99 protein-coding genes, 1 tRNA gene and 3 pseudogenes (1 of these 103 only partly in view) are annotated in these 112,528 nt (G+C 71.3%); 51 read left to right on the forward strand and 52 right to left on the reverse strand.

What is annotated here, in order from left to right; all coding sequences use genetic code 11:
- From RF645_RS08725 to RF645_RS08735, 3 genes are all read left to right on the forward strand, one after another.
- Positions 1-1,649 carry the 3' portion of an amidase gene (locus RF645_RS08725; RefSeq protein WP_368818935.1) on the forward strand. Its footprint begins 22 nt before the window's first position, so only the last 1,649 of its 1,671 coding nucleotides appear in the window; its start codon lies off the left edge, out of view; its stop codon occupies positions 1,647-1,649.
- Positions 1,650-1,685: 36 nt separating this feature from the next.
- Entirely contained in the window at positions 1,686-2,006 is a 321-nt protein-coding gene (locus RF645_RS08730; protein WP_259904606.1) for a putative quinol monooxygenase, read from the forward strand.
- A gap of 227 nt (positions 2,007-2,233) precedes the next feature.
- The gene (locus RF645_RS08735; RefSeq protein WP_368818936.1) at positions 2,234-2,917 is read left to right on the forward strand and encodes an NAD(P)-binding oxidoreductase; all 684 of its coding nucleotides are present in this window, start codon (positions 2,234-2,236) and stop codon (positions 2,915-2,917) included.
- 66 nt (positions 2,918-2,983) lie between these two features.
- Here the strand turns inward: RF645_RS08735 and RF645_RS08740 are convergent, their stop codons facing one another.
- Positions 2,984-3,139 carry a hypothetical protein gene (locus RF645_RS08740; RefSeq protein WP_368818937.1) on the reverse strand — a complete coding sequence of 52 codons (156 nt, stop codon included), beginning with the start codon at positions 3,137-3,139 and terminating at the stop codon, positions 2,984-2,986.
- Between the two features lie 71 nt (positions 3,140-3,210).
- Here RF645_RS08740 and RF645_RS08745 point away from each other — a divergent pair, with 71 nt between their 5' ends.
- The 4 genes from RF645_RS08745 to pgm all read left to right on the forward strand — a co-directional run bounded on the left by RF645_RS08745 (position 3,211) and on the right by pgm (position 7,395).
- Positions 3,211-3,396, forward strand: a complete 186-nt coding sequence (locus RF645_RS08745) for a hypothetical protein (RefSeq protein ID WP_006213637.1) — start codon at positions 3,211-3,213, stop codon at positions 3,394-3,396.
- 307 nt (positions 3,397-3,703) lie between these two features.
- On the forward strand, positions 3,704-4,747 hold the full coding sequence (locus tag RF645_RS08750) for a nucleoside hydrolase (RefSeq protein WP_368818938.1): 1,044 nt from the start codon (positions 3,704-3,706) through the stop codon (positions 4,745-4,747).
- Positions 4,744-5,685, forward strand: a complete 942-nt coding sequence (locus tag RF645_RS08755; RefSeq protein ID WP_368818939.1) for a ribokinase — start codon at positions 4,744-4,746, stop codon at positions 5,683-5,685. The genes RF645_RS08750 and RF645_RS08755 overlap by 4 nt, the downstream gene beginning before the upstream one ends.
- 75 nt (positions 5,686-5,760) lie before the next feature.
- Positions 5,761-7,395, forward strand: a complete 1,635-nt coding sequence (gene pgm, locus RF645_RS08760; protein ID WP_259903823.1) for a phosphoglucomutase (alpha-D-glucose-1,6-bisphosphate-dependent) — start codon at positions 5,761-5,763, stop codon at positions 7,393-7,395.
- Positions 7,396-7,773: 378 nt separating this feature from the next.
- Here pgm and RF645_RS08765 read toward each other — a convergent pair.
- Positions 7,774-8,612: pseudogene (locus RF645_RS08765) on the reverse strand (TRAP transporter substrate-binding protein).
- Positions 8,613-9,087: 475 nt separating this feature from the next.
- Between RF645_RS08765 and RF645_RS08770 the strand changes: the two are divergent.
- From RF645_RS08770 to RF645_RS08800, 7 genes are all read left to right on the forward strand, one after another.
- Positions 9,088-9,627: a DUF4242 domain-containing protein gene (locus RF645_RS08770; RefSeq protein ID WP_053446800.1), complete on the forward strand. Its 540-nt coding sequence runs from the start codon at positions 9,088-9,090 to the stop codon at positions 9,625-9,627.
- A gap of 116 nt (positions 9,628-9,743) precedes the next feature.
- Positions 9,744-10,829 (forward strand): acyl-CoA dehydrogenase family protein, encoded by a 1,086-nt coding sequence (locus RF645_RS08775; protein ID WP_259903826.1) that lies wholly within the window; start codon positions 9,744-9,746, stop codon positions 10,827-10,829.
- The gene (locus tag RF645_RS08780; RefSeq protein WP_259903828.1) at positions 10,826-11,575 is read left to right on the forward strand and encodes an ABC transporter ATP-binding protein; all 750 of its coding nucleotides are present in this window, start codon (positions 10,826-10,828) and stop codon (positions 11,573-11,575) included. Before RF645_RS08775 ends, RF645_RS08780 begins: the two co-directional genes overlap by 4 nt.
- Positions 11,575-12,750, forward strand: a complete 1,176-nt coding sequence (locus RF645_RS08785) for an ABC transporter substrate-binding protein (RefSeq protein ID WP_259903829.1) — start codon at positions 11,575-11,577, stop codon at positions 12,748-12,750. Before RF645_RS08780 ends, RF645_RS08785 begins: the two co-directional genes overlap by 1 nt.
- Positions 12,747-13,589 (forward strand): ABC transporter permease, encoded by an 843-nt coding sequence (locus RF645_RS08790; protein ID WP_368818940.1) that lies wholly within the window; start codon positions 12,747-12,749, stop codon positions 13,587-13,589. Before RF645_RS08785 ends, RF645_RS08790 begins: the two co-directional genes overlap by 4 nt.
- 4 nt (positions 13,590-13,593) lie before the next feature.
- On the forward strand, positions 13,594-14,271 hold the full coding sequence (locus tag RF645_RS08795) for a LysE family translocator (protein ID WP_368818941.1): 678 nt from the start codon (positions 13,594-13,596) through the stop codon (positions 14,269-14,271).
- A 293-nt stretch (positions 14,272-14,564) separates the two neighbouring features.
- Positions 14,565-15,905 carry a uracil-xanthine permease family protein gene (locus tag RF645_RS08800; RefSeq protein ID WP_368818958.1) on the forward strand — a complete coding sequence of 447 codons (1,341 nt, stop codon included), beginning with the start codon at positions 14,565-14,567 and terminating at the stop codon, positions 15,903-15,905.
- An 88-nt stretch (positions 15,906-15,993) separates the two neighbouring features.
- Here RF645_RS08800 and RF645_RS08805 read toward each other — a convergent pair whose 3' ends face one another.
- From RF645_RS08805 to RF645_RS08850, 10 genes are all read right to left on the reverse strand, one after another.
- Complete coding sequence (locus RF645_RS08805) at positions 15,994-17,073, reverse strand: enoyl-CoA hydratase/isomerase family protein (protein WP_368818942.1); 1,080 nt, start codon at positions 17,071-17,073, stop codon at positions 15,994-15,996.
- Positions 17,074-17,154: 81 nt separating this feature from the next.
- Positions 17,155-18,588 (reverse strand): MFS transporter, encoded by a 1,434-nt coding sequence (locus tag RF645_RS08810; RefSeq protein WP_368818943.1) that lies wholly within the window; start codon positions 18,586-18,588, stop codon positions 17,155-17,157.
- Positions 18,589-18,649: 61 nt separating this feature from the next.
- Positions 18,650-20,536, reverse strand: coding sequence for an ATP-binding cassette domain-containing protein (locus RF645_RS08815; protein ID WP_368818944.1), 1,887 nt, complete (start codon positions 20,534-20,536; stop codon positions 18,650-18,652).
- The gene (locus tag RF645_RS08820; protein ID WP_251715180.1) at positions 20,533-21,582 is read right to left on the reverse strand and encodes an ABC transporter permease; all 1,050 of its coding nucleotides are present in this window, start codon (positions 21,580-21,582) and stop codon (positions 20,533-20,535) included. Before RF645_RS08820 ends, RF645_RS08815 begins: the two co-directional genes overlap by 4 nt.
- A complete protein-coding gene (locus RF645_RS08825; protein ID WP_251715179.1) occupies positions 21,579-22,535 on the reverse strand; it encodes an ABC transporter permease in 957 nt (318 codons plus the stop codon). Before RF645_RS08825 ends, RF645_RS08820 begins: the two co-directional genes overlap by 4 nt.
- 3 nt (positions 22,536-22,538) lie before the next feature.
- A complete protein-coding gene (locus tag RF645_RS08830) occupies positions 22,539-24,074 on the reverse strand; it encodes an ABC transporter substrate-binding protein (RefSeq protein ID WP_368818945.1) in 1,536 nt (511 codons plus the stop codon).
- Between the two features lie 473 nt (positions 24,075-24,547).
- Positions 24,548-25,420, reverse strand: coding sequence for a glycerophosphodiester phosphodiesterase family protein (locus tag RF645_RS08835; protein ID WP_058872102.1), 873 nt, complete (start codon positions 25,418-25,420; stop codon positions 24,548-24,550).
- Between the two features lie 77 nt (positions 25,421-25,497).
- Complete coding sequence (locus RF645_RS08840; RefSeq protein ID WP_058872101.1) at positions 25,498-26,403, reverse strand: HAD family hydrolase; 906 nt, start codon at positions 26,401-26,403, stop codon at positions 25,498-25,500.
- Entirely contained in the window at positions 26,400-26,900 is a 501-nt protein-coding gene (locus tag RF645_RS08845) for a YbhB/YbcL family Raf kinase inhibitor-like protein (RefSeq protein WP_006213654.1), read from the reverse strand. Before RF645_RS08845 ends, RF645_RS08840 begins: the two co-directional genes overlap by 4 nt.
- 82 nt (positions 26,901-26,982) lie before the next feature.
- Positions 26,983-27,993, reverse strand: coding sequence for a carbohydrate kinase (locus RF645_RS08850; protein ID WP_058872100.1), 1,011 nt, complete (start codon positions 27,991-27,993; stop codon positions 26,983-26,985).
- A gap of 195 nt (positions 27,994-28,188) precedes the next feature.
- Here RF645_RS08850 and RF645_RS08855 point away from each other — a divergent pair, with 195 nt between their 5' ends.
- Entirely contained in the window at positions 28,189-29,646 is a 1,458-nt protein-coding gene (locus RF645_RS08855) for a glyceraldehyde-3-phosphate dehydrogenase (protein ID WP_082677041.1), read from the forward strand.
- 176 nt (positions 29,647-29,822) lie between these two features.
- Here the strand turns inward: RF645_RS08855 and RF645_RS08860 are convergent, their stop codons facing one another.
- The 4 genes from RF645_RS08860 to RF645_RS08875 all read right to left on the reverse strand — a co-directional run bounded on the left by RF645_RS08860 (position 29,823) and on the right by RF645_RS08875 (position 32,441).
- The gene (locus RF645_RS08860; RefSeq protein ID WP_368818946.1) at positions 29,823-30,128 is read right to left on the reverse strand and encodes a class F sortase; all 306 of its coding nucleotides are present in this window, start codon (positions 30,126-30,128) and stop codon (positions 29,823-29,825) included.
- Complete coding sequence (locus RF645_RS08865; RefSeq protein WP_368818947.1) at positions 30,056-30,376, reverse strand: hypothetical protein; 321 nt, start codon at positions 30,374-30,376, stop codon at positions 30,056-30,058. Before RF645_RS08865 ends, RF645_RS08860 begins: the two co-directional genes overlap by 73 nt.
- Positions 30,377-30,466: 90 nt before the next feature.
- Positions 30,467-30,907 (reverse strand): hypothetical protein, encoded by a 441-nt coding sequence (locus tag RF645_RS08870; protein WP_368818948.1) that lies wholly within the window; start codon positions 30,905-30,907, stop codon positions 30,467-30,469.
- Between the two features lie 172 nt (positions 30,908-31,079).
- Positions 31,080-32,441 (reverse strand): M18 family aminopeptidase, encoded by a 1,362-nt coding sequence (locus RF645_RS08875; RefSeq protein ID WP_368818949.1) that lies wholly within the window; start codon positions 32,439-32,441, stop codon positions 31,080-31,082.
- Between the two features lie 246 nt (positions 32,442-32,687).
- Here RF645_RS08875 and RF645_RS08880 point away from each other — a divergent pair, with 246 nt between their 5' ends.
- The gene (locus RF645_RS08880; RefSeq protein WP_368818950.1) at positions 32,688-33,011 is read left to right on the forward strand and encodes a hypothetical protein; all 324 of its coding nucleotides are present in this window, start codon (positions 32,688-32,690) and stop codon (positions 33,009-33,011) included.
- A 107-nt stretch (positions 33,012-33,118) separates the two neighbouring features.
- Here the strand turns inward: RF645_RS08880 and RF645_RS08885 are convergent, their stop codons facing one another.
- The 3 genes from RF645_RS08885 to ptsP all read right to left on the reverse strand — a co-directional run bounded on the left by RF645_RS08885 (position 33,119) and on the right by ptsP (position 37,068).
- Positions 33,119-34,432, reverse strand: a complete 1,314-nt coding sequence (locus tag RF645_RS08885) for a lysostaphin resistance A-like protein (RefSeq protein ID WP_368818951.1) — start codon at positions 34,430-34,432, stop codon at positions 33,119-33,121.
- A gap of 157 nt (positions 34,433-34,589) precedes the next feature.
- Positions 34,590-35,339 carry a glutamine amidotransferase gene (locus RF645_RS08890; protein WP_006213665.1) on the reverse strand — a complete coding sequence of 250 codons (750 nt, stop codon included), beginning with the start codon at positions 35,337-35,339 and terminating at the stop codon, positions 34,590-34,592.
- A 10-nt stretch (positions 35,340-35,349) separates the two neighbouring features.
- On the reverse strand, positions 35,350-37,068 hold the full coding sequence (gene ptsP / locus RF645_RS08895) for a phosphoenolpyruvate--protein phosphotransferase (protein WP_368818952.1): 1,719 nt from the start codon (positions 37,066-37,068) through the stop codon (positions 35,350-35,352).
- A gap of 137 nt (positions 37,069-37,205) precedes the next feature.
- Here ptsP and RF645_RS08900 point away from each other — a divergent pair, with 137 nt between their 5' ends.
- From RF645_RS08900 to RF645_RS08915, 4 genes are all read left to right on the forward strand, one after another.
- Positions 37,206-38,057 (forward strand): DeoR/GlpR family DNA-binding transcription regulator, encoded by an 852-nt coding sequence (locus tag RF645_RS08900; protein WP_006213667.1) that lies wholly within the window; start codon positions 37,206-37,208, stop codon positions 38,055-38,057.
- Positions 38,054-39,019: a 1-phosphofructokinase family hexose kinase gene (locus tag RF645_RS08905; protein ID WP_204782653.1), complete on the forward strand. Its 966-nt coding sequence runs from the start codon at positions 38,054-38,056 to the stop codon at positions 39,017-39,019. The genes RF645_RS08900 and RF645_RS08905 overlap by 4 nt, the downstream gene beginning before the upstream one ends.
- A 124-nt stretch (positions 39,020-39,143) precedes the next feature.
- Positions 39,144-41,318 (forward strand): fructose-specific PTS transporter subunit EIIC, encoded by a 2,175-nt coding sequence (locus RF645_RS08910; protein WP_006213669.1) that lies wholly within the window; start codon positions 39,144-39,146, stop codon positions 41,316-41,318.
- A 60-nt stretch (positions 41,319-41,378) separates the two neighbouring features.
- Positions 41,379-41,648 (forward strand): HPr family phosphocarrier protein, encoded by a 270-nt coding sequence (locus RF645_RS08915; protein ID WP_006213670.1) that lies wholly within the window; start codon positions 41,379-41,381, stop codon positions 41,646-41,648.
- 247 nt (positions 41,649-41,895) lie between these two features.
- On the opposite strand, the gene RF645_RS08920 is transcribed toward RF645_RS08915, so the two are convergent.
- The 11 genes from RF645_RS08920 to RF645_RS08970 form a co-directional block, all read right to left on the reverse strand.
- Entirely contained in the window at positions 41,896-43,257 is a 1,362-nt protein-coding gene (locus RF645_RS08920; protein ID WP_006213671.1) for a glycosyltransferase 87 family protein, read from the reverse strand.
- An 83-nt stretch (positions 43,258-43,340) separates the two neighbouring features.
- A complete protein-coding gene (locus RF645_RS08925; protein WP_006213672.1) occupies positions 43,341-43,508 on the reverse strand; it encodes a hypothetical protein in 168 nt (55 codons plus the stop codon).
- 2 nt (positions 43,509-43,510) lie between these two features.
- A complete protein-coding gene (locus RF645_RS08930; protein WP_006213673.1) occupies positions 43,511-44,833 on the reverse strand; it encodes a ThiF family adenylyltransferase in 1,323 nt (440 codons plus the stop codon).
- Positions 44,818-46,002, reverse strand: coding sequence for a molybdenum cofactor biosynthesis protein MoaE (locus RF645_RS08935; protein ID WP_368818953.1), 1,185 nt, complete (start codon positions 46,000-46,002; stop codon positions 44,818-44,820). The genes RF645_RS08930 and RF645_RS08935 overlap by 16 nt, the downstream gene beginning before the upstream one ends.
- Entirely contained in the window at positions 45,999-46,496 is a 498-nt protein-coding gene (gene moaC / locus RF645_RS08940) for a cyclic pyranopterin monophosphate synthase MoaC (RefSeq protein ID WP_006213675.1), read from the reverse strand. Before moaC ends, RF645_RS08935 begins: the two co-directional genes overlap by 4 nt.
- Before the next feature lie 187 nt (positions 46,497-46,683).
- Positions 46,684-47,919: an MFS transporter gene (locus RF645_RS08945; RefSeq protein ID WP_006213676.1), complete on the reverse strand. Its 1,236-nt coding sequence runs from the start codon at positions 47,917-47,919 to the stop codon at positions 46,684-46,686.
- A 74-nt stretch (positions 47,920-47,993) separates the two neighbouring features.
- The gene (narI, locus tag RF645_RS08950; protein ID WP_006213677.1) at positions 47,994-48,794 is read right to left on the reverse strand and encodes a respiratory nitrate reductase subunit gamma; all 801 of its coding nucleotides are present in this window, start codon (positions 48,792-48,794) and stop codon (positions 47,994-47,996) included.
- A 6-nt stretch (positions 48,795-48,800) separates the two neighbouring features.
- Positions 48,801-49,628 carry a nitrate reductase molybdenum cofactor assembly chaperone gene (narJ, locus tag RF645_RS08955; RefSeq protein ID WP_006213679.1) on the reverse strand — a complete coding sequence of 276 codons (828 nt, stop codon included), beginning with the start codon at positions 49,626-49,628 and terminating at the stop codon, positions 48,801-48,803.
- Complete coding sequence (gene narH, locus RF645_RS08960; protein ID WP_006213681.1) at positions 49,625-51,307, reverse strand: nitrate reductase subunit beta; 1,683 nt, start codon at positions 51,305-51,307, stop codon at positions 49,625-49,627. The genes narJ and narH overlap by 4 nt, the downstream gene beginning before the upstream one ends.
- Positions 51,307-55,044: a nitrate reductase subunit alpha gene (locus RF645_RS08965; RefSeq protein ID WP_006213683.1), complete on the reverse strand. Its 3,738-nt coding sequence runs from the start codon at positions 55,042-55,044 to the stop codon at positions 51,307-51,309. Before RF645_RS08965 ends, narH begins: the two co-directional genes overlap by 1 nt.
- A gap of 294 nt (positions 55,045-55,338) precedes the next feature.
- Positions 55,339-55,770, reverse strand: coding sequence for a hypothetical protein (locus RF645_RS08970; protein WP_368818954.1), 432 nt, complete (start codon positions 55,768-55,770; stop codon positions 55,339-55,341).
- Between the two features lie 129 nt (positions 55,771-55,899).
- Between RF645_RS08970 and RF645_RS08975 the strand changes: the two genes are divergently transcribed.
- Together RF645_RS08975 and RF645_RS08980 are read left to right on the forward strand one after the other, a co-directional pair.
- Complete coding sequence (locus tag RF645_RS08975) at positions 55,900-56,265, forward strand: PadR family transcriptional regulator (protein WP_058872099.1); 366 nt, start codon at positions 55,900-55,902, stop codon at positions 56,263-56,265.
- Between the two features lie 26 nt (positions 56,266-56,291).
- Positions 56,292-57,050 carry a hypothetical protein gene (locus RF645_RS08980; RefSeq protein ID WP_058872098.1) on the forward strand — a complete coding sequence of 253 codons (759 nt, stop codon included), beginning with the start codon at positions 56,292-56,294 and terminating at the stop codon, positions 57,048-57,050.
- 17 nt (positions 57,051-57,067) lie between these two features.
- Here RF645_RS08980 and RF645_RS08985 read toward each other — a convergent pair whose 3' ends face one another.
- Positions 57,068-57,658, reverse strand: coding sequence for a lipase family protein (locus RF645_RS08985; protein WP_058872097.1), 591 nt, complete (start codon positions 57,656-57,658; stop codon positions 57,068-57,070).
- Positions 57,659-58,281: 623 nt separating this feature from the next.
- Here RF645_RS08985 and RF645_RS08990 point away from each other — a divergent pair.
- Positions 58,282-58,641, forward strand: a complete 360-nt coding sequence (locus RF645_RS08990; protein WP_058872095.1) for a universal stress protein — start codon at positions 58,282-58,284, stop codon at positions 58,639-58,641.
- 163 nt (positions 58,642-58,804) lie between these two features.
- Here RF645_RS08990 and glp read toward each other — a convergent pair whose 3' ends face one another.
- Positions 58,805-60,058 carry a gephyrin-like molybdotransferase Glp gene (gene glp, locus RF645_RS08995; protein WP_058872094.1) on the reverse strand — a complete coding sequence of 418 codons (1,254 nt, stop codon included), beginning with the start codon at positions 60,056-60,058 and terminating at the stop codon, positions 58,805-58,807.
- A 294-nt stretch (positions 60,059-60,352) separates the two neighbouring features.
- On the opposite strand from glp, the gene moaA reads away from it, so the two are divergent.
- The 4 genes from moaA (at position 60,353) to RF645_RS09015 (ending at position 64,014) form a co-directional block, all read left to right on the forward strand.
- The gene (moaA, locus tag RF645_RS09000; protein WP_235586827.1) at positions 60,353-61,456 is read left to right on the forward strand and encodes a GTP 3',8-cyclase MoaA; all 1,104 of its coding nucleotides are present in this window, start codon (positions 60,353-60,355) and stop codon (positions 61,454-61,456) included.
- Between the two features lie 72 nt (positions 61,457-61,528).
- Entirely contained in the window at positions 61,529-61,819 is a 291-nt protein-coding gene (locus RF645_RS09005; protein WP_058872092.1) for a MoaD/ThiS family protein, read from the forward strand.
- Between the two features lies 1 nt (position 61,820).
- Positions 61,821-62,657 (forward strand): molybdenum cofactor guanylyltransferase, encoded by an 837-nt coding sequence (locus tag RF645_RS09010; protein WP_058872091.1) that lies wholly within the window; start codon positions 61,821-61,823, stop codon positions 62,655-62,657.
- Between the two features lie 7 nt (positions 62,658-62,664).
- On the forward strand, positions 62,665-64,014 hold the full coding sequence (locus RF645_RS09015; protein WP_058872090.1) for a molybdopterin molybdotransferase MoeA: 1,350 nt from the start codon (positions 62,665-62,667) through the stop codon (positions 64,012-64,014).
- Positions 64,015-64,083: 69 nt separating this feature from the next.
- Here RF645_RS09015 and RF645_RS09020 read toward each other — a convergent pair whose 3' ends face one another.
- Entirely contained in the window at positions 64,084-64,584 is a 501-nt protein-coding gene (locus RF645_RS09020) for a DUF456 domain-containing protein (protein ID WP_058872143.1), read from the reverse strand.
- A 129-nt stretch (positions 64,585-64,713) separates the two neighbouring features.
- Here RF645_RS09020 and RF645_RS09025 point away from each other — a divergent pair, with 129 nt between their 5' ends.
- Positions 64,714-66,765 (forward strand): BCCT family transporter, encoded by a 2,052-nt coding sequence (locus RF645_RS09025; RefSeq protein ID WP_058872089.1) that lies wholly within the window; start codon positions 64,714-64,716, stop codon positions 66,763-66,765.
- Positions 66,766-66,840: 75 nt separating this feature from the next.
- Positions 66,841-67,539: a lytic transglycosylase domain-containing protein gene (locus RF645_RS09030; RefSeq protein ID WP_235586824.1), complete on the forward strand. Its 699-nt coding sequence runs from the start codon at positions 66,841-66,843 to the stop codon at positions 67,537-67,539.
- 95 nt (positions 67,540-67,634) lie between these two features.
- Here the strand turns inward: RF645_RS09030 and RF645_RS09035 are convergent, their stop codons facing one another.
- Entirely contained in the window at positions 67,635-72,536 is a 4,902-nt protein-coding gene (locus tag RF645_RS09035; RefSeq protein WP_058872087.1) for an NAD-glutamate dehydrogenase, read from the reverse strand.
- Positions 72,537-72,970: 434 nt separating this feature from the next.
- Between RF645_RS09035 and RF645_RS09040 the strand changes: the two genes are divergently transcribed.
- Positions 72,971-74,080, forward strand: coding sequence for a glycerophosphodiester phosphodiesterase family protein (locus tag RF645_RS09040; protein WP_058872086.1), 1,110 nt, complete (start codon positions 72,971-72,973; stop codon positions 74,078-74,080).
- Between the two features lie 100 nt (positions 74,081-74,180).
- On the opposite strand, the gene RF645_RS09045 is transcribed toward RF645_RS09040, so the two are convergent.
- Complete coding sequence (locus RF645_RS09045; RefSeq protein ID WP_058872085.1) at positions 74,181-74,702, reverse strand: histidine phosphatase family protein; 522 nt, start codon at positions 74,700-74,702, stop codon at positions 74,181-74,183.
- A 91-nt stretch (positions 74,703-74,793) separates the two neighbouring features.
- Between RF645_RS09045 and RF645_RS09050 the strand changes: the two genes are divergently transcribed.
- Both RF645_RS09050 and RF645_RS09055 read left to right on the forward strand, forming a co-directional pair.
- Positions 74,794-75,816 carry an aldo/keto reductase gene (locus tag RF645_RS09050; RefSeq protein ID WP_058872084.1) on the forward strand — a complete coding sequence of 341 codons (1,023 nt, stop codon included), beginning with the start codon at positions 74,794-74,796 and terminating at the stop codon, positions 75,814-75,816.
- 191 nt (positions 75,817-76,007) lie between these two features.
- Positions 76,008-76,580, forward strand: a complete 573-nt coding sequence (locus RF645_RS09055; protein ID WP_058872083.1) for a DUF2617 family protein — start codon at positions 76,008-76,010, stop codon at positions 76,578-76,580.
- A gap of 54 nt (positions 76,581-76,634) precedes the next feature.
- On the opposite strand, the gene RF645_RS09060 is transcribed toward RF645_RS09055, so the two are convergent.
- Complete coding sequence (locus RF645_RS09060; RefSeq protein WP_201023912.1) at positions 76,635-77,135, reverse strand: thioesterase family protein; 501 nt, start codon at positions 77,133-77,135, stop codon at positions 76,635-76,637.
- Positions 77,136-77,220: 85 nt separating this feature from the next.
- Here RF645_RS09060 and RF645_RS09065 point away from each other — a divergent pair, with 85 nt between their 5' ends.
- Positions 77,221-77,871, forward strand: a complete 651-nt coding sequence (locus RF645_RS09065) for a YdcF family protein (protein WP_161937537.1) — start codon at positions 77,221-77,223, stop codon at positions 77,869-77,871.
- A gap of 90 nt (positions 77,872-77,961) precedes the next feature.
- Positions 77,962-78,045: transfer RNA gene (locus RF645_RS09070), tRNA-Leu, on the forward strand.
- An 80-nt stretch (positions 78,046-78,125) separates the two neighbouring features.
- Here the strand turns inward: RF645_RS09070 and RF645_RS09075 are convergent.
- The 4 genes from RF645_RS09075 to RF645_RS09090 all read right to left on the reverse strand — a co-directional run bounded on the left by RF645_RS09075 (position 78,126) and on the right by RF645_RS09090 (position 83,710).
- Positions 78,126-78,455, reverse strand: a complete 330-nt coding sequence (locus RF645_RS09075; RefSeq protein WP_058872081.1) for a hypothetical protein — start codon at positions 78,453-78,455, stop codon at positions 78,126-78,128.
- A gap of 341 nt (positions 78,456-78,796) precedes the next feature.
- A complete protein-coding gene (locus RF645_RS09080; protein ID WP_058872080.1) occupies positions 78,797-80,428 on the reverse strand; it encodes an amidohydrolase in 1,632 nt (543 codons plus the stop codon).
- 36 nt (positions 80,429-80,464) lie between these two features.
- Complete coding sequence (locus RF645_RS09085) at positions 80,465-82,006, reverse strand: sodium:alanine symporter family protein (RefSeq protein ID WP_058872079.1); 1,542 nt, start codon at positions 82,004-82,006, stop codon at positions 80,465-80,467.
- Between the two features lie 66 nt (positions 82,007-82,072).
- Entirely contained in the window at positions 82,073-83,710 is a 1,638-nt protein-coding gene (locus RF645_RS09090) for an ABC-F family ATP-binding cassette domain-containing protein (RefSeq protein WP_058872078.1), read from the reverse strand.
- A gap of 248 nt (positions 83,711-83,958) precedes the next feature.
- On the opposite strand from RF645_RS09090, the gene RF645_RS09095 reads away from it, so the two are divergent.
- Entirely contained in the window at positions 83,959-84,978 is a 1,020-nt protein-coding gene (locus RF645_RS09095) for a GTP-binding protein (protein WP_368818956.1), read from the forward strand.
- A gap of 135 nt (positions 84,979-85,113) precedes the next feature.
- Here the strand turns inward: RF645_RS09095 and RF645_RS09100 are convergent, their stop codons facing one another.
- The 3 genes from RF645_RS09100 to larC form a co-directional block, all read right to left on the reverse strand.
- Positions 85,114-85,668, reverse strand: a complete 555-nt coding sequence (locus RF645_RS09100; protein WP_058872076.1) for an LppP/LprE family lipoprotein — start codon at positions 85,666-85,668, stop codon at positions 85,114-85,116.
- 61 nt (positions 85,669-85,729) lie between these two features.
- Positions 85,730-86,257, reverse strand: coding sequence for an LppP/LprE family lipoprotein (locus RF645_RS09105; protein ID WP_058872075.1), 528 nt, complete (start codon positions 86,255-86,257; stop codon positions 85,730-85,732).
- A 289-nt stretch (positions 86,258-86,546) separates the two neighbouring features.
- Positions 86,547-86,930: a nickel insertion protein gene (gene larC / locus RF645_RS09110; protein WP_082677037.1), complete on the reverse strand. Its 384-nt coding sequence runs from the start codon at positions 86,928-86,930 to the stop codon at positions 86,547-86,549.
- 424 nt (positions 86,931-87,354) lie between these two features.
- Here larC and RF645_RS09115 point away from each other — a divergent pair, with 424 nt between their 5' ends.
- A complete protein-coding gene (locus RF645_RS09115) occupies positions 87,355-87,687 on the forward strand; it encodes a hypothetical protein (RefSeq protein ID WP_327033490.1) in 333 nt (110 codons plus the stop codon).
- Here the strand turns inward: RF645_RS09115 and RF645_RS09120 are convergent.
- A complete protein-coding gene (locus RF645_RS09120) occupies positions 87,654-88,115 on the reverse strand; it encodes a lamin tail domain-containing protein (protein ID WP_058872073.1) in 462 nt (153 codons plus the stop codon). The genes RF645_RS09115 and RF645_RS09120 overlap by 34 nt on opposite strands.
- Positions 88,116-88,437: 322 nt before the next feature.
- Between RF645_RS09120 and RF645_RS09125 the strand changes: the two are divergent.
- From RF645_RS09125 to RF645_RS09135, 3 genes and pseudogenes are all read left to right on the forward strand, one after another.
- Positions 88,438-88,578 (forward strand): annotated as a pseudogene (locus RF645_RS09125) (EamA family transporter); the annotation flags it as partial.
- A gap of 41 nt (positions 88,579-88,619) precedes the next feature.
- Positions 88,620-89,537 (forward strand): D-isomer specific 2-hydroxyacid dehydrogenase family protein, encoded by a 918-nt coding sequence (locus RF645_RS09130; RefSeq protein ID WP_201023910.1) that lies wholly within the window; start codon positions 88,620-88,622, stop codon positions 89,535-89,537.
- A gap of 445 nt (positions 89,538-89,982) precedes the next feature.
- Positions 89,983-90,735 carry a hypothetical protein gene (locus RF645_RS09135; protein WP_058872071.1) on the forward strand — a complete coding sequence of 251 codons (753 nt, stop codon included), beginning with the start codon at positions 89,983-89,985 and terminating at the stop codon, positions 90,733-90,735.
- 6 nt (positions 90,736-90,741) lie between these two features.
- Here RF645_RS09135 and rlmC read toward each other — a convergent pair whose 3' ends face one another.
- A complete protein-coding gene (gene rlmC, locus RF645_RS09140; protein ID WP_058872070.1) occupies positions 90,742-91,893 on the reverse strand; it encodes a 23S rRNA (uracil(747)-C(5))-methyltransferase RlmC in 1,152 nt (383 codons plus the stop codon).
- A 45-nt stretch (positions 91,894-91,938) separates the two neighbouring features.
- On the opposite strand from rlmC, the gene RF645_RS09145 reads away from it, so the two are divergent.
- The 3 genes from RF645_RS09145 (at position 91,939) to RF645_RS09155 (ending at position 95,779) form a co-directional block, all read left to right on the forward strand.
- Positions 91,939-92,730 (forward strand): hypothetical protein, encoded by a 792-nt coding sequence (locus RF645_RS09145; protein WP_058872069.1) that lies wholly within the window; start codon positions 91,939-91,941, stop codon positions 92,728-92,730.
- Between the two features lie 36 nt (positions 92,731-92,766).
- On the forward strand, positions 92,767-93,969 hold the full coding sequence (gene serA, locus RF645_RS09150; RefSeq protein WP_058872068.1) for a phosphoglycerate dehydrogenase: 1,203 nt from the start codon (positions 92,767-92,769) through the stop codon (positions 93,967-93,969).
- Positions 93,970-94,099: 130 nt separating this feature from the next.
- The gene (locus RF645_RS09155; RefSeq protein WP_082677036.1) at positions 94,100-95,779 is read left to right on the forward strand and encodes a DASS family sodium-coupled anion symporter; all 1,680 of its coding nucleotides are present in this window, start codon (positions 94,100-94,102) and stop codon (positions 95,777-95,779) included.
- 73 nt (positions 95,780-95,852) lie between these two features.
- On the opposite strand, the gene RF645_RS09160 is transcribed toward RF645_RS09155, so the two are convergent.
- The gene (locus RF645_RS09160) at positions 95,853-96,725 is read right to left on the reverse strand and encodes a PepSY domain-containing protein (RefSeq protein WP_058872067.1); all 873 of its coding nucleotides are present in this window, start codon (positions 96,723-96,725) and stop codon (positions 95,853-95,855) included.
- Between the two features lie 236 nt (positions 96,726-96,961).
- Here RF645_RS09160 and RF645_RS09165 point away from each other — a divergent pair, with 236 nt between their 5' ends.
- Genes RF645_RS09165 through pknB form a run of 7 tightly spaced genes read left to right on the forward strand, consistent with a single transcriptional unit; the run spans position 96,962 to position 107,059 of the window.
- Positions 96,962-97,732 (forward strand): DUF3662 and FHA domain-containing protein, encoded by a 771-nt coding sequence (locus RF645_RS09165; protein ID WP_058872066.1) that lies wholly within the window; start codon positions 96,962-96,964, stop codon positions 97,730-97,732.
- Entirely contained in the window at positions 97,725-98,210 is a 486-nt protein-coding gene (locus RF645_RS09170; RefSeq protein WP_058872065.1) for an FHA domain-containing protein, read from the forward strand. Before RF645_RS09165 ends, RF645_RS09170 begins: the two co-directional genes overlap by 8 nt.
- Positions 98,211-98,213: 3 nt before the next feature.
- Positions 98,214-99,770 carry a PP2C family serine/threonine-protein phosphatase gene (locus RF645_RS09175; RefSeq protein ID WP_058872064.1) on the forward strand — a complete coding sequence of 519 codons (1,557 nt, stop codon included), beginning with the start codon at positions 98,214-98,216 and terminating at the stop codon, positions 99,768-99,770.
- Positions 99,770-101,554 carry an FtsW/RodA/SpoVE family cell cycle protein gene (locus RF645_RS09180; RefSeq protein ID WP_082677035.1) on the forward strand — a complete coding sequence of 595 codons (1,785 nt, stop codon included), beginning with the start codon at positions 99,770-99,772 and terminating at the stop codon, positions 101,552-101,554. Before RF645_RS09175 ends, RF645_RS09180 begins: the two co-directional genes overlap by 1 nt.
- Entirely contained in the window at positions 101,551-102,996 is a 1,446-nt protein-coding gene (locus tag RF645_RS09185; protein WP_058872063.1) for a penicillin-binding protein 2, read from the forward strand. Before RF645_RS09180 ends, RF645_RS09185 begins: the two co-directional genes overlap by 4 nt.
- The gene (locus tag RF645_RS09190; RefSeq protein WP_058872062.1) at positions 102,993-104,798 is read left to right on the forward strand and encodes a protein kinase; all 1,806 of its coding nucleotides are present in this window, start codon (positions 102,993-102,995) and stop codon (positions 104,796-104,798) included. Before RF645_RS09185 ends, RF645_RS09190 begins: the two co-directional genes overlap by 4 nt.
- 2 nt (positions 104,799-104,800) lie before the next feature.
- Positions 104,801-107,059, forward strand: a complete 2,259-nt coding sequence (pknB, locus tag RF645_RS09195; RefSeq protein WP_058872061.1) for a Stk1 family PASTA domain-containing Ser/Thr kinase — start codon at positions 104,801-104,803, stop codon at positions 107,057-107,059.
- 73 nt (positions 107,060-107,132) lie between these two features.
- Here the strand turns inward: pknB and RF645_RS09200 are convergent, their stop codons facing one another.
- Together RF645_RS09200 and RF645_RS09205 are read right to left on the reverse strand one after the other, a co-directional pair.
- Positions 107,133-107,771 (reverse strand): aminodeoxychorismate/anthranilate synthase component II, encoded by a 639-nt coding sequence (locus RF645_RS09200; RefSeq protein WP_058872060.1) that lies wholly within the window; start codon positions 107,769-107,771, stop codon positions 107,133-107,135.
- Between the two features lie 39 nt (positions 107,772-107,810).
- Positions 107,811-108,281 (reverse strand): annotated as a pseudogene (locus tag RF645_RS09205) (sortase); the annotation flags it as partial.
- Positions 108,282-108,575: 294 nt separating this feature from the next.
- On the opposite strand from RF645_RS09205, the gene RF645_RS09210 reads away from it, so the two are divergent.
- Both RF645_RS09210 and RF645_RS09215 read left to right on the forward strand, forming a co-directional pair.
- The gene (locus RF645_RS09210; RefSeq protein ID WP_235586823.1) at positions 108,576-109,040 is read left to right on the forward strand and encodes a cell division protein CrgA; all 465 of its coding nucleotides are present in this window, start codon (positions 108,576-108,578) and stop codon (positions 109,038-109,040) included.
- Positions 109,037-109,231 (forward strand): hypothetical protein, encoded by a 195-nt coding sequence (locus RF645_RS09215; protein WP_058872058.1) that lies wholly within the window; start codon positions 109,037-109,039, stop codon positions 109,229-109,231. The genes RF645_RS09210 and RF645_RS09215 overlap by 4 nt, the downstream gene beginning before the upstream one ends.
- A gap of 157 nt (positions 109,232-109,388) precedes the next feature.
- Here the strand turns inward: RF645_RS09215 and RF645_RS09220 are convergent, their stop codons facing one another.
- From RF645_RS09220 to RF645_RS09235, 4 genes are all read right to left on the reverse strand, one after another.
- Positions 109,389-109,937: a YceI family protein gene (locus RF645_RS09220; protein WP_058872057.1), complete on the reverse strand. Its 549-nt coding sequence runs from the start codon at positions 109,935-109,937 to the stop codon at positions 109,389-109,391.
- A gap of 176 nt (positions 109,938-110,113) precedes the next feature.
- A complete protein-coding gene (locus tag RF645_RS09225; RefSeq protein WP_082677033.1) occupies positions 110,114-110,725 on the reverse strand; it encodes a flavin reductase family protein in 612 nt (203 codons plus the stop codon).
- 250 nt (positions 110,726-110,975) lie between these two features.
- Positions 110,976-111,536, reverse strand: a complete 561-nt coding sequence (locus RF645_RS09230; RefSeq protein ID WP_058872056.1) for a flavin reductase family protein — start codon at positions 111,534-111,536, stop codon at positions 110,976-110,978.
- Positions 111,537-111,571: 35 nt separating this feature from the next.
- Positions 111,572-112,441, reverse strand: a complete 870-nt coding sequence (locus RF645_RS09235; protein WP_058872055.1) for an alpha-ketoglutarate-dependent dioxygenase AlkB — start codon at positions 112,439-112,441, stop codon at positions 111,572-111,574.
- Between the last annotated feature and the right edge of the window lie 87 nt (positions 112,442-112,528).

The following is a 112,528-nucleotide window of genomic DNA, read 5'->3' on the forward strand; positions in this document are numbered from 1 at the left end:
CCGACGCGACCGCCCTGCAGGATGCCCTGCAGGGCGGTCGCGCCTCTGCCCGGGACGTGGCCGCTGCCGCACTGCGTCGGGCGCGCGCCGCGGAGTCGGACCAGCACGGCCCTGCGCTGGGCGCCTTCGTGCACCTGGAGTCTGGGGAGGCGGCGGACGAGCGCGCCACCGCGCTGGACGCCCTGCCTGCCGCGCAGCGCGGACGCTGGCACGGGATGCCCATGCCGCTCAAGGACCTGCACGACGTCCAGGGCCAGCCCACGACCTCGGGCTCCCGCGCCGTGGCCGCGGAGGGGCGGGACTGCGCGCCGGTCGCGGAGGCCGACGACGAGACCGCGCAGCTGCATCGCGCCCTGGGCGCGCAGCTGCTGGGCAAGACCCAGGTGCCAGAGTTCGGGCTCAACTGCTACAGCCAGAACCTGCTGGGACCGGTGACCCGCAATCCGTGGGACCTGCAGGCCGATCCCGGGGGCTCCTCCGGCGGGCAGGCCGCCGCGGTGGCCGCCGGGATCATCCCCGCTGCCGTGGGCTCCGACGGCGGCGGCTCCATCCGCATCCCCGCGGCCGCCTGCGGGCTGATCGGGCTCAAGCCCGGCCGCGGCACGGTGCCCACCGGAGACGGTCTGCGCGATCACGGGATGCTCGCGGTCAACGGGCCGATCGCACGCACGGCCTTGGATGCCGCACTGGTCTTCGACGGCCTCACCCAGCCCGCACCCGGAGCCGTCGGGGACAATCGCAGCTTCCGACCCGTCTGCTCGCCGGGGGCCGCGGCTGCGCGGGATCCGTGGGGGCCGCCGTCGTCCGGGCTGCCGCCGGAGGGCTCAGCGGCCCCTGGGGCGGCTGCGGGGCCGCCGTCGGACCTTCCTGCCGGGCCGGGGCCGGCGATGCAGGCCGTGCGGCTTGCGCAGCAGGGCGAGCCGCCGTGGGGCAGCCGGTCGCTGTCGATCGGCGTGAGCATCTCCTCGGCCTTCGAGGCCGCGCACCCCACGCCGGTGTCCCCGCAGGCCGCCGAGGCTCTGCAGGCGGGCGTCGACGTCCTGCGCGTAGCGGGCCACGACGTCCAGGACGCCGACATCCGCCACGACCCCGCCTACCCGGAGGCCTTCTTCCAGCTGTGGACCGCCTCCGTGGGCGCTGCGCCGCTCAGTCCCGAGCAGGAGCCGCTGCTCACCGGGCTGGCGCAGGAGTACCGCCGCCGCGCGGGCCAGCGCACGGCATCTGATCTGGTGAGAGCCATCCGCACGCTGCGGGACATGGAGCGCCGTGCGCTGCAGGACTGGGACCGCTGGGATGTCGTGATGACCCCGGCGCTGGCCCAGACGCCCCGGCCCCACGGCTGGTGGTGGGAGGGCTTCGAGCCCACCGATCCCGCCTCCGCCGATCAGGACTACGAGCGCCAGTGCCGCTACACCCCCTGGACCTCGCTGATCAATGTGATCGGACTGCCCGCCGTCGTCGTCCCCACGACGATCGTGCGCTCGGAGGTCACCGGCGCTCAGGTGCCCATGGGGATCCAGCTCATCGGCCGGCCCGGTGCGGAGATCGGACTGCTCGTGCTCGCCGACCGGATCACCTCCGGGCTCGACCCAGCCCTCCGCGAGCGCCTGGCCGCCCCGCCCCAGGAGCGCTTCCGTGCGATAGCGTGATCCCCGAACCCGTCCCACCGCAGAAGGAGACCCCCCATGATCTTCATCGTCGTGAAGTTCCCCGTGAAGCCCGAGCACTCGGCCCAGTGGCCGGAGATCTCCCGCGAGTTCACCGAGGCCACCCGCGCCGAGCCCGGCAACCGGTTCTTCGACTGGTCGCGCTCGGTGGCGGACACCAACGAGTTCGTCCTGGTCGAGGGCTTCGACGACGACGCCGCCGAGGCCCACGTGAACTCCGATCACTTCAAGAAGATGCAGCAGGAGTTCCCGCAGTACCTGACCGCCACCCCGCAGATCATCTCGGAGCAGATCAGCGCCGACGGCTGGGGCGAGATGGGCGAGATCAAGGTCGACTGACCCACGCCGTCATGCGGAGTGATGTGCATCACAGGGGCGTACTCTGAGCCTGCCGCGCTTCGGCCGCGCTCGTGCTCCTGCTGTGCGTGGTCCATGCCTTCTGCGGCCTCGGCATGATCGGCGGCGCCTGCTGAGCTGAGCCGGCCCCGTCGCCTGCATCGGCTGGCCCCGTGGAGTGCGCTGAAGGACTCCGTTGTCCTGGACACACGCATCCTTGAGGAGGAGCCATGTCGAAGATCGTCATCCTGGGCGGCCACGGAGCCGTCGCCATGATCGCCGGGCGCAAGCTGGTAGAGGCAGGGCACCAGGTCACCTCGGTGATCCGCTCCGCCGACCAGAAGACGGAGATCGAGGCCATCGGCGCCACGCCGCTCGTCCTCGACCTGCAGGAGGCGAGCACCGAGCAGCTCGATGCCGCGATCACCGGCCACGACGCCGTCGTGTGGGCCGCCGGAGCGGGCGGAGCGGGCGCGGAGATCACGTTCGCCGTGGACCGCGATGCCGCCCAGCGCTCGATCGACGCCGCGCAGCGCGCAGGCGTCAAGCGCTACGTGATGGTCTCCTACCAGGGCTCCACGCTCGAGCACGGCCTGAGCGAGGACCACGGGTTCTACCCCTACGTTCAGGCCAAGGCCGAGGCGGATGAGACCCTGCGCCGCTCCGACCTGGACTGGACCATCCTGGGCCCCGGCTTCCTCACCGACGACGAGCCGACCGGCACGATCGGACTCGGCCCCCTCGAGGAGTTCGGCGGCGACCGCGAGTCCGCCGGACCGAACGGGGAGCGGAACATCTCCCGCAGCGACGTCGCCCAGACGATCGTCGACGCCCTGGACATGCCGGAGACCGTCGGGAAGTTCATCGAGTACGGCCGCGGGGACACCCCCATCCGCGAGGCGCTCGCGCGCTGATCGGGCTCGCCCCGGTCGATGAGGCTCACCGAGCTTCCGTCAGGACCCGACGGCAGCCGGCGGGCCTCAGCTCACCTGCATGCCCGTGGCGATCATCGTCGCAGCGAAGAATCCGAGTACTCCCAGGACCAGCCCGACGATGCCCGCCACGACCCACACCAATGATCCGATGACGGTGAACCATGCGGCGGCCCGAGCGGCACGGGAGACTGCGGCGGACATAGAAGGTGACAGGCCTCTCTGAGATCGGGACGGAGCCTCACTGCAGTGCCGCGACGTGGGACAGTATCCGCATGAGAATCCTGTCGACCCTGATCACCATCGTCATCACCCTGGTGGTGGCCAACCTCTTGCTCGGCGGAGTGCAGAACTCGTTCCTGCGCATCGCCGCCGTCATCGTGATCGCGCTGATCGTGGGCGCCATCGTGAACCGCGTGATCCCCAGCGGCCCGAGCCGCAGCCCCGAGCGCCGCCGCTGATCAGCGCTGACGGCTGGGGTCAGTCGTCGCACGCCGCCTCCGGGGTGGTGTGCCCCTCGAGCAGCCCCGCATCTCTGCCTCCCCGAGAGGCCGATTCCGCACCTCTTCCTCATCGAGTGGGAGATTCCCCACCGATTGCGCGTCGACGCGGTGCGGAAGCGGCCAGTCGCGGCGCTTGCGGTGAGGAATCGGCCACTCGTCGAGTTGACGGTGGCAGGGACGGCGGGACCGGGACGACGGGGCTGAGGCCGCCTCGAAGGCGGTGCGCCCCGATGCGGGCGTCGGTGTGACATTGGATACTGGGGGCATGACTCGACGCGTGATCATCGACTGCGATCCGGGCGTGGATGATGCCCTGGCCCTCATGCTCGCCCACGGCAGCTCGGAGCTGGACGTGACCGCGGTGACCGTGGTGGGCGGCAACCAGACCCTCGAGAAGGTCACCCGCAACGCCCTGGCGCTGACGGAGGCCATCGGCCTGGACGCGCCGGTGGCAGCCGGGGCCGCGGACCCGCTCGAGCGCCAGCCGCAGACCGCCGGCCACGTGCACGGCGACACCGGCCTGGGACAGCTCGTACTGGCCGAGCCGCAGGCGCAGCTGTCGGACGAGCACGCGGTGGACCTCATCATCCGCGAGCTCCGGGCGGCCGAGCCGGGCACGCTGACGCTGATCGCCCTGGGCCCGCTGACGAATCTGGCGCTGGCGGCGCAGAAGGCCCCGGAGGTCGTCGAGCGCGTCCGCGAGGTCGTGCTCATGGGCGGGGCGATCGCCGACGGCAACATCACGCCCGTGGCCGAGTTCAACATCGCCGTGGATCCGGAGGCCGCGCGCATCGTCTTCGCCGCAGGCTGGCCGGTGACCATGGTGGGCCTGGACGTCACGCACCAGGCCGTGGCCACGCAGGACGTCGAACGATCGTTCGCGGATCTCGGCACCGACGCAGGACAGATCGCCGTGGACCTCATCTCCAGCTACCGGGCGGCCTATCGGGACAACCAGGACTTCTCGGATCCGCCCTGCCACGACCCCGTGGCCGTCGCCGCCGTGATCCGCCCCGAGCTGCTGACGCTGCGCCGCGCGCCGATCGACATCGAGTGCTCGGGCGAGCTGACCACCGGCATGACCGTCGTCGACCGGCGCGGCCCGGAGGACCCGGACCTGCTCACCGCCGCCGCCACGGGCCTGGACGTCGACGGCTTCTGGGAGCTCGTCCTGGAGGCCACGGCTCGGCTGCAGGTCCGCGACGGCGCCCTGCCGGAAGCCCATCGGCGCATCCCTGAGATGGTCGAGACCTCCGACGACGGAACGCAGGACACCGACGACAGCCACCAGCCAGGAGCCGCACGATGACCGACCGCTACCCCGCCACCGACGGCGACGTCGTCATCATCGGCTCGCTGAACGCCGATCTGGTGGTGCGCACCCAGCGCCATCCCGAGCCGGGCGAGACCGTCCAGGGCGGCCCGCTGAGCACGGCTCCCGGCGGCAAGTCGGCCAACCAGGCCGTCGCGGCGGCTCGGCTCGGCGCCCGTGTGCGGATGGTCGGCGCGGTGGGCGATGACCCCCACGGCCAGATGCTCCTGAAGTCGCTCGAGGGCCACGGCGTGGACACCGCCCACGTCGCATCCCTGTCAGACACCGCCACCGGCACCGCCGTCATCACCGTCTCCGAGGACGGCGAGAACACGATCGTCATCTCCCCCGGCGCCAACGGAGAGGTCGCCCCGGAGCGCATCACCCCGGAGCTCTTCGACGGTGTGCGCACGCTCGCGCTGGCCTTCGAGATCCCGGCCGAGACCGTGATCGCCACCGCCAGCGCAGCGCACGACGCCGGCGTGACGGTCGTGCTCAACCCCTCCCCCTTCCGCCAGCCCGAGTCCGAGTTGCTCGAGCGCACCGACCTGCTCGTGGTCAACGCCCACGAGATGGCGCAGCTCAGCGGCACCGAGATCCCCGACGACGACTCGCAGTGGCAGCGCGCCGGGCAGCGCCTGGCCGAGACCACCGGAGTGGCGGATGCCGTCGTGACCCTGGGCCCGGACGGCGCGGTCCTGCTGCGCACCCGCGACGGGCGGACGCAGGCGCAGCGGGTCGCCGGTCATCGGGTGCAGGCGGTCGACACCACGGGCGCAGGCGACTCCGTGACGGGAACGCTGGCCGCGGCGCTGGCCGCCGGCACCGAGCTCCCGGCGGCCGTCGAGCTGGCCATGCGCGTGGGCGCGATCGCCACGCGCAGCGAGGGCGCGCAGCCGTCGTACCCGTCCCGGGCGATGCTCAACGAGGTCTGAGCGGATCCGGACGAACTGGCCACATCTCGGACAATCGCGTGACCGGCCCCACCTGGGCTGACTAATCTGAGGAGCATGACTGATCGCGCGGGCACCGTCGCCCTTCCCGAAGACCTCGTCGATATCTCCGAGCTGCTCGAGGCCTATGCCTCCCGCACGCCGGACCTCTCGGATCCCGGGCAGCGGGTGGCCTTCGGGACCTCCGGGCACCGCGGCTCGTCGCTGAAGTCGTCGTTCAACGACGCCCACATCGCGGCCATCACGCAGGCCATCGTCGAGTACCGCGCGCAGGAGGGCACCACCGGCCCGCTGTTCATGGGCCAGGACACCCATGCGCTCTCCGCCGTCGCCCAGGACACCGCCCTGCAGGTGCTGGCCGCCAACGGCGTCACCGTGCTGCTGGACTCCCGCGACGGCTACACGCCCACCCCGGCGCTGTCGCACGCGATCCTGACCTACAACAAGGACCGGCAGCGCGATCTCGCCGACGGCATCGTGATCACCCCGTCGCACAACCCGCCGGCCGACGGCGGCTTCAAGTACAACCCCACCCACGGCGGCCCCGCCGACACCGACGCCACCGGCTGGATCGCCGATCGCGCCAATGAGCTGCTCGAGGGCGGCAACGCAGACGTCAAGCGCATTCCGCTCGAGGAGGCGCGTGCCGCGGAGACCACCCAGTCGTTCGACTACCTGGACAGCTACGTCTCCGCGCTGCCGGAGATCATCGACCTCGAGGCCATCAAGCGCGCCGGCGTGCGCATCGGCGCGGACCCCATGGGCTCGGCCTCGGTCGCGTACTGGAAGGAGATCGGCGAGCGCTTCGGACTGGACCTCACCGTGGTCAATCCGGAGGTCGACCCCCAGTGGGCGTTCATGACCCTGGACTGGGACGGCAAGATCCGCATGGACTGCTCCTCCCCCAGCGCCATGGCCTCGCTCATCCAGCAGCGCGACAAGTACGACATCGCCACCGGCAACGACGCCGACTCCGACCGTCACGGCATCGTCACCCCGGACGCCGGGCTGATGAACCCCAACCACTATCTGGCCGTGGCGATCGACTACCTCTTCGCCCACCGCGACGGCTGGCGCGCCGACGCCGGGATCGGCAAGACGCTGGTGTCCTCGACGATCATCGACCGCGTGGCCGAGTCCCTGGGCCGCCGTCTGGTCGAGGTCCCCGTGGGCTTCAAGTGGTTCGTGCCGGGCCTGCTCGACGGCTCCCTGGGCTTCGGCGGCGAGGAGTCCGCCGGTGCGTCGTTCCTGCGCAAGGACGGCTCCGTGTGGACCACCGACAAGGACGGCATCATCCTGGCGCTGCTGGCCGCGGAGATCATCGCGGTCACCGGCAAGACCCCGTCGCAGCGCTACGCGGAGCTCACCGAGCAGTACGGCGCCCCGGTCTACCAGCGCATCGACGCCCCCGCCGACCGCGAGCAGAAGGCCGCGCTGAAGAAGCTGTCGCCCGAGCAGGTCACCGCCGAGTCCCTGGCCGGCGACCCCATCACGGCCAAGCTCACCGAGGCTCCCGGCAACGGCGCGCCCATCGGCGGGCTCAAGGTCACCACGGACCGCGCCTGGTTCGCCGCGCGCCCGTCGGGCACCGAGGACGTCTACAAGATCTACGCCGAGTCCTTCGTGGATGAGGAGCACCTCAAGCTCGTGCAGCGCGAGGCCAAGGCGCTGGTCGACGGCGTGATCGGCTGATCCTTCGGAACTGACGACGCAGCAGGGCGCCCCCCTCGGTCTCGAGGGGGCGCCCTTGTGCGTCCTGGACCTCGCATGCCCGGCCAGTGACGGATCTGCACCCCATCAGCGGTGATGGGGTGCAGATCCGTCACCAACCGCGTCCCCTGGAGGGATCGGCTGTCCGGGCGGCGTGCCTGCCGGCTGGACAGCGCTGAAGCCGCACCAGCGCAGCCCATCAGGTGCGATGGGGCGCGCTGGTGCGGCCTCAGCGGGAGCGGATCACTACAGCAGGCCCAGCATTCCGGCAGCCACAGGCTCAGCGCGGGCACGAAGGTCACGATCACCAGTCCGATCAGCAGCGCGATGAACAACGGCACCAGCGCTGCGATCCCGGGCTCACTGCTGGGCTTCCCGTCGGATCGCCTCGAACAGCTCCCGGTCCTGCGGGGTGTCGAGGTACTTCTCGACGACGGGGCGCAGCGCCTCCTGGAAGGCGGCCTTGTCGACGTCGTTGATCTCGGTGCCGGAGTCCTCGGCCCCGGCGATGGCGGTCTCGATCTCCGCGGTCCACAGGTCCGCGTGGTGCTCGGAGGCCAGCTGCCAATGCTGCTGGAAGATCTCGCGGTCCTCGTCGGGCAGCGAATGCAGCAGATCCGTGTTCATGACCACGTAGTCCAGGCCCACCAGATGGTTGGTCAGGGCCATGTGGGTCGCGACCTCGTTGTGGTGCTGGGACATGTAGGAGATCTCGTTGTTCTCTGCGCCGTCGAGCACACCGGACTGCAGCGCGGTGCAGACCTCGCCGTAGGACATCGGCGTGGCGGCAGCGCCCATGGCGTTGATCATGGCGATGTGACCGAGGACTCCTGCACGCGGATCTTCATGCCGGACAGGTCCGAGGGCTCCACGATCGGGCCTTCAGCCGTGTAGACGTGGCGCGAGCCCTCGGTCAGTCCGCCGAGCACGGTCAGGTGGTTCGAGTCCTCCACGGAGGTGAACAGATCGCCCACGATGGCCTCGCCGTTGACCACGCGCAGCGGATGATCGATGTCGTCGAAGGCCGTGTCGACCGCGCCGTCGCCCACGAGCTGGACGACCTCCTTCTGGGCACCGAGCGTCTCGTGGGGGTAGACCTCCACCTCCAGGCGGCCGTCGGTGGCCTCGTAGAGGTCGTCGCCGAACTGCTCGAGCGCGATGTAGGAGGGGTGCTCCTCGGTCTGGTTCAGCGACAGCACCAGGGACCTGGCCTCCGCCTACTCGGGCGTCCCACCCCCGCCGCAGGCGATCAGGGCCAGGGCGGCCGTCGCGGTCATCGCCAGGAACGACGATCTGAACAGGTATGCGCGCATCATGCACCTCATCTGCCGGGGAGGCGTGGCGCGCAGGGAGCCGTCCCCCGCGCGACGGAGGATGCAGCTCTCCCCTGGCGCCTTAGCCGGGGATATCCCAGCATCGTCCCAGCTGGATCGCAGGCGGCGAAGCGGATGCCACGGCTTGGCCCGGGCCCGCAGGGCGCGGATCGCCGGCCGCATCTGAGCGCCGCCTCGTAGCCGTGTGACGCCCGGTGACATGCGGCATCGAGCCGCCGGGGCGTCTGAGTAGCGTGGAATACCCGCTCCGCGGGCGCCGTTGTGACGCCCGAACTCGGGGACCGCGGCCTCTGCCAGTCGCCGCGCACCCCGCACGCAGACCGCATCAGGAGGCACGAACATGTCGCTGTTCCTCATCGAGACCGTCCCCGCCAACAAGGACAAGGACGCCGTCAGCGCCCTCGTCGAGACCGTGGGCAAGGCCCTGCCGGGCTCCGGCGCCGAGCTCATCGAGTCCCAGGTGACCGCAGGCGCTGAGCGCATCTTCACGATCATCGAGGCCGGCTCGGCCGACGGCCTGGCCGAGGCTGTCCAGGCGGCCGCCGGCGATGCCGCCGTCGAGGTCGACGGCCCGCACGAAGTCCGCCTAGTGGGCGCTGAGCTCGAGGACATCAAGAACCTCAAGGCCCAGGGCTCCGCGGACTACCTGGTCGAGTGGGACATCCCCTCCGAGATCACCATGGACCAGTACCTGGCCCGCAAGAAGGCCAACGCCCCCAAGTACGCCGAGGTGCCCGAGGTCCAGTTCCTGCGCACCTACGTGCGCGAGGACACGGTCAAGTGCCTGTGCTTCTACGACGCCCCCGATGAGGAGGCCGTCACCCGCGCCCGCGCCGCCGTGGACACCCCGATCGACCGCGTGCACAAGCTCGGCAGCTGACCCGGCCAGCGCATGACCCCGGCCCCAGGCCAGCATCGGCCTGGGGCCGCTTGCCGCCCGGCGCCTGCCGCGCCGTGATCGTCCGCCGTCGTCGGCCCCGCCCCGGAAGGAACCGCATGTCCGACTCCGCCAGCCAGAGCCCCTCCTCAGACCAGCCCTTCGAGCTGCGCCCGCTGCTCGACTACCCGCAGCGCGAGTCCGTGCTCGCGGCCGCGGCCCAGCGCTCCGGTGCGGTGGATGCGAACGAGCGCTCCCCGTTCGAGACGCTGCGTGAGCTCGGCGAGCAGGGTCTGCTGGATCTCGGGCTCGAGGGCTCGATCGCGCAGCAGGCGGCCGTCGTGCATGATCTGGCCACCGAGTGCACGGCCACGGCGTTCTCGCTGTGGGCGCACCGCAGCTCGATCGAATACCTCGCGGCCACCGGGCATGAGATCCCGCGCGGCATGCGGGATGGCACCGAGCCAGCCAGCTCCGCCATGGCCCCGGCGTTCAAGGCCGCCGCCGGGATCGGCGAGATCACCGTGAGGCTCACGGAGCAGGACGGGCGGTTCGTGCTCGATGGCACCATCCCGTGGGCCTCCAACCTCTACCCCGAGGGCTGGATCGTGCTGCCGGCGCTGCGCACGGACGACGACGGGTCCGAGGCCCCCGTCATCGTCCTCACCCGCAATCAGGCCCAGGGCGTGAGCGTGAAGCCGCTGCAGGACCTCATGGCCCTGGACGCCACCGCCTCGGGGATCCTGCGCTTCGAGTCCTCCCCGATCGAGGCACAGGACGTGCTCAGCGAGGATGTCCCCGGCTTTCTTGTCGCGGTGCGCGGCCCGTTCCTGCTGCTGCAGTCGTCATTCTGCCTGGGTCTGGCAGGTGCTGCGCTGGCCTCGGCCAACGCCGCCATGACGGGAGCCGCGGAGGTCTTCCGCCCCGAGCAAGAAGAGGTCGTGGCCGAGTTCGAGCGCGTGCGCGCCGCCGTGCTGCGCATGGCCGATTCCCCGCGCGAGCAGTCCGCGCAGGATCTGCTGCAGACCCGGCTCGACGCCGCTCTGCTGACCGGGGCGGCCACCCGCCTGGAGGGCAAGACCGTGGGCGGCAAGGGATACGCGATGTCCTCCCCCACCGCGCGCAGGGCCCGCGAGGCCGCGTTCCTGCCGGTGCAGTCCCCCACGGAGTCCCACCTGCGCTGGGAGCTGCGGAAGCTCGGATGACCTCGGCAGCCCCTTCCCAGACGCCGCGCCCCGCTCTGAGCATCCGGGGCGTCTCCAAGACCTACCCGGGCGCCGACGCCCCGGCCCTCGACGACGTCTCCATGACGCTGCGCAAGGGCGAGGTGCTGGCCGTGCTGGGCCCGTCGGGATCCGGGAAGTCCACGCTGCTGCGTGCCATCGCCGGCCTGGACACGATCGACTCCGGGACCGTCGAGCCCGGCAGCCCGGAGGACCGGATCGCCGTGGTGTTCCAGTCCGCCGGGCTGTTCCCCTGGCTGTCGGTGCGCGAGAACATCGCCCTGGGCGGGCGCTACCGCGCCAACCGCGAGCGCTTCGATCCCGCCGAGGTGGACCGCCTGCTCGAGGTGCTGGGCCTGCAGCACCTGGCCGGGGCGGCCGTGACCGAGCTGTCCGGCGGGCAGGCCCAGCGTGTGGCCGTGGGCCGCACGCTGGCCATCCAGCCGGACCTGCTGATGCTCGACGAGCCGTTCTCGGCCCTGGATCCGGCGACCCGCCAGGATCTCCAGGTCTGGCTGCGGGAGCTGGCCACCCAGCTCAAGCTCACCGTCTTCCTGGTCACCCACGACGTGGACGAGGCCATGGCGCTCGGCGACCGCATCGGCTTCTTCGGCGGACCGGCCGGGTTCAGCCGGGAGTGGGTCCCGGCGCTCGACGGCACGACCGCCGCGGAGATCATCGCCCACTACCGCAGAGGCGGCGACGCCCCGGGATCGTGGGTCATCTGATGGCGGGGCCCGACTTCACAAGACGACGGCTGCTCGGCGCAGGCGCCGCGGGCCTGGGGCTCACCGGCCTGGCCTGGGGCGCCGGGGCGGCCTACACGGCGTCGCAGGGCGGCAGCGCCTCGACGGATCCGTCGGCGCCCGTGCGCGTAGGCTACCTGCCGATCACCGACGCCACCCCGCTGCTGATCGGGCACGCCAACGGCTACTACGAGGAGGCCGGCGTCCCGGCTCAAGCCCCGGTGCTGTTCCGCAGCTGGTCCTCGCTGGCCGAGGCCTTCCTGTCCGGGCAGGTCGATGTCATCCACCTGCTCATGCCCATGGCCCTGTACATGCGCTACGGCCTCGACGCCGATGTGCGGATCACCGCCTGGAACCACACCAACGGCTCCGCGCTGACCGTGCGCCCGGATGTGGCGGACGTGACCTCGCTGGCCGGGGAGTCGATCGCGATCCCGGCCTGGTGGTCCGTGCACAACGTGGTCGTGCAGCAGATGATGCGCGGCGCCGGGCTCACCCCGATCATGCGCCGCACCCCGTCGGCGGACGAGGGCACCGTGCAGCTGCTGCCCATGGCGCCCTCGGACATGCTCCCCGCCCTGAACAACGGGGTGATCGGCGGCTACACGGTGGCCGATCCCTTCAACGCGGCCGCGGCGGCGCAGTCCGTCGGCGGGATCCAGCGATTCCTGGGCGATGCATGGCGCGATCACGTGTGCTGCGTGACCATGATGCGCGGGTCGCTGCTGCGCGAGCGCCCCGAGCAGGCGGCCGGATTCATGGACGGCCTGGTCCAGGCGCAGGCCTGGTCGCGCGCCAATCGCCCGGAGGCCGCCGCGATCCTGGCCGATCGGTACCTTCCGCAGCCCCGGCCCGTGATCCTCTCGGCCCTGACGCACGACCAGGACCACGCCGAGATCACGACGCACCCGTCCTGGCACGGCGAGCGCATCGACTTCCGCCCCTGGCCGTTCGCCTCGACCACCGAGATGCTCGTGCGGCGGATGCAGGAGACGGTCGTGGACGCCCCCTCCGACTTCCTGCGTGGTCTGGATCCGGCCCGCGCCCACGACGAGCTCGTCGACGACTCCCTGGTGCGGGAGAGCATCCGTCGCGCCGGGGGCATGGAGGCCTTCGGCCTGTCGTCGAGCGAGCGCACCGAGGAGTTCAGCGCATGAGCAGCACGTCCGCAGGCACCGGCACGGATCTGGACGCCCAGCAGCGCCGAGCGCCGGCCCCTCGTCGTCGGCGCGCCCCGCAGGGGCCGTCGCGCGCGACTCGTCTGGCGTGGGGGCTGTTCGGCCTGATCGTCACGCTGGCGGTGTGGTGGACGTTCACCCACGCCGCCGCCGGAGCCAACTCGATGATGGCCGCGTTCCAGCCCGAGCGCCTCCCCGGGGCGATCGCCTCGCTGGCCGATCGCGGTGTGGTCCTGCAGGACGCTGCCACGAGCCTGTGGCGGCTGCTGTGCGGACTGGCGATCGCGGTGGCCGTCGGGTTCCCGCTGGGGCTGCTGATCGGCTCGGCCCCGCGCTTCCGCTGGGCCTCGACGCCTCCCGTGCAGTTCCTGCGGATGGTCTCGCCGCTGTCCTGGGCGCCCGTGGCGGTCGCCCTGTTCGGCGTGGGGCACGCCCCCGTGATCTTCCTGGTCGCGATCGCCGCGGTGTGGCCGGTCGCGCTGAACACCGCCTCGGGCGTGGCCGCGCTCGATCCGCTGCATGTGCGGGTCGCCCAGACTCTGGGGGCTACCCGCCCGGAGATCCTGCGCACCGTCGTGCTGCCGAGCATCCGGCCCTTCACCATGACGGGCGTGCGCCTGGCGCTGGGCATCGCGTGGGTCGTGATCGTCCCGGCCGAGATGCTCGGCGTCTCCTCCGGGCTCGGCTATGAGATCCTCAATGCTCGCGATCGCCTGGCCTACGACGAGATGCTCGTGGTCATCCTTCTCATCGGCCTGATCGGCATCACGCTGGACACCCTGGCGCAGTGGCTGCTGCGCGAGCGCTCGAGAGGCTGATCGCATGGAGCTCGCCCAGCTGCCGGGCCTGGCACTGATCTGGATGGTGGCCGTGGCCGCACCCGGTCCGGACATGGTCCTGGTGCTCCAGCAGTCCATCACGCGCTCGCGCCGGGCCGGTCTGCTGGCGGCGCTCGGCATCACGACGGGGGCGACCGTCTGGCTGCTCGGCGCCCTGTTCGGGCTCTCCGCGCTGCTGCAGGCGCTGCCCTGGCTGATGAGCTGGCTCGAGCTGCTGGGCGGGCTCATGCTGATCCTCATCGGCGCCACCGGTCTGCGGTCCTGGCGGGCCGCGCGCCGACGTGGCGCCTCCTCGGACGCCACGACCGCGCAGCAGCAGGCTGTCGGACGGGACCGCACGGCCGCTCCTGCCGGAGCGGATGCCTATCTGCGTGGCCTGGCCACCAACCTGTCGAACCCCAAGGCGCTCGTGTTCTTCGGGGCGATCTTCTCCCCGTTCCTCACCGGCAGGATCGTCAGCCTCCAGACGGCGATCGTGGTCGGGACCCTGATCGTGCTCACCGTCGTGTGGTTCGGGCTCGTGGCGCTGGCGGCCTCGCAACGGCGACTCGCCCCGGTGATCGACCGCTTCCGCTCGGGCTTCGACGTGATCGCCAGCTGCTTCTTCATCGCCGTCGGCCTGGGCTTCGTCCTCACCGCGCTCGTGCACCTGCTCGGCTGAGCCGCCTTCCCCCGACAGGCCGTGACGACGACACGACTTCCCGACGGCCGCCGCATCGTCGCGGTCGGGGCCGTCGCGGGCCCCGGCCTGCGGCTACTCTGATCCGCGATCATCGCGCGTCCGCCTCCACGGCTCGCGCCCCCGCTCACTCCTCCAGGAGATCGCCCATGAGCAGCTCCGCTCCCCGGCCGGACCAGCACCGCTCCGGCCCCGACTCGTCCCCCAGCTCCGACTCGTCCCGTGACCCGGAGGCCTCCCGCCGCACAGGGGAGGCCACCGCCGAGCGCGGCTTCCTGGCCAGGGCCGGGCTGAGCTGGTCGCTGCACGGCGACGGCCGCAACGTGGCCGCCGGCGCCGTCGTGCACCCGCAGCAGCGGCTGTCCTGGCCGCGCACCATCGGCATCGGCGCCCAGCACGTGGTGGCCATGTTCGGGGCGACCTTCCTGGTCCCGCTGATCACGGGCTTCCCGCCGTCGACCACCCTGTTCTTCTCCGGGCTGGGCACGATCCTGTTCCTGGTGGTCACGCGCGGGCTGGTCCCGTCGTACCTGGGCTCGTCGTTCGCGTTCATCGCCCCGATCTCTGCGGCCATCGGCCAGTACGGCCCCGGCGGCGCGCTGGGCGGCGTGGTCATGGCGGGCGCCGCCCTGTTCCTGATCGGCGTGATCGTGCAGGTGGCCGGCACCAGCTGGCTCTCAGCGCTGATGCCCCCGCTGGTCACGGGCACGATCGTGGCGCTGATCGGCTTCAACCTGGCCCCTGCGGCCAAGGACAACTTCATGCTCGCGCCCACCACGGCGCTGGTGACCCTGTTGGCGATCATCCTCACGTCCGTGCTCTTCCGCGGGATCCTGGGCCGGCTGTCCATCCTGGTGGGCGTGGTGATCGGGTATCTCACGGCGGTGGTGCGCGGGGAGGTCGACTTCTCAGCGATCAGCGCCGCCTGGGAGGCCGAGGGCCTGCTGGGGCTGCCGCAGTTCCACGCCCCGGAGTTCCACGTCTCGCTGATCGGGCTGTTCGTGCCGGTGATCCTGGTGCTCGTGGCCGAGAACATCGGGCACGTGAAGTCGGTGGCCCTGATGACCGGTCAGGACCTGGATCCCGTGCTGGGGCGCACGATCATGTCCGATGGCCTCGCGACCATCCTTGCCGGATCCGGCGGCGGCTCCGGCACCACCACGTACGCCGAGAACATCGGCGTCATGGCCGCGACCAAGGTCTACTCGACGGCCGCCTACTGGGTTGCGGCGATCGTGGCCCTGCTGCTGTCGTTCTTCCCGGTCTTCGGCGCCGCGATCGCCACGGTTCCACCGGGCGTGCTGGGCGGTGCCGCCACGGTGCTCTACGGCATGATCGGCATGCTCGGCGTGCGCATCTGGGTGCAGAACCGCGTGGACTTCTCCCACCCGGTGAACCTCACGACGGCCGCCGTGGCCATGATCATCGGCATCGCCGACTACACGTGGGATGCGTTCGGGATCCAGTTCGCGGGCATCGCCCTGGGCACCGCGGCCACCCTGGTGGTCTTCCACGGCATGCGCGGGATCGCCCTGTGGCGCGGCACCGCCGGCGGCGATCCGCTCACCCCGGACCGCGCGAGCACCCCGCACGACCAGGCCTCCCCGCTCGGCTGACCCTTCCCCGCACCGCCGAGTGGATCCCCAGTTGCGCTGTTCGCCCCGATAGCGCAACTGGGGATCCACTCGGCGCAGTGGGGGGGGGTTAGGGGCGGGTGCGCAGCTGTCCGGGCTGATCGAGCACGCGGCGGATGGCCTCCACATCGACCTCGCTCACCGTGGCCGGCGACCACTGCGGCTCGTCCTGCTTGTCGATCATGGTGCAGCGCACGCCCTCGGCGAAGTCCGGGGAGACGATCGTGTCCGCGGCCAGCGCCAGCTCGCGCTCCAGGCACTCCTGCAGCGACTCGGCCTCCGCCCCGCGCTCCAGCAGCTCCCACGTGCGCACCAGCGACGACGGCGACGCCCCCGCCAGGTCCTCGGCCGGGGCCTTGACCAGGATCTCGCCCAGCGTGTCCGCACCGTAGAGCTCCTCGATCTCGTCCCAGCGCTCGGGCAGCGAGGCCTCCGGGATGCCGTCGTTCTCCCCCGGGCCGGCCGAGTGCTCGGCGACGGCGGCGGCGACGCCGTCACTGACCGCGGCCTCCTTGAAGGCCTCGAGCCGCGACTCAGGCACGAAGTTGTCGGCCAGCCCGATCGCCAACGCGTCCGGCCCGGAGATCCGAGCGCCGGTCAGGCCCATCCAGCGGCCCACGCCCAGCGACGGACCGCGGCCCAGCAGCGAGACCCGCGGCAGGAACCACGAGGCGCCGATGTCCGGGAAGAATCCGATCGCCGTCTCAGGCATGCACATCACGGTCGTGTCGGTGACGATGCGGTGCGAGCCGTGCACGGAGATGCCCATGCCGCCGCCCATCGTGTAGCCCTCCATGACCGCGACGTACGGTTTGGGGTACTGCGCGATCACCAGGTCGAGCGAGTACTCGTCGGTGAAGGCGGCCACGCCGTCCTCGAAGCGGTCGTCGAGCACGGCGTCGCGGATCTGCCGGATGTCGCCGCCGGAGCAGAAGGCGCGCGGGGCGGAGGTGGTCACGAGCACCTGGGTGACGGCGTCGTCGTCCCGCCAGGCCCACAGGGCCTTAAGCATGTCGCGGTACATGCGCGCCGTGAGCGCATTGAGGGCCTTGGGGCGGTCCAGGACGATGATCCCGGTGCCGTCCCGCACCTCGGTGCGCACGTAGGCCTCGGAATCGGGGGCGGGTTCGCTCGCTGCGTTCTGCGTCATGATCACCACAGTAGGAGCGCGCACCTGCCGGGAGGCAGAGCCCGACGGCGGTTGCCGCCGCAGTTCCCGTCGACGGCCCCCTCAGCCGATCAGGCGCCCTTTCATCTCCGGGAGCAGGAGCCCGGCGATCGCCGCGATCGCGAAGGCCGCCGAGAACACCCCGAAGACCACCGGCATGCCGCCGGCGACGAACAGCACGGGCACGATCAGGGGCGCTGCGATCGAGGCGATGCGCCCCACTCCTGCCGCCAGCCCGGTGCCGGTGCCGCGCAGGGACGTGGGGTAGAGCTCGGGGCCGATCGCGTAGAGCGTGCCCCAGGCCCCGAGGTTGAAGAACGACAGGCAGCACCCGGCCGCGATCACCGCGGCCTCCGAATCCGCCAGCCCGAAGCCGATGGCGGAGGCAGCCGAGCCCGCCAGGAAGACCACCAGCGTCACGCGCCGTCCCAGGACCTCGATCAGCCACGCGGCCATGGCATAGCCGGGCAGCTGGGCGAGCGTGATGATCAGCGTGAAGCCGAAGGAGCGCACCAGGCTGTAGCCCTGCTCGACCAGCAGCGACGGGATCCACGTGAACGCCCCGTAGTAGGCCAGGTTGAGGCAGAACCACACCGTCCACAGCGCGAGCGTGCGCCGTCGCAGCCCAGCGGCGAAGATCGACGACGGCTGCCCCTGCTCGGGCTGTCCCTGCAGCGACGGATCTGCCGGTACCTCGACCCTCGCGGAGTCGATCGCGGCTGCGGGCCGCTCGGCGGACCGGATCTCGGCCTCATCGCGCGCCGCCTCGACGGCCGCGGCGTCGTCGTGGTCGGAGCCCTCCCGGCGCCCGCCGTCGGTCTCGAAGTCGCGCACGACGCGCTCCGCCTCGTCATATCGGCCGCGCGATTCCAGGAAGCGCACGGACTCCGGCAGCCCGAATCGGACCACCAGGGCGTAGAGGGCCGGCACCGCCCCGAGAGCCAGGGCCCAGCGCCAGCCGGAGTCCGAGGCCGCGACCACGAAGTACCCGATCGCCGCGGCGGCGATCCAGCCCAGCGCCCAGAACGCCTCGAGCCACACGACCACGCGGCCGCGGATGCGCCGCGGCGCGAACTCGGACACGAGCGTGGAGGCCACCGGCAGCTCCGAGCCCAGGCCGAGGCCCACGAGGAAGCGCAGGATGATCAGCGCCGTCACCGACATCGCCAGCGCGCTGGCCCCGGTCGCCAGGCCGTAGACCAGCAGCGTCAGGCTGAACACCGCTCGGCGTCCGATCCGATCCGCGAGCAGACCGCCCAGCGAGGCCCCCAGCGCCATGCCCAGGAAGCCCGCCGAGATGATCCAGGACCGGGTCTGCGCATCGAGGCCCCACTGCTGCGCCAGGGCGGCGATCACGAAGGAGATCAGGCCCACGTCCATGGCATCCAGCGCCCAGCCGATGCCGGAGGCCCCGAGCAGCCGGCGATGCCGCCCATTGAAGGGCAGCCGGTCGAGGCGCTCGGTGCGCGTGGGGGCATGGACGGTCTGCGTGTTCACGAGCCTGCTCTCTGTGGGGGCGTGCCGGGGTCGGCCGCACGGATGGGGTCCGCGCCGCCGGTCACAGCGTCAGCACGTGCTCCAGCAGATCGCGCGTGTACTCGCTGTCCGGACGGGCCAGGACGTCCTCGGTGAACCCATGATCCACGATCCGGCCCTTCTGCAGCACCGCCAGGCGGTGAGCGATGTGCCGGGACAGCGTGATGTTGTGCGTCACGAACAGCATGGCCATGCCGGTCTCGTCCTGGATCTCGCGCAGCAGCTCGATCACCGCGGCCTGCACGGAGACGTCCAGCGCCGAGGTCACCTCATCGCACACCAGCACCGACGGGGCGCTGACCAGCGCGCGGGCAATCGCCGCGCGCTGCCGCTCGCCGCCGGAGAGGTCGCCGGGTCGGCGGTCGATGTAGGAGCGGCCGAGCCGGACCTGATCCAGCGCCACGGAGACCGCCTCGCGACGCTGCGCCGAGGACATCCCGCCGCCCATCTGCAGCGGCACGGCCAGGGACTCGCCGATCGTGCGCCGGGGGTTCAGCGACGAGAACGGCGACTGGAAGATGTACTGGATGCGCCGACGCTGCTCGGCCGTGCGCTTGCGGGTGGTCTCGGCCAGCGGCTCACCGTCCAGCAGCACCTGCCCGGTCCACGACGCCGCCGACAGTCCCGCGATGGCGCGGGCCAGGGTTGTCTTGCCGGAGCCCGACTCGCCCAGCAGCATCGTGGTCTGCCCCGAGTGCAGCTCCAGGCGCAGCCCGTCCAGCACCGTATTGGGCCCGTACGACAGGCTCAGGTCCTCGACCGCCAGCAGGGGAGGCGACGACGGCGTCGTCGCCTCCCGCTCGGACCGAGGCTCGGCCAAGGCCGTCGTCTCGGGCTCGGCCGTGGACGCCGAGGGAGCCGCGGTCCCCGCCGGGTCCTCGGTCGTGTCCGCGTCCTGCGCCCACGGGAGCGCGGCTGAGGCGCCGACCGCCGTTCCGGCTCCCGACGGTGCGTCCGAGGGCGCCTGCGCCGCGTCAGCCGGGCCCGCCCCGCCGCGCTGGCCGACCGGCAGGCCGCCGCCGATGCGCTTGCGGCCCTCGAGGTCCGGCACGGCCGCCACCAGGCGGCGCGTGTAGTCGTGGGTCGGGGCGCGCAGCACCTGCTCTGCCGAGCCGGCCTCCACGATGCGGCCCTTGAGCATGACCGCGACCTCGTCGGCGATCTGGGCGACCACCGCGATGTCGTGGGTGATGTAGAGCCCTGCGGCGTCGTGGCGGCGGGTCAGGTCGATGACCGTGTCCAGGACCAGATCCTGAGTGGCCACGTCCAGGCCCGTGGTGGGCTCGTCCAGGATGATCACGGCCGGGCGGGTCGCGAACGCCATGGCGATGCCGATGCGCTGCTGCTGACCGCCCGAGAGCTGATGCGGGTAGCGGCGCTGGGAGGCGGCGTCCGAGGGCATGCCCACCTCCTCGAGCACCTCAGCCACGCGCGCCGTGCGGGAGGCGGGGCCGTCGCCGTAGTCGTGGATGCGCAGGACCTCGGCGATCTGCTCGCCCACGCGCATGGACCCGTTGAGCGACAGCGCAGGGTCCTGCGGGACGTAGGCGATCGTGGACCCGCGAAGCCGCCGCACCTGCGCCGAGCTCAGCTCCGGGAGCTGCGCGCCGTCCGGGTGGAAGCGCGAGGCGCCCGGATGCAGCGTGATCGAACCGCCGCGCAGCTCCAGGCCCGGCCTGAGGTACGACATGCACGCCAGGGCTGCCGTCGTCTTGCCGGAGCCGGACTCCCCCACCAGCGCCAGGATGCGCCCGGGGTGCAGCTCGAAGCCGATGTCGTGCAGGATCTGGCGTCCGCCCGTCACGCCGAGATCGAGCCCGGACACGCTCAGGGCGGTCTCGACGGTGGCCGCCGACGACGGGTCCGCGGCGCGCCTGCCTTCTGCGCGCGATGCAGTGCTCGGGGTCATCGTCGTCCCTCCTCGGGGCTCGAGGCGGCATCGGATCCGGTGCCGGAAGCGGAGGCGGTGGCCGAGCCGGTGGAGGCCTCGGATTCGGGAACCGCCGGGCCGCCCGCTGGTGCCGCGCCCTGTGCGCCGGCTCGGATGCCCTCGAGATCCTCCTCGACCACGGAGCTGCCGCCGGCCGAGGCGGCCGCGATGCCGTCGGCGATCAGGTTGGTGCCCACCGTCAGCACGGCGATCGCCAGCACGGGAAGCAGCACGCCCCACGGCTGGACGGCCAGGGCGATGCGGTTCTCGTTGATCATCAGGCCCCAGTCGGCGGTGGGCGGCTGCATGCCCAGACCCAGGAAGGACAGCGAGGCCAGCGCGCCGATCGAGTAGGTCATGCGCAGACCGAGCTCGACCATCAGCGGGCCCGTGACGTTCGGCAGGATGTCCTGGGCCAGGATCCGCCACTGCGGCACGGCGTACATGTGGGAGGCCAGGACGTAGTCCTCGCCCACCACGCCGACGGCGGCCGAGCGCATCACGCGCGCGGTGCGCGGCGCATGGGTCAGGCCGACGACCAGGATCAGCACCCAGCCCTTGGGGCCGAGCACGGTGACGGCCAGCATGGCGAACACGAGCTGCGGCAGCGCGAGTCCGATGTCGCCGATGCGCATGATCAGGGCATCGAGCCAGCCGCCGCGCATGGCCGCGACCATGCCCAGCACCGCGCCCAGGCCCACGCCCAGCACCGTGGCCGCCGCGGACCACAGCAGAAGGCGCCAGCCGCCTGCCAGCCAGCGGGAGAGGACGTCGCGGCCCAGGTTGTCAGTGCCCAGCGCCGCGCCGTCGGCCACGAAGGGCCGCCCCACGAACTCGGTGGTGGTGTGCCCCGTCAGCGCGGCGGCCAGGAACGGCCCGAGGATCGCCACGAGCAGCACGGCCCCGGTCAGGATCAGACCCACCTTGGACTCCGTGCGGGCCAGGAATCGGCGGGTCAGGCTGTCTCGGACCGGGCCGCCGCCGATCGCGCCGGTCGAGGGGGCCCTGGTGGTGGAAGCGCTCATCGTCCCGACTCCGTTCGCAGCTTGGGATTGGCCAGGATCCCGACGACGTCGGCCAGCAGGTTGACCACCACGTAGAAAGCGGCGATCAGCAGCGAGATCGTCTGCACGACCTGGACATCGCGGTTGTTCACCGCATCGACCATGGCCTGCCCGATCCCGGGATACCGGAAGAGGACCTCGATGACCACGATGCCGCCGGCCAGCCAGGCCAGCTGCATGGCCACGACCTGGGCCACCGGACCGATCGCATGGGGCAGGGCGTGGCGCAGGATGACCTGGCGCTCCGGCACGCCCTTGAGACGGGCCATCTCCACGTAGCCGCTGGAGAGGACCTCGGTCATGGTCTGGCGCATCATGCGCACCATGTAGGGCACCACCACGAGCACGAGCGCGGCCACCGGCAGCACGAGCTGCAGCGGGAACTCCCACACCCGCGTTCCGGGGGCGGCCATGGTCACGGAGGGCAGGATCTGCAGCACGGTCGTGGAGAACAGCGCCACGAGCACGATGCCGACCACGAACTCCGGCAGCGAGGCGAGGATCATGGACCCGGTGTTCAGCGCGGTGTCCGAGGCGCGGCCACGGCGCAGGGCGGCCCAGGTGCCCAGGGCGAGCCCCAGTGGCACGGCGATCACGGCGGCGATGGCCATGAGCACGAGCGAGTTGACGATCCGCTCGCCCAGCAGCGCGCTGATCGAACCGCCCGTGGCGGCGGAGACGCCGAGGTCCCCGGTGAGGATGCCGCCCAGCCAGTCGAGGTAGCGCTGCCACCAGGGCTGATCCAGCCCCAGCTGCGAGCGCAGGGCCTCGAGCCGCTCGGGGGTCGCCTGCTGGCCAAGGATCGCCTGGGCGGGATCGCCCGGCAGCAGCAGGGTGAAGACGAAGACGACGAAGGACACCGCCAGCAGGACCAGCACGGAGACCGCCAGCCGCTTCAGGATCATGCTCAGCATCTCTCAGGCCTCCCCGTCCGCGGCGTCGCCGGTCTCGATCCAGAGGTTCCGGAAGCGGAACGACGCGATCGGCATGCCCGATCGGTCGCTGGCCCCGCCGCCCACGTAGCGCTGATAGGCATCGGCCACGTCGAAGAAGCCGAAGATGATGTTGCCGCCCTCGTCGTGATGCAGCTGCATGGCCTGGCGGATCAGCTCGTCGCGATCGGCGTCGTCCAGGGTCTCGCGGGCCTGGGCCACGAGCTGCGTGAACTCGGGCTGGTCCCAGTGGGTCTCGTTGTACGGAGAGTCCGGCAGGGAGGTGTCCGCGGCCTGCGGCAGGAAGTTGCGCGTGTAGTAGAACGACTGCGCGAACGGGAACTCCAGGTAGCCCGAGCCGAAGAACGTGGTGGCATCGACCCTGCGCAGCGAGACCTCGATCCCGGCGTCGGCGGCCTGCTCGACGAAGACCGTGGCGGCCTCGACCGCACCGGCCTGGATCGGGGCGGTCACCAGCTCGACGCTCAGCCCGTCCGGGTGTCCGGCCTCGCTCAGCAGCTGCTTGGCGCGCTCGATATCGCGCTCGCGCTGCGGCAGGTCCTGCGGGTAGGCGGAGTCGAACGGCGAGTACATGTCGTTGCCGACCCTCCCCTGCCCGGCGAAGGCGACCTCGATCATCTGCTCACGGTCGATCACGAGCTTGAAGGCCTCCCGCACCCGGGGGTCGTCGAACGGCGCCATGTCGGTGCGCATGGTGAACGGGACCCAGTTGCCGGTCTCGGAGGTGATCACCTGGATGCGGGGGTCCTCCGAGATCACGTGGACCAGCGGCAGCGGCACCTGCGCGATCACGTCCACCTGCGAGGACAGCAGCGAGTTCATCAGCGCGTCCTCGTCGTCGAAGTTCATCAGCAGGACCTCGTCCAGATGCGGACGGCCCTGCCAGTAGTCGTCGAAGGCCGTCAGCTGCGTGGTCCCGCCCGGTTCGAAGTGCGTGAGCCGGAACGGACCGGTGCCGATCGGGTCGGCGGGGTCGTAGTCCTGCGGCACGATGCCCATGACGTATTGGGCCAGCGCATCCGTGAGCACCGCGTCCGGGGAGCCCAGCACGAAGCGCACGGTGCGCTCGTCGACCTCCTCGACGGACTCGAGCGTGGCCAGCTTGCTGGACCCGCTCTTGGGATCCTCCGGGTTCATGATCCGTTCAAAGGTGAAGCGCACGTCCGCCGAGGTCAGCGGCCTGCCGTCGTGGAAGCGCACCCCTTCGCGCAGCGTGACCGTCCACTGATCGCCGGTCTCGTTCGGCTCGGCCGACTCGGCCAGCGACGGCACCACCTGGTAGTCCGCGTCATAGGCGAACAGGGTGTCGTAGAGGTTGAACATGCGGGCGGCGTCGCCGGTGCCCAGGGGAACGTGGGCGTCGACGGTGTCCGAGGCGCCGCCTCCGGTGATCCCCACGCGCAGCGTCCCGCCCTCCACGGGGGTGTCGCCGGCCTCGAGCACCGAGGCCTCCGTTCCGCCGCAGCCGCTGAGCACGAGCCCGGCACCGCCGGCAGCCACGGCCAGCAGCCCCCGACGGCTCAGCCGAGGGGGTATCGGACGAGCGGAGAGCGCAGACGAGGACAGGGGGATAGAGCGGAGCTGAGGATCTGAAGCCATGGAGTCATCCGAGTGTCGAGCCCCGAGACGTGACGGGGCGCTGCGCCCGGGCGATCGCAGCGGACCTGACCGGGTCGTGGGCAGAAGGATGCTCAGCTACGGGATGCTGCCGGAGCTGCGCTCATGGAAGCTCCAGTCGCGGCGGCGGGCCTGGAGGGTGGATCCGCTCACTGTCGTCATGATCCGCCTCCTTCAGGTGCGCGCGACCGCGGCACCGGGGTGGTGCCGGACCCATGAGGTCTCCTGCCGAGTCGCACGTCACACACTAGGCCCCGGGATGGACCGCGGCCAGGGCGGAGGGCTTGATTGCAGGCCTTGTCATGAGCGGGTGCTGCGGAGCCGAGGGCTCGGGTCGGGCGTCGCGGGCCTGCACGTCAGGCCCGGGCGGCCTCCTCGGCCAGCACGTCCATGGCCAGATCGGCGCGGTTCGTGACGATCGCATCCGCCCCCTCATGCAGGAGGGTCCTCATGTCCTGCGGCTCGTCGACGGTCCAGACGTGCACCTGGACTCCGACCGCGTGGGCGCGCTCGATCAGCCGCTCGGTGATCAGGCGGCGATCGCGCAGGCGAGGACCGATCACCGGCAGCCCGATCAGCTCGGGGGCGAACCAGCGCCAGAACATGGGCAGCTGCACGGCCTCGAACGGCGGGACCCAGCGCCCCGCCAGCCGGAGCACCACCGGCCACAGCCGCGGCACCAGGCTCAGGCAGATGATCATCAGCGCGGAGCCGAGGGATCCGGCCGACGAGCTCGGCACGGCCAGCCCGCGCTCGCGCAGGTGCTGAAGGGTTCGGCGCCGGCGGCCGTCCGAGAAGGACGCGATCCGCACACGGTCCACGGCACCGGTGCGCTCCAGCAGCTCGGGCAGCGCCGCCACGGAGGCCTCGTCCTTCACGTCGATGTTGAACCGGGCCTCCGGCATCTCCTCGAGCAGGTGCGCCAGCGTCAGCGGGGGCTCTCCCCCTGCCACGCTGAGCTCCATCATCTGGGCGTGGGTGTGATCGCCGACCTGCCCCGAGCCGTCGGTGACGCGGTCCAGCGAGCCGTCGTGGAAGACCATGACCACGCCGTCGCTGGTGGTGTTGACGTCGAGCTCGAGCCACAGGCAGCCGAGGTCCCAGGCGGCCTGGAAGGCGGTGAGGGTGTTCTCCGCTCCCGCGAGGGAGAAGCCGCGGTGGGCCATGACCGACGGGGTGGAGCCGTCCCTGTTGGTGTCGACGGCCGAAGGCGCCGTGCGGGATTCCATGCGCCGATAGTACGCACTTAGTTACCGACGAGTTACCAGAGTTCCGGGCAGTTGCCACGTGATTCCCGCGACGTGGTTCACAGGTCGGCGCGCACCGCCAGCAGCTGCTCGATGACCTGGGCGACGCCGTCGTCGTCGAAGCCGGGCGCGGTGCGCTCGACGGCCGCCACGACCGCCGGGTCCCCGGAGCTCAGGGCATAGCCGTACCCCGCCCACTGCAGCATCCGCAGATCGTTCGGCATGTCGCCGAAGGCCAGGACCTCATGGGCCTCGATGCCCCTCTGGCGGCAGTGCTCGGCCAGCGCCTCCGCTTTGGAGAGCCCGGTGCGCGCGATCTCTGCCAGGGGGGCCTGCGCCACGGAGTGCGTGACCGAGACCAGATCGGAGACCTCCTCGCTGACCGCGGCCACGAACTGCTGCGGATCGGCTCCGGGCAGGCGGGCGAGGAGCTTCACGACGCAGTCATCGGGCTCGAGCACCTGGGGCAGCGGGCCGATCCGAGCTCCCCTGATCCGAGTGCGGTCACCGACCAGCCAGTCCGGCTCGGCCGCCACGCCGCGCAGCGTCTCGGCGCTGAACACGGCCTGCGGGAAGAGTCGGCGCAGGCGCGCATGGACCTCGAGCGCCGTCTGGGCGCTGAGGGTCCTGCTGGAGACCACGGCCTCCTGGGCGAAGTCGTAGACGAGCGCCCCGTTGGAGCAGATGACGGCCCCGATGGGTGCCTGGTCCTCCCCGTCCGCGCCCGGGGCGATCGACTCCCCCAGCTCATGGAGATCGCGCAGAGGATCCAGCCATCGCCACGGGCGCCCCGTGACGAAGATGATCGGGATCCCGGCCGCCTCGAGCTGTCTCAGGGCCTGCTGGGTCCGAGGCCGGAAGCGGAAGTCGTGGCCGATCAGCGTGCCGTCGAGGTCGCTGGCCACGAGACGGACCTCCCGGGCCATCCGCTGCGGATCCGGGCCCAGGAGGTCGGTCCGACTCATTTCTCCTCGTGGGTCCCGGTCAGGAAGGCCCGACCGATGCCGTGGAAGAACAGGTTGAAGTTCAGCACGGCGGGCGAGGCGCCCTCCACGTCCAGGTGATCGGTATCCACCGCGGTGACGCAGAAGATGTAGCGGTGAGGGCCGTGGCCGGGAGGCGGAGCCGCGCCCTCGAAGGCCTCGGAGCCGCCGTCGGCGCGGTGGCGCGTGGAGCCCTCCGGCGGGTTGGCGGCCGCACCGGTCTCCAGGGAGGTCACGTCCGCGGGGATGTTGGACAGCGCCCAGTGCCAATAGCCCGAGGGCGTGGGGGCATCCGGGTCGAAGGCCGTCACCACGTAGGAGCGGGTGCCCTCCGGGGCGCCGGACCAGCTCAGCTGCGGCGAGACGTCCTGCCCCGCGACCTGTGCCTGGGGCAGCGGCTGGCCGTCGGCGATGTCCTGCGAGCTCAGCTCGAAGACGGGCAGCTCGGGAAGTCCTGCATAGGGTTCGCGATCGAGCATGGGATCCTCCTAGATCCGTCGTGTCGTCCTTGCGATGGTGTCCCGGTGCCGCCGGAGCTGTGCGCGGCGGCGCCCGGGGAGCTCAGTCATCCAGCGTCCGGTCGAGCCCGGCAGGATCGGCTCCGTCCGGCTCGACTGGAGCGGCCGGCTCCGCGGCGACGCCCGCCAGGGCCTCGAGCTCGCTGCGGCGCGGGAGATCCGCACCGGCGCGCGAGACGGTGATGGCCGCAGCATCCGCCGCCCGGATCAGGATCTCCCGGACCTCGTCCTCGCCGAGCGCCGCCAGGCGCTGGGCGGCTCCGGGACCGGTGATCCCGCGATCGGCGGCCTGCGAGATCAGCGCGGCCATGAAGGTGTCGCCGGCGCCGACGGTGTCCACGACATCCGTGCGGCGGGCGGGGACCTCGATGCCCACGGGGCCGGTGGCCTCGGTCACCGCCCAGGGTCCCATCTCCCCGCGGGTCACGACCACCATGCCGGCGCCCTTGCGCAGCCACGCGCGGGCCGACTCCTGGAGGGTCGAGCCGGGGTAGAGCCACAGCAGATCCTCGTCCGAGGCTTTGATGAGATCCGAGCGCTCGGCCAGCTCCTCCACGCGGGCGCGGACGCGCTCCACGTCCGGGGTGATCGACGGGCGGCAGTTGGGGTCCAGGCTGATCAGGGCTCGGCCCCGCGCCGCCTCGATGAGCCGACGCACCGTGTCCGCGCCCGGCTCGAGCGCGGCTGCGATGGAGCCGGTGTGCACAGCTTCCGAGGTCTCGGCGATGCGCTCCAGGTCCTCGTCCGACAGCGGCGGATCCCAGGTCAGCGCGAACTCGTACTCGGCCGAGCCGTTCTCGGCCAGGATGGCCTCCGCGGTGGAGGTCGGCTGAGCCTGGCGCGGCAGCGGCAGCTCGATCCCCTCTGCCGAGAGGCTCTGCTCCAGGAGGCGGCCGTCGTCGTCCTCGCCCCAGGTGCCCAGGAAGGTCACGGGGTGCCCCAGTCGGGCCAGGCCCACCGCGACGTTGAAGGGGCTTCCGCCGGGGTGCCTCACGGCCTCTCCGCCCGGGCGTGAGACGACGTCCACGAGTGCCTCACCGATGACTGTCAGCATGGCGCCACAGTAGCAGTGGGCCACGCCGCGGCTGCGTGGTTCACCGGCTAGGATCTAGCCCGGATCCAGGCCTCTGTGCCTGCGCCACACACACTCCGGAGCACCGGCCCACCGCGGGCCAGCGGTGCGAGTCGTGCGACGACGCACGCAGCCAAGGCCCCGACAGCGTCGTCGGAGCCAGGAAGCAGGTCATCTGTGAACTCCGTCGAGCCCTGGAACGAGCGCGAGGCCCGCGCCGAGGCCATGGTGCCCGTGATCGGCCGTCTCTACCGCGAGAACAAGGTCGTCCTGAGCATCCACGGCCGGTCGCTGGTCCACAAGTCCGTCCTGGACATCCTCAAGGCGCACCGCTTCGCTCGGCGCATCGTCGGCGAGGAGCTGCCCACCGAGGTCAGCGAGCAGCTCATCGGCATCATCGACTCCCTCGATCTGGGCGCCAGCCGCATCGACCTGGGCCGTCTGGCCGCCGGGCTGCAGGAGTCCCAGCGCGAGGACATGCAGCAGTACGTCCGCGAGCAGCTGGCCGCCGTCGTCCAGCGCAAGGGACAGAACAGCGCCAAGACGCAGGACGTGGTGCTCTACGGCTTCGGGCGCATCGGCCGCCTGCTGACCCGCATCCTGGTGGAGCGCAACGACGGCACCGGCATGGTGCTGCGCGCCGTCGTGGTCCGCAAGAAGCCCGGCAACGACCTGGTCAAGCGCGCGTCCCTGCTGCGCCGCGACTCGATCCACGGCAAGTTCAACGGCTCGATCGTGGTGGATGAGCAGCGCAACGTGATCACCGCCAACGGCGTGGACATCCAGGTGATCTACGCCGACAGCCCCTCCGAGGTCGACTACACCGCCTACGGGATCCACGACGCCATCCTGATCGACAACACCGGCGTCTGGCGCGATGTCGACGGCCTCTCCCGGCACCTGCAGTCCCAGGGCATCGCCAAGGTCCTTCTCACCGCGCCGGGCAAGGGCGGGATGAAGAACATCGTCTGCGGCGTCAACGACTCGGACATCTCCGCAGAGGACCGGATCGTCTCCGCCGCCTCCTGCACCACCAACGCCATCACCCCGGTGGTCAAGGTGATCGACGACGAGTACGGCATCTCCCAGGGCCACGTGGAGACCGTCCACGCCTTCACCAACGACCAGAACCTCACGGACAACTACCACAACGGCCCCCGACGCGGCCGCGCCGCCGGGCTGAACATGGTGCTCACCGAGACCGGCGCCGCCAAGGCCGTCGCCAAGGCGCTGCCCAAGATGGAGGGGCGCCTCACCGGCAACGCCATCCGCGTCCCCGTCCCCGACGTCTCCATGGCCGTGCTGACCCTGCAGCTCGATCGCGCCCCGGCCGATGCCGCCGAGCTCAACGCCTTCCTGCGCGGCATCTCCCTGGACTCCCCGCTGAGCCGCCAGATCGACTACACCGACTCCCCGGAGACGGTGTCCTCCGACCTCGTGGGCTCCCGCTACGCCTCCGTGGTGGACGGCCTGGCCACCGTCGTGAACGGCAAGACCGTGGTGGTCTACGTCTGGTACGACAACGAGTTCGGCTACTCCTCGCAGGTGGTGCGCGTTGCCGCCAAGATGGCGAACATCCAGCAGCCCACCTTCCCCTCGGACTGGACCGGCGCCAGCGCCATCCCGGCGAACTGAGGCTTAGGGGCCGCGTCGAGCGGCCTCCGGGTGGCGCCTTCCCCGTCGAGTGGCCCCGTGGTGTGCGTCTGAGGCTCTCAGCGCACACCACGGGGCCACTCGTCTGTGCCGGAGCCGAATGCTCACACCGCGGCGCCGTTCGACGCAGGTGAAGGCCGACGTGCGGAATCGAGAGCTCAGACGGTGGGAGCGGTGACGACCAGGTTGTACTCGTAGCTCCAGGCGCCGCCGGTGCTGATGGAGGCGCCGGAGCAGGTCACGAGCACCAGCTCATCCGGACCGGTGCTCTGCAGCATGTCCTCGGGAAGCGCCTGCTGCTCGTAGACCTGCAGCGATTCGACGACGTACTCGTGGGCCTCGCCCTCGTCGTCGGTGACCAGGACCGGGGCGCCCGTCTCGAGTCCGGCGATCAGAGACGCTCCGGGCGCACCGATCGGCGCGGACTGGTCGTACCAGACGGTGCCCGGCGCCTCGGGCAGCACGAGCGCTCCGTCCACCGCCCGCACGGCGAGCAGCCCACGCTGATGCTCCGGGTCGGTGCCTCGAGGCGATCGGGCTGACCGGCCAGGGAGGCGGCTGCCGCGGAGGTGTCCACGGAGCCGTCGTACGTGTCTGCGGCCTCGGGCTGAGCGGCGTAGTGCACCGCCGTGCCGATCACCGCAGCCACCACCAGCAGCGCACCGAGCAGCGCCAGGACGGCGGCCACAGGCCTGCGGCGATCAACGCTCATGGGGCCCAGCATCTCTGGATCCAGGGACGACGAAGCCCCCGCCCGACGGCAGCTCCCTCAGGGCTGCCGCCGACCAGGGACTCCGAGGGCTCACTCGCCGCGTGAGCGCCGCAGGCGCGGCACGGCGAAGACGGCTGCGGCCAGAAGCAGGAGCACGCCGCCGCCCAGGGCGAGGGGCGTCCAGCCGCTCGTGCCGACCAGACCGGCGCCCTCGCCCGAGTGGACCTCCACCTGATCGGGGCCGCCGTGGTCGCCGCCGCCCGAAGCCGGGACCACCGGCTGCTCGGAAGGCTGCTCGCTCGGGGCTGCCGGGGTCTCAGGCACGGCACAGGGCGTCACCGTGGGCTTCGGGGTCGGCTCCGGGGTCGGCTCGTCCGGCACCGCGACGATGCCGGCATTCAGCGAGCGCAGGTGACGAGCCCCGGGTCCGAAGGTCACCGTGGAGGTGGTGACGGCTGCGACGACGGCCAGAGCCGCCGTGCGACGCGGACGAGTGCTGCGGCCGAGGACAGCAGACGGATGCTGGGACATGGGTCTCCTCATGGTGGTGGGGCGCCACCCGGTGCACCCGCTCACTCTCCCCCATGAGGCCAGGCACAGCACCTTGTGCCGTTGGCCACGTCGTAGACCTGAAACTGCAGGTCGGAACGGCTTTCCGGGGAAAATTCCCGCGCCCGTCCCCCAAGAAGCACCAGACGATCCCTCAGCCCAGCAGCCACTCCTGCATGGCCCGGCCCAGCCCGTGCAGATCCTCGAGATGGACCATCTCCCGCGCCGAGTGCATGGACAGCAGCCCGACGCCCACGTCCAGGGTGCGCATGCCCAGTCGTCCCGCTGTGATGGGGCCGATGGTGGAGCCGCACGGCACGGCGTTGTGGGAGACGAACTCCTGGACCGGCACATCGGCGCTGCGGCAGGCCAGCCGCCACTGGGCAGCGCCATCGGCGTCGGTCGTGTAGTGCTGATCCGCGTTGATCTTCAGCAGCGGACCGCCTCCCGGCATCGGCCGCACGGCGGGGTCGTGGTGGCCGGGGTAGTTGGGGTGCACCAGGTGCCCGGCATCGGAGGACAGGCACGAGGACGAGGCGATCGCCGCCCGTCGTCGATCCTCGTCCCAGCCCAGCGCCGCCCCCACGCGCACCAGCACATCCTCGAGGAACGGCCCGGCGGCCCCGGAGCGGGTGCGCGAGCCGACCTCCTCGTGGTCGAAGGCCGCAAGCATCGCGATGTGCCGACCGCCGCGCAGGTCATCGAGCCGGCCGGTCAGCGCCTCGAGACCCGCGTGCACGGAGGTGAGGTTGTCGAGCCGCCCCGAGGCCAGCAGCTCCTGGCGCGCGCCGAAAAGGCGCGGCTGCTGCGTATCGGCCAGCACGATGTCCCAGCCCAGCAGGTCCTCGGCGCGCACCCGCAGGCCGCCCCGGGAGGCCGCCTCGGCCAGCAGCGCCAGGACATCCCCGGGTTCGTCGCCGCAGCCCCAGATCGGCTGGGTGTGCTGCTGCGGATCCAGGCTCAGCGCCTTGTTGGCCCCGCGGTCCAGGTGAATCGCCAGCTGCGGGATCCGCGCCACGGGCTCCGTCGCCACCAGGCGGGACTCCGCCCCCTGCTCGATGCGCACGGTGATCCGCCCGGCCAGGCGAAGCTCTCGATCCAGCCACGAGTTCACGAGCGGGCCGCCGTAGATCTCCACCCCGGCCTGCCACCAGCCTGAATGCCCCGTGCTGGGGCGCGGCTTGAGCTTGAACGACGGCGAGTCCGTGTGGGCCCCGACGACCCGGAATCCCGCCCGCTCCCCCAAGGCCTCCGGGGTCACCCAGGCGATCAGGGCGCCGTCGCGCACCACGTACGACGGCTGCCGGACGTCGTCGCCGGACCAGGCGTCGCGCTCGTCGAGCTGATGGAAGCCGGCGGCCTCGAGCCGTCGCGCGCCCTCTGCGGCAGCGTGGAAGGAGCTCGGCGAGGCCATGACGAGCTCCGCGAGATCCTGGGCGTTCCGCGCGGCCGGCGACTGCGGCCAGTCGGGATCGGCGGGGATCTGGGGACTGGGCTGAGCGTGCGTGTCGACCATGTGCTCCAGTGTAGGGACAGCCCACGGAAGCAGCTGCGTGCGATAGCGGGGCCCCGGGGCACATCCATCGACTCGAGTCCATGCCGTGCCGTCGGGCTCTGCTCCTTCGAACTTCGAGATGTAGGGCATTCCGAACCTCAGAACCTGTATGTTCGCTGTATGACACACGCGGCGTCGGACGCCCCTCCGAAGCCCGCCTCCCCCCAGATCCCCTCTGACGGCACGGGGCGGGGCCCCACCATGGGCATGACCGCCCTGGCCCTGGCCCTGACCGCCATCGTGCTCTCGACGATCTGCGCGGCCTTCGTGGGCGTGGTGCTGATCGAGGCGCAGCAGTTCGGCGACGGCACCTGGGCAGGCATGCCGCGCGACTCTCAGATCAAGGCCTCCGTGCTGCTGGCAGCACAGGCGGTCTGCGGTCTCATGGGCCTGGCCGCCATGGCCATGGGCGCGACCGCCTTCCTGCGCCGACGCGGACGCGGCGCGGGCCGCATGGCCATGATCGTGGCGGCGCTGGGCCCCTTCGTGGCCTGGGGGACCTGGAGCGCCGCCTCGAGCGTCGCAGCCTGAAGACCCGCGCCTGACGGGGCCTCCCGCCGGAGCTCACCCTGCTCTGCCGCACCGCGCCACTCGACCAGGCAGCGCCGCGGCACCGATCACGGTGAGGGCCGCTGGCCCTAGGGGCGCGGCGGAGCCGCCGGGGGGCCCATGGGGGCGGGCTGCTGCGGCTGCCCGGGGACGGGCGCTCCGGGCTGTCCGACGGGAACGGCCGGGCCCGCCTGCCAGGAGGTCGCGCCCGGACCGGCCTGACCACCGGCACGCCAGGCGCCGAGCATGTCCGCGATCTCCGCAGCTGCGGGCAGCTCGCGCACCCCGGCGGCGTCGAGCCCCGTGAAGCGCTCCCAGTCGCGGCGGGCGCGGGCCGGCCACACGGCGCTGCGTCGGGTCACGGCCAGGCCGCTTCGCTTGGCGATCCAGATCGCCAGGAGGCCGAAGGACACCTGCATCACCGCCGTGACGAGGAAGCCGAACCAGCCCACGGACTCTGCCTGCGCCTCCGGGTCGAACGGCACGAACAGCACCGTCAAGGAGGCGAAGATGTTGTTGACGACGTGCAGAGCGATGGCGGCCTCGAGCCCGCCGGTGCGCCAGACGACCCAGCCGGCCACGAGCGCCATCATGCCGACGGAGAGCTGACCCCAGATGTCGTAGAGGTGCCCGAGCATGAACAGTGGGACGGGCAGCAGGATCGCGAACAGGGGGTGACGCAGCCAGCGTCCCAGCATCTGCGCCAGGTAGCCGCGGAACACGACCTCTTCAGCGGTGCACTGGATGGGCACGATCAGCAGCATCAGGATCAGGCTCAGCCACCACCACGGCTGCGGCTCGAACTCGAGGCCCTGCTCCTGCGGGGCGAGAGCGCTCAGCAGCAGGCTGAGCCCCACCTGGATCACCAGGTAGATCGCGGCGGCCACGCCCAGGGTGATGAAGAGGTACTTCCAGCGGATCCGTCCGGTCACCGACCAGATCAGTCCCATCGGCCGGGGCCGCATGACCCACCGCGCGAACAGCGCGATGGGCAGCCAGATCGCGACCGATCCGAACAGCAGCACGAGCAGCCACGGATCCGCCATGTTCATCTGGTTGGGATCGCCCGTCATGAACGTGTCCGTGAGCTCGGGGCGGAAGACGAACATGCCCAGCAGGAGCGCGACGGTGAAGAAGATGCTCGCCCCGAGATATATCCCGCCGCTCAGCGCGCCCTCGATCAGCGGGGCCCACGGGCGATGCCGGTGGTCGGCGAGGCCGAGCCGGTGATAGGGCAGGTCGCGGACCTCCGCACCCAGCGGAAGGCGTCGCGTCCCGGAGGGAGCCCCGGTCCCGCGCGCGGGCGGACCGCCGACGGGCACCGGCGCTGCGGCACCGCCCCAGGGCACGGGCTCAGAAGGGGAAGCCGTGGGCGACGACTGGGCGGAGGCGGCGGTGCTCATGGTCTCCACCGTATCCGCGCGGGACGACGACGCCCTCCCTCCCGAGGATGGTTCCGGACAGCGCCGCGGTCCCTCTCACGGACGACGACGGCCCCCGATCGCTCGCCCGCCGCACCGGATCCGACCGGAGCCGAGCCGTCCCCGCAGGCTCTGGCCCTCAGCGGGCGAAGACCTCCGCGAAGCGAGCCAGCAGGCGCCGCGGCTGATCGGCCTGGGGGCCGTCGATCACGCGACGGCGCACCTCCTCGGCGTCCTCCGGACGGAAGTACCCATGGTGCTTGTAGGCATCGATCCGGCTCAGCAGCGCGGTGTCGTCGAGCTCCGGATGGAACTGCGTGGCCCAGGCCCGCTCGCCGATGCGGAACATCTGCACCGGGCACTCCTCCCCCGTGGCCAGCAGCACGGCATTGGACGGCAGAGCGCGCACGGCCTCCTGGTGCCCCACGTACCCCCAGAAGGTCTCCGGCATCCCCTCGAGCAGGACGTCCCGGGACCCTTCGTCGGTCACGGTGATCCGGATGGGACCCACGCCCTCGGCGTAGGTGCCGTCCACGACCCCGCCCTGATGCACGCCGAGCGTGCCCACGCCGTAGCAGGCCCCGAAGAAGGGGGTGCCGCGGTCCATGACGCGGTCGAGCAGCTCGCCGAGGTCCTTCTCCACACGGACCTGCACCTCGGTCTTCTCCGCCTGCGGCGTGGAGGTGGTGAACGGCGAGCCGCCCACGAAGATCCCGGAGATCTCGTCCAGGTCCAGATCCTGCAGCTCGCGGGCGACCTCCGGACCCTTCTCCAGACGCAGCTGGCGCAGCTGATCCGGCTCCAGCCCCGTGAAGCGCAGGAAGGTATCGAGCTCCTCCTCGGCGATCGAGTCCTCCGGCCGGGTGGAGATCAGCAGGAACGGCTTCACCTGCGCCGCCTCAGGCCCGAGCGTCGGACAGCGCGGCCGAGGCGGCCTCGCGGGCGGCCTCCGGCGACGGGGCCTGCACGGCTGCCTCCGCGGCGCGCTTCATCTGCTCGTCCGTGGCCTCGCCGAGCTTCACGCCGACGGCTGCCAGAGCCGGGGCGGCCGCGGACAGCGAGGTGATGCCCAGGCCGATGAGCACGCAGGCCAGCAGCGGGTCGGCTGCGGCCTCTCCGCACACTCCCACGGGCTTGCCGGCGCGCTGGCCCGCCTGCGCGGCCATCTGCACGAGCTTGAGCACGGCGGGCTGCCAGGGATCCGTGAGCTGGGCCAGACCCGAGGCCATGCGGTCGGCGGCCATGGCGTACTGGGTGAGGTCGTTCGTGCCGATCGAGAAGAAGTCGACGTGCTCGATCAGCTGATCGGCCAGCAGAGCGGCCGACGGGACCTCGATCATGACGCCGGGCTTGAGGCCGCGCTCGCGGCACAGATCGCCGAACCACTTGGCCTCATCGACCGTGGCGATCATGGGGGCCATGACCCAGGGCTCCGCCCCGGATCCCTCGGCCGCAGCGGCGATGGCGTCGAGCTGACGGGTCAGCACGCCGTCGTCCTCGAAGGCGATGCGCACGCCGCGCACGCCCAGAGACGGGTTGGGCTCATCCGGCATGGTCGCGAAGGCCAGGGGCTTGTCCGAGCCGGCGTCGAGGGTGCGCACGACCACCTTGGAGCCGTCGAAGGCGTCGAAGACCTCGCGGTAGAGGGCGGTCTGCTCGGCCACGGAGGGCTCGGCCGTGGCGTTGAGGAAGGACAGCTCGGTGCGGAAGAGGCCCACGCCCTCCGGCAGGCCGGTGGCCACGGCGGTGCGGGCGCCCGCTCCGTCCTGGACGTTGGCCAGCAGCTGGATGCGGGTGCCGTCGGCGGAGACGGCGGGGCCGGTCCAGGTGCGGATGCGCGCCAGCGTCTCGGCGGACTCGGCGGCGCGGGAGGCGGCGGAATCGGCCTCCGGCTCGAGCTCGATCACACCGGACTCGCCGTCGACCAGGATCAGCTGGCCGTCCTCGATCTGACGCAACGCGGAGCCTGCGCCCACCACGCAGGGGATGCCGAACTGGCGGGCGATGATGGCGGTGTGGCTGGTCTTGCCGCCGAGCTCGGTGACGATGCCCTGCACGAGCTCGGGCTTGAGCCCCGCGGTGTCCGCGGGGGCGAGGTCGTCGGCCAGCAGGATGATCGGCTCGGCCGGATCCGGGACGCCGGGCTCCGGCTCCCCGCGCAGCTCGGCGATGACGCGGTCGCGGATGTCCTTCAGATCCGTCGTGCGCTCGGCCATGAGGCCGCCGATCTTCTCGAACTTGGCCACGAAGGTGTCCGTGGCCCGCGCCGCGGCGAGCTCGGCGGAGGCACCGGAGTCGATCTGCTTGCCGACGGCGCGGCGCCAGCCCTTGTCCGTGACGAGCGCGGCGGTGGCGCCGAGGACCTCGGCCGCGTGGCCCTCCGCACGCTGCGCGCGGGCGTCCAGGCGTCCGGCGACGGTGGCGGCGGCGATGTCGAAGCGCTCCTTCTGCGACTCGCGATCCGACTCCGGGATCTCCGGCACGTCGGTCGGCAGGGCCGGGCGGGGCCGGACCCACATGGCGGGACGAGCCGCGACGCCGGCGACGACGCCGATGCCCGTCAGGTCGGCCTGCGGGGCAGCAGCGGCGGCAGTGTTCAAACGGGCATCTTCGGACATGAAGAGCGCTCCTCATCATCGAGTCGCTGAAACCGCGCGGACATGCGCGGGCGAGCGTTGCTTGCAGGTATTCTAGTGAAGCGGGACACAGATTGACAATCAACGCATCCGGGCATGATCATGTACAAATGGGCGTAATGAACATCACAGAGCAGCCTCTCTCGGGGGACGCGGCGGGCTCGGATCCGGACACCGGGCAGGGCCTCTTCGCGCCCGAGCGGCGGCAGGCCATCTCGCAGCAGGCCGCCGTCCAGGGGCGCGTCTCCGTGGCGGAGCTGGCAGTGCAGTTCTCGGTCGCCCCGGAGACCATCCGCCGCGACCTCGACGTCCTGGAGCGGCAGGGCCGCATCCAGCGCGTGCACGGCGGTGCCATCCCGCCGCTGGGGCGCAACGGCCGCGAGGCCGCCGTCGATGACCGCAGAGCCACCCGGATCGGGGCCAAGGCCGCGATCGCCCGGGCCGCCATGGGCCATCTTCCGCCGGCGCACGGCTCGGTACTGCTCGACGGCGGCAGCACCACCGGCTGCCTCGCCGCCGCCATGTCCGCCGCAGCGCGGGAGGGGGCCCTCGAGCCCGTCACGGTCGTGACGAACTCCCCCAGCGCCGGCGTGGAGCTCTCCCACGCCCGCGATGTCGAGGTCCTCCTGCTGGGCGGACGACTCCGCCCGGTCACGGAGACGGTCGTGGGAGCCCAGACCAATGCCCTGCTGAGCTCGATCTCCGCGGACGTCGCCTTCCTGGGCTCCAACGGCCTGTCCGCCGTGCTCGGACTGACCACCCCGGACGCCGAGGAGGCCGCCGCCAAGCGCCTGATCGCCGCCCGCTCCCAGCGCGTGATCGCGCTGGTCGACTCCACCAAGTTCGGCGCCGAGCACCTGTGCACGTTCGCCGACCTCAGCGCGATCGACGTCCTCATCACGGACGCCGTCCCGCCCAGCTCCCTTGCCGAAGCCCTGAACCGAGCAGAGATCGAGGTCGTGATCGCATGATCGTCACCTTCACCGCCAGCCCCAGCATCGACCGCACCGCCGCCCTGACCGCCCCGCTGGAGCGCGGCGGCGTCAACCGCATCGCGTCCGTGGACGACGGCCCCGGCGGCAAGGGCATCAACGTCTCCCGCGCCCTGGCCCTGGCGGGCGCACCCACCCTGGCCGTACTGCCCGCATCCAGCGGCGACCCGCTGCTGTCGGCCCTCGCCCAGGCGGACGTGGCCCACCGTGCGGTGGACCTGCCCGGACGCGTGCGCACCAACATCACCCTGACCGAGCCCGACGGCACCACCACCAAGATCAACGAGCCCGGGGCGCTGCTGGATGACGATGCCCAGCTGGCCTGCCTGGCCGCGGTCCGCGACGCCGTCTCGCCCGGCGACTGGGTGGCCCTGTGCGGCTCGCTGCCCCCGGGCCCGTCGGAGGACTGGTACGCACAGCTGATCACGCAGCTGCGCGGCAGCGGTGTGCAGATCGCCGTGGACACCTCGGACGCCCCGCTCGTGGCGCTGTCCGAGCGCCTCGAGACCGCAGCTCCGGACATCCTCAAGCCGAACGGGCTCGAGCTCGGCCAGCTCGTGGGCGATGACGGCCTGGCCATCGAGGCCGCCGCCGACGACGGCGACTTCCTGCCCGCCGCGCGTGCGGCCCGGCGGCTCGTGGAGCGCGGGGTCCGGGAGGTGCTGGCCACCCTCGGCGGTGCCGGGGCAGTGCTGGTCACCGCCGAGGGCGCCTGGTCCGCGACTCCCCCGCCCATCACACCGGTCTCCACCGTGGGCGCCGGCGACTCGTCGCTGTCCGGGCTGCTGATCGCCCACACGGAGGGCCTGGCCCCGGCCGAGCGGCTGCGCCGCGCGGTGGCCTACGGCTCCGGCGCCACCGCGCTGCCCGGCACCGGCGTCCCCTCCCCCGAGCAGATCGACCTCGACGGCACCACGGTGTCCGAGCTGCCGCTCGACTGAGCGGCCCCCACCCGATCTTCCCCTGCATCCGCAGCGGATGCAGGCTCCCCGCGGTCGCCACCGGGACTCCCCCGGAGGCGAGCACCACCGAGCGGCCGCCGGCCGCCGCATCGAAGGACAGGACATGTCAGAGAACGCACCGCTGATCACAGCCGACCTGGTCTCGCTCGACCAGGATCTCGGCTCCGAGAAGACCAAGGTCATCACCAAGCTGGCCGGGATCGTCGCCGCCACGGGCCGGGCGGACTCCGCCAAGGGCCTGGCCGGCGACGCCCTGGCTCGCGAGCAGCAGTCCGCGACCGGCCAGCCCGGCGGCATCGGCATCCCGCACTGCCGCTCGGCGCACGTGCAGACCACGTCGCTGGCCTTCGCCCGCCTGCCCAAGCCCGTGGACTTCGGCGCCAAGGACGGCCCGGCCGATCTGATCTTCCTGATCGCCGCCGCCGACGGCGAGGGCCAGGCGCACCTGAAGCTGCTGTCCAAGCTGGCTCGGGCCATGGCCCGCAAGACCTTCCTAGCCTCCCTGAGGGAGGCCCAGTCAGCCGAGGAGGTCGTGGCGATCGTCGAGGAGGTCCTGGCCCCCAAGCCCAAGCCGGCCACGGATCAGCTCGAGGCCGCTCCGGCACCGAGCGGCAGCACCGCCACCGGGTCCTCCGATGCCCAGTACGGGGGCGCCGCAGCGGGCGCCGCAGCCGGAGCAGGTGCGGCGGGCGCGGCAGCGGCCGACGACGGGGCCCAAGCGGCCCCCGCCAAGCGCCACCTCGTGGCCGTGACGTCGTGCCCCACGGGCATCGCGCACACCTACATGGCGGCCGAGGCGCTCGAGCAGAAGGCCGCGGAGATGGGCCACGAGCTCGTCGTGGAGACCCAGGGCTCGTCCGGCGGCACGCCGCTGACGCAGGAGCAGATCGATGCGGCGGATGCCGTCGTCTTCGCCGTGGGCGTGGGCGTGCGAGACCGCGAGCGCTTCGCCGGCAAGCCGGGCGTGGAGGCCGGCGTGAACGTGGGCGTCTCGGATCCCGAGGGCCTGATCACCAAGGCGCTGGCCGCGGCCGATGACCCCAATGGGCACCGGATCGCCGGCGGCGGCGGCTCGGGCGGCGAGTCCGCTGGCGCGGGCCAGGGCGGCACGAGCTGGCCGCGGCGCATCCAGCAGGCGCTGATGACCGGCGTGTCCTACATGATCCCGTTCGTCTCCGCGGGCGGTCTGCTGATCGCGATCAGCTTCCTCATGGGCGACGCCGGCATCGCCAACGTGTCCGCCGACATCGTCGCGAACAGCAGTCTCGCCAATCTGCCTAGCGCAGCCGACTACTCGGACGTCGCCATCCGCGGCGACGGTCTGCTGCTCTATCTGGCGGCCGTGCTCAGCGTCGTCGGCGGTCTGGCCATGACGTTCCTGGTCCCGGCGCTGTCGGGCTACATCGCCTACGCCCTGGCCGGTCGCCCCGGCATCGCCCCGGGCTTCGTGGGCGGCGCGATCGCCGTGGCCCTGAACGCCGGCTTCATCGGCGGCCTGGTCACCGGCCTGATCGCCGGTCTGATCGCCATGTGGATCGCTTCGATCAAGGTGCCGCGCTGGCTGGCCGGGCTCATGCCCGTGGTCATCATCCCGCTGGTCACCACGCTGATCGTGGGCCTGCTGATGTACCTGCTGCTCGGCGCCCCGCTGGCCGCGCTCATGACGGCCCTGCAGAACGGGCTGTCGTCGATGTCCGGCTCCTCCGCGGTGCTGCTCGGCGTGATCATCGGCCTGATGATGTGCTTCGACCTCGGCGGGCCGGTCAACAAGGCCGCCTACCTCTTCGGCACCGCGGGCCTGTCCGCCGGCGGCGAGGCGAACCAGATGATCATGGCCGCTGTCATGGCCTCCGGCATGGTGCCGCCGCTGGCGCTGGCCCTGTCCACCACGGTGCGCGGCAAGCTCTACAGCGAGGCCGAGCGCGAGAACGGCCGCTCCGCGTGGCTGCTCGGCGCGGCCTTCATCTCCGAGGGCGCCATCCCATTCGCCGCGGCCGACCCGCTGCGCGTCATTCCGTCGATGATGGCGGGCGGTGCCGTGACCGGCGGACTCATCGCGGCGCTGAACGTCACGCAGAACGCCCCGCACGGCGGCATCTTCGTCATCGGCACGATCGGCAACCCGGTAGGCTTCCTGATCGCGCTGGTCGCCGGTGTGGTGGTCTCCGCGGTGATCGTCACGGTGCTGAAGAGCCAGCGCCAGCGCGCGCTGATGGCGCGCGCCCAGCGCGACGCCGAGTCCGCAGATGCGCCCACGGCGCAGACAGCCGCGGCCTGAACCGCATAGGCTGAAGACGCCACTAGCAGCGGTGCGATGAAGCACCCGTCAGGAGGAAGCATGCCCAGCAAGAAGGTCATCGTCGGCTCGGCCGTCGGACTGCACGCCCGTCCCGCAGCCATCATCTCCGAGGCCGCCGGGGAGTACGACGACGAGATCCTGATCGGTCTCGTCAACGACCCGGACGAGGAGCCGGCGGACGCGTCGTCGTCGCTGCTGATCATGGCCCTGGGTGCCGAGAAGGGCACCGAGGTCGAGGTCTCCTCGGACAACGCCGAGGCCGTCGAGAAGATCGCCGGGCTCATCGAGCAGGATCTCGACGCCAGCTGATCCGCCTCCTCCCGGAGGCCGGGAGCGCACAGCACGGGACCCCCGCAGCCGCCTGGCTGCGGGGGTCCCGTCGTCTCCGCGCTCCCCACGGCTGGCCGATTCCCCACCCCATCTCAGTCGACGGGCCGTTCCCTCACCGGTTCAGCCGCGAAACGGTGAGGGAACGGCCCGTCGACGGCGGGGAGGGCCGGAGTCGGCCTCTCGAGGCGGAGGCGTCGAGGCAGGCGGCGGGCGTCGGTGCGTCGGGTCAGGCAGCGGGGGCCGGGGTGCCGGACCCCGCGCGGCGATCGCGTCGGGCAGCGACGACGACGGCCGCGGACCAGGTCAGCAGCAGGACGAAGAGCACCAGGTAGGGGATGACCCAGATCGTCTCCGCGGCATGCAGGTGCACGCCGAACAGGTCCACGATCCACAGCCCACGCATGGGCCCGATGTAGGCGCCCACGAGCCAGATCCACGCCATGATCTGCGCTGGCATCCGGAAGCCCCCGCGCAGAACGTGCGGGAAGGCCTCGGTGAACAGCGCTACTACGATCACCGGGTAGTAGACCTGGTGGTGCGACCAGGAGATCGGCGACATGAACAGCATGACCAGCGCGTTCATGGAGATCGCCGACAGCGTCATCCCGCGGCGCAGCAGCGGTGGCAGCGCCACGGCAACCGCGATCAGCATGATCAGCACCAGCACGTAGCGGATCGGGTCCACCGCATCGGCCGGGACGCCGGTCTTGATCAGCACGCCGGTCAGGGCGGTGTTGTCGATGTACTTGATCGAGCCCACGCGGTCGGACGACGAGACGGCGTCGGTCCAGAACTGGATCGAGTCCTGGTACAGGACCAGGAAGCCCAGCCCGACGGTCGCGGCGAACGTGACGCCCATGGCCAGGATCGCCTTGAAGTTCTTCCCCATGAGGAAGATGAGGCCGAAGGCCAGCGGGGTCAGCTTGATGCCGGCGGCGATGCCGATCAGCACGCCGCGCGGGATGAAGGCCACGGCGTTCTCGAGCCGCGAGCCGGTGCCGTCGGTGCGGCGCACCAGATCCAGGAAGATCAGCGCGAAGAGCAGGATGTTGACCTGCCCCAGCGAGATCGTGCGGATCCAGGGGCCGCAGAACAGGATCAGCGCGGTGATCAGGGCCAGCGACGCCGACGAGCCCAGCGCCCGCGTCCACGGCAGCGGACGGCCGCGCCGCTCGGCGACGGCCAGCAGGCCGCGGCCCAGCACGACGGCACCGATGATGTCCAGAGCCAGCAGCAGGAAGCGCGTGAGGTCGAACGGGATCCAGGCCAGCAGCCCGAACAGCAGGGCGGCGAACGGCGGGTAGGTGAACGGCAGCGTGTCCGGGCCGCCCCACGGGACGGGGAACTCGAGGTCGTACAGCGGCTGCGCCCGGGTCGCGGGGTGGGCGACCCACTGCGCACCCATGTTGTAGACCATGAGGTCCAGAGACCCCTCGATCACGAGCTTGACGGCCCAGGCCAGCACGGCGACCAGGGCGATCCAGGCGAGGGCCCTGCCCCACGCGGGGCCGTCGCCCGAGCGAGGCGCGGGCGCTGCGCGATCTGCGGCCTGCGCGGCGGCGGAGCTGGAGCGGGCAGAGGAAGACAACCGGACCTCCTGGACGGTGGGTGCGGCCCCGGGCGGGACCGGACCAGGGTAGCCCTCAGGCACCAAGGACTTCGACGGCAGTCTCAGCGCCGACGCAGGCCGCGCAGCACCACGGCCAGGGCCAGCGACCCCGCAGCCCCGAGCACCGTCCCCCACCGGTCCGGGCGCACCAGTCCGTGGGCGTCCTGGGAGGCGGTGAGGCCGTGCTCGGCGCTCGACGGGTGATCGTCGTCTTCAGGGGTCGATTCCATGCTCAGTCTCCTGTCGTGGGCAGGCCCGCCCCGCTCCATGACGACATGCCTCCGGCCAGGTGCCGGACGCGCCGCGTCCGTCCGGCCACGATATCCGCCTCGCGCAATCGGTTGAGGGCCTGGGCTGAGCGCACTCCGGCCTGGCAGAGGAGGATGACGTCATCCGGGCCGTCCAGCTGGCCAGCCGCGCCGTCGGCGATCTCCGGCGCATCGGGTTGCCCGAGGAGCTCTCCCAGCGGGATGAGCTGCGCGCCGTCGATCCGCTCGAGCCGGTGCTCCCAGGGCTCGCGCACGTCGATCAGCTCGAACGACGCGCGCCCCGCCGCCCGTTCGGCCAGCAGGTCGGACAGCTGCTCGGGGGTCACCAGCTCCGGATCCGAGGCCGTCGGGTCCGACGACGGAGGCCCCGGCTCGCTCGCGACGCAGCTGGCGCCGCCCCCGCTGGTCCCGGTGGCTCCGGCGAGGAGCCGCTCGGAGTCCTCGGCCCCCGGATAGCCGTCGCGGGCCGGGTCCGCGAAGGGCGACATGTGCGTGACGGCCGCGGCTCCGGCGGCTCGCCGCAGGGGGATCTGGGTCCAGCTGCCGTCGAGGGCGTCGCAGATCGACAGCCTCCCCAGCAGCGTGACGCCGGTGCCCATGATCAGCTTCATGGCCTCCATGGCCAGGGTGGAGCCGAGCATCCCCGGCAGCGCTCCGAGCACTCCGGCCTCGGCGCAGCTGGGCACCGAGCCGGGCTGCGGCGGCACGGGGTGCAGATCGCGGTAGGTGGGCCCGTGCTGCGCCCAGAATACCGAGGCCTGGCCGTCGAACCGCAGGATCGAGGCCCACACATGGGGGATCCCGGTGATCTCGCAGGCATCGGAGACGAGGTAGCGGGTGGCGAAGTTGTCCGAGCCGTCGAGCACCAGATCGCACCCGGACACGAGCTCCAGGGCGCTTCCGGCGTCCAGGCGCCGCCGGTGCTCGACGACCTGCACGTCCGGATTCAGCTCCCGGATCCGCGCGGCGGCAGATGCCGTCTTGGCCCGCCCCACCGCCTCGGAGCCGTGGATGACCTGGCGCTGGAGGTTGGACAGCTCCACGTCGTCGTCGTCGACGATCGCCAGGGTCCCGACCCCCGCGGCGGCGAGGTAGAGCAGCGCCGGGGAGCCGAGCGCCCCGGCGCCTACGCACAGCACCGTGGCCGCGCGCAGGCGGCGCTGGCCGAGCTCGCCGATCTGCGGGACGCGCAGGTTGCGCGCGTAGCGGCGCAGCTGCTCCGGACTCAGCTGAGGGCCGGGCTCGACCAGCGGCGGCAGGCCGGCGGCGCTCAAAGGTTCACCCACTGCCTGCCTCCATCGTCCAGGTGCTGCTCCTTCCAGATGGGCACGCGGGCCTTGATGCAGTCCACGAGCTCGTCGCAGGCCTGGAAGGCGATCCTGCGGTGAGAGGCCCCCACGGCGACCTCCATGGCCGAGTCCCCCACCCTCAGATGCCCGATCCGGTGGGCCGCCGCCATCCGCAGGCCCGGGTGGGCGTCGGCGATCTCCTGGCAGGCGGCGCGCAGCGCTTCGGCGGCCTGCGGATGCGCGGTGTAGTCCAGGGAGGCGACGCCGCGGCCGCCGTCGTGATCGCGCACGATGCCGCTGAACCCGACGACGGCGCCCGCCGCGGAGGCAGAGGCCATGGCCCGCAGGCCCACCGGATCCAGCGGCTGATCCGTGATCCAGGTGTCCACGACCGTGGACGGGGCCAGGTCGGCCGGGTGATCGCCCTGCTGGCCGGAGGGCTGGTATCCGTCGGCGGGCGGAGCCGGGGGCTTGTCGGCGGCGGAGGCGCCGTGCTCGGCTGGCGGCACCGGGGCGACGGCCTCCTCGACGGGTGCGGCAGGCGCGCCGTCAGCGGAGGCCGCTGAGGGTGCCGCTTCCGTGCGGGGGGCCTCGGGGCTCGTGTGCCCCGCGTCCCGGTCGCCCTCGAGCTGGTGCAGGATGTGCTCGAGCAGCGGGATGATCACGGCCATGCCGTCCTTCACCCCGCCGCGGGAGCCCGGCAGATTGACCACGAGCGTGCGCCCGCTGATCCCGGCCAGTCCGCGCGAGAGCACGGCGGTGCGCACGTGCTGCAGGCCCTCGGCCCACAGCGCGTGGACGAGCCCGGGAAGCTGCAGGTCGAGCAGCTCGGCGGTGATCTCCGGCGTGCGGTCATCGGCCATCATCCCGGTGCCGCCGGAGGTCACGACCAGGTCCGGACGCTCGGCCTGCGGCAGCTCGCGCAGCAGCCGGTGCAGCTCCCGGCGCAGAGGCTCGCCGTCCGCCACCACCACGGGCTCCGGGCACTCGATCCCGGCCCGTCGCAGCGCCGTCACTCCTGCAGGCCCAGCGGTGTCCTGGTAGGTGCCCGCAGCGGCGCGGGTCGAGGCCACGACCAGCACAGCGCGCCGCGGGGGCAGCTGCGGATCCCGCTCGCCCCAGGCGCGGGCGCCCTCCGATTCGGTGCTCATCGGCTCGGTGCTCATGGCTGCGCGTCCTCTCTGGTCCAGTCGCCGGACTTCCCGCCCGACTTGGCCAGGACCCTGATCCCGCCGATCTCGGCGTGCTTGTCTACGGCCTTGATCATGTCGTAGAGCGTCAGCGCCGCCACGGAGACCGCCGTCAGCGCCTCCATCTCGACGCCGGTGGCCCCGCGGGTGCGCACGGTGGCCAGCAGGCGCACGGACTCCGTCCGGCGTTCGAAGTCCACCGAGGCCTTGGCGAGCGGCAGCGGGTGGCACAGCGGGATGAGGTCCGGGGTGCGCTTGGAAGCCATGATCCCGGCGATCCGCGCCGTCGGCAGGGCATCGCCCTTGGGCAGCTCGGCCGCGAAGATCCTCTCGATCACATCCGGTCGAGTGCTCAGCACCGCCTCCGCGGTGGCCTCCCGGGAGGTCTCGGCCTTGGCGGAGACGTCGACCATGTGGGCCGAGCCGTCCGCCCGGACGTGGCTCAGACCGCTGCTCGGGGTCTCGGACATGGGCTCCTCCTGAGGTGCTGCGAGCTGGGTGCTGCCGGCCGGACGCCGCGAGACGCAGGGCGCGCCCGGCGGAGTCGTCGTGCCGTCCACCGTACGGGGACCGCACGACGGGACAGCCTGTGGGCCCGACGGACGACCCGCCCCTGCGGCGGGCAGAGACGGGCCGAGCGCGAGGCGCTGTGCGGGCTCAGGCCGTCTGGCGCTGGTCCACCTTGCCGCCGTTGCGCAGCACGAGCGCCACGAGCAGGCCGAGGATGCAGAACGCGGCCAGCAGCATCAGCCCGAAGAAGTAGGAGTTGTGCTCCGGGTTGTAGGTGGCTCCCATGACCAGCGGCGGGAAGTAGCCGCCCAGGCCGCCTGCCGCGGCGATCACGCCGGAGACGGTGCCCACCGTGCGGGAGTCCGAGGCCCGCGACACCCAGGCGAACACGCCGCCGGTGCCCAGTCCCAGGAAGACGGCCATGGCCAGGAACAGCGGGCCGTAGACGAACTCGTGGGAGGGCTGGAAGGCGACGATCGCGGCGAGCGCGGCCGCGCCGACGTAGGAGGTGATCGACACGGTCTTGGGACCGATCCGATCGGCCAGGGTGCCGCCGATCGGCCGGGCGATCACCGCGGCCAGGGCGAATCCGGCGGTGCGGGTGCCCGCGGCCGTGGGGTCGTAGTCGTAGACGTTGCCCAGATACGTCGGCAGGTAGTTCGAGAAGGCGACGAACGCGCCGAAGACGATCGCGTACATGAAGCACAGCATCCAGGTCTCCTTCAGCGCGAAGGCGGCCTTGAGCTTGGGCATCATGGGCGTGGGCTCCAGTCCGCGTCGCGTGGGCGACTCGCGCAGCGCGATCCAGCTGATCGCGGCCATGGCGGCCACCAGCACCGCGACCAGCACGTGGGCGCCCATGTAGCCCAGGCCTGCGACGATGCGCGGGGTGACGAAGGCGGAGACCGCGGTGCCGACCATGCCCGCGCCGAACACGCCGGTCGCGAAGCCCTTGCGGTGGGCCTCGTACCAGGCCGAGCAGAACGGGATGCCGATCGCGAAGACCGTGCCGGCGATGCCCAGGAAGAACGAGACGAAGACGAGCAGCCCGAAGCTGTTCAGCTGCCCCACGATCGCGGTGAGCAGCACGAGCGGAGCGGTCACGCCCAGGATCGCGGTGAACATGACGCGCCCGCCGTAGCGGTCGGTCAGCGCGCCCACCGGGACGCGGGCCACGGAGCCGACCAGGATCGGCATGGCCACGAGGATCGAGGTCTGCCCCGCGGTGAGGTCCATGGCCTGCGAGTAGCGCGAGGACAGCGGGCCGATGATGGTCCAGGCCCAGAAGCCCATCACGGAGGCCAGGGTCGCGATGATCAGGTTCCGGGTCTGGCCGGCCTTCAGCTCGGCGTCGACGGACGGTCGGGTGCCCTCAGCGGACATGGGTGATCTCCTGGTGGTCGGCGCCGCGCTCGAGGCGGCGCGAGGGTGTGCAGTGGGGCCGTGGGAGGGGCGCGTCAGCGGCGCACGGAGGACGTCGGCTGGCGCTTGGGCCGGGAGGCCGACGACGGCGCGCGGTCCTGCGTCCCGATCGGGTCCCAGCCGCGGCGCACGGGGGCGTGGCCGGTGGTGCGGCCCCGGTCCCGGGAGCGGTAGATGATGTACGGCCGGAAGAGGTAGTGCACCGGCGCCGTGAACGCGTGGATCAGGCGGGTGAACGGCCAGGCGATGAACAGCGCGAACGCGAACAGCACGTGCACCTTGAACGAGGGCGACGACGCGGCCATGGCGCCCACGTCCGGCTGCAGGATCCATATCGAGCGGAACCACGGGGAGACGGTCTCGCGGTAGTTCACGACGGTGTGGTCGAAGACCGAGATCAGCGTGGTCGCGATGCCCGCCAGCAGGGCCAGCACCAGCAGGACGTACATCATCTTGTCGTTGTTCGTGGTGGCCATGAACACTGGGCCTGTGGTACGGCGGCGGTAGATCAGCAGGGCCAGGCCCACCAGCGTGCCGAAGCCCGCGAACATGCCGATCGTCAGCGCCATGATGTGGTACATGTGCTCGGACACCCCGGCGAAGTCCGTCCAGGACTTGGGGATGACCAGGCCCACGATGTGCCCGATCAGCACCGCCAGGATCCCGAAGTGGAACAGCGGCGAGGCGATCCGCAGCAGCTTCCCCTCGTACAGGGACGACGAGCGGGTGGTCCAGCCGAACTGGTCGTACTTGTAGCGCCAGATCGTGCCGCCGATGAAGATCAGCAGCACCACGTAGGGCAGCACACCCCACAGCAGGATGTCGGTGGTGTTCATGCGGTCTCAGTCCCTGGAGCTCGTGGAGGCGGCGGCCTCGCGTCGGTGGGTGGGGGTGCAGCCGGCAGCGGCGTGCGCGGCCGAGGGATGGGTCGCCGGATCCACAGGCACGGCACCTGCCGCCCCGCCGGTCATCCCCGAGGCCGAGGAGTCGGACAGCGGCAGCAGCCGCGGATCGAACGGCTGCAGGCCCACGGTCTCGGTGGGAGGGCCGTAGCCGGCCATGCGCATCACGGCGTCGCGGTCCTCCGGGGAGGCTCCGGGCAGCGTGGTGCACACGAGCTCGACGATCCCCAGGTGCGGGAGGCCGTCGTCCTTCAGCGCCAGGCGCAGCAGCTCCAGCGAGGGCCGGTAGCGCTGCAGCAGCTCTGCGCCGTCGTCGGGGGCCACGAGCGCTGCGAACTCCAGGACCACGGGGAGGTGATCGGGCAGCTCCGAGTCGTCCATGCGGAACCCGTGCTCGGCGTAGAGCTCCTTGAACGACAGCAGCGACTCGCCGCGGCGGCGGGTGTCGCCGTCGGTCCAGTACGTGAGGTGGAGGCTGTGCCGGCGCGAGAGGTCGTACTCCTGGACCCAGTCGCCCTGGATCTCGGCCAGCGGCTTGGAGAGCATCCACTGCTCGAGGCGGTCCACGGGCGCCGGGTCGACCCCGACCTCCTGCAGCGCCGCGCGGATCTGCGGGATCCGCCCGAGCAGCTCCCGGTCCGGGTAGCCGAGCAGAAGCGCCGCCGACTGGCGCACCACCGCGGAGCGCTGGGGGTCGGCATCGCGCCACGGCGCCGTCTCGACGGTGCCCTTGCCGCCCAGCCCGAAGATCCTGGCCAGCAGGCTCATCGCGGCTCCCCCTTCGACCCGGGGGACGAGCTCTCCGGGAACAGCCCGTACGGGGTCCCGTTGCCGTCCCAGTTCAGGAGGTTCACCCGGCCCGACATCTCGGAGGCGCCCGCAGGCGAGTCAGCGGTCTGGCGCGCCTTGAGCGTGGCGAAGTTCTCGACCGCCACCGGCATGGGGCGCCCGGAGGCCTCGCCGAGACCGCCCATCTGGCCCATGCCCGGGCCGCCGTCGCCGTCCAGGGAGCAGCCCATCTCCTCGAGGTTGTGGGCGTCCTCGGTGTGCGCGGTGGGGATGACGTAGCGCTCGGAGTACTTGGCGATCGCCATGAGGCGGTACATCTCGTACATCTGCGCACCGGTCATGCCCACGGCCTGGGCGATGGACTCATCGGCCTGGTCCCCCAGGGTGATGTCGCGCATGTAGGAGCGCATGGCCGCCAGCTTGCGCAGCACGTTCGTGATGATCTCGGTGTCCCCGGCCGTGAACAGCTCGGCCAGGTACTCCACCGGGATGCGCAGCGAGTCGATCGCCCCGAACAGGACGTCGAGGTCCTGGCCGTCGTGGCCCTGGGTGGACAGCAGGTCCACGATCGGCGACAGCGGCGGGACGTACCAGACCATCGGCATGGTGCGGTACTCGGGGTGCAGGGGCAGAGCCACCCGCAGCTCCTTGGCCAGCTTGTAGACGGGCGACTTGCGCGCGGCCTCCATCCAGTCGTCGGGGATGCCGTCGGCGCGGGCCTGGCGCTGGACCTCGGGGTCGTTCGGGTCGAGCATCAGGTCGAGCTGGGCCTCGTAGAGGTCCTTCTCATCCGGGGTCGCGGCAGCCTCGGTGACGCGGTCGGCGTCGTAGAGGAAGATGCCGATGTAGCGCATGCGGCCCACGCACGTCTCCGCACACACGGTCGGGATGCCGACTTCCACACGGGGGTAGCAGAACGTGCACTTCTCGGCCTTGCCGGTCTTGTGGTTGTAGTAGATCTTCTTGTACGGGCAGCCGGTGATGCACTGGCGCCAGCCGCGGCACTGGTCCTGATCGACCAGCACGATGCCGTCCTCGGCGCGCTTGTAGATCGCCCCCGACGGGCACGCCGCCATGCAGGACGGGTTCAGGCAGTGCTCGCAGATCCGCGGCAGGTGGAACATGAAGGTCTTCTCGAAGTCCAGCTTGATGCGGTCCTCCGAGTCGCGGCGCAGCTTCTGCAGCACAGGGTCCTGGGCCTCCGTGGCCTCGACGCCGCCCAGGGAGTCGTCCCAGTTGGCCGACCACTCGACCTTGGTGTCCGCACCGGTGATCAGCGACTTGGGCTTGGCCACCGGGAAGTCGTCCGAGGCCGGGGCCGCCACGAGGTTCTCGTAGTCGTAGGTCCACGGCTCGTAGTAGTCGTCCAGGTGCGGCTGCACGGGGGAGGCGAAGATGCCGAAGAGCTTCTGCAGGCGATTGCCCGACTTGAGCTGCAGGTTGCCGCGGCGGTTGAGCTTCCAGCCGCCGCGCCACTTCTCCTGGTCCTCGTAGCGGCGCGGGTAGCCCTGCCCGGGGCGGGTCTCCACGTTGTTGAACCAGACGTACTCGGTGCCGGCGCGGTTGGTCCACGCCTGCTTGCACGTCACGGAGCACGTGTGGCACCCCAGGCACTTGTCGAGGGTCATGACCATCGCGGTCTGAGCCATGATGCGCATCAGTACTGGACCTCCTGCGAGCGCTTGCGGACGACCGAGGTGACATCTCGGTTGTTGCCGGTGGGGCCGTGGTAGTTGAAGGCCCAGGACTGCTGGGCGTAGCCGCCGACCATGTGGGTGGGCTTGAGCATGATCCGGGTGACCGAGTTGTGGATGCCGCCGCGGCGGCCGGTTGCCTCGGACTTGGGGACGTCGATCGTGCGCTCCTGCGCGTGGTGGACGAAGACCGCTCCGGCGCGCATGCGGCTGGTGACGATCGCCCGTCCGACGAACACGCCGTTGGTGTTCACGCACTCGACCCAGTCGTTGTCCTTGACCTGGATCAGCGCGGCGTCCTGGTCCGACATCCACACCGACGTGCCTCCGCGCGAGAGCGAGAGCATGAACAGGTTGTCCTGGTACTCGGAGTGGATGGACCACTTGTTGTGCGGGGTCAGGTAGCGCACGGCCACCGACAGCTCCCCGCGCTCGCCGAGCCGCGGCTCGCCGAACAGCGCCGCATTGTTCAGCGGCGGGCGGTAGGTGGGGAGGTTCTCCCCCATGTCCGACATCCAGTCGTGGTCCAGGAAGAAGTGCATACGCCCGGTGAGCGTGTGGAACGGCTTGAGGCGCTCGATGTTCACCGTGAACGGGGCATAGCGCCGCCCGCCGGTCTCCGAGCCGGACCACTCCGGGGAGGTGATGACCGGCACCGGGGCGGCCTGGGTGTCGGCGAAGGTGATCTTCTTCTCCTCCGAGCCCAGCGCGAGGTCGTGCAGCTGCTTGCCCACGCGCTTCTCGAGGGTCTTGAAGCCCTGCACCGCCAGTTCGCCGTTCGTGGTCCCGGACAGCGCCAGGATGGCCTCGGCCATGCGGGCGTCGGTCTCGAGCGCGGGACGGCCCTCGGCCGCTCCGGAGTCGAAGACGCCGTGCTTGCGCCCCAGCGCCGCGACCTCGTGCCCGACGTCGAAGGTGATGTTCTTGGTGGTCAGCCCCAGCTTGTCCGCCAGCGGGCCGAGGGCCACGAACTTCTGGCCGATCGCGGTGTAGTCGCGCTCCACGATCTTGAGGTTGGGGAAGTTCTTCCCCGGCACCGCCGGAAGGTCCGTGCCGCGCCACTCGGGAACGTGCCCGCCGGGCTGGTTGATCTGCCCCGGGGTGTCATGGGTGATCGCGGTGGCCACCAGGTCGTGCCGGGTGTCCAGACGGCCCTTGGACAGGCGCGCGACCTCGTCCGAGAGCAGCCGGAACAGCTCGTGATCCGTCTTGGCCTCCCACGGCGGGGTGATCGCCGGGTTGAAGGCGTGGACGTACGGGTGCATGTCCGTGGAGGAGAGGTCGAACTTCTCGTACCAGGTGGCGGCCGGGAAGACGACGTCCGAGAGCAGCGTGGACGACGTCATGCGGAAGTCCGCCGAGACCAGCAGGTCGATCTTGCCCTCCGGCGCCTTCTCGTGCCAGGCGACGTCGCGGGGCTTGTGGTCCACGTGGTCCTGGCCCAGCACGTTGTTCTGCGTGCCCAGCAGGTGCTTGAGGAAGTACTCCTCGCCCTTGGCGGAGGAGCCCAGCAGGTTCGAGCGCCACAGCACGAGCGTGCGCGCCCAGTTCGCCTCCGCGTCCGGGTCCTCGACCGCGAACTGCAGCTTGCCTGCCTTGGCCTGATCGGCGACCCACTGGCCCTCCGATTCGGCCTCCCCGCGCTCGACGGCAGCCGCTGCGGCGTCGGCGACGTCGAGCGGGTTCTGCGTGAACTGCGGGTAGAACGGCATCCAGCCCAGGCGCGTGGACTGGGCCACGACGTCCGCGGTGTGCATGCCGTCGAGGTGGCCCTTGGCCAGCGGGGACTGCAGGTGCGCCGAGGAGTGGCCGTCCTGGCGGAACTGGTCGGTGTGCATGTACCAGAACGCGGTGCCGATCATGAACCGCGGCGGGCGCGACCAGTCGCTGGCGGAGGCCATGGTGGCCCACCCGGTGATGGGACGGGCCTTCTCCTGCCCGACGTAGTGCGCCCAGCCGCCGCCGTTGCGGCCCTGGCAGCCGCACAGCATGAGCATGGCCAGGATCGCGCGGTAGGTGACATCGCCGTGGTACCACTGGCACAGCCCGCCGCCCAGGATGATCATGGACCGCCCGCCGGAGCGCTCGGCGTTGGCGGCGAACTCGCGGGCCACGCGGATCGCGGCCTCGGCCGGGACGGAGGAAATGGCCTCCTGCCATGCCGGGGTGTAGGCGGTCTCGGCGTCGTCGTAGCCGGCGGACCACTGGCCCGGCAGGCCGTCGCGCCCGACCGCGTACTGGGCGAGCATCAGGTCGAAGACCGTGGTGACCGTCCGGCCCGCCACCGTGCGGACGGGCACGCCGCGGCGGACCACGGAGCCCTCGCCGGTGTCGTCGACGAAGGCCGGCAGCGCGATCTCCGAAGCCGCCCCGTCCCAGTCGCCCAGGTCCATGATCGACAGCGCCGGGTCGTGGCCCTCGAGGTCCAGGTTCCAGTCGCCCTCATCCTGGGCGTTGTAGCGGAAGCCCATGGAGCCCTTGGGGATGAAGGCCTCGCCCGTGGCGCGCTCGAGCATCACGGTCTTGAACGCGGGATCCGCCTGATCCGAGCCGAGGTCCTCGGCGGTGACGAACTTGCCCGGGACGGTCTGCCCGTTCTCGTCGGTGACCAGGGTGACCAGGAACGGGAGGTCCGTGAACTGCTTGACGTAGTCCTCGAAGAACGGGGTCCGCTTGTGCGCGAAGTGCTCCGTGAGGATGACCTGGCCCATGCTCATGGCCAGCGCGGCGTCCGAGCCGGGCTGGGCGGGCAGCCACTCGTCGGCGAACTTGGTGCTGTCCGCGTAGTCCGGGGAGACCGAGACGACCTTGGTGCCGCGGTAGCGCACCTCCGCGACCCAGTGGGCATCCGGGGTGCGGGTCACGGGGATGTTGGAGCCCCACATCATGAGGTAGGTGGCATCCCACCAGTCCCCGGACTCCGGGACATCCGTCTGGTCGCCGAAGACCTGCGGCGAGGCCACGGGCAGGTCCGCGTACCAGTCGTAGAAGCTGTTCATCACGCCGCCGATGAGGTTGATGAACCGGGCGCCGGCGGCGTGGGAGACCATGGACATGGCCGGGATCGGCGAGAAGCCCACGCAGCGGTCCGGGCCGTAGGCGCCGATCGTGTGCACGTGGGCCGCGGCCGTCATCTCGAGGGCCTCCTGCCAGGACGCGCGCACGAGCCCGCCCTTGCCGCGGGCCTGCTGGAACTCCCGGCGCTTGGCCGGGTCGTCCACGATCGAGGCCCAGGCCGCCACGGCGTCGCCGCCGTGGGCCTCACGGGCCTCGCGGTACATCTCGAGCAGCACGCCGCGCACATAGGGGTAGCGCACGCGGGTGGGCGAGTAGGTGTACCAGGAGAAGGCGGCGCCGCGGGGGCACCCGCGCGGCTCGTACTCGGGGCTGTCCGGGCCGACCGACGGGTAGTCCGTCTCCTGGGCCTCCCACGTGATGATCCCGTCCTTGACGTAGACCTTCCACGAGCACGACCCCGTGCAGTTCACGCCGTGGGTGGAGCGCACGACCTTGTCGTGGCTCCAGCGGTTCCGGTAGAAGGAGTCGCCCGCGCGGCCGCCCTCCCGGAACTCGGCGCGGCCGTCCGCGGTCTGCTCGCGACGGGTGAAGAAGCGGCCGGTCTTCAGCAGCGCCTGGCTGGCGGGGCCGTCGACGCCTGCGGCGTGGGCAGTATGCGCTCCGGAAGTCGTATTCGTGCTCATGGCTCGAGGCTATCGACGAGGCCGAGTCGCTGAGGAATGATTTCCGGCAGTTGCCGGAATTGCAGAAACGGATCCGGAAGACCGCTTGATCTCCGTCAAGGAAATCCGGATCCATATCTGGCACAGGCGTGATGACGCGGATCCAGAGCCCTCGAGGCAGCAAGGCCACCCTTATGGGAATTACACTACAGCGGCGTTCCTGAATTCGCTTCCGTCATTTCTTCTCGAATACCCCCAGAGAAGGCAAGCGATTTCCGGAAGATGCCACGAACCGACCGGAGGTCGGCGGGGGAGTCAGCGAGCGCCCGCCTCCGCATCGGCCGACGCGTCCGGATCAGCCTCGGCCTCCTCCTGCTCCTCGAGCTCGCGCTCGCGCTGGCGCGCCGAGGGGTTCGACGCCACGGCGACGACGGCCGTGATCAGCAGGACCAGGAAGGTCCCGTAGAACATCCACACCGACGGGTAGAACCAGAACAGCGCCATCCCCCAGCCCACGAGCGTGAGCACCAGCGCGAGCACCGACAGGACCAGAAGCCCCAGCCGCACGGTCGAGAACCGCTCGGCGCGCCCGCGCAGCCCGTAGAAGACGGCCAGGCCTACCAGGAAGAGGGTGAAGAACAGCTGCCCGGTGACCGTGATCGCATCCTGGTGGTACTGGTGCATCCCCAGCGCCTGGATCACTGCGGCGATCGCGAGCAGGGCGGGGGCGATGACGGCGGACTTCATGCTGGGAGATCTCCTGGGGGCCGGTGGCGGACCCGGCCAGTCTAGGGGCGAGACCTCCGGGGCGCCCGGACTCGCTCCGCCTCGTCCAAGTAGATAGACAGGCCAACTAGTCTGTGTGACTATCTAGCCATGAGCTCGACACCAGACACCTCAGCGGCACGGCGCAGCGAATGGCTGCGCGGCGTGCTGCAGCCGTGCGTCCTCCAGTGCCTGGCCGACGGCCCCGCTTACGGATACGCGATCATCGCCCGATTGGCCGAGGCCGGGCTCGGCGAGATCAAGGGCGGAACCCTCTATCCCCTGCTCGCCCGCCTGGAGGCCCGCGAGCTCGTCACGATCGAATGGCGCACCGGCGAGGGCGGCCCGGGCCGCAAGTACTTCCGACTCACCGAGACCGGCCGGGCCGAGCTGGCCGACGCCCGCAGCGCCTGGGGCGACTTCGCCGCAGCCGTCGACGCCCACCTGGAGCTCGACAGAGCTCCGTCGCGTCCCTGAACTCCACCCTTCTTCAGCAGATCACCATGAGCACAGCACCCGAGTCCCTGGCCGATGACCACGACGTCTGGCAGCGCCCGTTCGTGCGGCTGCACCGCCGCTGGTGCGACGATTTCGTCCTCGAGCTGCGCCTTCGCGATGTCCCCGGCGCGCGGATCGGCGACCACCTGGCCGAGGTCGAGTCGCACTGCATCGAGACGGGCACCGACCCGGAGGAGGCCTTCGGCGACGCCCGGGAGTACGCGCAGGAGGTCGGCGACGCCGACGAGCCCGCGCGAGACACCGGGGCCCTGCGCGTCACCCTGATCTCCCTGGCGGCCCTCGTCGTCTTCCTCACGGGCAATGACGCGACCAACCGGTGGGCCCGCGGCGAGGCGCTGTCCTTCAACGTGGCTGAGCTGATCGGCCTGGGACTGCTCGCCGCCGGAGTTGCGGCACTGCCCGTCCTGCTCGGGCCGCTGCTGCGCAGGACGCGGCTCGGCCTCGCCTTCTTCGCCGGGCTCTTCCTGCTGGGCGCGCTGCGCGCCCTGGCCGGACTCCTGCCGCTGGAGCCCGTGGTCGACGGCATCCCGGCAGCACCCGTCTCCGTGGGCGTCCTCCTCGTCCTGTGCGTGCTCTCGGCCCTGGAGATGCGCGAGCTCTCCGGCGACGACGACCGTGTCACCTCTCCCCTGCGCGCTCCCGACGGCGCGCGACCGCCGACTCGTCGAGGCGTGGTGCTGATCGCCTGGATCTTCCCGATCGCCTTCGTCGCGCTGGGGGTGCTGGCCTGGATCGTCGCCTGAGCGGCGTCGCGCAGGGATCAGCCGCGGCCGCAGGTCGAAGCCGGAGCCCGGCCATCGAAGCGCGCCTTGAGGAAGCTGAGGATGTGCGGCTGGGCCGTGACGTCGTCGGAGACGCTGTGGACGATCAGCGCGGGCGCGCTCGGCGCCGCGGCGACTCCGAGGCGCTGCCGCTCGAGGATCGACAGGGACGGCTCGGTGCGGCTCAGCTCGGTCACGGAGCGCCCGCTGGCCGTCAGCGTGGCAGTGGGGATCAGGGCGGTCGGGGCGATCGCCGAGGTCGTGCACTCCCCGACCGTCTCGGTGTAGAGCTGCACGCCGCGGGGGTTCAGGAACGACGCCGGCGAGATGCCCTCGGACTCGACCAGCCCGCTGAGCGTGTACATGAGGAAGCCCTTGTACAGCCCGTTGTCGATCTTCGCCGCCACCTGACTCAGATCCGTGGGAGGGGCACCGACCGCGACGGCCGGCACCCGGAGATCGGGCGCGCAGGAGGCAGCCAGCTCGCCGGCTGAAGCTGCGGCCCCGCCGCCCTGGGAGCAGCCCGCGAGCCCGACCGGAGTCTGCGCGCTGGCCCCGCCCAGTCCGGCGTCGCGCACGGCGCGCGCCACGGCGAGCCCGACTCCAGGAACGAGCCCGTCACCGGGGTGATCGCACCGTCCGAGTCGGTCGTGGTGTACATGATCCGGGACTGCGCCTCACCCAGCCGCACCGCCCGGGCCGGGCCGGGCCGAGGCAGAAGGGCGAGGACTCGTGCTTGAGCCGGCTCGCCGGCGCCTGGGGCAGCTGCGAGGGTGCGGCATAGAACGCGCCCAGCGGCTGATCGGCCGCACTGTCGGCGGCCGAGACCGCCCGGGCTGCAGCCGGGGCCGGGGGCGCGGTCTCCCGAGCGGCCTCAGCAGCGGGGTCGGAGGCGCTCGACGACGACCCGGGCGCCGCCGCTGCGGGGGCCAGGCCGCCGGGGCCCAGGGAGAGGGCGGCCAGGGCCGCGGTGACGCTGAGCAGGGACGCGCGGAGCTTCATGGGGACCTCGATGCTGGTGCGGATGCAGCTGGTGGCCGGAGCGCATCCCGCCCCCATACCGCCCGCGACGTGCGACGATGATCAGCCCGTCATGTTCGAGACAGAAGTGCATCCATGGTGCCGCCACCTCGGCGCGGCGCGTCGGATGTGATATGTACCATAGGCTCTGCGCTGCCACAGCGCTCCCCCAGACCCCGCCCCAGGAGGACCCATGACCATCGTGATCGCCCGCGCCGGCACCGCCGAGGGCCAGGCCGCCCTGGACTCCGGGCTGGCCGAGGCCGCCCGTCGCTCGGAGGACGCCGTGATCTTCCACCTCGGTGGGGACGACTCCGACACCGAGGCCCGGGAGCTGCAAGGCGTCAAGGTCGCTCACCAGTTCCCGGACGCCCGCGGGCGCGACGCCGTCGGCGATCTGCTGGATGCCGCCGAGGCCGCGGACGCCTCCCTGATCGTCGTGGGCATCCGCCACCGCAGTCCCATGGGCAAGCTGCTGCTGGGCAGCGCCGCGCAGCAGATCCTGCTCGAGTCCGCCTGCCCGGTGCTGGCCGTCAAGCCCGAGCGCCGCTGAGGTCTCTGCTCCAGAGCCCGGCACCTCGCCCTCCGCGAGGTGCCGGGCTCTGATCGTTCCCTGGACCGCCCGCCCGGTGAGGGGTCGCCTCTGCCGCCCTTCACCGGCGGAAAGGCCCGCACGACAGACCCCTCACGGCCGCGGGCATCCGCGTCCGAGCGCCTCAGAGCAGACGGACCTCCACGGGCTCGCCGGCGGGCACCGATCCCTCGCCGGGGCCCAGGACGATCAGGGCATCGGCCTGCGCGGCCGTGGCCAGCAGGTGCGAGCTGTACCCGCCGAGTCGGTGCGCTCGCCGTCCGTCCCAGCGGGCCCGCACGATCCGAGACCGACCGGGCAGCCGCTCGAGATCCTCGGCGCACGCGGCGCTGATCGTGCGCGGCGCCTCGGCTCCGGCACCCGCCGCCGCGAGCGCCGGGCGCAGCAGGGTCTCCGCCGAGACCCAGGTGGACACCGGATTTCCGGGCAGGCAGACGACCGCCGTGCCGTCGATCATGGCCAGGCCCTGCGGACCGCCGGGCTGCATGGCCACGTGCAGGAACTCGCTGTTCTGCTCGGCGCCCAGCACGCGGCGCACGACCTCGAAGGCCCCCTCGGAGATGCCGCCGGAGCTCACCCAGAGATCGGGCGCCTCGAAGTCGGAGGAGGCCAGCAGACGGCGCAGCTCATCGTCGTCGTCGATCACGTGACGCACCGCCGTGACACGGCACCCCATCCGCTCCAGCTGCGCCCGCAGCAGCGGCGCGTTTGCATTGTGGATCTGGGCGGCGGCCGGCTCCTGCCCGGGCGCGACCACCTCGTCCCCCGTGGTCAGGACGCCGACCCGCAGCGCAGCGCGCACCCGCACCCGCTGCAGGCCCAGAGCCGCGATCGTCCCGATCGCCACGGGGCTCAGGACCATCCCGGCACCCAGCACGGACTCGCCGCGCGCGACATCCGAACCTGCCGGGCGCACGAAGCGCCCCCTGGGCTGCTCCGCCGGCACCTGCACCACGGCACCGTCGGGGAGGAACTGCGCCGGTGCGACCTCCTCGACCGGCACGACGGCGTCCGCACCGACCGGGATCGGCGCCCCGGTCATCACGGGCGCGGCCGTCCCGGGCGCCAACGGGGCGGGCTCGTGCCCGGCGGCACCGGTCGCGGCCACCGTCAGCTCAATGAGGCCCGGTTCAGCACCGCCTGTCTGCGCATCGGCCTGCGAGCCGCCGTCGTGCAGAGGACCGCCCTGCGTGTCGGCAGCGCGCACGGCGTAGCCGTCCATCTGGGAGTCGTCGAAGCGCGGCAGCGGCATGGGTGCTGCCAGCCCCTCAGCCAGCACGCGGCCGTCGGCGTCCTCGAGCGCGACCTCCTCCGGGGCCCGGTCCGCCCAGCGGCTGCGCTCGATCAGTGCCTGGATCGCGGCGATGTGCTCGGTCATCCCGCGTGATCGGTGCCCGTGCCCATGCCTGCCGCCGTGCCCTGCCATCTCGACCACCCCTGCCATGTCCGCCCCGCTGCTCCGGCTTGAGCCGCGTCAAGGCTCCCGGAGACTGTGCTGTCTATGGTCTCTGATCTGGCACCGTCAGCAGGAACGCGCCGGTCGGCGTGATGCAAGTCCGGGCCTCCGCAGCAGGATCCGCAGTCCGCGCCGATAGCCTGAGACGACGACCAGCACCGACTGGAGCCCAGCCGGGAAGGGAACGAGGTGACCCCCATGACCACCGCTCTCGGGATGCCGGGTCTGCGCACGCGGCTGGCGCCGTCGCCTGCGGATCCCGCGCAGGGGCTCGTGGACTCCTTCGGGCGCCGGGCCGCCGATCTGCGCATCTCTCTGACCGACAAGTGCAATCTGCGCTGCACCTACTGCATGCCCGCCGAGGGGATGGACTGGCGTCCGTCGTCCGAGCTGCTCACCGCCGCCGAGATCCAGCGCCTGGTGCGCATCGGCGTGCAGCGCCTGGGGATCGTGGAGCTGCGGCTGACCGGCGGCGAGCCCCTGATCCGCCCGGATCTCGAGGAGATCATCGCAGGAGTGCGCCGCGAGCACCCCGAGCTGCCGATCTCCCTGACCACGAACGCGATCGGGCTGGACCGCCGCGCCGCCGGGCTCCGGGCAGCCGGGCTCACGCGGCTGAACGTCTCGCTGGACACCCTGGACCGGGCGACCTTCGCCCGTCTGGCCCGCCGCGACCGGCTCCCGCAGGTGCTGGCCGGCATCCGGGCCGCTCAGGAGGCCGGGCTGGAGCCCGTGAAGATCAACTCCGTGCTGCTGCGCGAGATCAACGACGACGGCGCCGCCGACCTGCTGGCCTGGACCCTCGAGCAGGGGCTGCAGCTGCGCTTCATCGAGCAGATGCCCCTGGACGAGGACCGCACCTGGACGCGCCGCGGCATGGTGACGGCCGCGGAGATCCGGCAGCTGCTGAGCCGGCGCTTCCGCTTGGATCCGCGCCCCGTCCCTCGCGCCGGCGCCCCGGCAGAGCTGTGGGACGTCCGCGCGCTGGATGCCGAGCTGGCGGACGAGCCGCTGGGCACCGTGGGGATCATCGCCTCCGTGACCGAGCCCTTCTGCGGCGACTGCCGGCGCACCCGCCTGACGGCCGAGGGCGAGATCCGCTCGTGCCTGTTCTCCCACGAGGAGTTCAGCCTGCGCGACCTGCTGCGCGGTCGGACCGGCCAGGGCGCGCTGCCGCAGGAGAGGGCGGACGAGCTGATCGCCGAGCGCTGGCGCGCGGCCATGTGGATCAAGCCCGCAGCCCACGGCATGGATCGCACCGGACTGGGTGACGACGGCTTCGTGCAGCCCGTCCGCTCCATGTCTGCGATCGGCGGATGAGATCCTGGCCGTGACGCCCGCGTGCGCGCGGGCCGCGTACCGTGATGCCGGAGATCGCGAGGAAGGTGCGACATGTCGCTGACGATCAACTACTACGCCGCGGCCAAGGCCTCGGTGGGCCGGGACACCCAGGAGCTGGACTTCGACGCCCTGCCTCGCGACGGCGACGGTCGCGTCACCCGGGGTGCGGTGGAGAACGCGCTGATCGCGGCCCACCCCACGGCTCCTGCGGGCGAGCAGCCGCTGGCCGAGGTGCTCGAGCGCTGCTCGTTCCTGCTCGACGGCCAGGCCTGCCCCGAGCCCGAGACCGAGATCCCCGACGGATCCGCCCTGGACGTCCTGCCGCCCTTCGCCGGGGGCTGAGGTGGCCCCGCTGCCGAAGCTGCCGGTCCCGGTGCCTGCTCCGGCATCCGCGCCGACGCCCACCCGCAGCTCCCGCGCGGCGCTGAGCGCGATCGTGGTGGCCGGGGGCCGATCCTCTCGCCTGGGCGGATCGCCCAAGGCGCTGATGCGCCCGGATCGCGACGGCGCTCCCGTTCTCGTGCGCGGCGCCGTCGAGGCCCTGATCGGACTCGGCCTTCCGGCGCATCGGATCGCCGTCGTGGGCCCGGAGGACCTTCCCCTGCCGGACGGCGTGCTGCGCACCCGAGAGGACCCGCCGTTCTCCGGTCCGGCGGCCGCCCTGGCCGCTGGCGCACTCGCCCTGGGGCTGGCCGAGCCCTCCGGGGCCTGCGCCTCCGCCGAGCCCTGCGAACCTGAAGGGGGCGACGATCCCGCCGCGTCCGGCGCTGCGGACCGCGCCGTCGACCCCGACGAGCAGTGGACCCTCACCCTGGCCTGCGACATGCCCCGGGTCGCCGACGCCGCTCGGGCCCTGATCGCCGAGATCGAGGCACGGGGCACGAGCCGAGCGCACTCCCCCGCCTCGGATGCCACCGACTCGGGCCGCACCGGCACAGCGCCCCTCGAGGCCCCGCGCGGGATCGTGCTGACGGACCGCGGCATCCTCCAGCCGCTGGCCGCCGTCTACCGCAGCGCGGCGCTGGGTCGGCAGCTGGTCGACCGGCCCGTCGTCGATCGCTCGGTGCGTCGAGTCCTCGGGCCGCTGTGGGACCGGCAAACGGCCGTCAGGGGACTGACCGATGACGTCGACACATGGGACGATGTGAAGAGATTCGGGCTCGTGCCCGTTCAGGACTGAGGAGACCATGAGCGATCAGCCGCAGACCCCCCGCACCCTTCGCAGCCCCGACTGGGCGCAGGCCCGCCAGGCGGCCTTCGACGCCGCTGCGGCGCTGCCGCCGCACTGGCTCCCGCTCGGGGAGACGGTGGGCGAGACCCTGGCCGAGGACCTGCGCGCCGAGCGTCCGGTGCCCCACTACACCTCTTCGGCCATGGACGGCTGGGCAGTGAACGGACCGGGCCCCTGGCGGATCAACCGCGGCGAGTACGAGCAGATCGACCAGCGCGTGGCCTGGGCCCGCACCGAGGAGCCGCAGCTCAAGCCCCCGCGATCGCTGGCCGTCGGCGAGGCCGCACCGATCGTCACGGGCGGACTGGTCCCGTTCAGCACCAGCGCGGTGCTGCGCTCGGAATGGGGCCTCGAGGACGGCGACTCGCTGCGCCTGAGCCCCGAGGCACCGGAGGGCGCCCCCGAGGAGGGACAGAACCTGCGCCGGGCAGGCCGCGAAGCCGAGACCGGAGAGCTGCTGATCCGCGCCGGGACGCGGCTGACCCCGGGGCACGTGGCCTTCGCGGCCACCACGGGCCTGGACATGCTCCCGCTGCTGCGGCGCCCGCGAGTGACCCTGCTGCTGACCGGCGACGAAGTCGACGAGGACGGCGTCCCGGAGCCGGGACGGGTCCGGGACGCCTTCGGCCCGCAGCTGCCGCAGTTCGTGCACCTCCTGGGCGGTCAGGTGGATGCCGTGCACCGCGTGGGCGATGACCGCGAGCAGATGCTCGAGCGGCTCACCGGCTCCGCGGTGGGAGCGGAGTCCGTGCTGGACTCCCGCGCGCAGCTGATCATCACCACGGGCGGCACGGGCCGCTCGACCGCGGATCATCTGCGCCCGTCGCTGGAGGACAGCGGCGCGCATCTGCTCATCGACGAGCTGGGCCTGCGCCCGGGCCACCCCGCGCTGCTTGCCCGCATGCCGGAGGACGGCCCGTTCGTCCTGGGCCTTCCCGGCAACCCGCTGGCGGCCATGACCACCCTGATGCTGCTGGGGGCGCCGCTGCTGGCCGGGCTCGGCGGCAACGTCATCCCGCCGCTGACCACGGTGCGCCTGACTCGCGAGCTGCCGGCCTCCAGGACGGATCGACTGGCACCGGGACTGGCCTTCGTGGCCGGCGCCGCCGTCTCCGGGACCACGATCACCGACCTGAGCGAAGGCGCTGACGCCCAGGGCACCGAGCTGCCCAGCGCGGTGGCGCTGTCACGCGCGGGCTCCGACCAGCTGCGCGGCTTCTCGCAGGCCAACGTGCTGCTGCTGATCCCCGCCGACGGCGTGCGGCCGGACGAGCCCGTCCAGGCGCTGCCGCTTCCCTGGCTCTGAGGCGGCGGAAGCACCGGTCGGCCGGCCGGACCGTGAGGGTCCCGTCGGCCGACCGAGCAGGCTGGTCCGTCAGGCCGTGACGAAGTACGTGATCGCGCAGATCACGAAGACCGCAGAGGCCGCCAGCGCGCACCCCAGCTCGATCACGATGCCGAGGCCCATGGCCTTGAGCGCGACCCAGCTGGACTCCAGCGCGGCGTTCAGGTCCCGCTGCCGGTAGGTCTCCGAGAGCAGCAGGCCCACCGCGAAGCCGATGAACAGTCCCACCACGGGGATCACGAACAGGCCGATGACCGCACCGATCACCCCGTAGAGCACCGAGCTGTTGGGGATCTGCCGCTTCTTGAGCCGAGCGCCGGTCAGAGCCAGGGAGGCCGACATCCCCGCGATCGCCAGCGGGACGCCCAGGGCCAGGGCCACCCATCCCTCCGGCGAGCGCACGACGGCAGCCCAGATCACCAGGCCGATCACGACCGTGATCGATCCGGGCAGGACCGGCACCACGATGCCGATGCAGCCGATGGCCAGCAGGAGGACGGCGACGACGGTCGCGATGATCTCGGGGAGCATGAGGCCCATTGTGCCTGCCCGAATGCCCGTCGGCCTCCGCTCCACAAGCCTGAAGATGCACCCTTGCTAGCATGCAAGAGCCCTGACGGATTCCCGTCAGGGCCTCCCTTATGCGCGGAAAGGCTCATCATGAGCAGCACAACCCCCGGCTCGACGCCGCCCGGAGAGCCCTCGAGCGCCTCCGGACAGGACGTGGATCACCAGCCGTCCGAGCTGATCCCCCCGTCGCCGGCAACGGAGACCGACACCTCGTTCGATCGCCAGCATCACCTGCTCGACTCGCTGCGCGACTCCCTGACCCGCGCTCAGCCCGAGACCCGCAGGGGCCTCGACAAGGTCGTCTTCGGCTGCGCAGCCGTTCTTGCCGTGGTCTTCGTGGCGTGGGGCCTCATCAATCCCTCGGGCCTGGGGGCGGTGGCCGATCACCTCCTGGCCGGGACCATCACGGACTTCGGCTGGCTCTACGTCATCGCCGCCACCGTCTTCGTCGTCTTCGTGATCTTCCTGGCGTTCTCCAAGTTCGGGAAGATCCCCCTGGGACGCGACGGCGAGAAGCCGCAGTTCTCCACGTGGTCGTGGATCTCCATGATGTTCGCCACCGGCATGGGCATCGGCCTGGTCTTCTACGGCGTGGGCGAGCCGCTGTGGTTCTACATGGCGCCGCCGCCCGAGACGGCTGATCCCTCGACCACCGAGGCCATGCGCACCGCCATGGGCACGACCCTGTTCCACTGGACCCTCTACCCCTGGGCCATGTACGCGGTCGTCGGCCTGGGCATGGCCTACGGGACGTTCCGCCTGGGCCGCTCGCAGCTGTTCTCGGCCATGTTCACCTCGGTCTTCGGCCGTCGCTTCGTCAACGGCGTGGGCGGGCGGATCATCAACATCCTCGCGATCCTGGCCACGCTCTTCGGCTCGGCCTGCTCCCTCGGCCTGGGCGCCCTGCAGATCGGCGGCGGCATCAGCTCCGCCGGGATGATGGAGACCGTCACCACCCCGATCCTGGTCGGCATCATCACCGTCCTGACCATCTGCTTCGTGGCCTCGGCTGTGTCCGGCATCGAGCGCGGCATCCAGTTCCTGTCGAACTCCAACATGGTCCTGGCCGTGATCATCGCGCTGATCGTGTTCGTGGCCGGGCCGACCCTGTTCATCCTGGACATCATCCCCAACGCCATCGGCGCCTTCGTGCAGGAGCTGCCGGAGATGGCCTCGCGCACGAACTCCGTCGGCGGCGAGGACATGGCCTCCTGGCTGTCCTCGTGGACGATCTTCTACTGGGCCTGGTGGGTCTCATGGGCCCCCTTCGTGGGCCTGTTCATCGCCCGCATCTCGCGCGGTCGCTCCGTGCGCCAGTTCATCGCCGGCGTGCTCGTCGTCCCCTCGGGCGTCTCGACCATCTGGTTCGCGATCTTCGGCGGCGCGGGCATCGGCCTGCAGCAGCGCGCCGAGTCCGCCGGCGACACCGGCTCCATGCTGGCCCAGCAGACCACGGAGGGCCCGGACATCAACTTCGACGCCATCCTGTTCGACCTGCTCAACGCCCTCCCGCTGAACCCGATCATGACCGGCGTGCTGATCGTGCTGACCGTCATCCTGATCGGCATCTTCTTCGTGACCGGCGCGGACTCCGCCTCGATCGTCATGGGCGGGCTGTCCGAGAACGGCGCGGAGGAGCCCTCCAAGGGCGGCATCATCTTCTGGGGCGTGGCCACCGGCGCCGTCGCCGCGGTCATGCTGCTGGCAGGCGGCTCGGATCCCTCCGAGGCGCTCAACGGCCTGAAGAACATCACGATCGTCTCGTCGCTGCCCTTCATGATCGTCATGCTGATCCTGTGCCTGGCCCTGTACCGGGACCTCGCCAGCGATCCTCTGGTCCTGCGCACCGAATACGCCCGACAGGTGCTCGTCGACACGGTCGCCCAGGTCCCGCTGGACTCCGACGAGCCGGTGGCCCTGGCCACGACCACGCCCGACACCGGCGAGATCCCGGCCGTGAACGCCGACGGCACGCCGCGCAGCGCGAGCTCCACGGACCCTGAGGACGGCATCGTGATCCGCTCGCAGTCCCTCGGCGTCCCGGGCTCGCGTCCGGGCGGGCCGTGGGACAACGCCTGGGACGACCCCGACGGCACCCGCTCCGCGGGATCCGAGGGCAGGGACAGCCCGCCGCGGGCCTGATCATCCGCACCACCGGCGGAGGCCGTCGACATCGACCATGTCGACGGCCTCCGCTCGTGCCCTAGGCTCGAGGCGATGCCGTCTTCCGACAAGCGCACCCCCGCCAAGAGCTCACGCCGCTCCGCCTCCGCCGCCCGGCGCAAAGCGCCCCCGCGCCCCAAGCCGCGCGAAGGCAGCCGGGCTGCGGGCGGATCGGCCTCCGGCCGTTCGAGCGCGAGCCGTTCGGGTGCGGTGCTGCGCGCCTGGCCCGTCTGGGGCGCCCTCGGCCTGCTGATCATCGGCACCGTCGGCACGATCTCGCACAACAGCGACCCCAGCTGCTCGGATCACGGCGGAGCCATCCCCCGCGAGTGGGCCGACGACGTCGCCCATGCCGCCGAGGTCTCGGCCCTGCCGCCCGAGCTCGTGGCCGCGCAGCTGGACGTGGAGAGCCGCTGGGACCCGGAGGCCGAGAGCCCCGTGGGCGCCCAGGGCCTGGCGCAGTTCATGCCCGAGACCTGGGAGCTCTACGGCGAGGGCGAGGCCACGGATCCGGAGGCCTCGATCCGCGCGCAGGGCTACTACCTGCGCGATCTGCGCGAGATGGTCTCCGAGCTCGATCCCGCCGACGAGCAGGAGGAGACCGATCTCGTCCTGGCCGCCTACAACGCCGGGCCCACGGTGGTCCTCGAGGAGGGCGGCATCCCGGAGTACCAGGAGACGCAGAACTACGTCGATCAGATCACCGAGCTCTCCGAGACCCGCTACGCCGGGGTCTGCTCCGAGGAGTCCTGAACCACGCCTCCCCAACAGGAACCCCGCGCACGACGACGGCGCCCGCTCCCTCGAGGGGAGCGGGCGCCGTCGCGAGCAGGGGGCGATCCCGGTGATCAGGCGCTGATCAGCGAGCGCATGGAGCGCAGGGCCACCGACAGGGCCGCCATGTCCGTGGCGGCATCGCCTCCGGAGCTCGACTCGATCTCCTGGAGGGTGCGTCCCACGCGCTCCAGGGACTGCCGGTTCTCCTCGATCCAGGCCTCGACCTTCTGCTCGGCCGTCTCGCCGTCGGCGCGCAGCGCCATGGCGGTCATGGACGTCAGCGTCGAGTACACGTCCTCGCGCATGGACATGCGCGCCAGGACCTCCCAGCGGGTGGTCTGCGGCAGGCCCGAGATCCGGGTCAGCATCGTCTGGATGCCGAAGCGCTCGTGCAGGGCGAAGTACAGCTGCCCCACGAGCTCGAGGTCCTGATCCTCGCCCTCGGACTCCGCGAGACGCACGATGTCCAGCAGCGAGTAGGAGTCCAGCAGGCGCGACCAGGTCTGCGCGAGCTCCTCCGAGATGCCCTGCTCGAGCGCCAGCTGTTCGCGGCGCTGCGCGGCCTCGGCGTCCTCGGCTCCCAGGAAGGTGAGCCCCTCCCGACGGACCTCGGGGATCTGGGCGAAGGCCTCGACCACCTGCTCGACCGGCTGCTGGGACAGGCCGCGGCTGATGAGCCAGCGCACGGCGCGGTCCAGCAGGCGTCGGACGTCCTGGATCATCTGGATCCACTGCTCGGTCGAGACATCGGCCGGCAGCTCCGCCAGTTGCTGCAGCAGGGGGTCGAGCTCGAAGATCTCGACCGCCGCCAGGAAGGCAGCGGCCAGCTCGCCGGGCTCGCACGAGGTCTGCTCGAGCGCACGGTAGGCGAAGGTGGCCCCGCCCATGTTGATCATCTGGTTGGCCACCAGGGTGCCCACGATCTCGCGGCGCAGCGGGTGCGTCTGCAGATCCTCGCCGAAGCGCTCGCCCATAGCCTCCGGGAAGTAGCGCTGCACGATCCGCGCCGTCCAGGGGTCCTCGGCCAGGTCCGAGCGGATCAGCTCGCCGGAGAGCTGGATCTTGGCGTAGGCCGTGAGCACCGACAGCTCCGGGGCGGTCAGCGGCTCGTCGATCTCGGGGTCCTCGGCACGGGCCTCGAGCTGCTCATCCGTGGGCAGGTACTCGATCTCGCGGTCCAGGTCCGCGTTCTCCTCGAGCCAGTCCATGAACCGCGCGTAGGTCAGCGCATAGTCATCGGCCTTCCAGCGGTCGACGCTCAGCGTGATGTTCTGCGCCACGTTGGTGCGCAGCACGAGCGAGGCCAGCTCCTCGGTCATGGACTCGATGAACCCGGCGCGCTCGTCCTGGGGGAGCTCCCCCGCCGCGACCATGCGGTCCACGAGGATCTTGATGTTGACCTCGCGGTCGGAGGACTCCACACCGCCGGAGTTGTCGATCGCGTCCGTGTTGATCAGCACGCCGTTCTGAGCGGCCTCGATGCGGCCCAGCTGGGTCGCGCCCAGGTTGCCGCCCTCGCCGATGACCCGCACGCGGACGTCGGCGCCGTTGACTCGGATCGCGTCGTTGGCCTTGTCGCCCACATCGGCATTGGTCTCGGTCGAGGCCTTGAAGTACGTGCCGATGCCGCCGTTGTAGAACAGGTCCACGGGCGCCTTGAGGATCGCGCGCATCAGCTCCGGCGGGGCCATCTCCGTGGTGCCCTCCGGCAGGCCCAGGACCTCGCGGACCCGCTCGGAGACCGGGATCGACTTGGACGACCGCGAGTGGACGCCGCCGCCGTCGGAGATCAGGGAGGCGTCGTAGTCCTTCCACGACGACGGCCCCATCTCGAAGACCCGCTTGCGCTCGGCGAAGGAGGCCGCAGGATCCGGATCCGGGTCCAGGAAGATGTCGCGGTGGTCGAACGCGGCCACGAGCTTGATGTGCTCGGAGAGCAGCATGCCGTTGCCGAAGACGTCGCCGGACATGTCGCCCACGCCCACGACCGTGAAGTCCTGGGTCTGGGTGTCGTGGCCGAGCTCGAAGAAGTGGCGCTTGACCGACTCCCACGCACCGCGGGCGGTGATGCCCATGGCCTTGTGGTCGTAGCCCACCGAGCCGCCGGAGGCGAAGGCGTCGCCGAGCCAGAAGCCGCGCTCAAGGCTGATGGCGTTGGCGGTGTCCGAGAACTTTGCAGTGCCCTTGTCCGCGGCGACCACCAGGTACGAGTCGTCTCCGTCGCGGCGCACCACGGCCTCCGGGACGACCACACGGTCCTCGCTGTCCTCCTGAGGGACCAGGTTGTCGGTCACGTCCAGCAGCGAGCCGATGAACTCCTTGTAGGCGTCCTTGCCGGCCTCGCCCCAGGCCCCGCGATCCTGCGCCGGATCCGGCAGCTGCTTGGGGAAGAAACCGCCCTTGGCGCCGTCGGGGATGATCACGGAGTTCTTGACCATCTGCGCCTTGACCAGGCCCAGGACCTCGGTGCGGAAGTCCTCGCGGCGATCGGACCAGCGCAGCCCGCCGCGCGAGACCGGGCCGAAGCGCAGGTGCGTGCCCTCCACGCGCGGCGACCACACCCAGATCTCGTGGCGCGGACGCGGCAGCGGTGCCGCGGAGATGCGCCGCGGCTCGAGCTTCAGCGCGATCGCGGGCCGGTCCTGCTGGTAGGCGTTCGTGCGCGCGGTGGCGCAGACGACCTCCACGAGGGTGCGCAGGAAGCGGTCGGCATCCAGAGAGGGGACCTCGTCCAGGGCGGCCTCGAGCTTCTCTAGCACCTCGGCGCGGGCGGCTTCGCGGGCTTCGTCGTCCGGCTGCCCGTCCTCGCCGGCGAAGCGCTGCGGGTCGAACGAGGTCTCGAACAGTTCGACGATCCCCCGGGTGACCTGCGGCTGGGCCAGCAGCGTGTCCGACATGAACTCGAAGGAGTGCGGGACGCGCAGCTGCAGCAGGTACTTCACGTAGGCGCGCAGCACGGCGATCGAGCGCCAGTGCATGCGCTCGGCGAGCACGAGCCGGTCCAGGGAGTCCGACTCCGAGCGACCGGAGATCACGGCGCAGAGGATCTCCTCGATGAGGTCCTCGGTGCGAGCGTCGTCGGGGCCCACGGCATCCACGCCGTCAGGCAGCTCGACGCCGAAGTCGTAGAGCTGGAACTCGCGGCCGTCGCCGGTGCGGATCTGGTACGGCTTCTGGTCCAGCACCGTGAGCCCGAGGTTCTGCTCCATGGGCAGCATCTCGGTCAGCGTGAGGCTGCGGGTCAGGTAGACGTTGACGCGCACGGGCTCGCCCTCGGCCGTGGACGGCGCCACGCGCACCTCGGCGGGCAGGGCCTCGTCACGGCCCCACAGCATCTCGCAGCGGAGCAGGTCCTCGATGGCCTCGTCGATCTCGTAGTGGGCGCGGTAGTCCGCGGGGAACGCCTCCGCCCAGCGCCGCACGTATTCCCCGGCGCGCTCGGAGTCGAAGAGCTCCTCGATCTCCATGGACAGCGCCTCGGGCCACGAGCGGGCGGCCTTGCGCACCTTCAGCTGCAGGTCCTCGTGATCCACCGGCGGCGGGGTGTCCTGCGGCAGGCGCAGCCGGAAGAAGAGCCGGGCCAGCGAGGAGGCCGACAGCGAGACGTCGAAGTCGACGTCCACCGCGCCGTAGGCCTCGGTGAGGATCTCCGAGATCCGCTCGCGGACCTCGGTGTTGTAGCGATCGCGCGGCAGGTAGACGACGGCCGAGACGAAGCGCCCGAAGAGGTCCGTGCGGCAGAACAGGCGGGTCACGCGTCGCTCGTCGAGCTCGACGACCCCGCGGGCGGCCCGCACGGCCTCCTCCACGGACATGTGCAGCAGCTCGTCGCGCGGGTACTCCTCGAGCACGGACTGCAGGTCGCGCTCCGAATGGGAGTCGGGGCGGAAGCCGAAGGACTTGGCCACGGCCCGTACCTTGTCCCGCACCCATGGGGTGTTGCGGGCCGAGGTCGAGTACGCCTTGCGGGCGAACAGGCCCAGGATCAGGTACTCGCCGTCGACCTGGCCGTCCGCGTCGAAGCGGCGCACGCCGATGTAGTCGAGGTAGTCGTTGCGGTGCAGTCCCGAACGGGTGTTCGCCTTGGTCACGAACATCGCCTGGCGATCGCGCGCGTGCTCGGCGGCCTGGACCGTCAGGCGCCGCGGGCGTCCGGACTTCTCCTCCGTCTCGGCGAGGATGCCCAGGCCGCTGCCCTTCACGGAGGACAGGTACAGGCCCTCGTCGTCCTCGCGGAGGTCGTACTCCTTGACGCCCATGAGCACGAAGCACCCGTCGAGCAGCCAGGTCAGGAACTCCTGGGCCGGCTCGACGTCGTCGAGCTGCGAGTGCATGGGGCTCAGGGAGTCGTTGACGCTGCCGACCCAGCGGACCATGTCGTCGTGATCCGCATCGATCTGCGCGACCGTGCGCAGTGCGGGGCGCAGGCCCTCGATGAGCTCCTGCGCCTGGGACTCGTCCAGGTTCTCGGCCAGCTCGACCTGTATCCAGGACTCCGCCGCGGACGTCTCGCCGAGGGCCCCCACGATCGGGATGGTCTGCGTGTCGCCGCTGGAGATGGCGCGGACGTCCTCGAGCTCGTCGACGGAGCGCAGCTCGCCGTCGTCGTCGCGGGTGGCCCGCAGGATGGGGTGCACCACCAGGCGCGCGCCGCCCCAGTCGCCGGCGATCCGGGCGTTGAGCGTGGAGACCAGGTAGGGGACGTCGTCGGCGACGATCAGCACGACCGTGCGCGAGCCCTCGTCCAGGGTGGTGATCAGGACCTCGCCGCGCTCGCGGTGCTGGGCGAGCTCGCGGTGGCGCTGGGCACGGGCCGCGAGCACGTCCTCGCCGCGCCTGTCGAGATCCTGTGCCGGAGCGCCGGCGTAGTAGGTCCGCATCCAGGGCTCGGAGCCCGGCCGCGGATGCCGCCGCCCTCCGGAGTCCTGCGCGTCTGCGGTCGAGGGGTCGGGACGGTCCTGGGACTCTGCCACTGGGGGATCACACCTTTGTGAAGTCGTGAGCTGGTCATCCGCTTCTGGCGGCCGATTCGGCCACTGTAGCCGGGGGACAGCGGCCGTGACAGGGAAACGACGGCGCTCGAGTCCGCGCACCCAGACGGCCGCGGCCACCGCGCGCCGCCGACGCCCGCAGCGCGGCCTACGGCCCACCCCGATGACGACCCGCCGAGCCCGATCGACGGAGCATCGCCGCTGGTCACGACCCACTTCATGCATCTGAGGCAGTTCACGCGCAGGTCATCCGACGGACCCCAGCGCCTCGCCCGGGGGTCACCGCAAGCTCAGGGGCGATTCCTAGTCTCGGCAGGGCCTGCCCAGGCGGCATCCAGCATCTGCTCCTTCGGACCGCCCGCAGGCCCGCACTGCCCCGCAGGCATCTCCCACCCTCCGCTGGAAAGGCTGCTCCCATGCCCACGAACCTCACCCTGCGCACCGCCGCGCTCGGCGCCGTCCTGGCCCTGGCCGCTTCATCCGTCCCGGCCGCCGTCGCGGCTCCCGCCACCGCTGCCCCGCCGGACGAGCGGGCCTCGCAGGCGGAGGACTTCGACCTGCAGTCCCACCGCGGCGGGCGCGCCGAGTGGACCGAGTCGTCCCTGACCGCCTTCTCCCGCTCGCTCGAGCTCGGCGTCACGACCCTCGAGCTCGACACGCACCTCACCCAGGACGACGTCGTCATGGTGTGGCACGACGACACCATCCAGCCGGAGAAGTGCCAGGACACCGGCCCGGTCACCCCCGGCGATCCGGACTACCCCTACGTGGGCGATCGCTTCCGCGAGCTGACCTACGCGCAGATCCAGACCCTGGACTGCGGCTACCAGCAGCTGCCCGGCTACCCGGTGCAGGACAACATCGAGGGCAACCGCATCGCGACCCTCGAGGAGGTCTTCGCCGTGGCCGTCCAGCACGGGGCTCAGGACGAGATCCGCTGGAACATCGAGACCAAGGTCGAGGACCCCGCGAACGCCCCCGAGCGCGAGGCGCTGGTCGACGGCGTCATGGCCACGATCCAGGAGCACGGCTGGCCCGAGCGCACCACGCTGCAGTCCTTCGACTGGGCGGCCCTGGACCAGGTCCGCGAGATCGATCCGGACATGACCCTGGTGGCCCTGGCGGAGTCGGAGAACCCGCTCGGCGCCGGCATCGACCCGCAGGATGCCGCTGATCGCGGCTACGACGTCTGGTCGCCGGCCCACGCACTGCTCACGGAGGAGAACATCGCCGAGGCCCACCAGCTCGGCCTCGTCGTGACCCCGTGGACGGTGAACAACCGGGCCGACATGGAGCGGCTGATCGACTGGGGCGTGGACGGCATCATCACGGACTACCCCTCCACGCTGCGCGACGTCATGGCCGATAGCGGCTGGGCCCTGCCGAAGGCCTACCCGCTGGTCGAGCAGCCGCAGTTCGGCCGCGGCGCTGAGACCCGCGCCGAGCGCGAGCACACCGGCGCGGCGCGCTCGGTCGAGGATGTGCGCGAGCGCTCCGAGACCGCCCGCGAGCGCTACACCCGCTGAGCGGATCGGCTGCGGCGACGCCCGCGGTCCGGTGACGACGACGGCCGGCTCCCCCGCGCGGGGAGCCGGCCGTCGTCGTCGCGCGTGAGGACCGGGCGGATCAGCCGATCCACTCCTCCTGCAGCTGCAGGACCTGCGTGTTGATGATCCGGGGGTGGGTGTCGCCGCTCCAGTGGTTCAGGGCGATGCGGATCAGGGACCCGTGGGTGACCATGAGGACGTCGCGCCCGGGATGATCGGCGGCGACCTGCTGCACGGCCTGCAGGGCCCGGGCCACGAGCTCGTCCTCCGGCTCGGCCGGGACCATGAGCTCGGCGTACTCCTCCGGGGTGAGGTTCTCGTTGTGCTTGCCCTCGGTGGAGCCGAACGACCGTTCGATGAGGCCGTCGTAGGTCCCGCCGAACTCCGCGCCCAGCGTCTCGGCCACGATCTGCCCCGTCTCGCGCGCACGGGACAGGGGCGAGGTGACCACCGCATCCCAGCTCTCGCCCTCGTCGAGCATGCGCTGAGCGGCGTCGCGGGCCTGCTGGCGGCCCGTCTCGTTGAGCGGGACGTCCGTGCGGCCCTGGAAGCGCATGGCGCGGTTCCAGTCGGTCTCGCCGTGGCGCATGAACGCGAGCATCTGCTCTCCTGACCGGCCCCGTGCGGGGCCACGATGTCTGCTGGGGCGAGCCGGGCTCGCCTGCTCGGGCCGGTCCGGACAGACTGGGGCCATGAGCGATTCCAGCACCAGTGTCCCCCAGCCCTCGGACTCCCGCGATGACCCGGGCCTCACCCGGCTGATCTACGGCGCCATGCCCCTGGGCGGCTCGTGGAGCGCCGATGATCCGCTGACGGAGGAGCAGGAGGAGGTCGGCTTCGCGGCCCTCGATGCCGCCGAGGAGGCGGGATACCGCGACCTGGATCTGGCCGACATCTACGCGGCGGGCAAGTCGGAGACCGTCGTCGGCCGCTGGCTGGCCCAGGACCCACAGCGACGGCAGCGGATGCAGGTGCAGACCAAGGCGGGGATCCGGATCCCGGGCGGCACAGCCGCCGGCGATGCGCCCATGCACTACCGGCTCGACGCCCCCACGGTGCGCGGGTCGCTCGAGGAGTCGCTGACCCGGCTCGGGCTGGAGTCCGTGGAGCGGTTCTTCATCCACCGCTGGGACCCGCTGGCCGATCTCGACGAGCTCGGGGCCGCACTGGATGCGATCGTCGACGAGGGACTGGCCCGCCGCGTAGCAGTGTCGAACATGCCGTGGGATCGCCTGCAGCTGCTCCAGCAGGCCATGAACAGCCCCCTCGGTGCGGCCCAGGTACAGCTCAGCCTGGATCACCGCGATCTGATCGAGGCCCAGATCCTGTGGAACCATGCCGAAGGCCGCACGACGGTGCAGGACGGGACGTTCCTGGAGCGCTGCGCCCGCGCCGGCATCGAGGTCCAGGCCTGGGGATCGATGGCACAGGGGATCTTCACCGGAGCACCCGCCCCTTCTTCGACCGACGAGGTCCGCAATCTGCAGCCCACGATCGAGCTCGTGCGACAGCTGGCCCAGGAGCTGGACTGCTCGCGCGAGGCGGTGGTGCTGGCCTGGCTGATGCGCCTGCCCCAGCGGATCCGCCCGGTGATCGGCACCACCAGCTCCGATCGCATCCGCGCCTGCGTCCAGGCGGATGCTGCCGCCTCGAATATGACGCACGAGCAGTGGTACCGCCTCTGGAACGTCGCACGCGGCCACGACGTGCCATAGCCGCAGGTCACGGGCAGCTCGGCAACTCGCTGTGGACCGGCCGGGGGACAGCCACCCCCCGAGCTGAGGTTGAATCTGCATACTGGCTTGCCAGAGCATCCGTGGTGCCGGTAATTTGCGATCGAAATACCGACGGACGACGTCGCCAGGCCCCCACCTGGGCATCGTCCGGCGCGGGGAGGAGCACCACCATGAGCACCACTTCCGACGAGTCCGCCCATCGGACCGCCATGCCCTTCCTCGGGGTCGACCCCGAGTCGCTGAGCCTGAGGCACCGCATCCCCCGGCTCCCGGCGCTGGCCGTGCGCACGCAGGAGCTGCCGCAGCTGGACGATGCCTCCGTCGAGCTGCGACTGCTCGGCACCGGACACCAGCTCGTGCTGCGCCTGGGCGATTCGGAGTGGATCGAGACCCTGGCGCAGATGCCCGGGCTCATCCCCCACCTGCCCACCGAAGCACACCTGGACGCACCCCTGCCCGGCCTCGGCGCGTACGAGATCCGCTGCACGCTCACGGAGCACTCCGAGCGCGGCCTGGCCAAGCAGCGTGAGCGCTTCCACCTCCAGAGCGAGACCGCCCAGGCCTCGCTGCTGCTGCGCGGGGCCGACGGCGCCGGCGCTGCGGCGTGCCTCTACCTGCCCGAGGGCCACGACGAGCTGCGGTGGCGCACCTGGCGCACCCAGCCCGAGACCGGACGTCTGGTGCAGACGGTCAGCACCCTGCAGCTTCCGGCTGTGGTCGGGCATCAGCTGCGCGCCAGCTGAGACGGCGTCCCGCCGCCAGGGACTGCCGCGCCGCCGTCGGACCCGTACCGGTTCTCAGCTGAACAGCGGGTCGCCCGTATACGGAGCCAGCAGCTCGCGCTGCTGCGGCTGCAGGCGCAGCACCGTCTGGGACTGCGGGTCGAAGAACGCGAGCTGCGTGTGCGCGCGGATGCACCATTCGCCCGTGCGCGGGTCGGCGATCTCGATGCCGAGGATCAGCGCTGCGCCGGCCGCCTTCACGATGCGCACGCGCGTGGGCGCGGGGATGTTGCTGTACTCGAGCGGACGCACGTAGCGCACGCGGTGCTCCACCACGAGGGCCTGCGTGCCCTCCGGCAGGGCGTCGAAGAGCCGGACCTGCGCCGGACGCGCCTGGTACCCGGTGCCCACGGGCACGCCGAAGGCCTCGATGCGCGCCTCCTCGAGCATGCGCACGACCTCCACATTGTTGATGTGGCCGTAGGCATCCATGTCGCCCCAGCGCATGGGGATCTGAACGACGACGCCCGGGCCGTCCTGGGCGATCTCGGGCGCAGCAGATGTGTGTTCGGACATGTTGCGGGATCCTTCCGGGTGGGGGCCCCAGAATAGAGGCTGCGGCACGATGACCCGCATCGGACCAGAGAAGATGAGCATCACCATGAGCACGACCACTCGCACCGGCACGCGGATCCCGCGCCGCCGTCGGCGCCTGAGAGCCCTGGGGCTCGGCGCCGGCGCCCTGGTGCTCGTCTGGCTGGTGGTGTGCACCGTCGTGGTGCTGCACCCGGACGTCACCGAGGACCCCCAGCCCGCGGATGCGGTCTTCGTGCTCGGGCCCGCCGACGAGGCCCGCGTGGCCCACGCCCGCGACCTGATGGACCAGGGGCTCGCCCCCACCGTCGTGTACGCGACCCCGCAGGGCGACTTCGGCGGCGGCGGGGAAGTCGCGACCGACGAGATCGGCAAGCCGCACTGCGATCAGGGCAAGGACTACGAGGTCATCTGCTTCGAGCCCGACCCCTCCACCACGCAGGGCGAGGCCATGAAGATGCGCGAGCTGGTGGCCGAGCGGGGCTGGGACAACATCATCGTGATCACCATGCGCCCGCATGTCTCCCGCGCCCAGCTGATCGTGGACCGGTGCTACAGCGGTCAGACCCAGTGGTCCCCGATCGACTACGTCGACGACTACTGGCGCTACCCCTGGATGACGTTCAAGGCCTACCTCTACCAGTCGGGTGGCTTCCTCAAGGCCTGGGCGACCCCGGGCTGCGACAACCAGCTGCCCGGCAAACCCAAGTCCATCTGAGGCCCCGTCCGCCCGAATTGGCGCGCGAGCACGGACTCGGGTACGCTATCCGTCGTTGCCCGCAGGGATGAGAGTCGCTGCGAACCACAAGCGCGAGTGGCGGAATTGGCAGACGCGCACGGTTCAGGTCCGTGTGCCCGAGAGGGCGTGGGGGTTCAAGTCCCCCCTCGCGCACGACAGTCCAGAAGCACCCCGATCCCACAGGATCGGGGTGCTTCTGTCTGTACAGGGCCTTTTCCGCTCCGACTGCAGTCTCACCACCGCTGCGGGCTGAGGTCCTCCAGGATCACCAGGTCCACGATCCAGCCGTCGACGCCGCCCTCCTGGCCAGCGAGCTCCTCCCGTCCAGGCATGGCCCCTGCTTCGGCCAGCCGCGCGGAGCCGGGCACCACTGCCCAGGCCACTCCATCCGCAGAGACCTGCTGCCACAGGAGGCGCACCTCCTGCACTCGCTCCACGCGCACGAGCGCTCGGTGAGCGGGCGGCATACCCGGTCCGTCGTCGTCGTGGAGCACGAGGAGCCAGTCCACGGGAGCTCCGGGCAGATCCTCATCCACCGTCGAGGCCGACTGGAGCGTCACCATGGCGGTCTCGTCGGCGCGCAGGGCCGTTCCGCAGCACTCCTGCTCCCAGCTGCTCAGATGCGCTCGCCCACGCCGCCCGGGGAAGACTCTCCATGCGCGGAGCACAGGCCCGGCCTGGCGCCGGGTCGCTCGTCTCGCAGCCTGCCCAGCGGGATTCACCCGCCCACCGTCGAGAGGACGCAGCCGACGCCTTCCCGGTCCTGAATCGCCGCCAATGCGTCCCCTCGGCGGCGCTGATCTGCAGGAGCCTGGAGAATCGCGAGAGCTGTCGGGTGTCCGGCTTCGAGCACCGATCCCGGACATCCGACAGCTCTCATCGGCGCCGGAGGTGCGGCGGGCTCTTACAGCCCGCCATGGACGAACCGCCCGCCCACCGCGGTGGCCACGACCTCGATCGCGGCGATCTGATCGCTGGGCACCGCGCGGGGGTCGTCGCTGAGGACCACGAAATCCGCAAACTGACCCGAGACCAGCTGCCCCTTGTACCCGCCCCAGCCCGTGGCCTCGGCGGAGCCCACCGTGTAGGCGTGCAGCGCCTCCTCGACCGTGAGCCGCTCGGACTCGGGCCCGTAATCCCGTCCCGCCTCGGTGCGGCGCAGCACAAAGTCCTGGATCACGTCCAGCGGCCGGCCGCCGGCCACCGGGCGGTCCGAGCTGCCGGGCAGCACGAGCCCGGCGCGCAGCAGTCGCCCCGCCGGATACGACAGCTCCACGCGCTCCTCGCCGATCCGCTCGCGCACGGATTCGCCGAACGCGCTGATGTAGTTGGGCTGGGTGGCCATCACGACCTCGAGCTCGGCCATCCGTGCCACCTGCTCATCGCGCACCACGCCGCCGTGCTCCACGCGATGCGGCATCACGGGTGCCCCGAACTGCTCGCGGGCCTCGGCGATCACGTCGAGGGTGAAGTCCAGGGCGGCATCGCCGATCGCGTGCATGGCCAGCACCCAGCCGCCGGCCGCTGCGGAGAGAGCGGCGCGGCGCATCTCGCCGGGATCCTGCTGCAGGTAGCCACGCCCGTGTCCGGCGAAGCAGTAGTCCTCCGACATGGCCGCGGTCATCCCCAGCATGGCCCCGTCCGTGAAGACCTTGGCCGGGCCGATCTGCAGCCACTCATCGCCCGCGCCCGAGCGGACTCCCGCGCTCAGGGTGAGGTGGGTGCCGTCGTCGGGGTGGCCGTCGATCGCCTTCAGCCCGTCCAGCGTGACCATGGTCTGGAACCGGGTGCGCAGCAGGCCGGCCTCCCGTGCCCGCTGGTACGCGGCGAACTCGAGGGGGCTGTGCCCGATCCAGCCGCCGGCGATCCCGGCATCGGTCACCGAGGTGATGCCCTCGGCGGCGTACTCCTGGGAGGCCCGCTCCAGGCAGCGGCCGATGTGCTCGTGGGACTCCGGCTGCAGCAGCCCCGTGACCAGGGGCATGGCGGTCTCCTCGAGCAGGCCTGTGGGCCGCCCGGTCTCGTCCGTGACGATCCGCCCGCCCTCGGGCTGCCGACGAACGGTCTCGCCGATGCCCGCCATGGCCAGCACCGCCCCGGAGACGGTGAGCGAATGACCCGTGTTGTGCCGGATCAGCACGGGGCGTCCGGCGGCGGCCGCGTCCAGGCCGTCGCGGTCCGGCTGGGGCCCGTCGAGATGACCGGGGTCGAAGCCCGCGCAGGTGACCCACGCCCCGGGAGCCAGCTGCGCGGCGCGGTCGCGGATCAGGCCGTAGACCTGCTCAGCCGTGCGTGCCTGCTCCAGATCGACGTCCAGGCGCGACTGGCCGAACCACACGCTGTGGGTGTGCACGTCGTTGAAGCCCGCCACGACGGTGCGCCCACCGGCATCTAGATGCTCCCGGGCGGTGAGGCCGTCGAGCTGCTCGTCGACCCCCACCACCAGGCCCTGCCACACCCCCAGCCGCCTGGCCGACGGGCGGGTCGCGTCGCCGGTGACGACGGACGCGTTGTCGATCAGGAGGTCGAGCTGCATGTGGTGGGGCTCCTGGAAGGGAGGGGTCGTCGGGAATCAGCTGCGCGGACGCACCACGGAGATGGCGCGGGTGTCCGGGGCGGTGTCCGCCACATGATCCATCGCGGCACCGACGTCGCCGAGGCGCTCGTAGGCGGAGTGGATCTGCTCCCAGATGGGGGCGTTGTCCACGCCGATCGCCTTGGGGTCCAGCACGATCTCCCCGCCGGCGCGGCGCTGGCGGTCATAGTCCCTCATCAGGCGGATGGCGATGGGGCTGAGCAGGACCAGGGCGATCATGTTCACCCAGGTGTACAGACCCAGGCCGAAGTCGGCCATCGACCACACGAACTCCGAGGTCTGCACCGAGCCGAACACCATGGAGCCGGCCAGCAGCACGCGCGCGACGCCGATGCAGATCCGCTGCGCCTTGTCGTTCGGGATGAGATACGCCAGGTTCGTCTCCGCGTAGAAGGAGAACGAGAGCAGCGTGGTGAAGGAGAACAGGAACACGGCGATCGCCACGAACGACGGGCCGAAGGCCGGCAGCACGGAGTCGATCGCGATCTGCACCCAGGCCGGGCCCTCCTCCACGCCGGGCACGTTCTCGGCCAGCAGCGACGTCTCGTCCGGGCCCTGCACGTTGAAGCTGTTGGTGGACAGGATCATCAGGCCGGTCATGGTGCACACGAACAGAGTGTCCACGTAGGCCGAGAAGCCCTGGGCCAGGCCCTGCTTGACGGGGTGGGACACGTGGGCGGCAGCCGAGGCCTGGGCACCGGAGCCGGTGCCGATCTCCGTGGAGTACACGGCCCGACGCACGCCCCACGCCACCGCGGAGCCGAGCAGGCCGCCGTAGATCGCGTGAGCGCCGAACGCGCTGGAGAAGATGAGCCCGAACATGGCCGGGAGGTTCTCCCACATCATGATCATCACGAGAAGGCCGACGACGATGTAGGCCGCCGCCATGAACGGCACCACGAGGCCGACGGTGCGCGCCAGGCGGTGCATGCCGCCGAACACGATCAGGCAGAAGATCACGGCCATGCCCAGCCCGACCCACAGCGGGCTCCAGCCCCAGGCCTCCGTGGTGGCCGCGGTGACCGCGTTGGCCTGGATCTGCGGACCGGTGATCACCGTGGCGAAGACAGTGGCTGCGGCATAGGCCACCGCCAGCCAGCGCCAGTTCCTGCCGAGGCCCTCGAGGATGTAGAAGGCGGGTCCTCCGCGGTACTCGCCGCGCACCTTGTGCTTGTAGAGCTGAGCCAGCGAGCTCTCCGCCAGCGCCACCGGGGCGCCCAGGATCGCGGTCACCCACATCCAGAACATGGCGCCGGGCCCGCCGAGATACAGGGCCGCCGCGACGCCCGCGATGTTGCCGACGCCGATGCGTCCGCCCAGCGCCATGGCGAAGGCCTGGAACGAGCTGATGCCCGCCGAGGACGATCCGCCGCCGATCAGCTGGCCGATCATGTCCCGGATCAGACGCACCTGCGGGAAGAGCATGCGCAGGGTGAAGTACAGGCCGAGGAGCAGGATGCCGAAGGACATCGGCAGGCTCCAGAGGATCCCGTTCGCGGCGGTGATGAACTGTTCCATGGGAGTCCCCCGGGTCGTGGTCGAGTTATGTGACTATAGCCATACGCGACCCGCCGGGCCCGGTCGTCACCCACCGATCGTCCTTCGAGGCCAGCTCGCGAGGTCGGCCAGCATCTGCCGGTCGTGGGTGACCACGACCACCGCGCACTCCGCCGTCTCCAGTGCCGCGGTGAGCTCCTCCGCCAGCGTGGCCGACAGGTGATTGGTGGGCTCGTCCAGCAGGAGGAGGTCCGGGCGCTGGGCCAGGCACATGGCCAGCTGGAGCCTGCGCTGCTGCCCCTGGGACATGCGTCCCACCGGCGTGGCGGCGGCCGCCCCGTCCAGCAGCCCGAGCGACACCGGATCGGGCGCCTTCCCCCGCAGCCCCAGACGCCCCAGGTGCTCGTCGTGCACCCGGTGCCCGCTGTGCTCGGGGTCCCATTCGGGGACCTCCTGGGACAGCAGGGCGATCCGCGCCTGCGAACCGAGGCCGACAGCGCCCGTCGTCGGGCTCAGCCGCCCGGCGAGCACGGCCAGCAGGGTGGACTTGCCCGCCCCATTGAGGCCGGTGAGCACCAGCCGGTCTCCGCCGCTGAGCTCCAGGCTCACCAGCTCGCTCAGCCGCCCTTCGACAGTGAGATCCCGCGCCAACAGCAGCGGCTGCCCGGGCTTCGCGTCCATCGAGGGCCAGCTCAGCCGCAGCGGCGGCTCGGGGACCGTGATCTCGTGCCGCTCCAGCTCCTCCACCCGGCGGTTGAACGCCTGGACGACGCCGGCCGAGCGCGTGGCACGCGTGTGCTTGCCCGTGCCCTTGGGCGGTCGCCATGCGCCCTGCAGGCGGGAGCGCGCCTCGTCGGCGGCCTGGACCAGCCGGGCGTGCTCGGTCTCCTGAGCCGCCCACTCCTGCTCCCACTGCTCGCGCTCGCGCCGTCGCCCCTCGAGCCAGCCCTCCAGACCGCCCGTGTAGTGACGGGGCAGTCCGTCGCGGCTGGGATCGAGGTCCAGGAACGTCTCGGCCACCTCACCCAGCAGCGCCCTGTCGTGGCTCACGACGACGACCCCGCCCGGGTGCTCCTGCAGGCGCTGCGCGAGGAATGACAGCGCTGCGGCATCGAGGTGATTGGTCGGCTCGTCGAGCAGCAGCAGATCGGGCGCTGCGCCCAGCGCCATCGCCAGGCGCACGCGATAGCGCTGCCCCACCGACAGGCTGCTCAGCGGCCGCTGCCGGTCGCTGCAGGCGTCCAACCCGGCCAGGGCGGTGTCGACCCGGCGCTCGGCGTCCCAGGCCTCCAGGGCGGTGGCGGTCTCCAAGGCCGCTGCGTAGTCGTCGTCGGAGTCCCCGCCCTCGGCGAGCGCTGCGGCGGCCTCCTCGAGAGCCGACAGCGCGGCCAGGGACGGTGCGATCGCCTCGGCCACGAGATCGCCCACGGTGCGGTCTCCGTCGACGGCCATGGCCTGCTCGACCAGGGCGAGCGTGCCGGATCGGTGCACGCTGCCGGAGTCCGGCTGCAGGGTGCCGGCCAGGACGTGGAGCAGGGTCGTCTTGCCGCGGCCGTTCTCGCCGACGATCGCCAGTCGCGACCCCGCGGAGACCGTGGTGTCGACGCCGGGCAGGACGACGCGGTCGCCCAGGACCACGCGGATCCCCTCGGCGCGCAGGTGGGCGCGGGCGCCGGCGGGCTGGCCGGTGGTCAGGGATGAAGAGGAAGAAGAAGTAGTGCGCATGCTGGTCTCTCGAGCTCGTCATGGAGCCGGACAGCATGAAGGAGCCGTCCGGCGTTCGGCCGTGGACGGCGTGCGAGAGTCAGTGAGCGCTCCGCCGCCGTCAGCGGCGGGTGCGCAGCTTCATCGAAGCGATTCCCAGAGGCATGGATCCCATGGTAGGCGCGGATTCCGGCGGTGGGCAAGCGGGACGCCCGCGTACCGTGGAGCTGCCGAACGACCATCCGAACCCGCCTCGGCCGAGGAGCCCCATGCCCGTCCGCGTCCCCGTGATCGCCCTGACCGGCCACCTGGGCGCCGGGAAGACGAGCCTGCTCAACCACCTGCTGCGAGCCCCCGGGGCCAGGCTGGGCGTGGTGGTCAACGACTTCGGGGAGCTCAACGTGGATGCGGCTCTGGTCTCCGGGCAGGTCGACGAGGCGGCCTCGATCTCCGGCGGCTGCCTGTGCTGCCTGCCGGATGCCGGCGGGCTCGACGAGGCCCTGCGACGCCTGGCCCAGCCCCGCCTGCACCTGGACGCGATCCTCGTGGAGGCCTCGGGCGCAGCTGATCCTCTGGCGCTGTCGCGGATCATCGGCAGCTCCGAGGTCGGCACTGTCCGCCACGGCGGGGCGATCGAGGTGATCGACGCCGTGACCCACTTCCAGACCGTGGACGCTCGCGAGACGCCGCCGAACCGCTTCGCGGTAGCGTCTCTGGTGGTGATCGGCAAGGCGGATCTGCTCGCGGATCAGGACCGCGAGGCCGTCGTGGGGAGGATCTGCGAGCGCGTCCGGGCTCGCAATCCCGACGTCCCGATCGTGCAGGCGGTGCGCGGCGGCATCGATCCCGCCCTGGTCTTCGACACCGCGGCCGACGACGACCCCGTCGATCAGCTGCCCTTGGCGCGCCTGATGCGCGAGCAGAGCGCCGAGCAGCACGACCACGACCACGCGCAGGCGGTCTCCGTCGCCCTCGAGCATCCCGTGGCTCCCGGGGCCCTGGTCGAGCTGCTCGAGGATCCGCCGCGCGGGGCCTACCGGCTCAAGGGCCGAGTGCGCGTCCACGGCTCGCGCGGGCGCAGCGGCTTCCGGGTCGATGTGGTCGGGCCGATGATCCACGTGGCGCGGCTGCCGGAGCCGTCGGAGCCCGGGGAGCTGGTGGTCGTCGGGCTGGACCTGGACGCCGACGACGCCCGTCGACGCCTGCAGGAAGTCGCAGCCTCGCAGCCCTCGTCCGCTGACGCCGCCGGCCTGCGCCGGCTCACCCGGCTGCAGCGGCTGAGCCGCTGACAGGGCCTCGAGGCACCCGGGCCATCGCGGTTGGTGACAGATCGGCACCCCATCAGAGCTGATGGGGTGCCGATCTGTCACCAACCGCGGCCCGCTGGCTCCGATCGATCTCGGAGCGGGTCGCGGGCCCGCCGATCAGGCGCCGGGAGGGAAGTCGCCCTCGTGCACGACGGACTGCGTCGCCTCATCCCAGGTGAAGGTCGAGACCGCATTGCCGCGCGGGTTCGCGGTTGCGGGGTCCTGCCCGGGGGCGACATAGGGGTAGTCCACCGTGAGGGTGTCACCGCCGGTCGACTCGATCTGCGGGAGGTACGGCTGCGGCTCGGAGGTCGCCGTGCCCAGGTACTCGGTGCCGTGGTACAGCAGGATGTGCTGCGGTGAATGCGTCGCATTGCCGTACTGGACCGTGATCCAGGACAGGTCCGCGCAGGCGTCGAAGCCGCTGGTGTCCGCGAACTCCAGGTTCGGCTCCACCGTTTCGCCGGTCGTCGGGCTCACCCAGTCGGGGAGGCTCCCGCCGTCGCGCAGCAGCACGCGCTCGCCGCTGGGACCGGCGCAATCCTCCTGCGCGGCAGCCGTCTCGGGGCCGCTCGGTGCGGCGACGGCCGCCGGGATGCCGGGTGCGGTGAGCAGCGCAGCAGCTGCGCCGGCGGTCAGGATGCGGGTTCGGATGCTGGTCGTGCTCGTCATCGTCCTCACCTCTTGAGGTCGTGATTCGTCTGGTGCTCGTCGTGAGAATGCGGGTTTCGTCTCAGCGGACGCCCGGAGGGAAGTCGCCCTCGTGATCGACCGACTGGGTGTCGTCGTTCCAGGTGAACGTGGACAGCGCGCGGCCCTCCGGAGGCGGAGTCCCCTGACCGTCCTCCATGTAGGAGTAGACGATCGCGAGCCTGTCGTCGGAGACCTGCTCGATCTGCGGCACATGCTCCAGCGGATGGGCGGTGGCGGTGCCCAGGTACTCGCCCTGGTGGAACAGCAGCACCGCATGCGGCGCATGCTCCACGTTCCCGTGGGGGACGACGATCCACGAGAGATCGGAGCAGCCCGAGTAGCCGGACGTGTCGGCGAGGTCCGGGTTGGGCGGCAGATCGAGGTACGGCTCGAGCTGGGCGCTTCCGTCGGCGAGCGCCTGGGCCGCGGTGGGGCCAGAGCACTCCTCGACGGGAGCCGTGGGTGCGGACTCGCTGCTCGCGGTCGCCGCCGGGGCTCCGGCCGACAGGAGCAGAAGCGGTGCCGCCGTCACGGCGAGGGCACTGGTGCGGATCCGGTTGCGTTTCATGAGGCTCACCTCGTTCGCGTTTCCTGCATCGCTATTTGCGATAGCACCTACGTTTGCGGTCGCGATTCACGGTCGCAAGGGATCGTTGCAGGATCGTGATGCCGCGAAAGCCGCCGATCCGGCGCCTCACGCGTCATGGCGCGGATCACAGTCCTGATCTCCAGTGAAGAGCTCGCGCGTCATCGGGTCTGGTGACAGTTCTGCACTCCATCAGCGCTGATGGAGTGCAGAACTGTCACCAACTGCGACCGGAGCCTCGGCTGATCCTGGTGTGGAACGCGGCCCGGTCTCAACCCAGAAGATCGCGCGCCGCGGTCTTGGCCTGCTCGAGGACCTCTCGCTGGCTGCGGCCCAGCGTTTCGGCGGCGCGGGCGACATCGCGGAACTCCGGCTCGGCGCGGCGCACCTCACCCGGCTCATCGCGGGCGACCTTGACGGCGATGCGCTGCCCGTCGATCTCGATCTCCTCGAAGGACCTCGTGCGGATCACCCGCTCCACCGGCGCATGCCGCACGCCGAGCGAGCCGGTGAGCCCCAGGATCCGCTGCGCCTGCTCATCCACCTGATCGACCTGCACCAGCGCGTGCAGGATCTGAGCGGGTCGACCGCGCTTCATGTTGATCGGCGTGAGCCAGGCATCCAGCGCGCCGGTTTCCAGCAGCGCGTTGATGATCCCCGGCCGACGCCCGCGGGAGCCTCAGTGCCTGAACCCCATGGCTCCGAGCCCGCAGGACCGCAGCCCGGCCCAGCCGACGACGACCGCTCCGAGCCCTCCGCGACGCGCGACCCACACCGGCAGCAGCGGGCGGGGCGCCTCGAGGGCCTGGCGCAGCTGGACCTCAAGCGAGGCGGCCGTCGGGGCGCGCCCGAAGCCGTGCTGTGCGATGCCAAGTCGCCCGCGCAGGTCTCGGCGATCGCCGCCGAGTACGCGCGGCTGGCCCGGGAGGGCGCGGAGGACCCGGGTCCGATCCTGTTCACCCCCCGCGGATGCGGATCGCGCCCGGGCCGTCCTGGAGGCCCTGCCCGAGGCCGCGCACCACGAGCAGGCGCGGCTGCTGGCCTGGCCGCCGCAGCCGCCCGAGCCCACCGGAGGACTCGTGATCGTGGCGTGCGCCGGCACGAGCGACCTGCCGATGGCGCGGGAGGCCCTCGAGACCGCTCGATACCTGGGCCGACCGGTGCGGCTGATCGCGGACATCGGGATCGCGGGGCAGATCGCCGCCCCCGTCGTGGCTCTGCCCACCTCGATGGGTTACAGCGTGGCCGCCGGCGGTCATGCTGCGGCGCTGACCATGCTCTCGGCGCGCGCACCGGGCATCGGCGTGGTCAACATCGACACCGGCTACGGCGCGGGGCACCTGGCCGCGCAGATCGCGCGGTGGGCGCCCGCCCCTGATCAGCAGGAGGCGACCGAGCCGCCGCCGCGGTAGCTGCACTTCTCCAGCTGCCTGCCCTGGGGCGTGAGCAGCCGCAGGGTGTCGCCGGTGTTGTTCCAGACGTAGTTGCCCTGCTTCCAGTACAGGGTCGTCGACGAGTTCGTGCCCTTGCCCGTGCGGATCACGACCTGCTTGCCCGCCCCGATCCGGGTGCCGCGGGGGAAGACGAACGTGTGGTTCGCGGCGTCCTTGATCCGGTATCCGGTGGCATCGATCGTGCGGCCGCTGGTGTTCTTGACGACCATGTACTCCTGGTTGATCGCCGCGTTCGTGCGGCGATCCTTGCCCGCGGGGTCGTACTTGATCGAGACGACGTCCAGCGGCTTGGCGACGGCCGCCTGGGCGGCCGGGGCCATCGTGAACGGGGCGACGGCGAGCAGACCGGCGGACAGGGCGAGGCCGAGCGTGCGGCGCAGGGACATGAGGGACCTCTTCGAGGGTTCGGCCCGGGCGCGGACGCTGCGGGGAGGAGGGGTCGAGGCCGGTGGCGCCTCGGTGACCGAACAGTAATCCAGCATGATGACTTCTCATCCTGCGTGACGCAGTGCGTCAGGCCATGTCACTGCTGCGCCGGGTCTGTCGCACCGCACGGAGGCCGCTCGCGCACGGCCACTATCAGGCGTGAGAAATAACAGCAGCGCAGCCGGGCGGATGACGGACCCCGCGCCTCCGGCCGCTCCCCCTCAGCCCTCCCCGCTGGCCGGACTGGGCTGGGGCCTGCTGGCCGCCGCCGGCCGCGCCGTGCTCGCCGGCCTCTCGATCGCCCAGCAGCCGCCTGCCCCCACTCTCGCTGGAGGGGCGGCCTTCGCCTACCTGTCGGTCGTGAGCATGCTGCTGGGCTTCTTCGCCTGGTACCGCGGGCTGGGCATCGGCCCCATGGCGCAGGATGGACACGAGATCCTGACGACGACGCCCAGGAGGCCACCGTGACCCAGCCCCGCATCCACCTGCTGCCAACCGACGACGACGGCTTCCGCGAGGCCGTGGCCGCAGGCGGGGGAAGCCTCGTGCAGGACGCCGCTGCGGCCGAGGCCGTCGTCGTGCCCTTCAAGTCGGACCCGCAGGACCTGCTCAGTGCGGTGGAGCACGAGGGGATCCGCTGGGTCCAGCTGCCCTCGGCCGGGATCGAGGCCTTCGCGGAGTCCATGCGCCGCCGCCCGGACATCGCCTGGACCTCCGCCAAGGGCGCCTACGCCCTGCCGGTCGGCGAGCACGCCCTGGCCCTGACGCTCGCGCTGCTGCGGGACCTGCCCCGCCGGGCCGTCGCGCGGACCTGGGAGCCGCAGTCGGGGCGCTCGCTGCATGGCATGCGGGCCGTCGTGGTGGGCGCCGGCGGGATCGGGCGCCGGATCATGGACCTGCTGCACGTGTTCGACGTCGAGGTCACGGCCGTGCGCCGCCGCCCCGAGCCGGTCGAGGAGGCCGATCGCACGATCAGCACCCACGATCTGCCGGACGTGCTGCCCTTCCAGGACGTCGTGATCGTGGCCGCCGCCCTGACCGAGGACACGCAGCACCTGATCGGGCGGGCCGAGCTGGAGGCCATGCGCACCGACGCGATCCTGGTGAACATCGCCCGCGGGGGCCTGGTCGACACCGATGCCCTGGTCGATGCTCTGCATGGGCAGCGGATCGGCGGTGCGGCCCTGGACGTCACCGATCCCGAGCCCCTGCCCGACGGACATCCCCTGTGGGAGCTGCAGCGGTGCCTGATCACCCCGCACACCGCCGACACCATGGAGATGATCCGCCCGCTGATCTTCGCGCGGATCGAGCGGAACCTGCGGGCCTTCGCCTCCGACGGCGAGCTCGAGGGCGTCGTCGATCCGCGGGCCGGGTACTGAGTGCGTCGGCCCCGCGCACCGCGTCCCTGGGGACGGCTCGGGCGCCGCGCAGGTACCCAAGCGTGGTCATCGCTCTGTATCGGCCACGGATCCATCCGTCTTCACTTCATGCGCAAACAAATAGGTCGATGACCTGCAGATTCATCTCCGATCGCCGCTATGGCGCGCATCGGCCCCGCCACCCGACCCCCAGCGGGGCGGAATGCGTCCCCCGATCTGAGGGCATCGCACGGCGCGCGGCCCGCGATCGGCTTCCGCCATGATGGAAATCCACTGCCGGAACCGGCCTGTGACCTGGCGCTTCGAGGCCTCTCTCACCTCGCGCTCCCGCAGGTCGCCCCAACGGCGGCGGACTCGGGACGGCTTGCCGCCGCGACCGAGGCCGCGAAGCGCGCCGTCGTCCTGCTCAGCCCGAAGGGGGACGGCCAGATCGTCAGGACCTGCCATGTCCCGCACTGCCCCGTCGGATCCGAGGGCCCGCTCCTGGGCCTACGACTCCGTGATCGTCGAGTACCAGACCGTGCACCGCGAGCCGCGCATGGTCTTCGACGACCTGACCCGCGCAGGATTCGAAGCCTGCGCCGCTCTGGCTGACGCCGTCTTCGACGAATGCACCGAGGGCGCTTCCGCGAAGCAGGACCCGCATGTGCGCTGCTTCCTGGGCTCGGAGGGCCCGGGAAGGTACCTGCTCGGCTTCGAGGTGCCGCGCGAGCAGGAGCCCCCGCGCGGACTGAGCCGCCTGCGGGAGCAGCTCGGATTCGGGCGCTCCGCCGACGGGGGCGATCCGATGCTGCAGGGCCGTCTGCTGTCCGCGACCCACCTGGTCGAGGACCTGCTGCTGGGAGTGGACACGATCTGCTCGACCGCTCCCGGCAGTCTCAGCGTCGGCATCGCGGATTCCGGCCCGGAGGCCACGGTCGAGTTCATCGACGGCGTGCGGGTCCTGCGGCGCATCCACCCCAGCACGTGGCGTCGGCTGCAGCGCAATGACATCCAGGACCTTCTGCGGAGGACCCTGGCGCCGTTCCAGGACCCGGAGCTGTACACCATGAACGTCAAGGAGCTGTCGCCGTACGGCAGCCTGGCCTCGAACTGGACGATGACCTCGAGCGAGCAGCTGCGCCGCTTCGTCGGCGGCGGCCTGCTGGAGCTGCCCGAGCTCGGGGCTCCGGCGCCTCAGGACCTGCTGGCCTTCTGAGGAGCCTCAGCGCCGCTGCAGCAGCACGGCGGTCTCGCTGTGACCGGTGTGCGGGAACATGTCCAGAAGCCGCGCCTGCACCGGGCGCCACGACGGCATGGCCGCCAGGTCGCGGGCCAGCGTGCGCGCATTGCAGCTCGAGTAGATCAGGCTGCGGACCTGCGAGTCCTCCAGTCGCTGCGCCAGCTCGACGCCCAGCCCGCGCCGCGGCGGATTCACGACCACCAGCGGCACCTCGCCCTCCAGCGAGCGCTCCACGGCGGTGGCGTCGCCGGCCGTGAACGTCACCGCCCCGGGCCCCGACGTCGGCAGGCCCATCTCGGCCGCCGCCTGTCGCGCGGCCTCGACCGCCTCGGCGGAGATCTCCACGCCGTGCACCTGCCGGCCCGCAGCAGCCAGGTGCAGCGCGAAGCCGCCGACCCCGCAGTACAGGTCCACGACCTCTGCGGGCTCCAGCTCGCGCGCCCACTCCACGGCCTGGCGGTAGAGGGCGGCAGCGACTTCGGTGTTGGTCTGGAAGAACGAGCGCGGCCGCAGCCGCAGCGGGATGCCGTTGATCGGCATGGACAGGCTGTCGCCGTCGGTGAGCACGTGCTCCACCGGGCCTTCGAGCACCGCCTGGTGCTCCGGCTGCAGGTTGGCCGTGACCACACGCAGCCCCGGCAGGGCCTCGAGCAGCACATCCAGGTGCTCGCGGATGCGCCCGAGCATCTTCTCGGAGCGGAGGACAAAGCGCAGCATCAGCTCGCCGTCGGGCGAGACGGTCACCAGCACGTGCTTGAGCTCGCCGCGGCCCTTGGGGACGTCGTAGGGCAGCAGACGAAGCTGGGTGCAGAACGCCGCGATGATCGGCAGGGCCTTCCCGATCGGCTCGGGGTACAGCGGGCATTCGCGCAGATCGATGCCGCGACCGCGCGGATCCAGGATCCCCAGCGTGGGGTGCCGGACGGTGCCCGCCACGACCATCTTGGCCTTGTTGCGGAAGCCCGACTCCGCGCTGGCCACGGGCTCCAGCCACGTGAGCCCGGACGTGTCGGCGCCTCCGTCGTCCAGCAGCGCCCGGACCCCGTCCTGCTTGGCCGTCAGCTGCTGCGCATAGGGTTGATCGATCAGGGTGCAGGAATCGCACAGCCCTCGGTCGTGATAATCGCAGCGCACGGCTCAGAACCCTATCGGCAACGCAGACCCCGCAAGGAGACGACCATGGCGCAGCAGCCCCGGCGCGCACCTTCGCCTGCCGTGATGCGCGGTCGACGCGACCCCGCGCTGTCCGTCGAGCCCGTCGACTGGACTCCGGCCCCCGCACGCAGAGCGCAGCAGGCCACGGAGGAGGCAGAGCAGCAGCAGCGCCGTCGCCAGGAGCAGCAGCGCCTGAACCGGCAGCGGCAGCAGGTGGCGGCCCGGGTCAGCGCCGGCCCCTCCGCCCCCGCACCGCAGCCTCCTGCCGATGCCCTGTACACCGTCGCCTCCGGAGCGCCTGCTCCCACGGCCCGCGGCTCGCGGGTGCGGCTGTCGGAGGATCGGGTCCACGTGGTGGGCGCATGGGATGCCACGCTGGCGCAGCTGCAGGAGGCCGTCGATGCCCCCGACGACGTCTGGACCGTCGACCTGGGCCGCACGGACCACTTCCTGCGCGGCGAGCTGTGCGTTCAGGTGACCCGAACCGAGGGCGCCGTGGTGGGGATCTTCCGCTCCGGATGGGCCACTGCCCGTCGCCCCGAGCAGCCGCTGCCGGAGGAGCCGGGCTCGGCCCCGCGCGCGTCGGGCAAGCAGGGGACCCGGTACCCCACCACCCAGCGCGACCTGCTCGAGCGCCTGCGAGCGGCCGGCTTCGAGGTCACGACCTCCGGGCCCACGCACGGGAAGATCACCCACCCCGAGCACCCGGGCCGCTTCCTGCCCTTCGCCTCCACGCCGTCGACCAGCAGGCACGGCCGTCACATGGTCACCGCGGTGCGCCGCGTCTTCGGGATCGACCTGCGCGATCGGCCCTGAACAGCCCCTCGCGCGCATGTCGATAGGATCGGATGCGTGAAAGCCCTGCTCCTGGAGAACATCCACACCGAAGCCGAAGACATCCTGCGCCGCCACGGGGTCGAGGTCGAGACCCGGGCCGGCGCCCTGGACGAGGACGAGCTGATCGAGGCCCTGGAAGGAGTCGATCTGCTCGGCATCCGCTCCAAGACCCAGGTCACGCGCCGCGTGTTCGAGGCCAGACCCGACCTCATGGCGGTCGGCGCGTTCTGCATCGGCACGAACCAGATCGATCTGGAGGCCGCCTCGGACACAGCCACTCCGTGCTTCAACGCCCCGTACTCCAACACCCGCTCGGTCGTGGAGCTGGCGATCAGCGAGATCATCGCCTTGGCCCGCCACCTCACGGACAAGAACCGGGACATGCACGCCGGGCTGTGGGACAAGTCCGCCAAGGGCGCCCATGAGGTCCGCGGACGCACCCTGGGCCTGATCGGCTACGGCAACATCGGCAAGCAGCTCTCGGTGCTCGCCGAGGCGATCGGCATGCACGTGTACTTCTACGACGTCCGCGACGAGCTGCCCATGGGCAACGCCCGCAAGTGCGCCACCATGGACGAGCTCTTCGAGAAGGCCGAGTGCATCTCTGTGCACGTCGACGGCCGCGGCTCCAACAAGGAGCTCATCGGCCGCGCCGAGTTCGAGAAGATGCGCCCGCGCACCCTGTTCCTGAACCTCTCCCGCGGCCACGTGGTGGACATCGACGCCCTGCACGACGCCCTCGCCTCGGGGCACATCGCCGGGGCCGGGATCGACGTCTACCCGGAGGAGCCCAAGGCCGCAGGCGAGGCCTTCGAGTCCCCGCTGCAGGATCTGCCCAATGTGATCCTGACGCCGCATGTGGGCGGATCGACCGCCGAGGCGCAGGAGAACATCGGGCAGTTCGTGGCCGGCAAGCTGCTGGACTACACCGAGAACGGCTCGACCGAGCTGTCGGTGAACTTCCCCGAGGTCACGCTCACCCGGGTCAGCACCGGGGTGCGCCTGCTGCACATCCACGAGAACGTCCCGGGCGTCCTGTCCGCGGTGAACAGCGTCTTCTCGCAGCACCAGGTGAATGTCGACCGCCAGGCCCTGGTCACCCAGGGCGAGACCGGCTACCTGGTCACCGACTGCTCCTCCGGGGTCACCCGGGAGGTCATCGACGAGATCCTGGGGCTCGAGGCCACCAAGCGCCTGGCCACGATCCAGGCCGACTGACCGGCAGCGTCCCGCACCGAGGCTCCCAGCGCCGCTCGCACCCTGCGATCCAGCAACCCGAGTGCGCGCTGGGAGCCTCCTGCAGATAGGCTGAGGTGCCACCCGTCACACCTGCGATGCGGAGGCCTCCATGCCGAACTTCCCCTGGTCCGTTCCCGGACCGAACGACGACGCCCACCCGGATCATCCCCGCGGAGGCTCCACGCCCGTGGGGCACAAAATCCCCGGCGATCACCTGATCGGTCAGGAGGCCGATCCGCGGCGCAACGAAGAGATCGATCAGCTCTCCCCGGGTCAGCGCAAGCCCGCCAAGCCCACCCGCACGGTGCAGATCCAGTGGCTCGGCCTGGCCGTCGGCCTGGTCCTGGGCATCCTGGTCTACCTGGTCATGCCCGGCGACGTCCCCCAGGAGGCGCGCCTGACCGCCGCCACGGCTGTGCTCATGGCCGTGTGGTGGATGACCGAGGCGCTGCCCATCCCCGCAACGGCTCTGGTCCCGCTGATCGTCTTCCCCACCCTGGGCTCCACGCCCCTGGACGACGTCGGCGCCTCCTACGGCAACAACGTCATCTTCCTGTTCATGGGCGGCTTCCTGCTGGCGCTTGCCATGCAGCGCTGGAACCTGCACCGGCGCATGGCCCTGCTCACGGTCCGGCTGATCGGCACCAGGCCCCCGCAGATGATCGCGGGATTCATGATCGCCACGGGCTTCCTGTCCATGTGGGTCTCGAACACCGCCACCGCGGTCATGATGCTGCCCATCGGCATCTCGGTGCTGCTGCTGGTCAACAAGACATCGGATGCCATCGACGACCCCGTCGACGCCGATGAGGAAGCGGCTGCGACCCCCGTGAAGTCCAACTTCGGCACGGCCCTGATGCTCGGCATCGCCTACGCCGCCTCGATCGGCTCCCTCGGCACGATCATCGGCACCCCGCCCAACACCCTGCTGGTGGGTTACATGGCCTCCGAGCACGACGTCCAGATCGGCTTCGGGCAGTGGATGATCGTGGGCGTCCCGCTGGCCGTCGTCCTGATGGCCGCGTGCTGGTTCCTGCTGACCAAGGTCCTGTTCAAGCCCGAGATCGACGAGATCCCCGGCGGCCGGAAGCTGATCGACGACGAGCTGGCCAAGCTCGGCACCACCTCCGCCGGGGAGAGGCGCGTGCTGGTGATCTTCGTGCTGGCGGCACTGGCCTGGGTCTTCGTCCCGCTCCTCACGGACTGGGTCGGAGCGGACACCCCGCCGATCACCGATGCGGGCATCGCCATGACGGTGGGCGTGCTGCTCTTCCTGCTGCCGGCGGGTGCTGCGCGCGGCGTGCGGCTGCTCGACTGGGACTCCGCGCTCAAGCTCCCCTGGGGCGTCCTGCTGCTGTTCGGCGGAGGCCTGGCCCTGTCGGCGCAGTTCTCGTCGTCGGGCCTGACCGAGTGGATCGGCGACGTCGCTTCCGGGCTCGGCGGGCTTCCTGTCGTGCTGCTCGTGGTCCTGTTCGCGGCGGGGATCCTGTTCCTGACGGAGCTGACCTCCAACACCGCGACCGCAGCGACCTTCCTGCCCGTGGCCGGCGGCATCGCCATGGGCATGGGCATGGATCCGCTGCTGCTGGCCATCCCGGTGGCCCTGGCGGCCACCTGCGCCTTCATGCTCCCGGTGGCCACCCCGCCCAATGCGATCGCCTACGGCTCGGGCTACGTCTCGATCCCGCAGATGATCAAGGGCGGCATCTGGCTGAACCTCTTCGGCCTGGTGCTCAACACCGCGGTGACCATGACGCTGGCCGTCTGGGTCTTCGGGATCGCCTTCTGATCCCTGACCCGCACGAGGAAGCCCGTCCCCGCCATCACGGCGGGGACGGGCTTCGTCGTGCGCAGGGTCCGGATCAGCGGTCGACGCCGATGACGTCGCCGCTGCTCGCGTCCACGTCCACGTCGATCTCGTCGTCGAACTCGACCTGCCAGGCGATCGTGCCGTCGTCCTCGTCCAGCGAGACCTCGGTGACGGTGCCGTCCTGGTCGGCGGAGGCCGCCTCGATGGCATCGGCCATGGAGACCTCGACCGAGGCGGGATCCACGTCCTGATCGTCCTGCTCGGTCTCGGTGACCTCGGTGGACAGGTCCTCGCTGACGCGGACCTCCTGCTCGTCGGAGCCCTCGACCACGGTGACCTTCCAGCCGGCGGCGCCCTTCTCCTCGATGGCCACGGCGGTGGAGCCGTCGAGCGTGCCCTCGGCCGCGCCCAGGATCTCGTCGAGCTGCGCGGAGTCCGCGGGGACGCCCGAGCCGGCGGCGGAGGAGGGGCCCTCCGAGGCACCCGCCGACGCGTCATCGGAGGCGTCGGCCGAGGCATCGTCGGACGCGTCATCAGATGCATCCTCCGAGGCGTCATCGGACGCGTCGTCCGAGGCATCGTCGGAAGCACCCTCGGACGCGTCGTCGGAGGCATCATCCGATGCGTCATCCGAGGCGTCGTCAGACGCGTCATCCGAGCTCTGCTCGGTGGCGTCGTCCGAGGTGCCCGTCGAGGCGTCGTCGGAGGCATCCTGGGACTGCGACTGCGCGGCATCGGCCCCGTCATCCGAGTCGGCATCGTCGGCGGCGCTGCAGCCGGCGAGCAGGAGGGCGCTCAGCCCGAGCACCGGCAGCGCCAGGCTCAGCGAGCGGCTGCGCCGACGGCGACCGACGCCGACCGCCGATGCCATGACACCCTCGGGCGGGGAAGCATTCACGTGCTGATCAGCATTGTTGGTATCCATGGCCCCACCTTGGCCCAGTCGACGGACGAGCTCAAGGGCTAGGGCAGCGGCTTGCCGCCGCCGTCTCAGCTGGCACTCATCTGCACTCCACCGGGCACTCATCCTCATGTGACTGAATCTGCATCCCGGCAGTCCTCGGTGCGTCTCCGTCAGCACCATCTACTATCTTGAGACCATGCTCGCACCCTGTCGGGCTGGACCGCCCTGCATCACCCGAGCCCCGTGGAAGGAGGCGCATGGGATTCCTCGACAACCTCGAACGCGGCATCGAGAAGGCCGTGCGCACCGCGTTCTCCACAGGATCGCGGCGACGCATCGAAGCAGTGGAGATCGCCAGCGCGCTGCGTCGCGAGCTCGACGAGCACTCGTTCACGATCTCGGCCGGGCGCACCATGGCGCCCAACGACTTCATCGTCGAGTTCTCGGACGAGGACTTCCCCCGCGCCCAGGAATGGGGCACCCCGCTGGCGGAGGAGCTGTGCGAGGTCGTCATCAAGCACGCCCGCTCGCAGGCCTACACGCTGCAGGGCTCCGTCCGCGTCTCGTTCACCCGCAATCCGGAGATCGAGCGCGGCAGCTTCGAGATCATCTCCTCGGCCCGCCGCACGAGCACCGAGGACGCCGCCCCGAGCCCGTCAGCCGCTCGTGAGGCTCCTCGTCCAGCACGGCCCGCCGGGACTCCGCACCGCACGCCTGAGAACTGGGTGCCGGTGCTGGACATCGACGGCCAGCGCCTGAGCGTGGAGGCCGACTCGATCATCCTGGGCCGCTCCTCCGGCGCGGACATCACCGTCGAGGACACCGGGGTCTCGCGCCAGCATCTGGAGATCCGCCGCGAGGGGGAGCACTGGCTCGCCGTGGACCTCGGCTCGACCAACGGCTCCTTGGTGGACGGCCAGCGCCTGCGCGGACGCACCGAGCTCGTCAACGGCGCGGTCATCGAGATGGGCCGCACCCGCATCGTCTTCCGGCTCGTCGCCCCCAGGAGGACTCGGAAGAATGTCTGAGCTGACCGTCACGCTGCTGCGCTTCGGGTTCCTGGCACTGCTGTGGGTCATGATCCTGGCCGTGGTCCTCACGCAGGGCCGCGACCTCTCCGTGGACCGGCGCCGCCGCAGGTCCTCCGCGCGCAGCGGGCAGCAGCGGCGCGGCGCCGCCCCAGCACCCGCTGCGGCCGGGCCTGCGCCCCGTCATCTCCCCAGCACCCTCGTGGTCCTCCAGGGCCCCACCGGCGGGCGGACGCACCAGCTCGGCAGCGCCCCCGTGACCATGGGCCGCTCCTCCGAGTGCGACATCCCCCTGGAGGACGACTACGCCTCCGGCCGCCACGCCCGCCTGTTCCCGCAGGGCTCGCGCTGGTTCCTGGAGGATCTGGGCTCGACCAACGGCACCTACATCGACGAGCAGCGCCTGACCCGCGCCGTCCCCGTCGACCCCGGCCGCCCCTTCCGCGTGGGCAAGTCCGTGCTGGAACTGAGGTCCTGACCCATGGCCCTCGCCTTCCGCTTCGCCGCCCGCTCGGATGTGGGCAGGATCCGCTCCAAGAACGACGACTCCGCCTACGCGGGTCGTCATCTCGCCGTCGTCGCCGACGGCATGGGCGGGCACGTCGGCGGTGACGTCGCCTCGGCATCGGCCGTGATCGACCTGACGCATCTGGACCGCGGCGGCTTCGGCGGCCACGCCGTGACCGAGCTCGCCGACGAGATCCAGAACGCCAACCAGAACCTCGCGGAGCTGGTGCGCCAGCAGCCGCGCCTGGCCGGCATGGGCACCACCGTGACCTCGCTGCTCATCGACGGCAATCAGATCGCCCTGTGCCACATCGGCGATTCCCGCGCCTACCGCCTGCGCGGCGACGCCTTCGAGCAGATCACCACCGACCACACCTTCGTGCAGCGCCTCATCGAGGAGGGCCGCCTGCGCCCGGAGGAGGCCGAGACCCACCCGCATCGCAACGTCCTGATGCGCGTCCTCGGCGATGTCGACGCCTCGCCCGAGCTCGAGGCCGAGGTCTACGACGCCGTCGTCGGCGAGCGCTGGCTGCTGTGCTCCGACGGGCTCAACGCGGTCATGAAGCCCGCGGCGATCGAGTCGCTGCTGCGCTCGGACGCCGAGCTCGACGAGATCGCCCAGACCCTGGTGCGCGCGACCCTCAAGCGCGGCGCCCCGGACAACGTCACGGTGGTCGTGCTCGAGGTCGTCGACGCCGCCGACCTAGAGTCCGCTGACACCGACCTGACCGGCGCGCTGCCGGATCCGGACGAGGCCCTGACCTCCGATCAGCTCACCGAACGGGCCCGCGCCTCCGCTCCCGCGCAGGAGCCCGAGGCCGTCACGGCGCCGGCACCATGGGCGGCGTCTGCGCAGGAGCAGCCCCAGGAGCCGCAGGACACTAGCGCGGCCGAGCTGCGCCGCGGTCTCGACGAGCTGCCGCATGTCCTGGTGGGTGCAGCGGCCAACGCCACGCAGACCGGCCGCATCCCCACCGTGAGCGGCTCCGCGGCCGCACGTCGTGCGACCCTCGTGCGCACCTCCGCCGCGGACTCCCTCACGGACATCTCCGAGGTCGACTCCGCCCTGCAGACCCGCAGCTCGCACCGGCGCGGCCGGATCATCGGCAGCGTCGTGGCAATCCTCGTGGTCGCCGCGCTCGTCACGGCCGGGGCGCTGGCCTATGCATGGACCCGGGGGCAGTACTTCGTCGGCTCCGACGGCGACAACGTCGCGATCTACCAGGGGGTGGACCAGAGCCTCGGGCCCATCCAGCTCTCCGAGGTCCAGCAGTCCACCGACCTGGCGGTCGACGACCTCCCCGGCTACGCCCGCTCGCGAGTCGAGGACACGATCGCCGCCAATGACCTCGGCCACGCCGAGAGCATCGTGCTCGGGCTGCGCTCGGACGCCGCGCGCTCCGACCGCGAGCGCCAGGAGGCCGAGGACGAGGCGCAGGACTCGGCCAGCCGCGAGCCCTCGCCCGGGTCCACCGGCACCGTGAACTACCCCGAGTCCTCCAGAAGCGCCGATGAGGGAGGGGAGGGCTGATGTCGACCCAGGCCGCCGCCCCCGCACTCGGCACCGCCTCGCGGGAGCCGATCCAGCGCCGCAGGCGCGTGACCGAGCTCGTGCTGCTGCTGCTCGCGCTCGCCCTGGCCGTCGGGGCCAACTTCCTCGTGGACCCTGAGCGCTTCGCCGAGGACAGCGGGCATGTGCTGCGCACCGCGATCGTGCTGGGCGTCGGCTCCCTGCTCGTGCATGTCATCCTGTGGATCCGCGCCCCGTACGCGGATCCGTACATCCTGCCGATCGTCGTGACCCTCAACGGCCTCGGCCTGGCGATGATCCACCGTATCGACCTGCTGATGGACTCGGACGCCGCAGGCAGCCAGCTGCTGTGGACGGGCGTGGGCGTGGCCGCCGCTGCCGCGGTGCTCCTGCTGCTCAGGGACCACCGGGCGCTTCGCAAGGTGACCTACATCTCGCTGGTGGCCTCCGCCCTGCTGCTGATCCTGCCGCTGCTGCCCGGGCTCGGCACCGAGATCAACGGAGCACGGATCTGGATCTCCATCGGCGGGCGGACCTTCCAGCCCGGCGAGATCGCCAAGATCACCCTGGCGATCTTCTTCGCGGGCTACTTGTCCACGAACCGCGACGTCATCCTGCTGGCCGGGCCCAAGATCGGCCCCCTGCATCTGCCGCGCTTCCGGGATCTCGCGCCCCTGTTCGCCGCGTGGCTCGTGGCCATCGGGGTGCTCGTGCTGCAGCGCGACCTCGGCACCGCGATCCTGTTCTTCGGCCTGTTCGTGGCCATGCTCTACCTCGCCACCGGCCGCCTGAGCTGGATCATCCTGGGGCTGATCTTCGTGGCCGCCGGAGGCTTCGTGGCCTCTCAGACCTTCGGCCACGTCGCGGCCCGTCTCGACTCCTGGATCCACGCCTTCGATCCGGAGATCTACGACGCCCCCGTCGGCGGCTCGCGCCAGATCGTGCAGGGCCTGTTCGGCCTGGCCTCCGGCGGGCTGTTCGGCCAGGGCTGGGGCCAGGGCCGACCCGATCTGGTCTCCTATGCCAATTCGGACATGATCATCACGGCCTTCGGCGAGGAGCTCGGGCTCATCGGCGTGTCCGCGATCCTCATCCTGTTCTTCCTGCTGGCCTCGCGCGGCTACCGGGCCTCGCTGGGCACCCCGGACACGTTCGGCAAGCTGCTCGCCGCCGGCATGGCCTCGATCATGGTCATCCAGCTGTTCGTCGTCGTCGGCGGCGTGACCCGCGTGATCCCCCTGACGGGCCTGACCACGCCGTTCATGTCGGCAGGCGGCTCCTCGATGCTCTCGAACTGGATCATCGTGGCGCTGCTGCTCGCGATCTCGCATTCCGCTCGCCGCCCGATCGTGTACGGCCCGGCCAGTGACGAGGAGATCGCCGAGTTCGAGGCCCACGAGCAGGAGGAGGCCGAGCGGGCCAAGGCGGAGGAGGCCGCTCGCCTCGAGCGCGCCGAGCGCCGTCGCGCGCGTCGCGAGGAGCGCTCCGACGACGATCCCGAGGAGGAGGCCCCCGCAGGCTCGGCCGCTCGGCGAGCTTCGGGCCTGCCCGGGGCGCAGAGCCGAGGCGGCTCCGGCCGAGCTGGCGAGCTGGCCCCCGAGGCCAGCTCCGAGGAGACCGAGGTCGTCCCGCTGGCCCGCGGCTCCCGCTCCGCAGCAGCTGATGAGGACGACGAGCCCACCGAGATCCGCACCCCAGACCCGGCCGCAGACCTGCGGCCCCGCCGCTCCGGTGGGTCAGCCCAGCACCAGAGCCCGCAGGACACCAGAGGAGGCAGGCCGTGAACCGCTCGATCCGTCACGTGTGGATGGCAGCCGTCGCCATGTTCGCGGTGCTGCTGCTGGCCCTGACGTCCATCATGTTCTTCCAGCAGCGCTCGCTCGCAGCCGACCCCTGGAACACCCGCACCCTGTACGAGCAGTTCGGCAGGGACCGCGGCTCGATCCTGGCAGGCGGCGAGGAGATCGCCCGCTCGGTGCCCACCGAGGGCGACTACGCCTTCGCCCGGGAGTACCCGCAGGGCGATCTCTACTCCGAGGTCACCGGGTACTTCTCCCCCGTCTACGGCGCCACGGCGCTCGAGCAGGAGATGGGCGATGAGCTCTCCGGCTCCTCGGACGACCAGTTCTACAACCGGGTGATGTCCACGCTGTCCGGCGAGCAGCAGACGGGCGCCTCGGTCGAGACCACGCTGGATCCCGAGCTGCAGCAGATCGCACAAGATTCGCTCCAGGGCCGCCAGGGCGCCATCGTGGCGATCGAGCCTGACACCGGTCGGATCCTGGCCATGGCGTCCTCGCCGGGGTTCGACCCCAACAAGATGTCCTCGCACGACACCGAGTCCGTGATGGCCGCCTCGGAGGCCTACAGCAGCGATCCGGCCCAGCCTCTGGTCAATCGCACGATCGGCGGCGATCTCTACGCCCCGGCCTCCACGTTCAAGCTGATCGACACCGTCGCGGCCCTGGAGTCCGGCGAGTACACGACCGACACCGAGATCCCGAACCCCCAGGAGCTCGAGCTGCCCGGCACGAGCATCACCCTGCCGAACTACCGCGGCGGCCCGTGCGATGCTCGCGACGTTGCCGACTTGCAGTTCGCCCTCGAGAACTCCTGCAACGTGCCGTTCGCCCAGATCGCCATGGACCTCGGCGAGGACCGGATCGCCCAGACCGCGGAGAACTTCGGCTACGGCCAGGACCTCGACATCCCCATGTCCGTGACGCCGTCCAGCTTCCCGGAGGGCATGACCGACGCCGAGTTCGCCATGGCCTCGATCGGGCAGTACGACGTCCGCTCAACCCCCATGCAGGTCGCCATGATCTCGGCGGCCCTCGGCAACGACGGCGTCCTGATGAAGCCCCAGCTCGTGGACCAGGTCCGCTCCTCGGACCTGTCGGTGATCCAGGACTTCGAGCCCGAAGAGCTGAACCAGGCGACCTCTGCGGATGTCGCTGACACCCTGGAGGATCTGATGGTCTCCGACGTGGACAATGGAATCGCCCGCGGCGCCGCGGTGCCCGGCCACTCGGTGGCGGGCAAGACCGGCACCGCGGAGATCGGCTCCGAGACGGGCCTCACGGACTCCTGGTTCACCGGCTTCGCGCCCGCGGATGATCCGGAGATCGCGATCGCCGTCGTGTTCGAGGACGTGGACACCACCACGGCCTCCACGCTGACGTCCCCCACTGCACAGCGCATGTTCGAGGAGGTGCTCACCCGATGAGGCCCTCCAAGAAGACTGTCCTCGGCGGCCGGTACGCCCTGACCGATCGGATCGCGATCGGCGGCATGGGCGAGGTGTGGAAGGCGAAGGACCAGGTCCTGGGCCGCATCGTCGCGGTGAAGATCCTCAAGGAGGAGTACAACGGCGATCCGAGCTTCCTCCAGCGCTTCCGCGCCGAGGCTCGGCATACCGCGCTGCTCAATCACCCGGGTGTGGCCAACGTCTACGACTACGGCGAGGACAACGGCTCCGCCTACCTCGTCATGGAGCTGGTCCCGGGTGAGCCGCTGTCGAACCTGATCGACCGCGACCGCCGCCTGCCCGTGGACGATGTCCTGAACTACATCGGGCAGACGGCCCGCGCGCTGGCCGCCGCGCACGCGCAGGGTCTCGTGCACCGCGACGTCAAGCCCGGCAACCTGATGATCACGCCGGAGAAGCGCGTGAAGGTCACCGACTTCGGGATCGCCCGCGTGGCCGATCAGGTCCCGCTGACGGCCACGGGCCAGGTCATGGGCACCGCCCAGTACCTGGCTCCCGAGCAGGCCACCGGACAGACCGCCACCGGCTCCTCGGACATCTACTCGCTGGGCATCATCGGCTACGAGTGCCTGGCCGGAAAGCGCCCGTTCACCGGCGATTCGCAGATCGCGATCGCCCTGGCGCAGGTCAACGACCCGCCCCCGCCGCTGCCCAAGGATGTCCCGCCGGGGCCGCGCGCGCTGATCATGTCCATGCTCGCCAAGGACCCGGCGGACCGCCCGTCCACGGCCGGTGCGCTGGCCAGCGCGGTGGACGCGATCCGACGAGACGACCTCGAGGCCGCCGTCGTGGCCGTTCCGGGCATGCGCCCCTTCCTGGACGGAGAGGTCTCCGGCCCCACAGGAGCCGACGCCAAGCCCGCGAGCTCCGCCGCTGCGGGCGAGCGCGCCCAGGAGGATTCCGCCGACGATTCCACCGCGGCCTTCGACACCGTCGACCCCGTGACCCCCGCGCCCTCGGGCCCCGATCGCACGGGCAACCCGGCGGCCCCGCGCAGCTCCTCGAGCGGCGGCTCCGGGTCCTCGAAGGCCGAAGGCGGCGGCTCGAGGACCGCGCCCATGCTCATCGGCGCCGTCATCGTCCTGACTCTCGTGGTGATCGGGCTGGCCGTCATGCTCGTCCTGGGCAGCGGGGGCGACGACTCGAGGACCCCGGAGGGGACCGTCTCGACCGCCGGCGCCTCGAGCGGGGCCGGGGGCGGGAGCGTCGAGGTCGTCGCCCAGGACCTGATCGGGCTGGACGTCGACGATGTCGTGGCCGATCTGACGAGCCGGGGGCTGAACGTGGAGCAGGTCGGCCAGGCCAGTAGCAGCCGCCCCGAGGGCGAGGTGCTCGCCGTCTCGCCGGCCGGCACCCTGAACCCCGGGGACACCGTGACCGTGACGCACTCGAGCGGCCCGGAGATGGCCACCCTGCCCGATGACCTGACCGGTCGCCCGGCGCAGGACGCCGCCGATGACATCACTGCCCTGGGCGTGAACGTGGATATCTACTACGAGGAGTCCGACGCGCAGGACGACGGCGACGTCGTCAGCTCGGACCCCGCCGAGGGCCAGGAGGTCGAGGTCGGCTCCTCGGTCGCCCTGACCGTCGCGGGCAGCGCCGATGACCAGACCTCCGCGGCATCCGCCGAGACCTCCCAGACCCGTGCCGCGTCGGAGCAGGGCCCCAGCCCCGACGCGCTCGACACCGAACAGAACGCAGCAGTTTCGGCCGGCGCCTCCCCCGGCGCCGAGCAGTCCCTGCCCGTGGAAGGCTGATCATGGAGCAGTCCCCCATTCCCGAGCTGATCAACAACCGCTACGAGGTCAAGGAGACCATCGGACGCGGCGGCATGGCGACCGTCTACAAGGCCTCCGACCGGAGGCTCGGGCGCGACGTGGCCATCAAGGTGCTCAAGCCCGAGCTCGCCCGCGACGACTCCTTCCAGGAGCGGTTCCAGCGGGAGGCGCAGGCGGTCGCCGGGCTGAACCACCACACGATCACCTCGGTGTACGACACCGGCGAGATCCCGCCGGACGTCCCCTCGGACATCGCCTGCCCGTACATCGTCATGGAGTACGTGCCGGGCCAGACGCTTCGACAGCTGATCCGCGAGGATCGGCTCAGCACCGAGGACGCCGTGAATGCCATGGAGGGCATACTCGATGCCCTGGCCTACAGCCACCGCTCGGGCATCGTCCACCGCGATATCAAGCCCGCGAACGTGATCATCACCCCGGACGACCGGGTCAAGGTCATGGACTTCGGCATCGCCCGCGCCGTCGAGGACACCCAAGCCGCGCTCACCCAGACCCAGGCCGTGCTGGGCACCGCCCAGTACCTCTCCCCGGAGCAAGCTCGCGGCGAGAACGTCGATGCCCGCTCCGACCTCTACTCCGCGGCCTGCGTGTTCTTCGAGATGCTCACCGGCCGGGCGCCGTTCGTGGGCGAGGCCTCGGTGGACATCGCGGCCCAGCACGTCCGCGACGCCCCTCCCCAGCCCTCGAGCCTGGCGCCTCAGCTGCACCCGCAGTTCGACACGTTCATGCTCCAGGCGCTGGCCAAGCCGCGCGACTCCCGCTTCCAGTCCGCCGAGGAGATGCGCCGCGCCGTCGTCGAGCTGCGCGAGCCCGCACGGATCGACGCCACGACCATGACCCGTCCGATCGCCGCGACCGGAGCCGCCGCCGACGGCGCCGGCGAGCCCGCAGACGGTCCGCACACGGCCGTCACCCCGGCCGCAGCGGCCGGTCTCGGCGCGGCGGGCGGCGCTGCAGCCGGTGCGGCAGCGGCCGGCGGCTCCTCCCAGGGTCAGGCTGGGCAGGCCGCCCCCGTCTTCACGATCACGCCGTCCGCCGATGACCCGAGCACCGCCTCCGCGGCGGGCGGCGGCGGGTCGGGCTTCGATCCGGATGCCCCGCGCGGCGGTCGTACCCCGACCTCGGACCGGGACCGCAAGCGCCGCAGCCCCCTGGTATGGCTGATCCCCTTGCTCCTGCTGCTGGCGGCCGCGGCCGTCGCCGCGTTCCTGTGGCTCAACCGCGGCCCGGAGCAGGTCGATGTCCCGGATGTCGTGGGACTCGAGGCCGATGATGCGCAGAACCAGCTCGAGGACGCCGGATTCGTGGTCGACACCGAGGAGGAGCTCAGCTCCGACGTCGAGCGCGACCACGTGATCTCCGTCGATCCCGGCGAGGGCACGGAGGTGGACGAGGGCTCCTCGGTCACGATCACCGTGTCCCAGGGCAGCGAGGCCGTGACGGTCCCCTCGGATCTCGAGGGCCAGTCGGAGAGCTACGCCCGCGAGATGATCTCCGCCGCCGGCCTCGAGGCCGCCGAGGAGACGCAGACCCGCAACTCCCCGACCGTCCCCGCGGACATGGTCGTGGCCACCGATCCGGAGGGAGGCTCGGAGGTCCCCCGCGACTCGTCCGTGGGACTCATCCTCTCCACCGGTCGCGTCACCGTCCCGGACGTCCTGGGCATGACGCAGTCCGAGGCCGCGGATCGGCTCGGCGCCGATGACACCCAGCTCGGCACCTCGGTGGCCGAGGAGCGGACCTCGGAGTATGCGGCCGGCACCGTCATCCGGCAGTCGGTGGAGGGCGGCCAGGACGTCACGCAGGGCAGCACCATCACGATCACCGTGGCGGTCGCACCCCCGGCTCCGCAGCCCACCACCCCTGAGGACGACGGCAGCGACGAGCCCACCTCGGAGCCGACCTCCGAGGAGCCCACGGAGGAGCCGACCACGGAGGACGCCACCGAAGAGCCGACCGAGGAGCCCACGGAGGAGCCCACGGAGGAGCCCACCCAGGAGCCCAGCTCCCCCGCTCCGACGGCGGACCGGCCCAGCAGCTCGAGCAGCTCCGGTTCGGGCGGCTCCTCCGCTTCGGGCGGTTCGTCCGGCTCCGGGGGCTCCTCCGGCTCGGGCGGCTCCAGCCGCGGCTCCGGCTCCGCTTCCAGCGGCTCGGCGGAGGACTCCGCAGCCCGTGCCGAGGAGGCCGGCAGCGCCGCCTCAAGCCCCTCGGAAGCCTGAGCGCAGACAGCGAAGCGGCCCCGGTCAGATCTGACCGGGGCCGCTTCGCTGTCTGCGCCGTCCGAGTCCGCGCTCAGCGCGCCAGCAGCGGGGAGAGATCGGCCGCCTTCTCGGCGGCGCCGGAGAGGCCGCACATCTCGAGCCAGTTGCCGAGCATGAGATGCCCGCCCTCGGTGAGCACGGACTCCGGATGGAACTGCACTCCATGGATGGGGGCGCTGCGGTGCGACAGGCCCATGATGTGCCCGTCCTCGGTCCAGGCGGTGACCCGCAGGACCTCGGGGATGTCCTGCGCTGAGACCGACAGCGAGTGGTAGCGGGTCGCGGTGAAGGGCGACGGGACGCCTGCGAAGATGCCGTCGTCCTCGTGGCTGACCTCGGAGGTCTTGCCGTGCATGAGCTGCTCCGAGTGCCCGACGGTCCCGCCGAAGACCTGGCCGAGCGACTGGTGTCCCAGGCACACCCCGAACAGGGGCTGGCCGGTGCGCTCCGCGCGTCGGACCAGGGAGGCGCACACCCCGGCCTCCGCAGGGGTACCGGGCCCGGGAGAGAGCAGGACGCCGTCGTGCTGATCCGCCAGCTGCGCGATCTCGGTCTCGCTGAGATCGTCGTTGCGCACCACGGTGGTCTGCGCCCCCAGTTGCTGAAGGTACCCCACGAGGGTGTAGACGAAGCTGTCGTAGTTGTCGACGACGAGGATCTTCACGGTCACGGCGACCTCCTGAGGGCTGCGGATGCTCTGGCGTCCAGGCTACTGCTGCGACGAGGACGAGGTGTCCATGGTGATCTCGCCCTGCAGCGGCGAGAACTCCTCCTGCACCCAGGGGAAGACGTACTGCATCAGCGCGAGCACCACCAGCGCGATCAGGAGGACGGTGAGCATCGCCTTGACCGCGAAGGGGCCGGGCAGGCGGCAGAAGGTCCAGGCGCACATGAGCTCTCCTGTCTCATTGTCCGTCGGCGTCGCGCTGGACGACGTCGGCGATCTCGGGGGGGGCGGCCCGGCGGAGTTCGGGCGCCACGACTCCAGCTGCGCGTGGACGATGATGCGCTCGCCCTCCGTGAGGGCGTCGATGTGAACCAGCACCGCGCCGTTGGTCTGCCGGTACCCAGCCACCGCGAAATTGCCCTCGTCGCCAGGCCTGGCCGTGCCCGGGTAGTGGCCCAGGCCGAAGGTGTCGAGCACCTCTGAGGTCGTCCCCTCGATCACCGGCCGCGAGTAGCCCTCGCCGATCACGGAGATCACGGCTGCGATGCTGGAGGCAGGTCGTCGAGGCGCATGCGGCTGCGCGACTGTGCGCACGATGTTCCCTCGGGGGACGTCGCTCGCCGCGGCGACCGGGGGGTGCGGAAGTGGGGAGCATCCCGGACGCTGAGGAGTCGCACAGGCGGCGCTTCAGAGCCTGCCGATAGTATGGGCGGGTTCTCGGCCTGGTCGAAATCCATGACGGGGCCGCGGGCCTCTACGCGGGGCGACCCGCCGCGGCCAGGGCCACCACAGCAGGAGGTTGCATCCGTGTCCCAGTCCAAGAAGCGCCGGCTCCGCTCGGGGTCCTCCGCGGCCTCGGAGGCTGCCGGCTCGACCTCGTCCACGGCCGCCGTGGACGAGGAGCTCACCCGCCTGGCCGTCGAGGCCCTGCCGGAGGCCCAGCGGCGACGCTGGGAGCGCGACCAGCGCGCCGCGGCCGCTGCTCGGGACGCCCGCATCAGCTCGGGCGAGGAGCCCGATGACGAGCGCGATGCCGAGGAGCTCGCCGAGGAGATCAAGGTCTCCTCGCGCGCCACCGCCCCGGACGCCGATCCGACTCCCGTCTGGTACCAGGTGATCATGTTCGGTCTGATCGTCATCGGTCTGGCCTGGCTCATCCTGTGGTATCTGCTCGACTTCACCTACCCCATCCCGGGCATCGGATACTGGAATGTGGGCATCGGCATCGGTCTGATGATGATCGGGCTGCTGATGACCACGAGGTGGCGTTGACCCCGCAGCAGCCGTCGCAGGGCGGCCCCGAAGACGACCGCGAGCCCGAGCCCCTCCAGGACGAGATCGCCAAGGAGGCCCGCAGCTCCTCCCGCGGCGCTGCGCTGTTCGAGGTCCGCGTGCGTCGCCTCGTCCTGCTGCTGGTCGTCGCGATCCCGCTGATCGGGTGGATCGCCTCCTCCCTGCGCTGAGCCGACCGCGCCCCTCGGGAGCTGCCGCAGACGACGAAGCGCCCGTCGCCGGAGGGATCCGGTGACGGGCGCTTCGTCCTTGCGCGCTGCGCAGTCCTGCGGGGGCAGGCTACGTCCGCCGGGGTGGAGAGGAGGCAGACAGACGGCGAGGCGGGTCTCAGGCCTGGGGAGCGGTGAAGGCCACGTCCAGGTTGAGCACGACCTTGTCGGAGACCAGGACGCCGCCGGCCTCGATGGCCGCGTTCCAGGTCAGCCCGAAGTCCTTGCGGGAGATCGTGGTGGTGGCCTCGAAGCCGGCGCGGGTGGTCTCGAAGGCGTCCACGACCACGCCGTTGAACTCGGTGTCGAGCTCGACCGTGCGGGTCACGCCGTTGATCGTGAGCTCGCCGGTGATGGTGCCCTCCCCGCCGCCGAGCTGGATGCTCGTGGAGTGGAAGGTGATCTCCGGCTTGTTCTCGACGTCGAAGAAGTCGGCGGTGCGCAGGTGGGCGTCGCGGCTCTCGTCGCCGGTGTCGATCGAGGCGGTCTTGATGACGGCGTCGATGCTGGAGTCCTCGACCTGCTCGGCGACGACGAAGTCTGCGGAGACATCGTGGAACGAGCCGCGGACCTTGGAGATGCCGGCGTGGCGGACCACGAAGCCGACCTCCGAGTGGGCGGGGTCGAAGGTCCAGGTGCCGGGGGTGAGGCGATCGAGAGTGCTCATGGGATTCCTTCTGTCAGCAGCGGCTGTGCCGCTGCGCGTCGGTCCGCCGGTGCGGGCTTCCGCAACCAGCTGCTTGATATGTCACCTAACCTACGCGCATCTGGCGTGACATGTCAACCATCTGGAGCGGATTGAGCCCTGCTACTGCGGCGAGGCTCTTTGACCTGCGCAGATGCTCAGATCTGGTACTCGGCGACCGTGGACTCCGACAGGCTGTGGAACTGACGCTGGTGATAAACCAGCGGGGCCCCGGCAGGCTCGGACCCGAGGATCTCGAGCACGCCGCAGTTGAAGACCAGGGCCGGGCCGGCCTTGATGCGGGCCAGGGGCTCCACGCGCATCACGCGGCCGACGTCCGTGAGCAGCGGCTCCCCGGTCGGAAGCTGCCGCCAGTTCATGGCGTCGCCGAAGCGCGGCGCACCGTGGGTCGCGAAGGCACGGGCGATCGCGACGTTGGAGGAGTCCAGCAGATGCACGAGCAGCGTGTCCGCCTCGGCGACGAGGGCCGCGGAGCCGCGACGGGCCTGCAGCGAGAAGCCGATGATGGGCGGATCGGCTGAGACCGAGGACAGCGACGATGCGGTGAGTCCCACCGGGCCGTCGGGCCCCTCCGCCGTGATCACCGCCACACCTGCCGGGTGACTGCCGAAGATCGCTCCGAATCCGCCCTTGAGGCTCGTGGTGTCCTCGAGCCGCGACGGGGGCACCACGAAGTCCGCGAGCTGCTCGGTGCGCTCCTCGGCCTCCCGCCCCTCCTGCACGGTGCTGACGCTGTCCTGCTGCGACATCTGACTCCTTACTCCTGCGATATGCCCCTGGCGTGGCCTCTTCACAGACGACGGGCGCGATCCCGCTCGCTGCGCTCCCCGCGGCAGGAGCGCTGAGGTTCCCCGGATCAGCCCTGCTGACCCAGCATTCGTCTCAGACTTGCACAAGTGCTGGGCCCGGCGGCTCGCCTGCTTCACAAAGCACAACACGGGCCTGCCGTCCGAAGATTCCTCGGTGCATGGCAAGGCGCAGCGCAGGCCGCGCGCCGCCTCAGCTGTCCAGCCCGTGGAACCCTCTGCCCCAGTGGACCAGGGGACCGGCCTGGCCCTGACTGGTGGAGGCGCCCTGCTCACCGCCCCGCCCCATGGCCACGACTCGGCCGACGACGAGCACGTGCGTGGCGGCCGGGTGGATCTGCTGCGTCTCGAGCTCGAACCATGCCAGTGCCCCATCCAGCACGACGGCGCCGCCCACGGGCGAGCGGCGGAAGCCCACCCCGTCCAGCAGACCGTCGACGGGGTTGCCCGGGGAGGCCAGCCAGGTCGCGGTCGGCTCCTGCTCCCGGCGGAGGACGCTCAGCGTCCAGGTGGGCGAGGACTCGACCGCTTCGCAGATCCGTGCCTCATCGAACAGGCTCACAGCCATGGTGGGCGGATCGTAGGAGATGTCGAGCCAGCCCGTGACGGTCACGGCGTGGTCCCGCCGCCGGTGCCGCGCAGCCACGACGGCCACGCCCGAAGCCAGCTCCTCGGCCAGCAGCCGGTAGCCGTCCGTGAACGCCTCGGTCCCGGGCTCGGCCCGGACGCTGTGCGGTGGGGTCTCGATCTCCATCTGCTGCTCCCTTGTCTGCCTCCGTCGATCGCCGGTCAGCGTCTTTCGCCGCCGGTGGCATCGGCGGCCATCGCTCGCTTGCGCTGCACCTGAGGCCCGCGCCCCGGCTTTCCGGGCACGTTGGATCGGATCGTGATGTTCAGCCGACCGCCGTGACGCAACCCGAGTGCCGGGTCGCCCGTTCCCGGGCGGATGGCCGGCACCCCATGGAAGGCCCACCGCGACTGCCGCCCGAAGACGAAGAGGTCTCCGCTGCGCAGCACGATGTCCTGGTAGGGCCGGCCGCGCGATTCCGTATTGCCCAGGCGGAAGATGCACGAGTCCCCGAGGGAGAGGGACACGATCGGCTCCGCGCCCGCTTCATCGAGGTCCTGGTGCTGTCCCATCCGCGCCGATGCGTCGTAGTAGTTCACGAGCGCGGTGGTCGGCTCGAACGACGAGGCCTCCGGAGCCTCTTCCCCGTACGCCGCAGCGACCCCACGACGACCGAGATGCCACAGCGCCGCGGGCAGCCGCTGTCCCACGGCGGCTTCATCGTCAGGGGTGCTGCCCTCCGCCGCGGCACGGCGGTCACCGGAGGCCGGCCGCGGGGACTTCGGCTCCCCAGCCGCCGCTCCCCTCTCGGGCGATGAGATCGTCGGGGCCCACGGCAGCTCCCAGGTGCGGCCCAGCACCGTAGACTGCACGGACATCACTCCGCCGGTGGAGGTCGTGTAGCGGCGCATGCGGTGATCGCCTCGCGACCACCCTCGGCACTGCGCCACGAGCTCGGCCTGCTCCTGCATGCTGAGCCAGTCCGGGACATGAACGGCTCCGGGTGCGACCTCTCGAACCTCCCGCGGCAGCTCGAACAGCTCCGGACCTCCGGGGCCCCTGAGCCGACTCACCCTGCTCACCCGCTCCACCTCCCTGCCCGCAGACTCCTGGACGCGCCCCTCCGGACGCAGTCCACGGCCTGCCGCTCCGGCCCCAGACCGGTCTCGCCTCGATAT

Origin of the sequence: Kocuria sp. CPCC 205260, from assembly GCF_040981045.1 — a bacterium.
Classification (GTDB): Bacteria; Actinomycetota; Actinomycetes; order Actinomycetales; family Micrococcaceae; genus Kocuria; species Kocuria palustris.

What these genes read in the sequence shown, in the direction of transcription:
- RF645_RS08730 (WP_259904606.1), top strand. Translation starts at nt 1,686, where the DNA reads ATGATCTTCATCGTCGTGAAGTTCCCCGTGAAGCCCGAGCACTCGGCC.
- RF645_RS08735 (WP_368818936.1), top strand. Translation starts at nt 2,234, where the DNA reads ATGTCGAAGATCGTCATCCTGGGCGGCCACGGAGCCGTCGCCATGATC.
- RF645_RS08740 (WP_368818937.1), bottom strand. Translation starts at nt 3,139, where the DNA reads ATGTCCGCCGCAGTCTCCCGTGCCGCTCGGGCCGCCGCATGGTTCACC.
- RF645_RS08745 (WP_006213637.1), top strand. Translation starts at nt 3,211, where the DNA reads ATGAGAATCCTGTCGACCCTGATCACCATCGTCATCACCCTGGTGGTG.
- RF645_RS08750 (WP_368818938.1), top strand. Translation starts at nt 3,704, where the DNA reads ATGACTCGACGCGTGATCATCGACTGCGATCCGGGCGTGGATGATGCC.
- RF645_RS08755 (WP_368818939.1), top strand. Translation starts at nt 4,744, where the DNA reads ATGACCGACCGCTACCCCGCCACCGACGGCGACGTCGTCATCATCGGC.
- pgm (WP_259903823.1), top strand. Translation starts at nt 5,761, where the DNA reads ATGACTGATCGCGCGGGCACCGTCGCCCTTCCCGAAGACCTCGTCGAT.
- RF645_RS08770 (WP_053446800.1), top strand. Translation starts at nt 9,088, where the DNA reads ATGTCGCTGTTCCTCATCGAGACCGTCCCCGCCAACAAGGACAAGGAC.
- RF645_RS08775 (WP_259903826.1), top strand. Translation starts at nt 9,744, where the DNA reads ATGTCCGACTCCGCCAGCCAGAGCCCCTCCTCAGACCAGCCCTTCGAG.
- RF645_RS08780 (WP_259903828.1), top strand. Translation starts at nt 10,826, where the DNA reads ATGACCTCGGCAGCCCCTTCCCAGACGCCGCGCCCCGCTCTGAGCATC.
- RF645_RS08785 (WP_259903829.1), top strand. Translation starts at nt 11,575, where the DNA reads ATGGCGGGGCCCGACTTCACAAGACGACGGCTGCTCGGCGCAGGCGCC.
- RF645_RS08790 (WP_368818940.1), top strand. Translation starts at nt 12,747, where the DNA reads ATGAGCAGCACGTCCGCAGGCACCGGCACGGATCTGGACGCCCAGCAG.
- RF645_RS08795 (WP_368818941.1), top strand. Translation starts at nt 13,594, where the DNA reads ATGGAGCTCGCCCAGCTGCCGGGCCTGGCACTGATCTGGATGGTGGCC.
- RF645_RS08805 (WP_368818942.1), bottom strand. Translation starts at nt 17,073, where the DNA reads ATGACGCAGAACGCAGCGAGCGAACCCGCCCCCGATTCCGAGGCCTAC.
- RF645_RS08815 (WP_368818944.1), bottom strand. Translation starts at nt 20,536, where the DNA reads ATGACCCCGAGCACTGCATCGCGCGCAGAAGGCAGGCGCGCCGCGGAC.
- RF645_RS08820 (WP_251715180.1), bottom strand. Translation starts at nt 21,582, where the DNA reads ATGAGCGCTTCCACCACCAGGGCCCCCTCGACCGGCGCGATCGGCGGC.
- RF645_RS08825 (WP_251715179.1), bottom strand. Translation starts at nt 22,535, where the DNA reads ATGCTGAGCATGATCCTGAAGCGGCTGGCGGTCTCCGTGCTGGTCCTG.
- RF645_RS08835 (WP_058872102.1), bottom strand. Translation starts at nt 25,420, where the DNA reads ATGGAATCCCGCACGGCGCCTTCGGCCGTCGACACCAACAGGGACGGC.
- RF645_RS08840 (WP_058872101.1), bottom strand. Translation starts at nt 26,403, where the DNA reads ATGAGTCGGACCGACCTCCTGGGCCCGGATCCGCAGCGGATGGCCCGG.
- RF645_RS08845 (WP_006213654.1), bottom strand. Translation starts at nt 26,900, where the DNA reads ATGCTCGATCGCGAACCCTATGCAGGACTTCCCGAGCTGCCCGTCTTC.
- RF645_RS08850 (WP_058872100.1), bottom strand. Translation starts at nt 27,993, where the DNA reads ATGCTGACAGTCATCGGTGAGGCACTCGTGGACGTCGTCTCACGCCCG.
- RF645_RS08865 (WP_368818947.1), bottom strand. Translation starts at nt 30,376, where the DNA reads ATGAGCGTTGATCGCCGCAGGCCTGTGGCCGCCGTCCTGGCGCTGCTC.
- RF645_RS08870 (WP_368818948.1), bottom strand. Translation starts at nt 30,907, where the DNA reads ATGTCCCAGCATCCGTCTGCTGTCCTCGGCCGCAGCACTCGTCCGCGT.
- RF645_RS08875 (WP_368818949.1), bottom strand. Translation starts at nt 32,441, where the DNA reads ATGGTCGACACGCACGCTCAGCCCAGTCCCCAGATCCCCGCCGATCCC.
- RF645_RS08880 (WP_368818950.1), top strand. Translation starts at nt 32,688, where the DNA reads ATGACCGCCCTGGCCCTGGCCCTGACCGCCATCGTGCTCTCGACGATC.
- RF645_RS08885 (WP_368818951.1), bottom strand. Translation starts at nt 34,432, where the DNA reads ATGAGCACCGCCGCCTCCGCCCAGTCGTCGCCCACGGCTTCCCCTTCT.
- ptsP (WP_368818952.1), bottom strand. Translation starts at nt 37,068, where the DNA reads ATGTCCGAAGATGCCCGTTTGAACACTGCCGCCGCTGCTGCCCCGCAG.
- RF645_RS08900 (WP_006213667.1), top strand. Translation starts at nt 37,206, where the DNA reads ATGAACATCACAGAGCAGCCTCTCTCGGGGGACGCGGCGGGCTCGGAT.
- RF645_RS08905 (WP_204782653.1), top strand. Translation starts at nt 38,054, where the DNA reads ATGATCGTCACCTTCACCGCCAGCCCCAGCATCGACCGCACCGCCGCC.
- RF645_RS08910 (WP_006213669.1), top strand. Translation starts at nt 39,144, where the DNA reads ATGTCAGAGAACGCACCGCTGATCACAGCCGACCTGGTCTCGCTCGAC.
- RF645_RS08915 (WP_006213670.1), top strand. Translation starts at nt 41,379, where the DNA reads ATGCCCAGCAAGAAGGTCATCGTCGGCTCGGCCGTCGGACTGCACGCC.
- RF645_RS08925 (WP_006213672.1), bottom strand. Translation starts at nt 43,508, where the DNA reads ATGGAATCGACCCCTGAAGACGACGATCACCCGTCGAGCGCCGAGCAC.
- RF645_RS08935 (WP_368818953.1), bottom strand. Translation starts at nt 46,002, where the DNA reads ATGAGCACCGAGCCGATGAGCACCGAATCGGAGGGCGCCCGCGCCTGG.
- moaC (WP_006213675.1), bottom strand. Translation starts at nt 46,496, where the DNA reads ATGTCCGAGACCCCGAGCAGCGGTCTGAGCCACGTCCGGGCGGACGGC.
- RF645_RS08945 (WP_006213676.1), bottom strand. Translation starts at nt 47,919, where the DNA reads ATGTCCGCTGAGGGCACCCGACCGTCCGTCGACGCCGAGCTGAAGGCC.
- narI (WP_006213677.1), bottom strand. Translation starts at nt 48,794, where the DNA reads ATGAACACCACCGACATCCTGCTGTGGGGTGTGCTGCCCTACGTGGTG.
- narJ (WP_006213679.1), bottom strand. Translation starts at nt 49,628, where the DNA reads ATGAGCCTGCTGGCCAGGATCTTCGGGCTGGGCGGCAAGGGCACCGTC.
- narH (WP_006213681.1), bottom strand. Translation starts at nt 51,307, where the DNA reads ATGCGCATCATGGCTCAGACCGCGATGGTCATGACCCTCGACAAGTGC.
- RF645_RS08965 (WP_006213683.1), bottom strand. Translation starts at nt 55,044, where the DNA reads ATGAGCACGAATACGACTTCCGGAGCGCATACTGCCCACGCCGCAGGC.
- RF645_RS08970 (WP_368818954.1), bottom strand. Translation starts at nt 55,770, where the DNA reads ATGAAGTCCGCCGTCATCGCCCCCGCCCTGCTCGCGATCGCCGCAGTG.
- RF645_RS08975 (WP_058872099.1), top strand. Translation starts at nt 55,900, where the DNA reads ATGAGCTCGACACCAGACACCTCAGCGGCACGGCGCAGCGAATGGCTG.
- RF645_RS08980 (WP_058872098.1), top strand. Translation starts at nt 56,292, where the DNA reads ATGAGCACAGCACCCGAGTCCCTGGCCGATGACCACGACGTCTGGCAG.
- RF645_RS08990 (WP_058872095.1), top strand. Translation starts at nt 58,282, where the DNA reads ATGACCATCGTGATCGCCCGCGCCGGCACCGCCGAGGGCCAGGCCGCC.
- glp (WP_058872094.1), bottom strand. Translation starts at nt 60,058, where the DNA reads ATGACCGAGCACATCGCCGCGATCCAGGCACTGATCGAGCGCAGCCGC.
- moaA (WP_235586827.1), top strand. Translation starts at nt 60,353, where the DNA reads ATGCCGGGTCTGCGCACGCGGCTGGCGCCGTCGCCTGCGGATCCCGCG.
- RF645_RS09005 (WP_058872092.1), top strand. Translation starts at nt 61,529, where the DNA reads ATGTCGCTGACGATCAACTACTACGCCGCGGCCAAGGCCTCGGTGGGC.
- RF645_RS09015 (WP_058872090.1), top strand. Translation starts at nt 62,665, where the DNA reads ATGAGCGATCAGCCGCAGACCCCCCGCACCCTTCGCAGCCCCGACTGG.
- RF645_RS09020 (WP_058872143.1), bottom strand. Translation starts at nt 64,584, where the DNA reads ATGCTCCCCGAGATCATCGCGACCGTCGTCGCCGTCCTCCTGCTGGCC.
- RF645_RS09025 (WP_058872089.1), top strand. Translation starts at nt 64,714, where the DNA reads ATGAGCAGCACAACCCCCGGCTCGACGCCGCCCGGAGAGCCCTCGAGC.
- RF645_RS09030 (WP_235586824.1), top strand. Translation starts at nt 66,841, where the DNA reads ATGCCGTCTTCCGACAAGCGCACCCCCGCCAAGAGCTCACGCCGCTCC.
- RF645_RS09040 (WP_058872086.1), top strand. Translation starts at nt 72,971, where the DNA reads ATGCCCACGAACCTCACCCTGCGCACCGCCGCGCTCGGCGCCGTCCTG.
- RF645_RS09045 (WP_058872085.1), bottom strand. Translation starts at nt 74,702, where the DNA reads ATGCTCGCGTTCATGCGCCACGGCGAGACCGACTGGAACCGCGCCATG.
- RF645_RS09050 (WP_058872084.1), top strand. Translation starts at nt 74,794, where the DNA reads ATGAGCGATTCCAGCACCAGTGTCCCCCAGCCCTCGGACTCCCGCGAT.
- RF645_RS09055 (WP_058872083.1), top strand. Translation starts at nt 76,008, where the DNA reads ATGAGCACCACTTCCGACGAGTCCGCCCATCGGACCGCCATGCCCTTC.
- RF645_RS09060 (WP_201023912.1), bottom strand. Translation starts at nt 77,135, where the DNA reads ATGTCCGAACACACATCTGCTGCGCCCGAGATCGCCCAGGACGGCCCG.
- RF645_RS09065 (WP_161937537.1), top strand. Translation starts at nt 77,221, where the DNA reads ATGAGCACGACCACTCGCACCGGCACGCGGATCCCGCGCCGCCGTCGG.
- RF645_RS09075 (WP_058872081.1), bottom strand. Translation starts at nt 78,455, where the DNA reads ATGGTGACGCTCCAGTCGGCCTCGACGGTGGATGAGGATCTGCCCGGA.
- RF645_RS09080 (WP_058872080.1), bottom strand. Translation starts at nt 80,428, where the DNA reads ATGCAGCTCGACCTCCTGATCGACAACGCGTCCGTCGTCACCGGCGAC.
- RF645_RS09085 (WP_058872079.1), bottom strand. Translation starts at nt 82,006, where the DNA reads ATGGAACAGTTCATCACCGCCGCGAACGGGATCCTCTGGAGCCTGCCG.
- RF645_RS09090 (WP_058872078.1), bottom strand. Translation starts at nt 83,710, where the DNA reads ATGCGCACTACTTCTTCTTCCTCTTCATCCCTGACCACCGGCCAGCCC.
- RF645_RS09095 (WP_368818956.1), top strand. Translation starts at nt 83,959, where the DNA reads ATGCCCGTCCGCGTCCCCGTGATCGCCCTGACCGGCCACCTGGGCGCC.
- RF645_RS09100 (WP_058872076.1), bottom strand. Translation starts at nt 85,668, where the DNA reads ATGACGAGCACGACCAGCATCCGAACCCGCATCCTGACCGCCGGCGCA.
- RF645_RS09105 (WP_058872075.1), bottom strand. Translation starts at nt 86,257, where the DNA reads ATGAAACGCAACCGGATCCGCACCAGTGCCCTCGCCGTGACGGCGGCA.
- RF645_RS09120 (WP_058872073.1), bottom strand. Translation starts at nt 88,115, where the DNA reads ATGTCCCTGCGCCGCACGCTCGGCCTCGCCCTGTCCGCCGGTCTGCTC.
- RF645_RS09135 (WP_058872071.1), top strand. Translation starts at nt 89,983, where the DNA reads ATGTCCCGCACTGCCCCGTCGGATCCGAGGGCCCGCTCCTGGGCCTAC.
- RF645_RS09145 (WP_058872069.1), top strand. Translation starts at nt 91,939, where the DNA reads ATGGCGCAGCAGCCCCGGCGCGCACCTTCGCCTGCCGTGATGCGCGGT.
- RF645_RS09155 (WP_082677036.1), top strand. Translation starts at nt 94,100, where the DNA reads ATGCCGAACTTCCCCTGGTCCGTTCCCGGACCGAACGACGACGCCCAC.
- RF645_RS09160 (WP_058872067.1), bottom strand. Translation starts at nt 96,725, where the DNA reads ATGGATACCAACAATGCTGATCAGCACGTGAATGCTTCCCCGCCCGAG.
- RF645_RS09165 (WP_058872066.1), top strand. Translation starts at nt 96,962, where the DNA reads ATGGGATTCCTCGACAACCTCGAACGCGGCATCGAGAAGGCCGTGCGC.
- RF645_RS09170 (WP_058872065.1), top strand. Translation starts at nt 97,725, where the DNA reads ATGTCTGAGCTGACCGTCACGCTGCTGCGCTTCGGGTTCCTGGCACTG.
- RF645_RS09175 (WP_058872064.1), top strand. Translation starts at nt 98,214, where the DNA reads ATGGCCCTCGCCTTCCGCTTCGCCGCCCGCTCGGATGTGGGCAGGATC.
- RF645_RS09180 (WP_082677035.1), top strand. Translation starts at nt 99,770, where the DNA reads ATGTCGACCCAGGCCGCCGCCCCCGCACTCGGCACCGCCTCGCGGGAG.
- RF645_RS09190 (WP_058872062.1), top strand. Translation starts at nt 102,993, where the DNA reads ATGAGGCCCTCCAAGAAGACTGTCCTCGGCGGCCGGTACGCCCTGACC.
- pknB (WP_058872061.1), top strand. Translation starts at nt 104,801, where the DNA reads ATGGAGCAGTCCCCCATTCCCGAGCTGATCAACAACCGCTACGAGGTC.
- RF645_RS09220 (WP_058872057.1), bottom strand. Translation starts at nt 109,937, where the DNA reads ATGAGCACTCTCGATCGCCTCACCCCCGGCACCTGGACCTTCGACCCC.
- RF645_RS09225 (WP_082677033.1), bottom strand. Translation starts at nt 110,725, where the DNA reads ATGTCGCAGCAGGACAGCGTCAGCACCGTGCAGGAGGGGCGGGAGGCC.
- RF645_RS09230 (WP_058872056.1), bottom strand. Translation starts at nt 111,536, where the DNA reads ATGGAGATCGAGACCCCACCGCACAGCGTCCGGGCCGAGCCCGGGACC.